The 115343-nt window shown below is 58.7% G+C and carries 106 protein-coding genes, 7 tRNA genes and 3 rRNA genes (1 of these 116 only partly in view); 41 read left to right on the top strand and 75 right to left on the bottom strand.

Features of this window, described 5'->3' with window-relative positions:
* Nucleotides 1-9: 9 nt before the first annotated feature.
* The 42 genes from rplF to tyrS all read right to left on the bottom strand — a co-directional run bounded on the left by rplF (nucleotide 10) and on the right by tyrS (nucleotide 34276).
* Nucleotides 10-543, bottom strand: coding sequence for a 50S ribosomal protein L6 (gene rplF, locus BLU46_RS19515; RefSeq protein ID WP_003176412.1), 534 nt, complete (start codon nucleotides 541-543; stop codon nucleotides 10-12).
* Nucleotides 544-555: 12 nt separating this feature from the next.
* Entirely contained in the window at nucleotides 556-948 is a 393-nt protein-coding gene (rpsH, locus tag BLU46_RS19510; protein ID WP_003186040.1) for a 30S ribosomal protein S8, read from the bottom strand.
* Nucleotides 949-1156: 208 nt separating this feature from the next.
* Nucleotides 1157-1462 (bottom strand): 30S ribosomal protein S14, encoded by a 306-nt coding sequence (gene rpsN / locus BLU46_RS19505; RefSeq protein WP_003176414.1) that lies wholly within the window; start codon nucleotides 1460-1462, stop codon nucleotides 1157-1159.
* A gap of 13 nt (nucleotides 1463-1475) precedes the next feature.
* Nucleotides 1476-2015, bottom strand: coding sequence for a 50S ribosomal protein L5 (rplE, locus tag BLU46_RS19500; RefSeq protein WP_003210069.1), 540 nt, complete (start codon nucleotides 2013-2015; stop codon nucleotides 1476-1478).
* 20 nt (nucleotides 2016-2035) lie between these two features.
* Nucleotides 2036-2350 (bottom strand): 50S ribosomal protein L24, encoded by a 315-nt coding sequence (gene rplX, locus BLU46_RS19495; RefSeq protein WP_003210072.1) that lies wholly within the window; start codon nucleotides 2348-2350, stop codon nucleotides 2036-2038.
* A gap of 11 nt (nucleotides 2351-2361) precedes the next feature.
* Nucleotides 2362-2730, bottom strand: coding sequence for a 50S ribosomal protein L14 (rplN, locus tag BLU46_RS19490; RefSeq protein WP_002555479.1), 369 nt, complete (start codon nucleotides 2728-2730; stop codon nucleotides 2362-2364).
* Between the two features lie 23 nt (nucleotides 2731-2753).
* Nucleotides 2754-3020 carry a 30S ribosomal protein S17 gene (rpsQ, locus tag BLU46_RS19485; protein WP_003176419.1) on the bottom strand — a complete coding sequence of 89 codons (267 nt, stop codon included), beginning with the start codon at nucleotides 3018-3020 and terminating at the stop codon, nucleotides 2754-2756.
* A 2-nt stretch (nucleotides 3021-3022) separates the two neighbouring features.
* A complete protein-coding gene (gene rpmC / locus BLU46_RS19480) occupies nucleotides 3023-3214 on the bottom strand; it encodes a 50S ribosomal protein L29 (protein WP_002555481.1) in 192 nt (63 codons plus the stop codon).
* Complete coding sequence (gene rplP, locus BLU46_RS19475) at nucleotides 3214-3627, bottom strand: 50S ribosomal protein L16 (protein WP_003232424.1); 414 nt, start codon at nucleotides 3625-3627, stop codon at nucleotides 3214-3216. Before rplP ends, rpmC begins: the two co-directional genes overlap by 1 nt.
* A gap of 12 nt (nucleotides 3628-3639) precedes the next feature.
* Complete coding sequence (gene rpsC, locus BLU46_RS19470) at nucleotides 3640-4326, bottom strand: 30S ribosomal protein S3 (RefSeq protein WP_003176422.1); 687 nt, start codon at nucleotides 4324-4326, stop codon at nucleotides 3640-3642.
* Between the two features lie 13 nt (nucleotides 4327-4339).
* A complete protein-coding gene (gene rplV / locus BLU46_RS19465; protein ID WP_003210077.1) occupies nucleotides 4340-4672 on the bottom strand; it encodes a 50S ribosomal protein L22 in 333 nt (110 codons plus the stop codon).
* A 13-nt stretch (nucleotides 4673-4685) separates the two neighbouring features.
* Nucleotides 4686-4961 carry a 30S ribosomal protein S19 gene (gene rpsS / locus BLU46_RS19460; RefSeq protein WP_002555486.1) on the bottom strand — a complete coding sequence of 92 codons (276 nt, stop codon included), beginning with the start codon at nucleotides 4959-4961 and terminating at the stop codon, nucleotides 4686-4688.
* A 16-nt stretch (nucleotides 4962-4977) separates the two neighbouring features.
* Nucleotides 4978-5802 carry a 50S ribosomal protein L2 gene (gene rplB / locus BLU46_RS19455; protein WP_003210080.1) on the bottom strand — a complete coding sequence of 275 codons (825 nt, stop codon included), beginning with the start codon at nucleotides 5800-5802 and terminating at the stop codon, nucleotides 4978-4980.
* Nucleotides 5803-5816: 14 nt separating this feature from the next.
* Complete coding sequence (gene rplW / locus BLU46_RS19450) at nucleotides 5817-6116, bottom strand: 50S ribosomal protein L23 (RefSeq protein WP_002555488.1); 300 nt, start codon at nucleotides 6114-6116, stop codon at nucleotides 5817-5819.
* Nucleotides 6113-6715: a 50S ribosomal protein L4 gene (gene rplD, locus BLU46_RS19445; RefSeq protein ID WP_003210082.1), complete on the bottom strand. Its 603-nt coding sequence runs from the start codon at nucleotides 6713-6715 to the stop codon at nucleotides 6113-6115. The genes rplW and rplD overlap by 4 nt, the downstream gene beginning before the upstream one ends.
* A gap of 12 nt (nucleotides 6716-6727) precedes the next feature.
* Nucleotides 6728-7363, bottom strand: coding sequence for a 50S ribosomal protein L3 (gene rplC, locus BLU46_RS19440; protein WP_003194649.1), 636 nt, complete (start codon nucleotides 7361-7363; stop codon nucleotides 6728-6730).
* Between the two features lie 81 nt (nucleotides 7364-7444).
* Nucleotides 7445-7756 (bottom strand): 30S ribosomal protein S10, encoded by a 312-nt coding sequence (gene rpsJ / locus BLU46_RS19435; RefSeq protein ID WP_003210084.1) that lies wholly within the window; start codon nucleotides 7754-7756, stop codon nucleotides 7445-7447.
* A gap of 141 nt (nucleotides 7757-7897) precedes the next feature.
* Nucleotides 7898-9091, bottom strand: a complete 1194-nt coding sequence (gene tuf / locus BLU46_RS19430) for an elongation factor Tu (RefSeq protein ID WP_003210085.1) — start codon at nucleotides 9089-9091, stop codon at nucleotides 7898-7900.
* 30 nt (nucleotides 9092-9121) lie between these two features.
* Complete coding sequence (gene fusA / locus BLU46_RS19425) at nucleotides 9122-11227, bottom strand: elongation factor G (protein ID WP_010174505.1); 2106 nt, start codon at nucleotides 11225-11227, stop codon at nucleotides 9122-9124.
* Between the two features lie 30 nt (nucleotides 11228-11257).
* Nucleotides 11258-11728 (bottom strand): 30S ribosomal protein S7, encoded by a 471-nt coding sequence (gene rpsG, locus BLU46_RS19420; RefSeq protein WP_002555493.1) that lies wholly within the window; start codon nucleotides 11726-11728, stop codon nucleotides 11258-11260.
* 118 nt (nucleotides 11729-11846) lie between these two features.
* Nucleotides 11847-12218 (bottom strand): 30S ribosomal protein S12, encoded by a 372-nt coding sequence (gene rpsL / locus BLU46_RS19415; RefSeq protein ID WP_002555494.1) that lies wholly within the window; start codon nucleotides 12216-12218, stop codon nucleotides 11847-11849.
* Nucleotides 12219-12434: 216 nt separating this feature from the next.
* Nucleotides 12435-16634, bottom strand: coding sequence for a DNA-directed RNA polymerase subunit beta' (gene rpoC / locus BLU46_RS19410; RefSeq protein ID WP_017476318.1), 4200 nt, complete (start codon nucleotides 16632-16634; stop codon nucleotides 12435-12437).
* 64 nt (nucleotides 16635-16698) lie between these two features.
* Nucleotides 16699-20772 (bottom strand): DNA-directed RNA polymerase subunit beta, encoded by a 4074-nt coding sequence (rpoB, locus tag BLU46_RS19405; RefSeq protein ID WP_017476319.1) that lies wholly within the window; start codon nucleotides 20770-20772, stop codon nucleotides 16699-16701.
* A gap of 220 nt (nucleotides 20773-20992) precedes the next feature.
* A complete protein-coding gene (gene rplL / locus BLU46_RS19400; RefSeq protein WP_003210093.1) occupies nucleotides 20993-21358 on the bottom strand; it encodes a 50S ribosomal protein L7/L12 in 366 nt (121 codons plus the stop codon).
* 78 nt (nucleotides 21359-21436) lie between these two features.
* Nucleotides 21437-21937, bottom strand: a complete 501-nt coding sequence (gene rplJ, locus BLU46_RS19395) for a 50S ribosomal protein L10 (protein ID WP_010174464.1) — start codon at nucleotides 21935-21937, stop codon at nucleotides 21437-21439.
* A gap of 198 nt (nucleotides 21938-22135) precedes the next feature.
* Complete coding sequence (rplA, locus tag BLU46_RS19390) at nucleotides 22136-22831, bottom strand: 50S ribosomal protein L1 (protein WP_003176434.1); 696 nt, start codon at nucleotides 22829-22831, stop codon at nucleotides 22136-22138.
* On the bottom strand, nucleotides 22831-23262 hold the full coding sequence (gene rplK, locus BLU46_RS19385) for a 50S ribosomal protein L11 (RefSeq protein ID WP_093204532.1): 432 nt from the start codon (nucleotides 23260-23262) through the stop codon (nucleotides 22831-22833). The genes rplA and rplK overlap by 1 nt, the downstream gene beginning before the upstream one ends.
* A gap of 117 nt (nucleotides 23263-23379) precedes the next feature.
* Nucleotides 23380-23913, bottom strand: coding sequence for a transcription termination/antitermination protein NusG (gene nusG, locus BLU46_RS19380; RefSeq protein WP_003176436.1), 534 nt, complete (start codon nucleotides 23911-23913; stop codon nucleotides 23380-23382).
* Between the two features lie 9 nt (nucleotides 23914-23922).
* Nucleotides 23923-24291, bottom strand: a complete 369-nt coding sequence (gene secE, locus BLU46_RS19375; RefSeq protein WP_003210099.1) for a preprotein translocase subunit SecE — start codon at nucleotides 24289-24291, stop codon at nucleotides 23923-23925.
* Between the two features lie 45 nt (nucleotides 24292-24336).
* Nucleotides 24337-24412 (bottom strand) — tRNA-Trp (locus BLU46_RS19370).
* A 164-nt stretch (nucleotides 24413-24576) separates the two neighbouring features.
* A tRNA-Thr gene (locus tag BLU46_RS19365) sits at nucleotides 24577-24652 on the bottom strand.
* A 26-nt stretch (nucleotides 24653-24678) separates the two neighbouring features.
* A tRNA-Gly gene (locus BLU46_RS19360) sits at nucleotides 24679-24752 on the bottom strand.
* A 23-nt stretch (nucleotides 24753-24775) separates the two neighbouring features.
* Nucleotides 24776-24860 (bottom strand) — tRNA-Tyr (locus tag BLU46_RS19355).
* A gap of 143 nt (nucleotides 24861-25003) precedes the next feature.
* Nucleotides 25004-25450 carry a hypothetical protein gene (locus tag BLU46_RS19350; protein WP_093204527.1) on the bottom strand — a complete coding sequence of 149 codons (447 nt, stop codon included), beginning with the start codon at nucleotides 25448-25450 and terminating at the stop codon, nucleotides 25004-25006.
* A 7-nt stretch (nucleotides 25451-25457) separates the two neighbouring features.
* Complete coding sequence (locus BLU46_RS19345) at nucleotides 25458-26207, bottom strand: pantothenate kinase (protein ID WP_093204522.1); 750 nt, start codon at nucleotides 26205-26207, stop codon at nucleotides 25458-25460.
* A complete protein-coding gene (gene birA / locus BLU46_RS19340; protein ID WP_063026811.1) occupies nucleotides 26197-27156 on the bottom strand; it encodes a bifunctional biotin--[acetyl-CoA-carboxylase] ligase/biotin operon repressor BirA in 960 nt (319 codons plus the stop codon). The genes BLU46_RS19345 and birA overlap by 11 nt, the downstream gene beginning before the upstream one ends.
* A gap of 169 nt (nucleotides 27157-27325) precedes the next feature.
* Nucleotides 27326-27441 (bottom strand): 5S ribosomal RNA (rrf, locus tag BLU46_RS19335).
* 151 nt (nucleotides 27442-27592) lie between these two features.
* Nucleotides 27593-30486, bottom strand: a 23S ribosomal RNA gene (locus BLU46_RS19330).
* Nucleotides 30487-30722: 236 nt separating this feature from the next.
* Nucleotides 30723-30798, bottom strand: a tRNA-Ala gene (locus BLU46_RS19325).
* 30 nt (nucleotides 30799-30828) lie between these two features.
* Nucleotides 30829-30905: transfer RNA gene (locus BLU46_RS19320), tRNA-Ile, on the bottom strand.
* An 82-nt stretch (nucleotides 30906-30987) separates the two neighbouring features.
* Nucleotides 30988-32524: ribosomal RNA gene (locus tag BLU46_RS19315) — 16S ribosomal RNA — on the bottom strand.
* The 16S, 23S and 5S rRNA genes sit together here with 2 tRNA genes alongside, the layout of an rRNA operon.
* A gap of 552 nt (nucleotides 32525-33076) precedes the next feature.
* The gene (gene tyrS / locus BLU46_RS19305) at nucleotides 33077-34276 is read right to left on the bottom strand and encodes a tyrosine--tRNA ligase (protein WP_093204518.1); all 1200 of its coding nucleotides are present in this window, start codon (nucleotides 34274-34276) and stop codon (nucleotides 33077-33079) included.
* Between the two features lie 211 nt (nucleotides 34277-34487).
* Between tyrS and BLU46_RS19300 the strand changes: the two genes are divergently transcribed.
* Both BLU46_RS19300 and BLU46_RS19295 read left to right on the top strand, forming a co-directional pair.
* Nucleotides 34488-35900 (top strand): peptidoglycan DD-metalloendopeptidase family protein, encoded by a 1413-nt coding sequence (locus tag BLU46_RS19300; RefSeq protein ID WP_093204514.1) that lies wholly within the window; start codon nucleotides 34488-34490, stop codon nucleotides 35898-35900.
* 3 nt (nucleotides 35901-35903) lie between these two features.
* Nucleotides 35904-36995 (top strand): anhydro-N-acetylmuramic acid kinase, encoded by a 1092-nt coding sequence (locus BLU46_RS19295; RefSeq protein WP_093204510.1) that lies wholly within the window; start codon nucleotides 35904-35906, stop codon nucleotides 36993-36995.
* A gap of 66 nt (nucleotides 36996-37061) precedes the next feature.
* Here the strand turns inward: BLU46_RS19295 and erpA are convergent, their stop codons facing one another.
* Both erpA and argC read right to left on the bottom strand, forming a co-directional pair.
* Nucleotides 37062-37412 (bottom strand): iron-sulfur cluster insertion protein ErpA, encoded by a 351-nt coding sequence (gene erpA, locus BLU46_RS19290; protein WP_003176443.1) that lies wholly within the window; start codon nucleotides 37410-37412, stop codon nucleotides 37062-37064.
* A gap of 162 nt (nucleotides 37413-37574) precedes the next feature.
* Nucleotides 37575-38609, bottom strand: a complete 1035-nt coding sequence (gene argC / locus BLU46_RS19285; RefSeq protein WP_093204507.1) for an N-acetyl-gamma-glutamyl-phosphate reductase — start codon at nucleotides 38607-38609, stop codon at nucleotides 37575-37577.
* A gap of 136 nt (nucleotides 38610-38745) precedes the next feature.
* On the opposite strand from argC, the gene hemJ reads away from it, so the two are divergent.
* From hemJ to coq7, 6 genes are all read left to right on the top strand, one after another.
* A complete protein-coding gene (gene hemJ / locus BLU46_RS19280; RefSeq protein WP_017476328.1) occupies nucleotides 38746-39174 on the top strand; it encodes a protoporphyrinogen oxidase HemJ in 429 nt (142 codons plus the stop codon).
* Between the two features lie 24 nt (nucleotides 39175-39198).
* The gene (locus BLU46_RS19275) at nucleotides 39199-40167 is read left to right on the top strand and encodes an NAD(P)H-dependent flavin oxidoreductase (RefSeq protein ID WP_093204504.1); all 969 of its coding nucleotides are present in this window, start codon (nucleotides 39199-39201) and stop codon (nucleotides 40165-40167) included.
* A gap of 62 nt (nucleotides 40168-40229) precedes the next feature.
* The gene (locus BLU46_RS19270) at nucleotides 40230-41195 is read left to right on the top strand and encodes a DUF805 domain-containing protein (RefSeq protein WP_093204499.1); all 966 of its coding nucleotides are present in this window, start codon (nucleotides 40230-40232) and stop codon (nucleotides 41193-41195) included.
* A 62-nt stretch (nucleotides 41196-41257) separates the two neighbouring features.
* On the top strand, nucleotides 41258-42046 hold the full coding sequence (locus BLU46_RS19265) for an SDR family NAD(P)-dependent oxidoreductase (RefSeq protein ID WP_010167219.1): 789 nt from the start codon (nucleotides 41258-41260) through the stop codon (nucleotides 42044-42046).
* 46 nt (nucleotides 42047-42092) lie between these two features.
* Nucleotides 42093-42431: a histidine triad nucleotide-binding protein gene (locus BLU46_RS19260; RefSeq protein WP_003210943.1), complete on the top strand. Its 339-nt coding sequence runs from the start codon at nucleotides 42093-42095 to the stop codon at nucleotides 42429-42431.
* A gap of 180 nt (nucleotides 42432-42611) precedes the next feature.
* On the top strand, nucleotides 42612-43259 hold the full coding sequence (gene coq7, locus BLU46_RS19255; RefSeq protein ID WP_017476331.1) for a 2-polyprenyl-3-methyl-6-methoxy-1,4-benzoquinone monooxygenase: 648 nt from the start codon (nucleotides 42612-42614) through the stop codon (nucleotides 43257-43259).
* Nucleotides 43260-43324: 65 nt separating this feature from the next.
* On the opposite strand, the gene BLU46_RS19250 is transcribed toward coq7, so the two are convergent.
* Nucleotides 43325-43747, bottom strand: a complete 423-nt coding sequence (locus BLU46_RS19250) for an OsmC family protein (protein WP_005792019.1) — start codon at nucleotides 43745-43747, stop codon at nucleotides 43325-43327.
* A gap of 250 nt (nucleotides 43748-43997) precedes the next feature.
* On the opposite strand from BLU46_RS19250, the gene crp reads away from it, so the two are divergent.
* On the top strand, nucleotides 43998-44642 hold the full coding sequence (crp, locus tag BLU46_RS19245) for a cAMP-activated global transcriptional regulator CRP (RefSeq protein WP_017476332.1): 645 nt from the start codon (nucleotides 43998-44000) through the stop codon (nucleotides 44640-44642).
* Here the strand turns inward: crp and BLU46_RS19240 are convergent.
* Genes BLU46_RS19240 through BLU46_RS19225 form a run of 4 tightly spaced genes read right to left on the bottom strand, consistent with a single transcriptional unit; the run spans nucleotide 44639 to nucleotide 47822 of the window.
* Complete coding sequence (locus tag BLU46_RS19240; protein WP_093204494.1) at nucleotides 44639-45334, bottom strand: lipoate--protein ligase family protein; 696 nt, start codon at nucleotides 45332-45334, stop codon at nucleotides 44639-44641. The genes crp and BLU46_RS19240 overlap by 4 nt on opposite strands.
* 2 nt (nucleotides 45335-45336) lie before the next feature.
* Nucleotides 45337-46173 carry an indole-3-glycerol phosphate synthase TrpC gene (gene trpC / locus BLU46_RS19235; protein ID WP_093204489.1) on the bottom strand — a complete coding sequence of 279 codons (837 nt, stop codon included), beginning with the start codon at nucleotides 46171-46173 and terminating at the stop codon, nucleotides 45337-45339.
* Nucleotides 46170-47219, bottom strand: a complete 1050-nt coding sequence (trpD, locus tag BLU46_RS19230) for an anthranilate phosphoribosyltransferase (protein WP_017476335.1) — start codon at nucleotides 47217-47219, stop codon at nucleotides 46170-46172. The genes trpC and trpD overlap by 4 nt, the downstream gene beginning before the upstream one ends.
* 9 nt (nucleotides 47220-47228) lie before the next feature.
* Nucleotides 47229-47822 (bottom strand): aminodeoxychorismate/anthranilate synthase component II, encoded by a 594-nt coding sequence (locus tag BLU46_RS19225; RefSeq protein ID WP_017476336.1) that lies wholly within the window; start codon nucleotides 47820-47822, stop codon nucleotides 47229-47231.
* Between the two features lie 412 nt (nucleotides 47823-48234).
* Here BLU46_RS19225 and estP point away from each other — a divergent pair, with 412 nt between their 5' ends.
* Nucleotides 48235-50157 carry an esterase EstP gene (gene estP / locus BLU46_RS19220; RefSeq protein ID WP_093204485.1) on the top strand — a complete coding sequence of 641 codons (1923 nt, stop codon included), beginning with the start codon at nucleotides 48235-48237 and terminating at the stop codon, nucleotides 50155-50157.
* A 138-nt stretch (nucleotides 50158-50295) separates the two neighbouring features.
* Here the strand turns inward: estP and trpE are convergent, their stop codons facing one another.
* From trpE to BLU46_RS19170, 10 genes are all read right to left on the bottom strand, one after another.
* The gene (gene trpE / locus BLU46_RS19215) at nucleotides 50296-51777 is read right to left on the bottom strand and encodes an anthranilate synthase component I (protein ID WP_093204481.1); all 1482 of its coding nucleotides are present in this window, start codon (nucleotides 51775-51777) and stop codon (nucleotides 50296-50298) included.
* A gap of 68 nt (nucleotides 51778-51845) precedes the next feature.
* Nucleotides 51846-52664: a phosphoglycolate phosphatase gene (locus BLU46_RS19210; protein WP_093204477.1), complete on the bottom strand. Its 819-nt coding sequence runs from the start codon at nucleotides 52662-52664 to the stop codon at nucleotides 51846-51848.
* The gene (gene rpe / locus BLU46_RS19205) at nucleotides 52661-53335 is read right to left on the bottom strand and encodes a ribulose-phosphate 3-epimerase (RefSeq protein ID WP_008434441.1); all 675 of its coding nucleotides are present in this window, start codon (nucleotides 53333-53335) and stop codon (nucleotides 52661-52663) included. Before rpe ends, BLU46_RS19210 begins: the two co-directional genes overlap by 4 nt.
* A gap of 83 nt (nucleotides 53336-53418) precedes the next feature.
* Nucleotides 53419-54567, bottom strand: coding sequence for an iron-containing alcohol dehydrogenase (locus tag BLU46_RS19200; RefSeq protein WP_093204471.1), 1149 nt, complete (start codon nucleotides 54565-54567; stop codon nucleotides 53419-53421).
* Between the two features lie 202 nt (nucleotides 54568-54769).
* Complete coding sequence (locus tag BLU46_RS19195) at nucleotides 54770-55594, bottom strand: ABC transporter permease (RefSeq protein WP_010167249.1); 825 nt, start codon at nucleotides 55592-55594, stop codon at nucleotides 54770-54772.
* 13 nt (nucleotides 55595-55607) lie between these two features.
* Entirely contained in the window at nucleotides 55608-56840 is a 1233-nt protein-coding gene (locus BLU46_RS19190) for an ABC transporter permease (RefSeq protein ID WP_093210172.1), read from the bottom strand.
* A gap of 111 nt (nucleotides 56841-56951) precedes the next feature.
* Nucleotides 56952-57992: an ABC transporter substrate-binding protein gene (locus BLU46_RS19185; protein WP_093204466.1), complete on the bottom strand. Its 1041-nt coding sequence runs from the start codon at nucleotides 57990-57992 to the stop codon at nucleotides 56952-56954.
* Nucleotides 57993-58035: 43 nt separating this feature from the next.
* Nucleotides 58036-59148, bottom strand: a complete 1113-nt coding sequence (locus BLU46_RS19180) for an ABC transporter ATP-binding protein (RefSeq protein WP_063026781.1) — start codon at nucleotides 59146-59148, stop codon at nucleotides 58036-58038.
* 214 nt (nucleotides 59149-59362) lie between these two features.
* The gene (locus BLU46_RS19175; protein WP_003210977.1) at nucleotides 59363-59992 is read right to left on the bottom strand and encodes a response regulator; all 630 of its coding nucleotides are present in this window, start codon (nucleotides 59990-59992) and stop codon (nucleotides 59363-59365) included.
* A 25-nt stretch (nucleotides 59993-60017) separates the two neighbouring features.
* Complete coding sequence (locus tag BLU46_RS19170; RefSeq protein ID WP_093204462.1) at nucleotides 60018-62405, bottom strand: PAS domain-containing sensor histidine kinase; 2388 nt, start codon at nucleotides 62403-62405, stop codon at nucleotides 60018-60020.
* Nucleotides 62406-62482: 77 nt separating this feature from the next.
* Here BLU46_RS19170 and BLU46_RS19165 point away from each other — a divergent pair, with 77 nt between their 5' ends.
* Nucleotides 62483-63457 carry an alpha/beta hydrolase family protein gene (locus tag BLU46_RS19165; protein ID WP_093204458.1) on the top strand — a complete coding sequence of 325 codons (975 nt, stop codon included), beginning with the start codon at nucleotides 62483-62485 and terminating at the stop codon, nucleotides 63455-63457.
* Between the two features lie 180 nt (nucleotides 63458-63637).
* Here BLU46_RS19165 and BLU46_RS19160 read toward each other — a convergent pair whose 3' ends face one another.
* The 3 genes from BLU46_RS19160 to BLU46_RS19150 are packed head-to-tail and all read right to left on the bottom strand — an operon-like array spanning nucleotide 63638 to nucleotide 66097.
* Nucleotides 63638-64405, bottom strand: coding sequence for a TerB family tellurite resistance protein (locus BLU46_RS19160; protein WP_063026772.1), 768 nt, complete (start codon nucleotides 64403-64405; stop codon nucleotides 63638-63640).
* Nucleotide 64406: 1 nt separating this feature from the next.
* On the bottom strand, nucleotides 64407-65081 hold the full coding sequence (gene murU / locus BLU46_RS19155) for an N-acetylmuramate alpha-1-phosphate uridylyltransferase MurU (protein ID WP_093204454.1): 675 nt from the start codon (nucleotides 65079-65081) through the stop codon (nucleotides 64407-64409).
* Nucleotides 65078-66097: an aminoglycoside phosphotransferase family protein gene (locus tag BLU46_RS19150; protein WP_093204449.1), complete on the bottom strand. Its 1020-nt coding sequence runs from the start codon at nucleotides 66095-66097 to the stop codon at nucleotides 65078-65080. The genes murU and BLU46_RS19150 overlap by 4 nt, the downstream gene beginning before the upstream one ends.
* A 130-nt stretch (nucleotides 66098-66227) precedes the next feature.
* Between BLU46_RS19150 and BLU46_RS19145 the strand changes: the two genes are divergently transcribed.
* The 11 genes from BLU46_RS19145 to BLU46_RS19095 all read left to right on the top strand — a co-directional run bounded on the left by BLU46_RS19145 (nucleotide 66228) and on the right by BLU46_RS19095 (nucleotide 80316).
* Nucleotides 66228-69038 (top strand): LPS-assembly protein LptD, encoded by a 2811-nt coding sequence (locus BLU46_RS19145; protein ID WP_093204444.1) that lies wholly within the window; start codon nucleotides 66228-66230, stop codon nucleotides 69036-69038.
* The gene (locus BLU46_RS19140) at nucleotides 69019-70356 is read left to right on the top strand and encodes a peptidylprolyl isomerase (protein ID WP_408003252.1); all 1338 of its coding nucleotides are present in this window, start codon (nucleotides 69019-69021) and stop codon (nucleotides 70354-70356) included. The genes BLU46_RS19145 and BLU46_RS19140 overlap by 20 nt, the downstream gene beginning before the upstream one ends.
* Nucleotides 70353-71342, top strand: coding sequence for a 4-hydroxythreonine-4-phosphate dehydrogenase PdxA (pdxA, locus tag BLU46_RS19135; protein WP_093204434.1), 990 nt, complete (start codon nucleotides 70353-70355; stop codon nucleotides 71340-71342). Before BLU46_RS19140 ends, pdxA begins: the two co-directional genes overlap by 4 nt.
* A complete protein-coding gene (gene rsmA / locus BLU46_RS19130; protein ID WP_076017896.1) occupies nucleotides 71339-72151 on the top strand; it encodes a 16S rRNA (adenine(1518)-N(6)/adenine(1519)-N(6))-dimethyltransferase RsmA in 813 nt (270 codons plus the stop codon). Before pdxA ends, rsmA begins: the two co-directional genes overlap by 4 nt.
* Before the next feature lie 106 nt (nucleotides 72152-72257).
* Nucleotides 72258-72638, top strand: a complete 381-nt coding sequence (gene apaG / locus BLU46_RS19125) for a Co2+/Mg2+ efflux protein ApaG (RefSeq protein ID WP_017476354.1) — start codon at nucleotides 72258-72260, stop codon at nucleotides 72636-72638.
* A complete protein-coding gene (locus tag BLU46_RS19120; protein ID WP_093204430.1) occupies nucleotides 72638-73489 on the top strand; it encodes a symmetrical bis(5'-nucleosyl)-tetraphosphatase in 852 nt (283 codons plus the stop codon). Before apaG ends, BLU46_RS19120 begins: the two co-directional genes overlap by 1 nt.
* 33 nt (nucleotides 73490-73522) lie before the next feature.
* Nucleotides 73523-73852 carry a thiosulfate sulfurtransferase GlpE gene (glpE, locus tag BLU46_RS19115; protein WP_017476356.1) on the top strand — a complete coding sequence of 110 codons (330 nt, stop codon included), beginning with the start codon at nucleotides 73523-73525 and terminating at the stop codon, nucleotides 73850-73852.
* 285 nt (nucleotides 73853-74137) lie between these two features.
* On the top strand, nucleotides 74138-76060 hold the full coding sequence (locus BLU46_RS19110) for a PrkA family serine protein kinase (RefSeq protein ID WP_003210999.1): 1923 nt from the start codon (nucleotides 74138-74140) through the stop codon (nucleotides 76058-76060).
* Nucleotides 76061-76186: 126 nt separating this feature from the next.
* A complete protein-coding gene (locus BLU46_RS19105; protein ID WP_003211000.1) occupies nucleotides 76187-77458 on the top strand; it encodes a YeaH/YhbH family protein in 1272 nt (423 codons plus the stop codon).
* Nucleotides 77455-79017 carry a SpoVR family protein gene (locus BLU46_RS19100; RefSeq protein ID WP_017476358.1) on the top strand — a complete coding sequence of 521 codons (1563 nt, stop codon included), beginning with the start codon at nucleotides 77455-77457 and terminating at the stop codon, nucleotides 79015-79017. The genes BLU46_RS19105 and BLU46_RS19100 overlap by 4 nt, the downstream gene beginning before the upstream one ends.
* Before the next feature lie 63 nt (nucleotides 79018-79080).
* Complete coding sequence (locus BLU46_RS19095) at nucleotides 79081-80316, top strand: multifunctional CCA addition/repair protein (protein ID WP_093204425.1); 1236 nt, start codon at nucleotides 79081-79083, stop codon at nucleotides 80314-80316.
* Here the strand turns inward: BLU46_RS19095 and folK are convergent.
* On the bottom strand, nucleotides 80286-80804 hold the full coding sequence (gene folK / locus BLU46_RS19090) for a 2-amino-4-hydroxy-6-hydroxymethyldihydropteridine diphosphokinase (RefSeq protein WP_063026752.1): 519 nt from the start codon (nucleotides 80802-80804) through the stop codon (nucleotides 80286-80288). The two genes, BLU46_RS19095 and folK, sit on opposite strands and share 31 nt — an antisense overlap.
* Complete coding sequence (gene folB, locus BLU46_RS19085) at nucleotides 80795-81148, bottom strand: dihydroneopterin aldolase (protein ID WP_003211007.1); 354 nt, start codon at nucleotides 81146-81148, stop codon at nucleotides 80795-80797. The genes folK and folB overlap by 10 nt, the downstream gene beginning before the upstream one ends.
* A gap of 74 nt (nucleotides 81149-81222) precedes the next feature.
* Between folB and plsY the strand changes: the two genes are divergently transcribed.
* Nucleotides 81223-81792 carry a glycerol-3-phosphate 1-O-acyltransferase PlsY gene (gene plsY, locus BLU46_RS19080; protein WP_017476362.1) on the top strand — a complete coding sequence of 190 codons (570 nt, stop codon included), beginning with the start codon at nucleotides 81223-81225 and terminating at the stop codon, nucleotides 81790-81792.
* Between the two features lie 33 nt (nucleotides 81793-81825).
* Here plsY and tsaD read toward each other — a convergent pair whose 3' ends face one another.
* Nucleotides 81826-82851 carry a tRNA (adenosine(37)-N6)-threonylcarbamoyltransferase complex transferase subunit TsaD gene (gene tsaD, locus BLU46_RS19075; RefSeq protein ID WP_063026750.1) on the bottom strand — a complete coding sequence of 342 codons (1026 nt, stop codon included), beginning with the start codon at nucleotides 82849-82851 and terminating at the stop codon, nucleotides 81826-81828.
* 203 nt (nucleotides 82852-83054) lie between these two features.
* Between tsaD and rpsU the strand changes: the two genes are divergently transcribed.
* From rpsU to BLU46_RS19045, 6 genes are all read left to right on the top strand, one after another.
* Nucleotides 83055-83270 (top strand): 30S ribosomal protein S21, encoded by a 216-nt coding sequence (rpsU, locus tag BLU46_RS19070; RefSeq protein ID WP_002551877.1) that lies wholly within the window; start codon nucleotides 83055-83057, stop codon nucleotides 83268-83270.
* A gap of 445 nt (nucleotides 83271-83715) precedes the next feature.
* Complete coding sequence (gene dnaG, locus BLU46_RS19065) at nucleotides 83716-85677, top strand: DNA primase (RefSeq protein WP_093204420.1); 1962 nt, start codon at nucleotides 83716-83718, stop codon at nucleotides 85675-85677.
* Between the two features lie 67 nt (nucleotides 85678-85744).
* Entirely contained in the window at nucleotides 85745-87595 is a 1851-nt protein-coding gene (gene rpoD, locus BLU46_RS19060; RefSeq protein ID WP_063026748.1) for an RNA polymerase sigma factor RpoD, read from the top strand.
* 120 nt (nucleotides 87596-87715) lie between these two features.
* Nucleotides 87716-91459 carry a bifunctional diguanylate cyclase/phosphodiesterase gene (locus BLU46_RS19055; protein WP_093204414.1) on the top strand — a complete coding sequence of 1248 codons (3744 nt, stop codon included), beginning with the start codon at nucleotides 87716-87718 and terminating at the stop codon, nucleotides 91457-91459.
* A gap of 15 nt (nucleotides 91460-91474) precedes the next feature.
* Nucleotides 91475-91551, top strand: a tRNA-Ile gene (locus tag BLU46_RS19050).
* 136 nt (nucleotides 91552-91687) lie between these two features.
* Nucleotides 91688-92200, top strand: coding sequence for a cupin domain-containing protein (locus BLU46_RS19045; protein WP_063026744.1), 513 nt, complete (start codon nucleotides 91688-91690; stop codon nucleotides 92198-92200).
* A 9-nt stretch (nucleotides 92201-92209) separates the two neighbouring features.
* Here the strand turns inward: BLU46_RS19045 and BLU46_RS19040 are convergent, their stop codons facing one another.
* Together BLU46_RS19040 and BLU46_RS19035 are read right to left on the bottom strand one after the other, a co-directional pair.
* Nucleotides 92210-93454, bottom strand: a complete 1245-nt coding sequence (locus BLU46_RS19040; RefSeq protein WP_093204410.1) for an amidase — start codon at nucleotides 93452-93454, stop codon at nucleotides 92210-92212.
* A gap of 10 nt (nucleotides 93455-93464) precedes the next feature.
* The gene (locus BLU46_RS19035) at nucleotides 93465-93890 is read right to left on the bottom strand and encodes a VOC family protein (RefSeq protein WP_003211024.1); all 426 of its coding nucleotides are present in this window, start codon (nucleotides 93888-93890) and stop codon (nucleotides 93465-93467) included.
* Nucleotides 93891-94003: 113 nt separating this feature from the next.
* On the opposite strand from BLU46_RS19035, the gene BLU46_RS19030 reads away from it, so the two are divergent.
* Nucleotides 94004-94870 carry a LysR substrate-binding domain-containing protein gene (locus BLU46_RS19030; protein WP_093204406.1) on the top strand — a complete coding sequence of 289 codons (867 nt, stop codon included), beginning with the start codon at nucleotides 94004-94006 and terminating at the stop codon, nucleotides 94868-94870.
* Nucleotides 94871-94912: 42 nt separating this feature from the next.
* On the opposite strand, the gene BLU46_RS19025 is transcribed toward BLU46_RS19030, so the two are convergent.
* Entirely contained in the window at nucleotides 94913-97273 is a 2361-nt protein-coding gene (locus BLU46_RS19025; RefSeq protein WP_093204403.1) for a glucose/quinate/shikimate family membrane-bound PQQ-dependent dehydrogenase, read from the bottom strand.
* Nucleotides 97274-97467: 194 nt separating this feature from the next.
* Here BLU46_RS19025 and BLU46_RS19020 point away from each other — a divergent pair, with 194 nt between their 5' ends.
* From BLU46_RS19020 to pqqE, 10 genes are all read left to right on the top strand, one after another.
* Nucleotides 97468-98379 (top strand): sugar ABC transporter substrate-binding protein, encoded by a 912-nt coding sequence (locus BLU46_RS19020; protein ID WP_093204399.1) that lies wholly within the window; start codon nucleotides 97468-97470, stop codon nucleotides 98377-98379.
* Between the two features lie 56 nt (nucleotides 98380-98435).
* Nucleotides 98436-98918 (top strand): Lrp/AsnC family transcriptional regulator, encoded by a 483-nt coding sequence (locus BLU46_RS19015; RefSeq protein WP_063026735.1) that lies wholly within the window; start codon nucleotides 98436-98438, stop codon nucleotides 98916-98918.
* 167 nt (nucleotides 98919-99085) lie between these two features.
* Nucleotides 99086-100768 carry a flavin monoamine oxidase family protein gene (locus BLU46_RS19010; protein WP_093210171.1) on the top strand — a complete coding sequence of 561 codons (1683 nt, stop codon included), beginning with the start codon at nucleotides 99086-99088 and terminating at the stop codon, nucleotides 100766-100768.
* A 10-nt stretch (nucleotides 100769-100778) separates the two neighbouring features.
* The gene (locus BLU46_RS19005) at nucleotides 100779-101573 is read left to right on the top strand and encodes a carbon-nitrogen hydrolase family protein (RefSeq protein ID WP_093204395.1); all 795 of its coding nucleotides are present in this window, start codon (nucleotides 100779-100781) and stop codon (nucleotides 101571-101573) included.
* Between the two features lie 50 nt (nucleotides 101574-101623).
* Nucleotides 101624-103996 (top strand): pyrroloquinoline quinone biosynthesis protein PqqF, encoded by a 2373-nt coding sequence (pqqF, locus tag BLU46_RS19000; protein WP_093204390.1) that lies wholly within the window; start codon nucleotides 101624-101626, stop codon nucleotides 103994-103996.
* Nucleotides 103997-104155: 159 nt separating this feature from the next.
* Nucleotides 104156-104230: a pyrroloquinoline quinone precursor peptide PqqA gene (gene pqqA, locus BLU46_RS18995; RefSeq protein WP_003194766.1), complete on the top strand. Its 75-nt coding sequence runs from the start codon at nucleotides 104156-104158 to the stop codon at nucleotides 104228-104230.
* Nucleotides 104231-104307: 77 nt separating this feature from the next.
* On the top strand, nucleotides 104308-105219 hold the full coding sequence (gene pqqB / locus BLU46_RS18990; protein WP_093204386.1) for a pyrroloquinoline quinone biosynthesis protein PqqB: 912 nt from the start codon (nucleotides 104308-104310) through the stop codon (nucleotides 105217-105219).
* A gap of 11 nt (nucleotides 105220-105230) precedes the next feature.
* A complete protein-coding gene (gene pqqC, locus BLU46_RS18985; protein WP_093204382.1) occupies nucleotides 105231-105983 on the top strand; it encodes a pyrroloquinoline-quinone synthase PqqC in 753 nt (250 codons plus the stop codon).
* Nucleotides 105980-106255, top strand: a complete 276-nt coding sequence (pqqD, locus tag BLU46_RS18980) for a pyrroloquinoline quinone biosynthesis peptide chaperone PqqD (protein WP_003211043.1) — start codon at nucleotides 105980-105982, stop codon at nucleotides 106253-106255. The genes pqqC and pqqD overlap by 4 nt, the downstream gene beginning before the upstream one ends.
* Nucleotides 106248-107387 (top strand): pyrroloquinoline quinone biosynthesis protein PqqE, encoded by a 1140-nt coding sequence (gene pqqE / locus BLU46_RS18975; RefSeq protein ID WP_172834599.1) that lies wholly within the window; start codon nucleotides 106248-106250, stop codon nucleotides 107385-107387. The genes pqqD and pqqE overlap by 8 nt, the downstream gene beginning before the upstream one ends.
* A gap of 7 nt (nucleotides 107388-107394) precedes the next feature.
* On the opposite strand, the gene BLU46_RS18970 is transcribed toward pqqE, so the two are convergent.
* The 4 genes from BLU46_RS18970 to BLU46_RS18955 all read right to left on the bottom strand — a co-directional run bounded on the left by BLU46_RS18970 (nucleotide 107395) and on the right by BLU46_RS18955 (nucleotide 109834).
* Entirely contained in the window at nucleotides 107395-107553 is a 159-nt protein-coding gene (locus BLU46_RS18970) for a YqaE/Pmp3 family membrane protein (protein ID WP_003211049.1), read from the bottom strand.
* A 96-nt stretch (nucleotides 107554-107649) separates the two neighbouring features.
* The gene (locus BLU46_RS18965) at nucleotides 107650-107970 is read right to left on the bottom strand and encodes a helix-turn-helix domain-containing protein (protein ID WP_063026725.1); all 321 of its coding nucleotides are present in this window, start codon (nucleotides 107968-107970) and stop codon (nucleotides 107650-107652) included.
* Nucleotides 107954-108319, bottom strand: coding sequence for a type II toxin-antitoxin system RelE/ParE family toxin (locus BLU46_RS18960; RefSeq protein WP_093204378.1), 366 nt, complete (start codon nucleotides 108317-108319; stop codon nucleotides 107954-107956). Before BLU46_RS18960 ends, BLU46_RS18965 begins: the two co-directional genes overlap by 17 nt.
* 234 nt (nucleotides 108320-108553) lie before the next feature.
* Nucleotides 108554-109834: an aspartate aminotransferase family protein gene (locus BLU46_RS18955; protein ID WP_093204373.1), complete on the bottom strand. Its 1281-nt coding sequence runs from the start codon at nucleotides 109832-109834 to the stop codon at nucleotides 108554-108556.
* Between the two features lie 209 nt (nucleotides 109835-110043).
* Between BLU46_RS18955 and BLU46_RS18950 the strand changes: the two genes are divergently transcribed.
* Nucleotides 110044-110934 carry a LysR family transcriptional regulator gene (locus tag BLU46_RS18950; protein ID WP_063026719.1) on the top strand — a complete coding sequence of 297 codons (891 nt, stop codon included), beginning with the start codon at nucleotides 110044-110046 and terminating at the stop codon, nucleotides 110932-110934.
* Nucleotides 110935-111160: 226 nt separating this feature from the next.
* On the opposite strand, the gene BLU46_RS18945 is transcribed toward BLU46_RS18950, so the two are convergent.
* From BLU46_RS18945 to BLU46_RS18935, 3 genes are all read right to left on the bottom strand, one after another.
* Nucleotides 111161-112939, bottom strand: coding sequence for an acyl-CoA dehydrogenase C-terminal domain-containing protein (locus BLU46_RS18945; protein WP_063026717.1), 1779 nt, complete (start codon nucleotides 112937-112939; stop codon nucleotides 111161-111163).
* Between the two features lie 122 nt (nucleotides 112940-113061).
* Nucleotides 113062-114846, bottom strand: a complete 1785-nt coding sequence (locus BLU46_RS18940; RefSeq protein WP_093204368.1) for an acyl-CoA dehydrogenase C-terminal domain-containing protein — start codon at nucleotides 114844-114846, stop codon at nucleotides 113062-113064.
* Nucleotides 114847-114936: 90 nt separating this feature from the next.
* On the bottom strand, nucleotides 114937-115343 hold the end of the coding sequence (locus BLU46_RS18935) for a GGDEF domain-containing protein (RefSeq protein ID WP_063026713.1). 883 nt of this gene lie beyond the right edge of the window; 407 of the gene's 1290 nt are visible here — the last part of the coding sequence; its start codon lies beyond the right edge, outside the window — the gene reads right to left on this strand; it ends in the stop codon at nucleotides 114937-114939.

Raw genomic sequence — 115343 nt, 5'->3', positions numbered from 1 at the left:
TGCTATGCCCTACTTCTTCTTGGCTTCTTTACGACGGACGACTTCGTCCGCGTAGCGCACACCTTTGCCTTTGTACGGCTCTGGTGGACGGAAGTCGCGGATCTCAGCGGCCACCTGACCTACCAGCTGCTTATCAATACCCTTGATCAGGATATCGGTTTGGCTTGGGGTCTCAGCGGTGATGCCTTCCGGCAGTTCGTAATCCACTGGGTGCGAGAAGCCAAGGGCCAGGTTCAGAACCGTGCCTTTTGCTTGCGCTTTGTAACCAACACCGACCAGCTGGAGCTTACGCTCGAAGCCTTGGCTTACGCCTTGGACCATGTTGTTTACCAACGCACGAGTGGTACCGGCCATTGCGCGAGTTTGTTGATCGCCATTGCGAGCAGCGAAACGCAGCTCACCAGCTTCTTCAACGATCTCAACGGACGAATGGATGTTCAGTTCCAGAGTGCCCTTGGCACCCTTCACCGAAAGCTGTTGGCCTGCGAATTTTACTTCGACACCGGCTGGCAGCTTAACGGGGTTCTTAGCGACGCGTGACATGCTTATCCCCCCTTAGAACACAGTGCAAAGAACTTCGCCGCCGACACCGGCAGCGCGCGCAGCACGATCCGTCATCACACCTTTGTTGGTGGAGACGATAGACACACCGAGACCGCCACGAACTTTTGGCAGATCATCAACGGACTTGTACTGACGCAGGCCTGGACGGCTAACGCGCTTCACTTCTTCGATGACCGGACGGCCTTCGAAGTACTTCAGCTCGATGGACAGCAGTGGTTTGATTTCGCTGCTGATCTGATAACCCGCAATGTAGCCTTCGTCTTTCAGGACTTTGGCAACAGCAACCTTCAACGTGGAAGATGGCATGCTTACGACGGACTTTTCAGCCATCTGGGCATTACGGATACGAGTTAGCATGTCCGCTAACGGGTCCTGCATACTCATGGCTAGACGCTCCTAATACAAAAAAATTAGCCTTGCGGCCATTACGTGTCGCCGAGAATCTCCGAGCACAAAACACACGGGCTCAGGCGAGCCGCGTATTTTAGACACACTCCGGAAATGAAACAAGCCCCAAAAGGGGCTTGTTCCAGATTCTAGGTCACCGGCGGTCAGTATCTTGCGATCCTGACCACCTGGACTTCGAAAGTACTTACCAGCTGGCTTTAACCAGACCTGGTACGTCACCACGCATTGCCGCTTCACGCAGTTTGTTACGGCCGAGGCCGAACTTGCGGTAAACGCCGTGTGGACGACCGGTCAGGCGGCAGCGGTTACGCATGCGCGAAGCGCTTGCGTCACGTGGCTGCTTCTGCAGAGCAACTGTAGCTTCCCAACGCGCTTCTGGACTTGCGTTCAGATCAACGATGATTGCTTTCAGTGCTGCACGCTTCTTGGCGTACTTGGCAACCGTGAGCTGACGTTTCAGCTCGCGGTTTTTCATGCTCATCTTGGCCATGGTCCTACTCCAATCAGTTGCGGAACGGGAATTTGAACGCACGCAGCAGAGCGCGGCCTTCATCATCGTTCTTGGCAGTGGTGGTCAGGGTGATGTCCAGACCGCGGAGAGCATCGATCTTGTCGTAGTCGATTTCCGGGAAGATGATCTGCTCTTTAACGCCCATGCTGTAGTTACCACGACCATCGAAGGACTTGGCATTCAGGCCGCGGAAGTCGCGGACCCGAGGCAGGGAGATCGACAGCAGACGATCCAGGAATTCGTACATACGCTCACGGCGCAGAGTCACTTTGACGCCGATCGGCCAACCTTCACGGACTTTAAAGCCAGCGATGGATTTCCGAGCGTAGGTCACAACGACTTTTTGGCCGGTGATCTTTTCCAGGTCAGCAACAGCGTGCTCGATGACTTTTTTGTCGCCGATCGCTTCGCCCAGACCCATGTTCAGGGTGATTTTGGTAACGCGCGGAACTTCCATCACGTTCGAAAGCTTAAGTTCTTCCTTAAGTTTCGGTGCGATTTCCTTCCGGTAAATCTCTTTTAGTCGTGCCATGGTCTTCTACCTAGCAGTGTTCAAGCATCAACCGCTTTTTGGGTCGACTTGAAGACACGAATTTTCTTACCTTCTTCTACTTTGAAACCAACGCGGTCAGCCTTGTTGGTTTCGCCGTTGAAGATGGCGACGTTAGAAGCGTGCAGTGGCGCTTCTTTCTCGACGATACCGCCTTGTACGCCCGACATCGGGTTAGGCTTGGTATGACGCTTGACCAGGTTCAGACCACTAACGACCAGACGGTCATCAGCAAGAACCTTCAGCACCTTACCGCGCTTACCTTTGTCTTTGCCGGCGATCACGATGATCTCGTCGTCACGACGAATCTTTTGCATGTCGGATCTCCTTACAGCACTTCTGGGGCGAGCGAGACGATCTTCATGAACTTCTCAGTACGAAGTTCACGGGTCACTGGCCCAAAGATACGGGTGCCGATCGGCTCTTGCTTGTTGTTCAGAAGAACAGCAGCGTTGCCATCAAAGCGGATAATGGAGCCATCTGCACGGCGTACGCCGTGACGAGTGCGGACTACAACAGCAGTCATCACTTGGCCTTTTTTCACTTTACCGCGAGGAATTGCTTCCTTCACGGTAACTTTGATGATGTCACCGATACCAGCGTAACGACGATGGGAGCCACCCAGCACCTTGATGCACATAACGCGGCGTGCGCCGCTGTTATCGGCCACATCGAGCATGGATTGAGTCTGAATCATATAATTTCTCCGACCCCTAGTCCTTAGACTTCCACAGCGCGTTCGAGAACATCAACCAGTGCCCAAGACTTGGTCTTGGCCAGCGGACGAGTTTCACGAATAGTGACTTTGTCGCCGATGTGGCACTGATTGGTTTCGTCGTGCGCGTGCAGCTTAGTCGAACGCTTAACGTATTTACCGTAGATCGGGTGCTTAACGCGACGCTCGATCAAAACGGTGATGGTTTTGTCCATCTTGTCGCTGACAACACGGCCAGTCAGCGTACGGACAGTCTTTTCGGCTTCAGCCATGATCACTTACCTGCCTGCTGGTTGAGCACAGTTTTCACGCGAGCAATGTCACGCTTAACTTGCGAGAGCAGATGAGACTGCCCCAACTGGCCAGTTGCTTTCTGCATACGCAGATTGAACTGGTCGCGCAGCAGGCCGAGCAGTTGCTCGTTCAGCTGCTGTGCGGATTTTTCACGAAGTTCATTCGCTTTCATCACATCACCGTCCGTTTAACAAAGGCGGTGGCGAGCGGCAGCTTTGCAGCAGCCAGGGCAAAAGCCTCACGCGCCAGCTCTTCAGTTACACCCTCGATTTCATACAGGACTTTACCTGGCTGAATCTGGGCTACCCAGTATTCCACGTTACCCTTACCTTTACCCATCCGAACCTCGAGAGGTTTTTTGGAGATCGGCTTGTCCGGGAATACACGGATCCAGATCTTGCCGCCACGTTTTACGTGACGGGTCAGTGCACGACGCGCTGACTCGATCTGACGAGCGGTGAGACGACCACGAGCTACAGACTTCAGCGCGAACTCGCCGAAGCTGACTTTGCTACCGCGCTGAGCCAGACCACGGTTGTGGCCTGTCATCTGCTTGCGGAACTTCGTACGCTTAGGTTGCAACATTTGGCGTACCCCTTACTTAGCAGCTTTTTTACGAGGCGCTGGTGCTTGTGGTTTCAGTTCTTCTTGGCGACCACCAATTACTTCGCCCTTGAAGATCCAAACCTTTACACCGATCACACCGTAAGTGGTGTGAGCTTCGTAGTTGGCATAGTCGATGTCGGCACGCAGGGTGTGCAATGGCACACGACCTTCGCGATACCATTCAGTACGTGCGATTTCAGCACCGCCGAGACGACCGCTCACTTGGATTTTGATGCCCTTGGCACCAATGCGCATGGCGTTCTGTACTGCGCGCTTCATAGCGCGACGGAACATTACGCGACGCTCCAGCTGCTGAGCTACGCTCTGCGCAACCAGCATACCGTCGAGCTCCGGCTTACGGATCTCTTCGATATTGATGTGCACAGGCACACCCATTTGCTTGGTCAGGTCCTGACGCAGCTTCTCAACATCTTCACCTTTCTTCCCGATAACGATACCTGGACGAGCGGTGTGGATGGTGATACGTGCAGTTTGAGCAGGACGATGGATATCGATACGGCTCACGGACGCGCTTTTTAGTTTGTCTTGGAGATACTCACGCACCTTCAGATCAGCGAACAAGTAGTCCGCATAAGTCCGACCGTCTGCGTACCAGACGGAGGTGTGCTCCTTGACGATTCCCAGGCGAATGCCAATGGGATGTACTTTCTGACCCATCTCTTCGACTCCGTTACTTGTCAGCAACCTTGACAGTGATATGGCAAGACCGCTTGACGATGCGATCAGCTCGGCCTTTGGCACGAGGCATGATGCGCTTCAGCGAACGCCCTTCGTTGACGAAAACGGTGCTGACCTTAAGGTCATCAACGTCTGCGCCTTCGTTGTGCTCGGCGTTGGCTACGGCCGACTCCAGCACTTTCTTGATGATCTCGGCGGCTTTCTTACTGCTGAAAGCCAACAGGTTGAGCGCTTCGCCCACCTTCTTCCCGCGGATCTGGTCGGCGACCAAGCGGGCTTTCTGGGCGGAGATTCGAGCGCCCGACAACTTAGCGGCTACTTCCATCGTTCCTTACCCCTTAACGCTTGGCTTTCTTGTCTGCCACGTGCCCACGATATGTGCGGGTACCGGCAAACTCGCCTAGTTTGTGGCCGACCATGTCTTCGTTCACGAGAACTGGAACATGTTGACGACCGTTATGCACTGCAATGGTCAGACCGACCATTTGTGGCAGGATCATCGAACGACGCGACCAGGTTTTCACCGGTTTGCGATCGTTCTTTTCCGCCGCCACTTCGATCTTCTTCAGTAGGTGAAGATCAATAAAAGGACCTTTTTTCAGAGAACGTGGCACTGTCGTATCCCTCTATTTACTTGCGACGACGGACGATCATTTTGTCGGTACGCTTATTACCACGAGTCTTCGCGCCCTTAGTCGGGAAGCCCCATGGCGATACCGGATGACGACCACCAGAGGTACGACCTTCACCACCACCGTGTGGGTGGTCAACCGGGTTCATGGCAACACCACGAACGGTTGGGCGAACGCCACGCCAGCGTTTGGCACCAGCTTTACCCAGCGAACGCAGGCTGTGCTCGGAGTTCGAGACTTCGCCCAGGGTCGCACGGCATTCAGCCAGTACTTTACGCATTTCACCAGAGCGCAGACGCAGGGTCACGTAGACACCTTCACGAGCGATCAGCTGAGCCGAAGCACCAGCGGAACGAGCGATTTGCGCGCCTTTACCCGGCTTCAATTCGATGCCGTGTACGGTGCTACCAACTGGAATGTTGCGCAGTTGCAGAGCGTTGCCCGGCTTGATCGGTGCCAAAGCACCTGCGATCAGCTGGTCACCAGCACTCACGCCTTTAGGGGCGATGATGTAGCGACGCTCGCCATCTGCGTACAGCAGCAGAGCGATGTGAGCAGTACGGTTTGGATCGTATTCGATACGCTCGACAGTGGCAGCGATGCCATCTTTGTCGTTGCGACGGAAGTCGACCAGACGATAATGCTGCTTATGGCCACCACCGATGTGACGAGTGGTAATACGACCATTGTTGTTACGACCACCAGTCTTCGATTTCTTCTCGAGCAGCGGTGCGTGAGGAGCGCCTTTATGCAGCTCCTGGTTGACCACCTTGACCACAAAACGGCGGCCAGGGGAAGTCGGTTTGCATTTAACGATTGCCATGATGCACCCCTTCCTTACTCAGCACTGCTGCTGAAATCGAGATCTTGGCCTGGCTGAAGGGAGATAACTGCCTTCTTCCAGTCATTACGCTTGCCCAGACCGCGAGCAGTGCGCTTGCTCTTACCCAGAACATTCAGGGTAGTAACACGCTCTACTTTCACGCTGAACAGGCTTTCGACGGCCTTCTTGATTTCCAGCTTGGTTGCGTCAGTTGCAACCTTGAAAACGAACTGGCCTTTCTTGTCAGCCAGAACCGTAGCCTTTTCGGAAACGTGCGGGCCAAGCAGAACTTTAAATACGCGTTCCTGGTTCATCCCAGCAGCTCCTCGAATTTCTTCACGGCCGACACGGTGATCAACACCTTGTCGTATGCGATCAGACTAACTGGATCGGAACCTTGCACGTCACGTACATCAACGTGTGGCAGGTTGCGAGCAGCCAGGTACAGGTTCTGATCAACAGCTTCAGACACGATCAGGACGTCAGTCAGGCCCATGCCGTTCAGCTTGTTCAGCAGATCTTTGGTTTTCGGCGCTTCAACAGCGAAGTCCTGAACCACGACCAGACGATCAGTACGCACGAGTTCAGCAAGGATGGAGCGCAGTGCTGCGCGGTACATCTTCTTGTTGAGCTTCTGGGTGTGATCCTGTGGACGTGCTGCGAAAGTGGTACCGCCGCCACGCCAGATTGGGCTACGGATAGTACCGGCACGAGCACGGCCAGTACCTTTCTGACGCCAAGGGCGCTTACCGCCACCACGAACGTCGGAACGGGTCTTTTGCTGCTTGCTACCTTGACGGCCGCCGGCCATGTAGGCCACGACTGCTTGGTGAACCAGCGTCTCGTTGAATTCGCCGCCAAATGTCAGTTCGGAAACTTCGATCGCTTGAGCGTCATTTACATTTAATTGCATGTCAGCTTCCCCTTAACCGCGAGCCTTGGCCGCTGGACGTACAACCAGGTTGCCGCCAGTAGCGCCAGGAACAGCACCCTTGACCAACAACAGATTGCGTTCAGCGTCGACGCGCACTACTTCGAGGGACTGCACGGTCACGCGCTCAGCGCCCATATGACCGGACATTTTTTTGCCCTTGAATACACGACCAGGAGTCTGGCACTGGCCAATAGAGCCCGGGACGCGGTGGGAAACGGAGTTACCGTGAGTGTTGTCTTGGCCACGGAAATTCCAACGCTTGATCGTACCCTGGAAGCCTTTACCTTTGGACTGACCGGTTACATCAACCAGTTGACCAGCGGCGAAGATTTCAGCGTTGATCAGATCGCCAGCCTGGTAGTCGCCGTCTTCAAGACGGAACTCCATGACAGTACGACCAGCTGCAACGTTTGCTTTAGCGAAGTGACCTGCTTGAGCAGCAGTCACACGCGAAGCACGACGCTCGCCGACAGTGACTTGCACTGCACGATAGCCATCGGTTTCTTCAGTTTTAAACTGGGTGACGCGATTCGGTTCGATCTCAATGACCGTGACCGGAATGGAGACACCTTCTTCGGTGAAAATACGGGTCATACCGCATTTACGACCGACTACACCAATAGTCATGTTGTAAACCTCATGAGTGTACGGGGCTTTCACCCGCTATGGCCGCCCATTTCAGAGCGTTACACGACTAAGACCCAAGTCTTAGCCGAGGCTGATCTGTACTTCCACACCGGCCGCCAGATCAAGCTTCATAAGTGCATCAACGGTTTTATCCGTTGGCAGGACGATGTCCAGCACGCGCTTATGAGTACGGATCTCGTACTGGTCACGCGCGTCTTTGTTGACGTGCGGGGAGACCAGAACGGTGAACCGCTCTTTACGGGTAGGCAGTGGAATTGGACCACGCACTTGAGCACCAGTACGTTTCGCGGTTTCCACGATTTCCTGGGTGGATTGGTCGATCAGTTTGTGGTCAAAAGCCTTCAACCTGATACGAATTTGCTGATTTGCCATTGGATTTCAGACTCCGGCTGCTATTCCCAGCGAGCGCAACACGCCCGTTAAAAGGAGGCGCAATTCTATAGACGCCCCATATGGGTGTCAACTCAATAAAAAAGCCCCCGCTGAGCGGGGGCTTTTTCAAGTCATCACTTATTAAGCGATGATTTTGGCTACGACGCCAGCGCCGACGGTACGACCGCCTTCACGAATAGCGAAACGCAGACCATCTTCCATTGCGATGGTTTTGATCAGGGTGACAACCATTTTGATGTTGTCGCCTGGCATTACCATTTCAACGCCTTCCGGCAGTTCGCAGTTACCGGTCACGTCAGTGGTCCGGAAGTAGAACTGTGGACGGTAGCCTTTGAAGAACGGAGTGTGACGGCCGCCTTCTTCTTTGCTCAACACGTACACTTCAGCTTCGAAGGTAGTGTGCGGCTTAACCGAACCTGGCTTGACCAGAACCTGGCCACGCTCAACGTCGTCACGCTTGGTACCACGCAGCAGAACGCCGCAGTTCTCGCCTGCACGACCTTCGTCGAGCAGTTTACGGAACATTTCAACACCGGTGCAGGTGGTGACGGTAGTGTCACGCAGACCAACGATTTCCAGTGGATCTTGAACCTTAACGATACCGCGCTCGATACGGCCAGTTACAACAGTACCACGACCGGAGATCGAGAATACGTCTTCGATTGGCATCAGGAACGGCTTGTCGATAACACGAACTGGATCTGGGATGTAGCTGTCCAGAGTCTCAACCAGTTTACGAACGGCAGTGGTGCCCATTTCGTTGTCGTCAAGACCGTCCAGAGCCATACGAGCAGAACCGATGATGATCGGAGTGTCGTCGCCCGGGAAGTCGTAAGTGCTCAGCAGATCGCGCACTTCCATCTCAACCAGTTCCAGCAGCTCAGCGTCGTCTACCAGGTCAGCCTTGTTCAGGAAGACCACGATGTACGGAACGCCTACCTGACGGGACAGCAGGATGTGTTCACGGGTTTGTGGCATCGGACCATCAGCGGCCGAGCAAACCAGGATCGCGCCGTCCATCTGGGCAGCACCGGTGATCATGTTCTTCACATAGTCAGCGTGACCTGGGCAGTCAACGTGAGCGTAGTGACGGATCAGCGAGTTGTATTCAACGTGCGCGGTGTTGATGGTGATACCACGAGCTTTTTCTTCTGGTGCGCTGTCGATCTTGTCGAAGTCAACACGAGCCGAACCGAAAACTTCGGAGCAGACGCGAGTCAGAGCAGCGGTCAGAGTGGTTTTACCGTGGTCAACGTGGCCGATAGTGCCAACGTTTACGTGCGGTAGGGAACGATCAAATTTTTCTTTAGCCACGACAATTAACTCCTTGCCTAAAGGACTGAATCAGCCTTGTTTTTTGGATACAGTTTCAGCGATGTGCGCCGGAGCTGTGTTGTATTTTTTGAATTCCATAGAGTAGCTTGCGCGACCCTGAGACATGGAACGAACGTCGGTCGCATAACCGAACATCTCGCCCAACGGAACCTCGGCACGAATCACTTTGCCGGAAACCGTATCTTCCATACCCAAGATCATGCCGCGACGACGGTTAAGGTCGCCCATCACGTCACCCATGTAGTCTTCAGGCGTAACGACTTCTACTGCCATGATTGGCTCAAGCAACTCACCACCGCCCTTCTGGGCCAGTTGCTTGGTAGCCATGGAAGCAGCCACCTTAAACGCCATCTCGTTGGAGTCGACGTCGTGGTAAGAACCGTCAAAAACGGTCGCCTTCAGGCCGATGAGCGGATAGCCGGCAACAACACCGTTCTTCATCTGCTCTTCGATACCCTTCTGGATAGCCGGGATGTATTCCTTAGGAACAACACCGCCCACTACTTCGTTCACGAATTGCAGACCTTCCTGACCTTCATCAGCAGGAGCAAAACGGATCCAGCAATGGCCGAACTGGCCACGACCGCCGGATTGACGAACGAATTTGCCTTCGATTTCGCAGTTCTTCGTGATGCGCTCACGATAGGAAACCTGAGGCTTACCGATGTTGGCTTCGACGTTGAACTCACGGCGCATCCGGTCAACCAGGATGTCCAGGTGAAGCTCGCCCATGCCGGAGATGATCGTTTGACCAGTCTCTTCATCAGTCTTGACGCGGAAAGATGGATCTTCCTGAGCAAGTTTGCCCAGAGCGATACCCATTTTTTCCTGGTCATCCTTGGTCTTAGGCTCAACGGCAACCGAAATAACCGGCTCCGGGAAGTCCATGCGAACCAGGATGATTGGCTTGTCAGCGTTGCACAAGGTCTCACCAGTGGTGACGTCCTTCATGCCGATCAAGGCCGCGATGTCACCAGCGCGTACTTCCTTGATCTCTTCACGGGCGTTTGCGTGCATTTGCACCATACGACCCACGCGCTCTTTCTTGCCTTTAACCGAGTTGATCACGCCGTCGCCGGAGTTCAACACGCCCGAGTAAACACGGACGAAGGTCAAGGTACCCACGAATGGGTCAGTGGCAATTTTAAATGCCAGAGCGGAGAACGGTTCTGCGTCGTCCGCATGACGCTCCAGCTCGATAGTCTCGTCATCAGGGTCAGTACCCTTGATGGCAGGAATATCCACTGGTGCCGGCAGGTAGTCGATCACAGCATCGAGAACCAGGGGAACGCCCTTATTCTTGAACGAGGAACCGCAAACAGCCAAGACGATCTCACCAGCGATAGTACGCTGACGCAGAGCGGCCTTGATTTCCGCGTTGGTGAGTTCTTCACCTTCGAGGTACTTGTTCATCAGCTCTTCGCTGGCTTCGGCCGCAGCCTCAACCATGTTGTTGCGCCACTCGTCAGCCAATTCCTGCAGTTCAGCAGGGATAGCTTCGCGACGAGGAACCATACCCTTGTCAGCATCGTTCCAATAAACAGCTTCCATAGTCAGCAGATCGATCTGCCCCTGGAAGTTGTCTTCGGAACCGATAGCCAATTGGATTGGCACCGGGGTGTGACCCAGACGCTGCTTGATCTGACCGATCACGCGCAGGAAGTTTGCACCAGCACGGTCCATCTTGTTTACGTAAACAAGACGTGGAACGCCGTACTTGTTGGCCTGACGCCATACGGTTTCCGACTGAGGCTCAACACCCGAGGTACCGCAGAACACAACGACAGCGCCGTCGAGTACGCGCAGGGAACGTTCAACTTCAATGGTGAAGTCTACGTGGCCCGGGGTATCGATTACGTTGAAGCGGTGTTCGTCTTTGTACTGCTTCTCGGAACCTTTCCAGAAGGCGGTAATAGCAGCAGAAGTAATGGTAATACCACGCTCCTGCTCCTGAACCATCCAGTCTGTGGTCGCGGCGCCATCATGCACCTCGCCCATCTTGTGACTTTTGCCGGTGTAAAAAAGGACGCGCTCGGTGGTGGTGGTTTTACCAGCATCCACGTGAGCGACGATACCGATGTTACGGTAGCGACTAATCGGAGTAGTACGAGCCATAAAGCCCTCGCAAAATTAGTGAAGCTAGAATTAGAAGCGGTAGTGCGAGAAAGCTTTGTTGGCTTCAGCCATACGGTGCACGTCTTCACGCTTCTTAACAGCAGCACCTTTACCTTCAGCAGCGTCCAACAGTTCGCCAGCCAAACGCAGGGCCATAGACTTCTCGCCGCGCTTACGGGCGAAGTCTACCAACCAGCGCATTGCCAAAGCGTTACGACGGGACGGGCGAACTTCAACCGGAACCTGGTAAGTAGCACCGCCTACACGGCGCGACTTCACTTCGACCAGCGGAGCGATGGCGTCGAGAGCTTTCTCGAAGATTTCCAGGGGGTCGCTGTTCTTGCGTTCTTTAACCTTTTCCAGCGCGCCATAAACGATACGCTCGGCAACGGCTTTCTTGCCGCTTTCCATCACGTGGTTCATGAACTTGGCCAGAATTTGGCTTCCGTATTTTGGATCGTCAAGCACTTCGCGCTTGGCTGCTACGCGTCTTCTTGGCATGGATAAGCCCTCAAACGGTCTTCAGGTTCGCTCGGAATCGGTGCCCTTTCGGGACGCCTCCGACCTTACTCTTATCGACTCAGAAAATAAGATGATTCAGTTTTACAAAAAGCCGCTACTACTTAGGCTTCTTGGTACCGTACTTCGAACGACCCTGGTTACGACCTTTAACGCCGGAAGTATCCAAGGAGCCGCGTACGGTGTGGTAACGAACACCTGGCAAGTCTTTTACACGACCGCCGCGGATCAGTACCACGCTGTGCTCTTGCAGGTTGTGGCCTTCACCGCCGATGTACGAGGAAACCTCGAAACCGTTGGTCAGGCGCACACGGCATACTTTACGCAGTGCCGAGTTAGGTTTTTTCGGCGTAGTGGTATACACGCGAGTGCATACGCCACGACGTTGCGGGCAGTTCTGCAGCGCAGGCACGTCGGATTTCTCGACGATACGCTTACGCGGCTGACGTACCAGCTGGTTGATAGTTGCCATCTACTAGCTCCACTGTTGTCTTGCGACGCTATTGTCTTGCAAGAAAAGCAAAATGGCAGGAACGAATTCCCGCCAAATTTAGGGGTACAAGAGTCTAAAGAGGATCTTGCCCCCAGTCAAGGCAAGGCCCCGACCTCCCCCTCCATCGAACCGGGACAAATCTGTCTCGATCCGACGAACGGGGCTGCCAGGGCCCGGTCTTATTTACCGCAGAACTCAGTTACCGCTTGAGTTCAGTGCTTCGGTCAGTGCAGCTTCCACTTCACTGGCGCTCACGCGCAGCGGCTTGTCGAGTTCACGGCGGCGCTTACGCTCGCTGTGGTAGGCCAAGCCGGTACCGGCTGGGATCAGTCGACCCACAACCACGTTTTCTTTCAGGCCGCGCAAGTAGTCGCGCTTGCCGGTTACCGCTGCTTCGGTCAGTACGCGAGTGGTCTCCTGGAAGGAGGCCGCCGAGATGAACGACTCAGTGGACAACGACGCCTTGGTGATACCCAGCAACACACGAGTGAACTTGGAAACGAATTTCTCGTCGTTCGCCAGGCGCTCGTTCTCTACCAGTACGTGAGTCAGTTCCATCTGGTCGCCCTTGATGAAACTCGAATCGCCGGATTCAGCGATTTCAACTTTACGCAGCATCTGACGCAGGATGGTCTCGATGTGCTTATCGTTGATCTTCACGCCTTGCAGACGGTAAACGTCCTGGATCTCGTTAACGATGTACTTGGCCAGCGCACTCACACCCAGCAGACGCAGGATGTCGTGTGGATCGCTCGGGCCGTCGGAGATAACTTCGCCGCGGTTTACCTGTTCGCCTTCGAAAACGTTCAGGTGACGCCACTTCGGAATCAGCTCTTCGTACGGATCGCTACCGTCGTTCGGGGTAATGACCAGACGGCGCTTGCCTTTGGTCTCTTTACCGAACGCGATGGTGCCGCTGACTTCAGCCAGAATCGACGCTTCTTTCGGACGACGAGCTTCGAACAAGTCGGCAACACGCGGCAGACCACCGGTGATGTCACGGGTCTTCGAAGTTTCTTGCGGGATACGAGCGATAACATCACCGATCGCGATCTTCGCACCATCCGCAACACCGACCAGGGCGTTGGCTGGCAGGAAGTACTGAGCGATAACGTCAGTGCCTGGCAGCAACAGATCCTTGCCGTTGTCATCAACCATCTTCACAGCAGGACGGATATCTTTGCCTGCAGCTGGACGGTCTTTGGCGTCGAGTACTTCAATGTTGGTCATACCGGTCAATTCGTCAGTCTGACGCTTGATCGTGATGCCTTCTTCCATGCCCACGTAGGTCACGGTACCTTTCATTTCGGTAACGATTGGGTGAGTGTGCGGATCCCACTTGGCCACGATTGCGCCAGCGTCGACCTTGTCACCTTCTTTAACCGAAATCACAGCACCGTACGGCAGCTTGTAACGCTCACGCTCACGACCGTAGTCATCAGCGATTGCCAGCTCACCGGAACGAGACACAGCTACCAGGTGACCATCCACTCGCTCAACGTGCTTCAGGTTGTGCAGACGGACGGTACCGCCATTCTTCACCTGAACGCTGTCGGCTGCGGAGGTCCGGCTTGCCGCACCACCGATGTGGAACGTACGCATGGTCAGCTGGGTACCCGGCTCACCGATGGACTGGGCAGCGATAACGCCGACCGCTTCACCGATGTTCACCTGGTGACCACGAGCCAAGTCACGGCCGTAGCACTTGGCGCAAATGCCGTAGCGGGTTTCGCAGCTGATCGGCGAGCGAACAATCACTTCGTCGATGCTGTTGAGTTCGATGAACTCGACCCACTTCTCGTCTACCAGAGTGCCGGCAGGAACGATGATTTCCTCGGTACCCGGCTTGAATACGTCACGGGCGATTACTCGACCCAGTACGCGCTCACCCAAAGGCTCTACAACGTCGCCGCCTTCGATGTGCGGAGTCATCAGCAAACCGTGCTCGGTACCGCAGTCAACTTCAGTCACAACCAAGTCTTGTGCAACGTCTACCAGACGACGAGTCAGGTAACCGGAGTTAGCGGTTTTCAACGCGGTATCCGCCAGACCTTTACGAGCACCGTGAGTCGAGATGAAGTACTGAAGTACGCTCAAACCTTCACGGAAGTTCGCAGTAATCGGCGTTTCGATGATGGAACCGTCCGGCTTGGCCATCAGGCCACGCATACCGGCGAGCTGACGGATCTGCGCAGCAGAACCCCGTGCGCCCGAGTCGGCCATCATGTACATCGAGTTGAACGACTCTTGATCGACTTCTACGCCATGACGGTCGATAACGCGCTCTTTCGAGAGGTTCGACATCATCGCCTTCGACACTTCGTCGTTGGCCTTGGACCAAAGGTCGATCACTTTGTTGTACTTCTCGCCCTGGGTTACCAGGCCGGAGGCGTACTGGCTTTCGATCTCTTTCACTTCATCGGTAGCAGCACCAATGATGGCGGCTTTCTCGTCCGGGATAACGAAGTCGTTAACACCGATGGAAACGCCGGAAATGGTCGAATAAGCAAAACCGGTGTACATCAACTGGTCAGCGAAGATAACGGTCTCTTTCAAACCAACCACGCGGTAGCACTGGTTGATCAGCTTGGAGATCGCCTTTTTCTTCATTGGCTGGTTGACCACGTCGTACGACAGGCCTGGTGGAACAACCTGGAACAACAGCGCACGGCCGACAGTGGTGTCGACGATACGGGTGTTCTTGACGCTGCCACCGTCACGATCGTTAATGGTTTCGTGGATGCGGACTTTAACCTTGGCGTGCAGTGCGGCTTCGCCGGCACGGAACACACGGTCAACTTCCTGCAGATCCGCGAACACACGACCTTCGCCCTTGGCATTGATCGCTTCACGAGTCATGTAGTACAGACCCAATACAACGTCCTGCGACGGAACGATGATTGGCTCACCGTTGGCTGGCGACAGAATGTTGTTGGTCGACATCATCAACGCACGCGCTTCCAGCTGGGCTTCCAGCGTCAGCGGTACGTGCACGGCCATTTGGTCGCCGTCGAAGTCGGCGTTGTACGCAGCACAGACCAGAGGGTGCAGCTGGATAGCCTTACCTTCGATCAGTACCGGTTCAAACGCCTGGATACCCAGACGGTGAAGGGTCGGTGCACGGTTGAGGAGAACCGGGTGTTCACGGATCACTTCAGCGAGAACGTCCCAAACCTCTGGCAGTTCGCGCTCGACCATTTTCTTGGCGGCCTTGATGGTGGTCGCGAGACCACGCATTTCCAGCTTGCCGAAAATGAACGGTTTGAACAGCTCGAGAGCCATCTTCTTCGGCAGACCGCACTGGTGCAGACGCAGGGTCGGGCCTACGGTAATTACCGAACGACCGGAGTAGTCAACACGCTTACCGAGCAAGTTCTGACGGAAACGACCTTGCTTACCCTTGATCATGTCAGCCAGGGATTTCAGAGGACGCTTGTTCGAACCGGTGATAGCGCGGCCACGACGACCGTTGTCGAGCAGGGCATCGACAGCTTCTTGCAACATACGCTTTTCGTTGCGCACGATGATGTCCGGAGCGGACAGGTCGAGCAGACGCTTCAAGCGGTTGTTACGGTTGATCACGCGACGGTACAGGTCGTTGAGGTCGGAAGTCGCGAAGCGGCCGCCATCCAACGGTACCAGCGGACGCAGGTCTGGCGGCAGAACCGGCAGAACGGTCAGCACCATCCACTCTGGCAAGTTGCCGGAACCCTGGAAGGCCTCCATCAACTTCAGACGCTTGGACAGTTTCTTGATCTTGGTTTCGGAGTTGGTTTGCGGAATTTCTTCACGCAGACGGCCAATCTCGTGTTCCAGGTCGATAGCGTGCAGCAGTTCGCGGACAGCTTCGGCACCCATGCGGGCATCGAAATCGTCGCCGAACTCTTCCAGCGCTTCGAAATACTGCTCGTCGTTCAGCAGCTGACCTTTTTCAAGGGTGGTCATGCCTGGATCGATAACGACATAGCTCTCGAAGTAGAGAACGCGCTCGATATCACGCAGGGTCATGTCCATCAGCAAGCCGATACGGGACGGCAGCGACTTCAGGAACCAGATGTGGGCAACCGGCGAAGCCAGCTCGATGTGCGCCATGCGCTCACGGCGAACCTTGGCCAGTGCAACTTCAACGCCGCACTTCTCGCAGATCACACCACGGTGCTTCAAGCGCTTGTACTTACCGCACAGGCACTCGTAATCCTTTACCGGGCCAAAGATCTTGGCGCAGAACAGGCCGTCACGCTCTGGTTTGAACGTACGGTAGTTGATGGTTTCCGGCTTTTTAACTTCACCGAACGACCACGAACGGATCATCTCAGGCGATGCCAACCCAATACGGATGGCGTCGAACTCTTCGACTTGACCCTGGTTTTTCAGCAAATTCAGTAGGTCTTTCAAGGCCTTTCCTCCTGGCGGAGCAGAGAGCGGGCTAAACAGCCCCGCTCTCGATTCGCGTCACGTGTTATTCGGTTTCCAGATCGATATCGATGCCGAGGGAACGAATTTCTTTGATCAACACGTTGAAAGACTCGGGCATGCCCGGCTCCATACGGTGATCGCCGTCCACGATGTTTTTGTACATCTTGGTCCGACCGTTCACATCGTCCGACTTCACTGTGAGCATTTCTTGCAGAGTGTAAGCAGCACCGTATGCTTCCAGTGCCCAGACCTCCATCTCCCCGAAACGCTGACCACCGAACTGAGCCTTACCACCCAGCGGCTGCTGGGTAACCAGGCTGTACGAACCGGTAGAACGAGCGTGCATCTTGTCGTCTACCAAGTGGTTCAGCTTCAGCATGTACATGTAGCCAACAGTAACCGGGCGCTCAAACTTGTTGCCGGTACGGCCGTCGAACAGCTGCATCTGGCCGCTTTCTGGCAGGTCTGCCAGTTTCAGCATGGCCTTGATTTCGCTTTCCTTGGCACCGTCGAACACCGGGGTAGCCATTGGAACGCCGCCGCGCAGGTTCTTCGCCAGGTCCAGGATTTCCTGGTCGGAGAAGGTATCCAGCTCTTCGTTGCGACCGCCGATCTCGTTGTAGATCTCGTGCAGGAACTTGCGCAGGTCAGCAACCTTGCGCTGCTCTTCGATCATACGGTTGATCTTCTCTCCCAGACCTTTAGCCGCGAGGCCAAGGTGGGTTTCAAGGATCTGACCAACGTTCATACGCGAAGGTACGCCCAACGGGTTGAGGACGACGTCGACCGGGGTGCCATTGGCATCGTGCGGCATGTCTTCAACCGGCATGATCACGGAGACCACACCTTTGTTACCGTGACGACCGGCCATCTTGTCGCCCGGCTGGATGCGGCGACGGATTGCCAGGTAAACCTTGACGATTTTCAGCACGCCTGGAGCCAGGTCATCGCCCTGCTGCAGTTTGCGCTTCTTGTCTTCGAACTTGTCGTCCAGCAGACGGCGGCGATCAACGATATAGGCCTGGGCCTTTTCGAGCTGCTCGTTCAGAGCGTCTTCAGCCATGCGCAGTTTGAACCACTGGCCGTGCTCAAGACCGTCGAGTACTTCGTCGGTGATGTCCTGACCTTTCTTCAGACCTGCGCCGCCTTCAGCCTTGTGGCCTACCAGGGCGGAACGCAGACGTTCGAAGGTTGCGCCTTCAACGATACGGAACTCTTCGTTCAGGTCCTTGCGGATCTCGTCGAGTTGAGTCTTCTCGATGGACAGTGCACGAGCATCACGCTCAACGCCGTCACGGGTGAAGACCTGTACGTCGATGACAGTGCCCTTGGTACCGGTAGGTACACGCAGGGAAGTGTCTTTAACGTCGCTGGCTTTTTCACCGAAGATGGCACGCAACAGCTTCTCTTCCGGAGTCAGTTGGGTCTCGCCTTTCGGAGTGACCTTACCCACCAGGATGTCGCCTGCGCCAACTTCAGCACCTACGTAAACGATACCGGCTTCGTCCAGCTTGTTCAGTGCAGCTTCGCCCACGTTCGGGATGTCTGCAGTGATTTCCTCTGGCCCAAGCTTGGTGTCACGAGCCACACAGGTCAGTTCCTGAATGTGGATCGTGGTGAAACGATCTTCCTGAACCACACGCTCGGACAGGCAGATGGAGTCTTCGAAGTTGTAACCGTTCCAGGCCATGAACGCGATGCGCATGTTCTGACCCAGTGCCAGCTCACCCATATCGGTGGACGGACCGTCTGCCATGATGTCGCTGCGCTGAACCCGATCACCCTTGCTTACCAGCGGACGCTGGTTGATGCAGGTGTTCTGGTTGGAGCGGGTGTACTTGGTCAGGTTGTAGATGTCGACACCGGCTTCGCCAGTTTCAACTTCGTCATCGGCAACACGAACCACGATACGGCTGGCATCAACGGAGTCGATCACGCCACCACGACGAGCCACGACGCAAACGCCGGAGTCACGAGCTACGTTACGCTCCATGCCGGTACCTACCAGCGGCTTGTCAGCGCGCAGGGTCGGTACAGCTTGACGCTGCATGTTGGAACCCATCAACGCACGGTTGGCGTCATCGTGCTCCAGGAACGGGATCAGCGACGCTGCAACCGAAACTACCTGCTTCGGCGATACGTCCATCAAGGTGACGTCTTCCGGCGCCTTGACGGTGAACTCGTTCAAGTGACGAACAGCTACCAGCTCGTCGATCAGCATTTTCTTGTCGTTCATCGTGGCCGAAGCCTGAGCGATCACGTGATCAGCTTCTTCGATGGCGGACAGGAACACGATCTCGTCGGTGACCAGTGCGTCTTTCACCACACGGTACGGGCTCTCGAGGAAGCCGTACTGGTTGGTGCGCGCATAAGCAGCCAGGGAGTTGATCAGGCCGATGTTCGGACCTTCCGGCGTTTCAATCGGGCATACGCGACCGTAGTGAGTCGGGTGTACGTCACGAACTTCAAAGCCTGCACGCTCGCGGGTCAGACCGCCCGGGCCCAGTGCGGAAACACGGCGCTTGTGGGTGATCTCGGAGAGCGGGTTGTTCTGGTCCATGAACTGCGAGAGCTGGCTGGAACCGAAGAACTCTTTCACCGCCGCAGCCACTGGCTTGGCGTTGATCAGGTCCTGCGGCATCAGGCCTTCGCTTTCTGCCATCGACAGACGCTCTTTGACCGCACGCTCAACACGTACCAGGCCAACGCGGAACTGGTTCTCGGCCATTTCGCCTACGCAGCGAACACGACGGTTACCCAGGTGGTCGATGTCATCGACGATGCCTTTACCGTTACGGATGTCGACCAGGGTCTTCAGTACCGCGACGATGTCTTCCTTGCACAGCACGCCCGAACCTTCGATCTCGGTACGACCGATACGACGGTTGAACTTCATCCGGCCGACCGCAGACAGGTCATAGCGCTCAGGGCTGAAGAACAGGTTGTTGAACAGGGTCTCGGCAGCGTCTTTGGTTGGTGGCTCGCCAGGACGCATCATGCGATAGATCTCGACCAGCGCTTCCAATTGGTTGCTGGTGGAGTCGATCTTCAGGGTGTCGGAGACGAACGGACCGCAGTCGATGTCGTTGGTGTACAGGGTCTCGATGCGAACAACCTGGGACTTGGCGATTTTCGCCAGGATCTCGGTGTTCAGCTCGGTGTTGCATTCAGCCAGGATTTCGCCGGTGGCCGGGTGCACGATGACCTTGGCGGTGGTGCGACCCAGGACGTAGTCCAGAGGCACTTCCAGCGTCTTGATACCGGCTTTTTCGATCTGGTTGATGTGGCGCGCGGTAATACGGCGGCCGGCTTCAACGATGACCTTGCCTTTTTCGTCCTGGATGTCCAGAACGGCAATCTCACCACGCAGGCGCTGAGGCACCAGTTCCAGGCTGAGGGTTTCGCCGCTCAGGTGGAATACGTTAGTGGTATAGAAGGCATCCAGCACTTGCTCAGTGGTATAGCCAAGCGCGCGCAGCAGTACCGAGGCCGGCAGCTTGCGACGACGGTCGATACGCACGAACACGCAGTCTTTCGGGTCGAACTCGAAGTCCAACCACGAACCACGGTACGGAATGATCCGCGCGGAGTACAGGAGCTTGCCGGAGCTGTGCGTCTTGCCGCGGTCGTGGTCGAAGAACACGCCCGGGGAACGGTGCAGCTGGGAAACGATAACGCGCTCGGTACCGTTGATAACGAAGGTACCGTTCTCAGTCATCAGGGGGATTTCACCCATGTAGACTTCTTGCTCTTTGATGTCCTTGATCGCTTTGTTCGACGACTCTTTGTCGAAGATGATCAGACGGACTTTTACCCGCAAAGGTACGGCGTACGTAACACCGCGCAACACGCATTCTTTGACATCAAATGCCGGTTCGCCCAGGCGATAACCGACGTACTCCAGCGCAGCATTGCCGGAGTAGCTGATGATCGGGAAAACGGATTTGAAGGCCGCATGCAGGCCCACGTCGCGGAACTGATCTTTGGTCGCTCCCGCCTGCAAGAATTCACGATACGAATCCAGCTGGATAGCCAGAAGGTACGGGACATCCATGACGTCCGGCAACTTGCTAAAGTCCTTGCGGATACGTTTTTTCTCAGTATATGAGTAAGCCATCAGCGTTCCCCAGCTTGGTCACCTGCTTGTTTGGCCCCTCCCGACGGGAGCAGCCAGAAAATCTTGCAAACCCCATGGTTTGCACCACCGCATCGGGTGGTTACAGCGCGTTAGAGGCGACGACCGAGTCGATTGCCAATAACGGAAAAAGGCCGGTGGCAAGAGCCACCAGCCATCAGCCTTCAGCTTAACGCTTGGGCTGGAGACGCAAGGTCGATGCTTACTTCAGCTCGACTTTAGCGCCTGCTTCTTCCAGCACTGCTTTAGCTTTGTCAGCTGCGTCTTTCGACACTGCTTCCAGAACCTGGGCAGGGGCACCGTCAACTACTGCCTTGGCTTCTTTCAGGCCCAGACCGGTCAGTTCACGTACTGCCTTGATCACGTTTACTTTCTTCTCGCCAGCTTCCAGCAGCATGACGTTGAATTCGGTTTGCTCTTCAGCAGCAACAGCAGCAACAGCTGGGCCAGCCGAAGCAGCAGCAGCGGAAACACCGAATTTTTCTTCGAAAGCTTTGATCAGCTCAACAACCTGCAGAACCGACATTTCAGCTACGGCGTTGAGGATATCGTCTTGGGAGATAGACATTGCTGTAATTCCTGAATTGGGGGACGGCCTACGCGGCCATCGAAATAAACAAAAATACGCGAGAGGAGATGCTCAGCCTTAGGCTGCGGCAGCTTCTTTTTGCTCGCGAACTGCGGCCAGAGTACGAGCCAACTTGCTGGTAGCGCCTTGAATCACGCTCATCAGCTGAGAAATAGCTTCGTTACGGGTCGGCAGTGTTGCCAGTACGTCGATTTGGTTAGCTGCGAGGAACTTGCCCTCGAACGCAGCTGCCTTGATCTCGAACTTATCCTGACTCTTGGCGAATTCTTTGAACAAACGGGCAGCAGCGCCTGGATGTTCTTTGGAGAACGCGATCAGAGTCGGGCCGGTGAACACGTCGTTGAGGACACTGTATTCAGTGTCAGCAACAGCGCGCTTGAGCAGGGTGTTACGTACAACACGTACGTATACGCCAGCTTCACGAGCCTCTTTACGGAGTCCGGTCATAGCGCCTACTGTCACACCACGGGCATCAGCCACGACAGCGGACAGAGCAGCTTTGGCAGCCTCGTTGACTTCAGCGACGATGGCCTTCTTGTCTTCGAGATTAATTGCCACGGGTTTAACTCCTGCTTGTTACCGTTTCATCTGGCCTAGGCCGGATGTCGTTTTGGTGTCTGATTCGGTAAGGAACCGGGAGCACCATCTGCGTAGGCTTGTGGTTTAAGACTTGCGTCGCCTACGGTCTTGGATAGCCCCCGCCAGGCAGGGACCCCAATCTTTCAATTGGCGCAATTACTTGCGCCAATTTGTGTCTTATACGTCCAGCGAGCCTTGGTCGATGACCAGACCTGGGCCCATAGTGGTGCTCAGGGTAACGCGCTTGACGTAGATACCTTTCGAGGAAGCTGGCTTGATACGCTTCAGATCAGCGATCAGGGCTTCAACGTTTTCCTTCAGCTTGACGGCATCAAAGCCGACTTTGCCAACGGAGGTGTGAATGATGCCGTTTTTGTCGGTGCGATAACGAACCTGACCAGCCTTGGCGTTTTTAACCGCGGTAGCTACGTCTGGAGTTACGGTGCCGACTTTAGGGTTAGGCATCAGACCACGTGGACCAAGGATCTGACCCAACTGACCTACAACGCGCATTGCATCCGGGGAAGCAATTACGACGTCATAGTTCAGGTCGCCGCCTTTCATTTCGGCAGCCAGGTCGTCCATGCCAACGCGATCAGCGCCGGCGGCCAGAGCAGCTTCAGCTGCTGGGCCTTGGGTGAAGACAGCTACACGTACAGTCTTGCCAGTACCGTGTGGCAGCACAGTAGCGCTACGAACGACCTGGTCGGATTTACGTGGGTCAACGCCCAGGTTTACAGCAACGTCAACAGACTCGCTGAACTTGACAGTCGACAGCTCGGTCAGCAGAGCAGCAGCGTCTACAAAGTTGTAGGACTTGCCCGCTTCGATTTTGCCGGCGATAGCCTTTTGGCGCTTGGTCAGCTTAGCCATTACACACCCTCCACGTTAAGGCCCATGCTACGAGCAGAACCGGCGATGGTACGCACGGCTGCATCCATATCAGCTGCAGTCAGATCCGCGTTTTTGGTTTTCGCGATTTCTTCCAGCTGAGCACGGGTCACGGTGCCAACCTTAACGGTGTTAGGACGAGCGGAACCGCTAATCAGACCAGCAGCTTTCTTCAACAGAACCGAAGCCGGGGTCGACTTGGTTTCGAAGGTGAAGCTACGGTCGCTGTATACAGTGATGATCACTGGAGTCGGCAGACCTGGTTCAATACCCTGAGTACGGGCGTTGAAGGCCTTGCAGAATTCCATGATGTTCACGCCGTGCTGACCCAGAGCTGGACCAACAGGTGGGCTTGGGTTGGCCTGAGCGGCCTTCACTTGCAGCTTGATGTAAGCGGTAATCTTCTTGGCCATGAGGCACTCCAATTACGGGTTCGAACGCCTCGAAAGGCTCCCCGGTTACTTGCGCGTTTATCCCAGTGACGACAAAACCCCACAGCCTAAGGCTGCGGGGTTGGGATGCTTGCTCAGCTAGACTTTTTCGACCTGGCTGAACTCTAGCTCTACCGGAGTAGAGCGACCGAAAATGAGCACTGCCACTTGGATCCGGCTCTTTTCGTAGTTAACTTCTTCGACAGTGCCGTTAAAATCTGCAAACGGACCATCTGTAACACGAACAACCTCACCCGGCTCGAACAACGTCTTCGGCTTGGGCTTGTCGCTACCGTCAGCAACGCGGCGCAGAATTGCTTCTGCCTCTTTGTCAGTGATCGGAGCAGGCTTATCAGCGGTACCGCCGATGAAACCCATGACGCGAGGAGTGTCCTTGACCAAGTGCCAAGTACCCTCATTCATGTCCATTTGAACCAGCACGTAGCCAGGGAAGAACTTGCGCTCGCTTTTGCGTTTCTGGCCATTACGCATTTCAACCACTTCTTCAGTGGGAACCAGAATTTCGCCGAAGCCATCTTCCATGCCTGCCAGCTTTACGCGCTCTAGCAAAGAGCGCATGACATGCTTCTCGTAACCCGAGTAAGCATGCACAACGTACCAACGCTTAGCCACGGGACACCCTTAGCCAACAATCAAGGAAACAAGCCAGCCGAGCAGGGAATCAAGCCCCCACAACAGCAACGCCATAACCAGAACAACAGCTACCACGATCAACGTGGTCTGCGTGGTTTCTTGGCGAGTCGGCCAAACGACTTTACGGATCTCGGTACGAGCTTCCTTCACCAGGACCGCAAACGACTTGCCTTTTGCAGTCTGCAGGCCAACAAAGGCAGCGACAGCAGCGAGGGCGAGCAATGCGAGGACACGGTACAGGATTGGCGACCCAGAGTAGTACTGGTTGCCAACAACGCCTACAACCACTACAGCGACTACTACAAGCCACTTGAGCAGATCGAAGCGAGAGCCTTGAGCTTCAGCCTTAGGAGTCATCTATGAAGATCCTGTGAAAAGAAAGCCAGACACACCAAGTGAATCTGGCAGGTCAGGAGGGAATCGAACCCCCAACCTACGGTTTTGGAGACCGTCGCTCTGCCAATTGAGCTACTGACCTAAAACAAAATCAGGCCGACAATTATGCCGATCTGAAAAAGACTTTACAACAACAAACCCCTTCGAACCTTGAACCACCTCAAACAAAGACATCGAGAGAGGACAGAATCAATCAGAGGTAGCTGTTAAAACAAAGGCAGATATTTTCATATCTGCCTTGTTATATGGAGCTCTTGAGCGGATTTGAACCGCTGACCTCACCCTTACCAAGGGTGTGCTCTACCAACTGAGCTACAAGAGCGAAACAACTTGCACAACCTGCAAACTTGGAGCGGGTAGCGGGAATCGAACCCGCATCATCAGCTTGGAAGGCTGAGGTTCTACCACTAAACTATACCCGCGGAGCTTGCAGCTCACGCTAAAATGGTGGAGGGGGAAGGATTCGAACCTTCGAAGTCGTAGACGTCAGATTTACAGTCTGATCCCTTTGGCCGCTCGGGAACCCCTCCTAAGCGAGCCGGCATTCTACATCATGCCAGCCTTCTGTCAACCACTTTCTCATTAAAAAATATGAGGTTAGCTGCGTTGACCTTCGCTTCACCTTGTCGACCCTAGAGGTCTTCACTGCGAAGCGGGCGCCATTCTATGCAAACTATTCGAAGGTTGCAATGCCTTCACACGGCATTATTTTATGTTTTAACTCATTGAATTCATTAGCAAGGTTTTCAAAGGGCAGATCATCGGCCAAGCGCCTGCTTTCAGGCGCTACTCGCAGCCAATATCCCTGAGCATCAGGCAGGCTCAGGGATTGCAGTTTGACCTTGATATCCAGGCTTGTAAGGCGCTGCTCGACGGACTGGACCTCTTTCTGATCGGACAGGCCGCCGATGTACAGGCATGTAGCCTGCACTTCAGGCGCCTTTACCTTGTCTCGCCGCACCATCGCATCAGCCGATTCACTTAACAGCCTGATATCTTGCTGAGAGCCACGATAGAGCGCCAAAGGCGTGACATCTTTAGCGCGCAGAGGGGCCTCCTGCTGATGCCAGATGTAATAGAAGACATTGAGGACCAGCAAAAGCAGAAACAGCCAACGCATAAAAACCTCAGGACAAAGGGCACGCCATCGCCAAGCCAACAAAAACCAGATCAGGGACGAGCCTCCCATGAGGCACCGAGTCAGACACCAACTCGGCGTCGCCGCCGGTGAGGAAGACAGTGAAGTCGCCCCCCCAGTAGCTTCGAGCCAATTCCAGCTGAGTCAGTACAAACCCTCTCAGCATGAGCGTACAGCCACGCTCTACCGCCTCCACGGTCGTACGCCCCGGAGACAGGGCCTCGAGGGCGCGCTCAGCGGCAATATCGTCGTAGCGTATTTTTCGGGTATGCGTTCGCAACTGATTACGCATCAGCGGCATGCCAGGGCAAATAAAGCCTCCGAGATGCTCACCGTCCGCAGCAATGAAGTCCGCTGTTGCTGCAGTGCCAAAATCGAGCACCAGGCACGCGCCCCGCGCCAATTGAAAACCACCCAACATTGCGAGCCAGCGGTCCAACCCAAGGCGCTCGAAGTCTTCGTACCCGTTCCGAACCCCACCCATCTGCCTTGCCGATGCAGCACAGAGGACCTTCACGCCAAACGCTTCCACCAGGGCAGTCACCAGCTGATTCGTCTCATCCGAGGCCCGAACACTCACCAGCCGACAGTCCCTCAACGCAAGCCCCGTGAGAGCGAACAGACTGTCGATCAACGAGGCATCCGACCCAACGACGCCCTCGGCAAAGATGCGCGCACTATCTGACTCAAGCACCCGCCATTTGATAAAGCTATTCCCACAGTCGAGCTCAAGAATCATCACGCAACCTCAGGCTTAGCTCACCACCGCTATATACTTTTTCGACACCGTCCACACTCAACCTTAACGCACCCTGCCCATCGATCCCCAACACCACTCCATCAATCTGATTCACACCAGCGATGAGCGATACCGGTCGGCCCTGCCATAAATGACTCTGTTCCCACTCACCCTGGATCGCGGAAAAGCCGGACAACCGGTGTCGATCAAGATAAGCCTGCAGCTGTACACCAAGACGCGCTACCAGGTAGTTACGATCGACAGCATTGCCAGTCTCCAACTGCATGGAGGTCCATTGCTGATCGACCTCATCCGCTTTCTGCATATTCACATTAATGCCGATACCGAGGACGACATGACAAACATCAGCGGGATCTCCTATCAGCTCCAGGAGAATTCCGGCGATCTTTTTCTGACCCACCAAAACGTCATTTGGCCACTTTAATCCAGCATTGCGCACACCCACATCCCGCAGCGCCTGCATAACTGCAAGCCCGACTACTAGGCTTAAACCCTCCAACTGACGCATGCCGCCGTCGATCCGCAGCACGAGACTGTAATACACGTTCTGAGCGAAAGGACTGACCCACTTCCGCCCGCGCCTCCCCCTGCCGGCAGTTTGCTGCTCTGAAAGCACAAGAAATGGCGCAGTGCGGCCAGCCTCGATAAGACGCAACGCTTCGGCATTGGTAGAGTCAATGGAGTCTGAGATGTGAACAGTCCATGTAGGAACCGGTACATGCCGAGCAATTTCATCAGCACTCAACAAAACCAGGGGCGTAGCCAACTGATATCCCCTACCGCGAACTTTATGGATAGGTAGATTCAATTCCGCCTCGAGATGCTGAAGCTGCTTCCATACAGCACTGCGACTGACGCCCAGGGCAGCACCAAGCGCCTCCCCGGAGTGGAATCGACCATCTTTTAGAAGTTTCAACAACGTCAGCATGCAAGTCTCGCCTCACAATGAGGCACGCATGATAGCCATGCATAAGGCCATTGCATAGAAAGGCAGGACTTTAGCATTCAAGACACTGACAGTCTTCGCTCGCCATACTTTCCGACCGCCCAAAACAAAACCCCTGATTGCGTTAGCAATCAGGGGTTTCGGAATTTAATCTTGACGATGACCTACTCTCACATGGGGAAACCCCACACTACCATCGGCGATGCATCGTTTCACTGCTGAGTTCGGGATGGGATCAGGTGGTTCCAATGCTCTATGGTCGTCAAGAAATTCGGGTACTGAGTCGTGACCAGATGGCCTCGCTTCAGCAAATTGGGTATGTGATAGCTTTCGGTGTTTTGTGAGATTCGAACTTTCGGTTCGTTTCGTCTTCACACACCGCAATCTGGTCTTTCGACTCAAATTGCTTGGGTGTTATATGGTCAAGCCTCACGGGCAATTAGTATTGGTTAGCTCAACGCCTCACAGCGCTTACACACCCAACCTATCAACGTCGTAGTCTTCGACGGCCCTTCAGGGAACTCAAGGTTCCAGTGAGATCTCATCTTGAGGCTAGTTTCCCGCTTAGATGCTTTCAGCGGTTATCTATTCCGAACATAGCTACCCGGCAATGCCACTGGCGTGACAACCGGAACACCAGAGGTTCGTCCACTCCGGTCCTCTCGTACTAGGAGCAGCCCCTCTCAAATCTCAAACGTCCACGGCAGATAGGGACCGAACTGTCTCACGACGTTCTAAACCCAGCTCGCGTACCACTTTAAATGGCGAACAGCCATACCCTTGGGACCGGCTTCAGCCCCAGGATGTGATGAGCCGACATCGAGGTGCCAAACACCGCCGTCGATATGAACTCTTGGGCGGTATCAGCCTGTTATCCCCGGAGTACCTTTTATCCGTTGAGCGATGGCCCTTCCATACAGAACCACCGGATCACTAAGACCTACTTTCGTACCTGCTCGACGTGTCTGTCTCGCAGTCAAGCGCGCTTTTGCCTTTATACTCTACGACCGATTTCCGACCGGTCTGAGCGCACCTTCGTACTCCTCCGTTACTCTTTAGGAGGAGACCGCCCCAGTCAAACTACCCACCATACACTGTCCTCGATCCGGATAACGGACCTGAGTTAGAACCTCAAAGTTGCCAGGGTGGTATTTCAAGGTTGGCTCCACGCGAACTGGCGTCCACGCTTCAAAGCCTCCCACCTATCCTACACAAGCAAATTCAAAGTCCAGTGCAAAGCTATAGTAAAGGTTCACGGGGTCTTTCCGTCTAGCCGCGGATACACTGCATCTTCACAGCGATTTCAATTTCACTGAGTCTCGGGTGGAGACAGCGCCGCCATCGTTACGCCATTCGTGCAGGTCGGAACTTACCCGACAAGGAATTTCGCTACCTTAGGACCGTTATAGTTACGGCCGCCGTTTACCGGGGCTTCGATCAAGAGCTTCGCGTTAGCTAACCCCATCAATTAACCTTCCGGCACCGGGCAGGCGTCACACCCTATACGTCCACTTTCGTGTTTGCAGAGTGCTGTGTTTTTAATAAACAGTCGCAGCGGCCTGGTATCTTCGACCGGCATGAGCTTACGGAGCAAGTCCTTCACCCTCACCGGCGCACCTTCTCCCGAAGTTACGGTGCCATTTTGCCTAGTTCCTTCACCCGAGTTCTCTCAAGCGCCTTGGTATTCTCTACCCAACCACCTGTGTCGGTTTGGGGTACGGTTCCTGGTTACCTGAAGCTTAGAAGCTTTTCTTGGAAGCATGGCATCAACCACTTCGTCATCTAAAAGATAACTCGTCATCAGCTCTCGGCCTTAGAATCCCGGATTTACCTAAGATTCCAGCCTACCACCTTAAACTTGGACAACCAACGCCAAGCTGGCCTAGCCTTCTCCGTCCCTCCATCGCAATAACCAGAAGTACAGGAATATTAACCTGTTTTCCATCGACTACGCTTTTCAGCCTCGCCTTAGGGACCGACTAACCCTGCGTCGATTAACGTTGCGCAGGAAACCTTGGTCTTTCGGCGTGGGTGTTTTTCACACCCATTATCGTTACTCATGTCAGCATTCGCACTTCTGATACCTCCAGCAAGCTTCTCAACTCACCTTCACAGGCTTACAGAACGCTCCTCTACCGCATCACCCGAAGGTGATACCCGTAGCTTCGGTGTATGGTTTGAGCCCCGTTACATCTTCCGCGCAGGCCGACTCGACTAGTGAGCTATTACGCTTTCTTTAAAGGGTGGCTGCTTCTAAGCCAACCTCCTAGCTGTCTAAGCCTTCCCACATCGTTTCCCACTTAACCATAACTTTGGGACCTTAGCTGACGGTCTGGGTTGTTTCCCTTTTCACGACGGACGTTAGCACCCGCCGTGTGTCTCCCATGCTCGGCACTTGTAGGTATTCGGAGTTTGCATCGGTTTGGTAAGTCGGGATGACCCCCTAGCCGAAACAGTGCTCTACCCCCTACAGTGATACATGAGGCGCTACCTAAATAGCTTTCGAGGAGAACCAGCTATCTCCGAGCTTGATTAGCCTTTCACTCCGATCCACAGGTCATCCGCTAACTTTTCAACGGTAGTCGGTTCGGTCCTCCAGTTAGTGTTACCCAACCTTCAACCTGCCCATGGATAGATCGCCCGGTTTCGGGTCTATTCCCAGCGACTAGACGCCCTATTAAGACTCGCTTTCGCTACGCCTCCCCTATTCGGTTAAGCTCGCCACTGAAAATAAGTCGCTGACCCATTATACAAAAGGTACGCAGTCACAGAACAAAGTCTGCTCCCACTGCTTGTACGCATACGGTTTCAGGATCTATTTCACTCCCCTCTCCGGGGTTCTTTTCGCCTTTCCCTCACGGTACTAGTTCACTATCGGTCAGTCAGTAGTATTTAGCCTTGGAGGATGGTCCCCCCATATTCAGACAAAGTTTCTCGTGCTCCGTCCTACTCGATTTCATGACTAAGAGATTTTCGCGTACAGGGCTATCACCCACTATGGCCGCACTTTCCAGAGCGTTCCGCTAATCTCAAAGCCACTTAAGGGCTAGTCCCCGTTCGCTCGCCACTACTAAGGGAATCTCGGTTGATTTCTTTTCCTCAGGGTACTTAGATGTTTCAGTTCCCCTGGTTCGCTCCATACACCTATGTATTCAGTGTAAGGTAACCATCTTATGATGGCTGGGTTCCCCCATTCAGACATCTCCGGATCAAAGTCTGTTTGCCGACTCCCCGAAGCTTTTCGCAGGCTACCACGTCTTTCATCGCCTCTGACTGCCAAGGCATCCACCGTATGCGCTTCTTCACTTGACCATATAACCCCAAGCAATCTGGTTATACTGTGAAGACGACATTCGCCGAAAATTCGCAATTACTCACAAATTTTACCTTAGCCTGATCCGTTACCAGTGAAAGTAACGTTCAGTCTATCTTTCTATCACATACCCAAATTTTTAAAGAACGATCTAATCAAAGACTAGAAATCAACATTCACCATCACAACGATGGAATGCTCATTTCTAAGCTTTCAAAACTTTCAGAAGCAGTAGTGGTGGAGCCAAACGGGATCGAACCGTTGACCTCCTGCGTGCAAGGCAGGCGCTCTCCCAGCTGAGCTATGGCCCCGTATTTCTACAGGCGTTTCCCACACAAAATTGGTGGGTCTGGGCAGATTCGAACTGCCGACCTCACCCTTATCAGGGGTGCGCTCTAACCAACTGAGCTACAGACCCAATTTCGGGCTGCTTCTTATCGTCTTCTTCAATGAATCAAGCAATTCGTGTGGGAACTTATGGAGCAGCTGATGTCGTCGATTAAGGAGGTGATCCAGCCGCAGGTTCCCCTACGGCTACCTTGTTACGACTTCACCCCAGTCATGAATCACACCGTGGTAACCGTCCTCCCGAAGGTTAGACTAGCTACTTCTGGTGCAACCCACTCCCATGGTGTGACGGGCGGTGTGTACAAGGCCCGGGAACGTATTCACCGCGACATTCTGATTCGCGATTACTAGCGATTCCGACTTCACGCAGTCGAGTTGCAGACTGCGATCCGGACTACGATCGGTTTTCTGGGATTAGCTCCACCTCGCGGCTTGGCAACCCTCTGTACCGACCATTGTAGCACGTGTGTAGCCCAGGCCGTAAGGGCCATGATGACTTGACGTCATCCCCACCTTCCTCCGGTTTGTCACCGGCAGTCTCCTTAGAGTGCCCACCATTACGTGCTGGTAACTAAGGACAAGGGTTGCGCTCGTTACGGGACTTAACCCAACATCTCACGACACGAGCTGACGACAGCCATGCAGCACCTGTCTCAATGTTCCCGAAGGCACCAATCTATCTCTAGAAAGTTCATTGGATGTCAAGGCCTGGTAAGGTTCTTCGCGTTGCTTCGAATTAAACCACATGCTCCACCGCTTGTGCGGGCCCCCGTCAATTCATTTGAGTTTTAACCTTGCGGCCGTACTCCCCAGGCGGTCAACTTAATGCGTTAGCTGCGCCACTAAGAGCTCAAGGCTCCCAACGGCTAGTTGACATCGTTTACGGCGTGGACTACCAGGGTATCTAATCCTGTTTGCTCCCCACGCTTTCGCACCTCAGTGTCAGTATCAGTCCAGGTGGTCGCCTTCGCCACTGGTGTTCCTTCCTATATCTACGCATTTCACCGCTACACAGGAAATTCCACCACCCTCTACCATACTCTAGCTCGTCAGTTTTGAATGCAGTTCCCAGGTTGAGCCCGGGGATTTCACATCCAACTTAACGAACCACCTACGCGCGCTTTACGCCCAGTAATTCCGATTAACGCTTGCACCCTCTGTATTACCGCGGCTGCTGGCACAGAGTTAGCCGGTGCTTATTCTGTCGGTAACGTCAAAACAGCAAAGTATTAATTTACTGCCCTTCCTCCCAACTTAAAGTGCTTTACAATCCGAAGACCTTCTTCACACACGCGGCATGGCTGGATCAGGCTTTCGCCCATTGTCCAATATTCCCCACTGCTGCCTCCCGTAGGAGTCTGGACCGTGTCTCAGTTCCAGTGTGACTGATCATCCTCTCAGACCAGTTACGGATCGTCGCCTTGGTGAGCCATTACCCCACCAACTAGCTAATCCGACCTAGGCTCATCTGATAGCGCAAGGCCCGAAGGTCCCCTGCTTTCTCCCGTAGGACGTATGCGGTATTAGCGTCCGTTTCCGAACGTTATCCCCCACTACCAGGCAGATTCCTAGGCATTACTCACCCGTCCGCCGCTCTCAAGAGAAGCAAGCTTCTCTCTACCGCTCGACTTGCATGTGTTAGGCCTGCCGCCAGCGTTCAATCTGAGCCATGATCAAACTCTTCAGTTCAAACATCTTTGGGTTTTTAAGAAACCCTAAACTTGGCTCAGCAATCGTTGGTTACATCTTTGATTTCTCGCGGAGTAACTTGTGATGCTGATAATCTTGTTGACTATCAGTCTGACTCCACAAGCACCCACACGAATTGCTTGATTCAGTTGTTAAAGAGCGGTTGGTTAAGATCTTTCGTCTCAACCGAGGCGCGCATTCTACAGCAGCCTCATTTGCTGTCAAGTGATTATTTTCAGAAGTTTTCAAAGTTTCCTTTGTAACTTCAACCACTTGCGCTTCCGATCTCTCGTTAGCGGGAGGCGAATTCTACAGCGTTACACGCTGCTGTCAACACCTCTTTTTCTCCGCTTTCGACCGAGAAGATCGAACCGTTAATAGAGCTAAACAACACGTCCCTATCAACTCCTTCTGGGCTTCGATGATCTGAAGCAGCCCGCTGTCGAAACCTACATAACTCCTTGTTTACCAAGGAGTTTTCCGTTTCGACTGCGCCGGAAGTGGGGCGAATTATAGACAGATATAAATCGCCGTCAACAGTTAATTTCAGGTTTATTCGGATTTAAGCGTAATACGCGCAAATGCCTTCTTGCCGGCCTGGCAAACGTGAGTCGCGCCCAGCTCGTATATAAAGGTGCGATCAACAACCTCACCATCTATACGCACACCGCCAGAACCCAGAAGGTCGCGCGCCACTGCCGAGTTCTTCACCAGGCCCGCCTTATTAAGGACAGCAGCAATCGGCATTGCCTCGGCAGCAGTCAATTCAACCTCAGGCAGATCATCCGGCAGCTCGCCATCCTTCATACGGTTACCCGCAGCACGGTGAGCGCTGGCAGCAGCCTCTTCGCCGTGGAAGCGCGCAACGATCTCTTCCGCCAGCTTGATCTTCACATCCCGCGGATTCGCACCAGCTTCCACTTCAGCACGCAATGCATTGATCTCATCCATCGAGCGGAAGCTCAGCAGCTCAAAGTAACGCCACATCAGTGCATCCGGAATCGAAACCAACTTGCCGTACATCACACCCGGCGCTTCCTGGATACCAACGTAGTTACCCAAGGACTTGGACATCTTCTTGACGCCATCCAACCCCTCCAGCAAAGGCATGGTCAGAATGCACTGCGCCTCTTGCCCATACGCACGCTGCAGCTCACGCCCCATCAGCAGGTTGAACTTCTGATCGGTACCGCCCAACTCGACATCGGCACGCAACGCCACCGAGTCATACCCTTGAACCAGCGGGTACAGGAACTCATGGATCGCGATCGGCTGATTGGTGGAGTAGCGCTTATCGAAGTCATCGCGCTCGAGCATGCGAGCAACGGTGTACTGGGACGTAAGACGAATAAAATCCGCCGGCCCCATTTGATCCATCCAGGTGGAGTTGAATGCCACCTCGGTCTTGGCTGGATCGAGAATCTTGAAGACCTGGGTCTTGTAGGTCTCGGCATTATCGAGGACCTGCTCACGGTTCAGCGGCGGACGCGTAGCGCTCTTGCCGCTCGGATCGCCAATCATCCCGGTGAAGTCACCTATAAGGAAGATCACCTGATGCCCCAACTCCTGGAACTGACGCAGCTTATTAATAAGCACCGTATGTCCAAGGTGCAGATCCGGCGCTGTCGGATCAAAGCCGGCCTTAATACGCAGGGGCTGGCCACGCTTGAGCTTTTCGATCAGCTCAGCTTCGACCAACAGTTCTTCCGCACCACGTTTGATCAGCGCTAGCTGCTCTTCAACCGACTTCATAACAGACCCGCAAGGCTCAGATTCAAAAGGGAACCAACCATACAAGATCAGGGACTAATTACAAGTTTTGCCCTGCGCACGGACACCGTTCAGCAAGCCCAGCGTTCGCAAGCTTGCACCACAGATGATTTGGTTATATTTTATACAGTTATTTCATCTTCATCATGTCATTCATCTTTTCCAATTCATCTTTTCAAAGTCAAAATTACTTATGACCACAGAACCGTCTAAAGCGCCGCCGCTTTACCCGAAGACCCACCTGCTCGCCGCAAGTGGGATCGCCGCCCTTCTGAGCCTGGCACTCCTGGTATTTCCTTCCAGCGATGTAGAAGCCAAACGAACGACACTGAGCCTTGACCTGGAAAGTCCGGTTGAGCAACTGACACAAGATCAAGACGCTTCCGACGCACTGCAAGCCACAAATGGCGCAACAGAGTCGCCGTTTGCCCAGATTGAAAACAGCGCCGAAGACACTAAAGAGACCGCGCAGGCCAAGCCTGCGGTAGAAACCCCCAAGAACCCGCTACACCGGGAAGTCATTGTTGCCAAAGGCGACACCCTTTCGACCCTGTTCGAAAAGGTCGGCCTCCCAGCCGCGACGGTCAATGATGTACTGGCAAGCGACAAGCAGGCCAAGCAGTTCACCCAACTCAAGCATGGCCAGAAGCTTGAATTCGAATTGACAGCCGACGGGCAACTGCACAACCTGCACAGCAATATCAGCGACCTGGAAAGCATCACGCTGACCAAAGGCGCCAAGGGCTTTGCGTTCAACCGCATCACCACCAAGCCAGTGATGCGCTCCGCCTATGTACACGGCGTGATCAACAGCTCGTTGTCCCAATCAGCCGCGCGCGCCGGGTTGTCCCACAGCATGACCATGGACATGGCCAGCGTGTTTGGCTACGACATCGACTTCGCCCAGGACATTCGCCAGGGCGACGAATTCGACGTGATCTACGAGCAAAAGGTCGCCAACGGCAAGGTCGTCGGCACCGGCAACATCCTTTCTGCGCGGTTCACCAACCGTGGCAAGACCTACACCGCCGTGCGCTACACCAACAAACAAGGCAACAGCAGCTACTACACCGCCGACGGCAACAGCATGCGCAAGGCGTTCATCCGTACTCCGGTTGACTTCGCCCGTATTAGCTCGCGTTTCTCGATGGGTCGCAAGCATCCAATTCTGAACAAAATTCGCGCCCATAAAGGCGTCGACTACGCAGCTCCGCGCGGCACGCCAATCAAGGCGGCTGGTGACGGCAAGGTTTTGCTGGCCGGTCGCCGTGGCGGCTACGGCAATACTGTGATCATCCAGCACGGCAATACCTACCGTACGCTGTATGGCCACATGCAAGGCTTTGCTAAAGGCATCCAGACTGGCGGCAACGTCAAGCAAGGCCAGGTGATCGGCTATATCGGCACCACTGGCCTGTCCACCGGACCACACCTGCACTACGAGTTCCAGGTCAACGGTGTGCACGTCGACCCACTGGGTCAAAAGCTGCCAATGGCTGATCCAATCGCCAAGGCCGAGCGCGCACGCTTCCTGCAGCAGAGCCAGCCACTCATGGCCCGCATGGACCAGGAGCGCTCCACCCTCCTGGCCTCGGCGAAACGCTAAGCCATGTCGCTCTATATAGGCGTGATGTCCGGGACCAGCCTTGATGGCCTGGACATTGCGCTGATCGAGTTGGCACCGGCGATCAAGCTGATTGCCACCCATTACATCCCTATGCCTGACTCCCTGCGTTCCGAGCTGCTTGGCCTGTGCGCCAGTGGCCCGGACGAGATTGCCCGTTCGGCGATTGCCCAGCAGAACTGGGTGACACTCGCCGCCCAAGGCATTCACGCCCTACTGGATCAGCAGAAACTCAAACCCCAGGACATTCGAGCGATTGGCAGCCACGGCCAAACCATTCGCCACGAGCCTGCCCGGGGCTTTACCGTGCAGATCGGCAATCCGGCGCTGCTCACCGAATTGACCGGAATCACCGTTGTCAGTGATTTCCGCAGCCGCGATGTCGCCGCAGGTGGCCAAGGCGCCCCGCTGGTTCCTGCATTTCATGAGGCATTGTTTGGCGAGCGTACGGGCAACCGTGCCGTACTGAACATCGGCGGCTTCAGCAACCTCAGCTTGATCGAGACAGACAAGCCAGTCGCCGGCTTTGATTGCGGCCCGGGCAACGTCCTGCTGGATGCCTGGATTCACCAGCAACGCGGCGAGAACTTCGACCGCGATGGCCTGTGGGCTGCCAGCGGGAAAGTTGAACCCCTGCTACTCAAGGCGTTACTCAGCGACCCGTTCTTCGTGACCAAAGGGCCAAAAAGCACCGGACGTGAAGTCTTCAACCTGGAATGGCTTGAGCATCACCTGGGACGGCTACCGCCATTCGCAGCCCAGGACGTGCAAGCCACACTGCTTGAGCTGACCGCCCTGACCATCGTCGAATCCCTGCAAACCGCACAACCGCAGACCGAAACCCTGCTGGTCTGCGGCGGCGGCGCCCATAACGCAACCTTGATGAGCCGCCTCAGCGCACTGCTACCAGCCACCCAAGTCAGCAGCACCACCACTTACGGCGTGGACCCCGACTGGGTCGAAGCCATGGCCTTCGCCTGGCTGGCCCATTGCTGCCTTGAAGGCATCGCTGCCAACCGCCCCAGCGTCACCGGCGCCCGCGGCCTTCGGGTACTCGGCGCGATCTACCCGGCCTGACCCCCACACAGCAAAACGCCGCTTGACCCTATCAAGGCCAAGCGGCGTTTTTACATCCGCTTTCGATCAGATCGAGAACGAAGACCCGCAACCACAGGTAGTAGTGGCATTCGGGTTCTTGATCACGAAGCGCGAACCTTCCAGACCTTCCTGATAGTCCACCTCGGCTCCTGCCAGGTACTGGAAGCTCATCGGATCGACGACCAGGCTTACGCCCTCGCGCTCAACGATGGTGTCGTCATCGGCCACGTCTTCATCGAAGGTGAAACCGTACTGAAACCCTGAACAACCGCCGCCCGTAACAAATACGCGCAGCTTCAAGCGATCATTACCCTCTTCATCGACCAGGCTCTTCACCTTGTGCGCAGCACCGTGGGTGAATTGCAAAGCCGTGGGGGTGAAGGATTCAACGCTCATGCTGATAATCTCCCGGCGTAGCGCCGCCATATGCGTGATGGCGGGCATTATCCGCTTCTCCTAGAAAAGCGGTCAACTATTGTTACGGTATATCAATCTGCGCAGTGGCCATTAAAAACACGAAAGGCCCGATCAACGGGCCTTTGCGCAATAGCAGAAAACTTACGGCAGCATGCCCGCATGGGACAGGCCCAGCTTCTCATCCAGACCAAACAGGATGTTCATGTTCTGCACAGCCTGGCCCGAGGCGCCCTTGACCAGGTTATCGATCACCGACAGCACCACCACCAGATCACCATCCTGTGGACGGTGCACCGCGATACGGCACACGTTGGCGCCACGCACGCTGCGGGTTTCCGGGTGGCTGCCCGCCGGCATCACATCGACGAACGGCTCATCGGCATAACGCTTTTCGAACAGCGCCTGCAGGTCCACCGAACGATCAACGACTGTCGCATACAGCGTGGAGTGGATCCCGCGGATCATCGGCGTCAGGTGAGGCACAAACGTCAGGCCGACATCTTTACCTGCTGCGCGACGCAGCCCCTGGCGAATTTCCGGCAAGTGACGATGACCTTTCACCGCATAGGCTTTCATGCTTTCCGACGTCTCGGAGTAAAGCGAGCCTACAGCAGCACCACGGCCAGCACCGCTGACACCCGACTTGCAGTCAGCAATCAGCCGCGATGCGTCCGCCAGCCCGGCTTCCAGCAATGGCAGGAAACCCAGCTGTGTAGCGGTTGGATAGCAACCTGGTACGGCGATCAGGCGCGCTTGTTTGATCAGCTCGCGATTGACCTCCGGCAGGCCATACACCGCCTCTTCCAGTAACTCCGGCGCGCCGTGAGGCTGGCCGTACCACTTGGCCCACTCATCGGCGTCCTGCAGGCGGAAGTCCGCCGACAAATCGATCACCTTGGTGCCCGCTGCCAGCAACTCGCCCGCCAGGGCATGGGCAACACCGTGGGGCGTGGCGAAGAACACCACATCACAGGCACCCAGGGTCTTGATGTCCGGCACGCTGAACGCCAGGCCATCGTAGTGGCCTCGCAGGTTCGGATACATGTCCGCCACCGCCAGGCCGGCCTCGGATCGGGAAGTGATCACCACCACCTCAGCTTGCGGATGCTGAGCCAACAGACGCAGCAATTCGACACCGGTGTAACCCGTGCCGCCGACGATACCGACCTTGACCATAAACCTGCCCTCAACGAACCCACTGGAAAGCCGTCGATAATAGGGTCCGTATCGTCCTGCGACAACCGTCAACGTGACGTGTAGACGCTTGAGCCACTACTATCTTCAGCTACCGTGAACCTGGGAATAACTAAAAATGCTTTATCTATGGGTCAAAGCCTTCCATATCGTCAGCATCGTCTGCTGGTTTGCCGCACTGTTCTACCTTCCGCGCCTGTTCGTCTACCACGCGCAAAGCGAGGACACCGTCAGCAAGGAACGCTTCAGCGTAATGGAGCGCAAGCTCTACCGCGGCATCATGGGGCCGGCGATGATTGCCAGCCTGGTGTTCGGCGGCTGGCTGATCTACCTCAACCCGGCCATCTTTCAATCCGGGGCGTGGATTCACGCCAAGTTGACCCTGGTAGTACTGCTGATTGGCTACCACCACATGTGCGGTGCGCAGGTAAAACGTTTTGCCCGTGGCGAAAACACCCGCAGCCATGTCTTTTATCGCTGGTTCAATGAAGTGCCAGTTCTGATATTGCTGGCTATCGTAATTTTGGTCGTGGTCAAACCGTTCTAATCTCTATTACTCGGGGTACTTCCAATGTCGCTGCCCGCTTCGCTCGAACAAAGTCTGCGCCTGCCCGTCGTGGCCGCGCCGATGTTTCTGATTTCCAACCCGCAACTGGTGCTGGCCTGCTGCCGCAACGGGATCGTCGGCAGCTTCCCTGCCCTCAACCAGCGGGAAAGCAGCGGCTTCAAGGCGTGGCTGGAAGAAATCGAAGCGGGCCTGGCGCTGCTGGATAACCCGGCACCCTATGCGGTCAACCTGATCGTGCACAACAGTAACCCGCGGGTGGAAGCTGACCTGGCGATCTGCGTCGAGCACAAGGTGCCGATCGTCATCACCAGCCTGGGCGCGGTGAAAGAATTGGTAGACGCGGTGCATAGCTACGGCGGCCTGGTATTCCACGATGTCACGACCCGGCGCCACGCCGAAAAAGCCGCTGAAGCCGGCGTCGATGGCCTGATCGCCGTTGCGGCGGGCGCCGGTGGTCACGCCGGCACCTGGAGCCCGTTCTCGCTGATTGCAGAAATCCGTCAGTTCTTCGACAAGACACTGCTGCTGGCTGGCTGCCTCAACCACGGCCACGAGATCCTCGCGGCGCAGTTGCTCGGCGCCGACCTGGCCTATTTCGGCACGCGTTTTATCGGCACCACCGAAAGCCATGCCCCGGATGCCTATAAAGAGATGCTGCTCACATCGCGCGCCGCCGACATCGTGCACACTCCAGCCGTCTCCGGTGTTCCCGCAAGCTTTATGCGCCAGAGCCTGGAAAACGCCGGTTTCGACCTCGCCGCGCTGCAAGGCAAGGGTGAAGTCAATTTCGGCTCCAAGCTCAAGCCACTCAACGACGAAGCAAAAGCCTGGAAGACCGTGTGGTCCGCCGGCCAGGGCGTCGGTGAGATTGATGATTTGCCCAGCGTCGATGAACTCGTGGCCCGCCTGGATGCCGAATACCGCAAGGCGCTCGAGCATGCGGCACAATTGCCTAAACGCTGGCCACGCTGATCCGTGATGTAACGCCTGCTGACCGAAGCAGCCCCCCTTATTCAAGTGACAAGGATGCCCGCATGAGCGACAACCGTTTCAAGATTGTGTTTGATGGCGCATTGCTCCCGGGTGTCGAGAGCATCACCGCCAAGCTAAATCTCGCCGAACTGTTCAAAAGCGACGTTGAAGCGATCGAAAAACTCTTCACCGGCCGTCCGGTCGCCCTGAAGCGTGACCTTTCCCGCGCCGATGCAGAGACCTATCTGCAAGCGCTGAAAAACGCCGGGGTCGATGCGCGCATAGAAGAAGAGCAGCCCGTCGCCTTCAGCCTTGCCGAAACACACGAAACGGACTCCGGCAGCTCAACTGATTACGCCGGCTCCGCCGCTTCGCCTTACGCCCCGCCCCGGGCAACCGTTGGCGAGAACCTGCCGGAGTTTTCCACCCTCAAGGTATTCACCGTCAACGGGCGTATCGGACGCCTGCGCTTCCTGGCATGGACACTGGTACTGAGCGTGGTGATGCTCCTTATCTCAGGCGTGTTCTTCACTGTCGGGCTGGGCATCGCCGCGGTGTCTCCAACGATTGCCATGGTCATTGGCTTCCTGGTGGGGATTGCCCTGCTCGTAGCCGCTGTATGGGTCAGCGTGCAGATCACCGTGCAACGCCTGCATGACCTGGGTTGGTCCGGGTGGCTGTGGTTCCTTCACCTGGTGCCGTTCGTAGGTAGCATCTTCCCGATCCTGCTGATGGTCCTCCCGGGCAATACCGGCGCCAACCAGTACGGCGCGCCGCCACCGCGCAACTCTACCGCCGTAAAAATCCTGTCCGCTCTGTGGCTCGCATTCATTCCGCTGATGCTTGCCGGCGGTGTGATGCTGGGCATGAGCGGCTACCTGGATCAACTGGAAAGTGACGTAGGCGGCAGCTACGAAAGCAGCTCCATCAACTCCGATGACGACAGCGACCAGGCCACCACCGTCGATGAAGTCGATGTGCAAAGTGCTGACGACGCAGCCGAACCTGTAGACTCTACGCAACAGTGAAAAACGCCCGACGCCTGTGACGCCTCTGTCACAGGCCCGGTAGCGTTGCGATGGAGAAACGCATGACCCGTTACGCTCTGATCACCGGTGCCTCCAGCGGCATCGGCCTGGCCTTGGCCGAAGCACTGGCCCGTCGCGGCCGCAGCTTGATTCTGGTGGCCCGCCAGCGTGATCAGTTGGAAAGCATTGCAATCGAATTGACTCAGCGCTTCGGCGTCGAAGTGCTGTTCCGTGCCTGCGACCTGGGCGAGCCCTTGCGGCTCTCCGGCTTTCTACTGGAGCTTGAGGAAGGCGAGCGGCAGATCGACCTGCTGGTCAACTGCGCCGGTATCGGCACCAGCGGCCCATTCCTGGCACAGGACTGGATGACAGAACAGGACCTGATGGAAGTCAACATCCTGGCCCTGACCCGTATGTGCCACGCCCTCGGCAACGCCATGGCCCTGCACGGCGGCGGGCAGATTCTCAACGTGGCGTCGGTTGCCGCGTTCCAGCCGGGGCCGTGGATGAGCACCTACTACGCCAGCAAGGCCTACGTGCTGCACTTTTCCGAAGGCTTGCGCGAGGAACTGAAGACCTGCGGCATCAAGGTTTCCGTACTCTGCCCGGGCCCGACCCGCACCGCATTCTTCGGCACCGCACAAATGGACACCGCCAAGCTGGACCGCAGCCAACAGCTGATGAGCCCGGAAGAAGTCGCGCTCTACACCGTGCGCGCCCTGGCCAAGAACAAAGCCATCATCATTCCCGGCCGGCGTAATCGCTGGCTGGCGTTCAGCCCACGCCTGAGCCCGCGCTGGCTGACCCGCAAAATCGCCGGCGCGATCAACAAGGCCTATTGCCCGCGCTGATCGCGTGAGTACACTCACCCTGCACTTTCACAATGGAGAAACAGCTGTGGATACTCTGTTCACCAAGATCATCAACAGAGAAATACCCGCGAAGATCATCTACGAGGATGACCAGGTCCTGGCCTTCCACGACATCGCGCCAATGGCGCCCGTGCATTTCCTGGTGATCCCCAAAAAGCCGATCCGCACCCTTAACGACCTCACCGAGGAAGACAAGGCACTGGCCGGGCATATCCTGTTCACCGCCCAGCGCCTGGCGGTGGAGCAAGGCTGTGAAAAAGGCTTCCGCGTGGTGATGAACTGCAATGAAGATGGCGGGCAGACCGTTTATCACATCCATATGCATGTGCTGGGTCAGCGCCAGATGAACTGGCCGCCGGGCTGAGCACTACCTGTGGCGAGGGAGCTTGCTCCCGCTCGGTCGCGTAGCGGCCGCACAAAACCGGGAGCGCTGCGTGCTCCAGCGGGAGCAAGCTCCCTCGCCACACAAGCAATTTGACCCAGCGCAAACGCTTCCCCCTCTCTTGCGGTAAACTGGCCGCCGAGATTCTTCCCGGAGGTCAGCATGACTACCCAACGTCACTACTCGCCGATTGATCGCCTGTTGCTGCAAGCCGACACGGCCATGCGCACGCTGTTGCCATTCAGTGGCCAACCGCAGCGTCCGTCGCCCGCCATCGTGCAGCCCGAAGCGCAGATGAGCGAGACCGACACCCGCCACGTCGCCGGCCTGATGCGCATCAACCATACCGGCGAAGTCTGTGCCCAGGCGCTGTATCAAGGCCAGGCCCTGACCGCCAAGCTGCCGCAAGTGCGCGCCGCCATGGAACACGCCGCCGAAGAAGAAATCGACCACCTGGCCTGGTGTGAGCAACGCATCCGCCAGTTGAACAGCCACCCAAGCGTGCTGAATCCGCTGTTCTACGGCTTATCGTTTGGTATCGGCGCGGTAGCGGGCTTGATCAGCGACAAAGTCAGCCTGGGTTTTGTAGCTGCCACCGAGCATCAGGTGTGCAAGCACCTCAATGAACACCTTGAGCAACTGCCGGCTGAAGACGAAAAGTCCCGGGCGATTCTTGAGCAGATGCGCATTGATGAAGAACATCACGCCGAAAGCGCGCTGGACGCGGGCGGCTTCCGCTTCCCGGCACCGGTGAAATTTGGCATGAGCCTGCTGGCCAAGGTCATGACCAAGAGCACTTACCGCATCTGACAATCCCGCATAACGCAGAAAGGGCGCTCTTTAAGCGCCCTTTCTTTTTGCCTGTGGATAAGCGATCAGCCCAGCTCAATGATCTCGTAATCATGAGTGATGGCAACGCCTGCGGCGCCCAACATGATCGAGGCCGAGCAGTACTTCTCCGCCGACAGCTCGATGGCACGTTTGACCTGAGCTTCTTTCAGCGCCCGGCCCTTGACGACAAAGTGCATGTGGATCTTGGTAAACACCTTCGGGTCTTCGGTCGCACGCTCTGCTTCCAGGAAGGCCTCGCAGCTTTCCACCGCCTGGCGGGACTTCTTCAGGATGCTGACCACGTCGAAATTGCTGCAACCGCCTACACCGAGCAGGAGCATTTCCATCGGGCGTACGCCCAGGTTGCGGCCACCGGCCTCCGGCGGGCCGTCCATGACCACGACATGGCCACTGCCCGACTCACCGAGGAACATGGCTTCGCCCGCCCATTGGATGCGTGCCTTCATCGCCCAGACTCCACTGCTAAAAAAGGGTCGCCAGCTTAGCACAGGGCTTTGGGCCGTCAGCGTTTCCCATCAAAGCGATCAACAGCAGTGATTACGGGGTAAATTCCCTAATGGAGGCGGAATGTGTCTGTTAAGCTGGCGCCAAATCAATGGCGCATTGCCATCCACTGGATGACATGGCTTAACCGTTGATCGCGCTGAACAAAAAAACAAGCTCAACAAAACCGTGCAGTCTTTTCGGGATACAACCATGGTTGCGATTACTCCCACACCCAAGATCAAGAACCTCGACAAACTGCTGATGCATTGTCAGCGCCGGCGTCATCCGGCCAAGCACAACATCATCTGCGCGGGCGAGCGTTCGGAAACCCTGTTCTTCATTATCAAAGGCTCAGTCACCATCCTGATCGAGGATGACGATGGTCGCGAAATGATCATCGCCTATCTCAATACCGGTGACTTCTTCGGCGAACTCGGGCTTTTCGAGCAAGCGGGCAAGGAACAGGAGCGCAGCGCCTGGGTGCGGGCCAAGGTCGAATGCGAAGTCGCCGAGATCAGCTATGCCAAGTTTCGCGAATTGGCCCAGCAGGATCCCGACATTCTGTACGCCTTGAGCGGCCAGATCGCCCAGCGCCTGAGAGACACCACGCGCAAAGTCGGCGACCTGGCATTTTTCGACGTCACCGGCCGGGTTGCCCGCTGCCTGCTGGAACTGTGCAAGCAGCCGGATGCCATGACCCATCCCGACGGGATGCAGATCAAGATCACCCGCCAGGAAATCGGGCGGATCGTCGGTTGCTCAAGGGAAATGGTTGGGCGGGTGCTGAAGGACCTGGAAGAACGCAACCTGGTGCATGTCAAAGGCAAGACCATGGTGGTCTTCGGAACGCGTTAAACCGGCAGAAAGCTCGCAAGCATCTGCCGGTACAACGTGTCGAGCCGGGCAATCGCGTCTGGCGCAGCAAAGGCTTCGTGCAGGGCGATATGGCTTTCAGCGCGCACCCGTTGTTCCAGGCCACACGCTTCATTGAAGCGATTGACCGCGGCGATCAACTCGACGCGATCGTCATCCAGCAACAACGCACCATGCACCAACCCCACCGGGCGTCCGCCACTCTGACGCCAGCGCTGGGCAGTACCGACCATTTTGCGGCCATCCAGGTTGACGTTGTAGCGACCGTCGCAAAAAGCCCCGTCAATCTCGCCCACCGATGCATTGCCACCCAGCTCGATAAGCAGGTCGCAAATCGGCTGGCACAAACGCTGGTAGCCGGTTTCGATGCGCCCTTGGTCACCTTCACTGCGTGGTGGCGCGTAGACCAGCGCAATATTGACCGTGGCTGCCGATTGCGGAACCGGCTCACCGCCGGTTTCCCGCAGCAGCACCGGCCAACCGGCATCTGCCGATACCTGGCTGGCGGTCTCGAATGCCGGAAGGCGGCTCAAACGACGAGGCATCACCAACGCTTGATCGCTGGGCTGCCAGAACAGCAGGCCGAACGGCTGCTCCCCCGCGCAGACAGCGGCGAGCAAATCCTGCTCGGCCTTAAGGCCTGCCTCGACCGTCATCGCCACCGGCTGGGTCATCATCAATCCAGGGTCGAACCACTGACAGCAACGCCACGCTCCGGGAAGAACAGGCGCTGCAATTCAGCCCCCGGGTTCTCGGCACGCATGAAGGTTTCTCCGACGAGGAACGAGTACACTCCGCTGATTTCCATCAGTTCGACATCGGCGCGATTGACGATGCCACTTTCGGTAATCACCAACCGGTCACGCGGGATACGCGGCAACAGGTCGAGGGTGTTTTCCAGGCTGACTTCAAACGTGTGCAGGTTGCGGTTGTTGACGCCCACCAACGGTGTGTCGAGGGTTTTCAACGCGCGTTCCAGTTCATCACCGTCGTGCACTTCCACCAGCACGTCGAGGCCGACGCTTTTGGCCACGGCCGCCAGTTCGGCCATCTTCACGTCATCCAGTGCGGAGACGATCAACAGCACGCAATCGGCGCCCAAGGCACGAGCTTCGACGATCTGGTAGGGGTCGACCATGAAGTCCTTGCGGATCACCGGCAGCGAGCACGCCGCACGCGCTTGCTGCAGGTACAGGTCGGAACCCTGGAAGAAGTCGATGTCAGTCAACACCGAGAGGCACGTCGCACCGCCCTTTTCATAGCTCTTGGCAATGTCTTCAGGAATGAAGATCTCGCGAATCACGCCCTTGCTCGGCGAAGCCTTTTTGATTTCAGCGATAACGGCCGGCTGCTTTTCCTTGGCCTGCTTGATCAGCGCATTGCCAAACCCGCGCGGTGCATCAGCGGTTTTCGCCAGGCCTTCCAGTTCAGCCAGGCTGACCCGGGCACGGCGTTCGGCAACTTCTTCTGCCTTGCGGGCCAGGATTTTCTCCAGAACGGTCGGAACACTCATCCTTCATTCTCCACTTTGAACACCGCAGTAAACGCACCCAGTTCTTCGAGCTTTTCGCGCGCCAGCCCGGTATGCAATGCATCATGAGCGAGGGCAACACCCTCTTTAAGACTGTAGGCGTGATCCGCGGCATACAGCGCCGCACCGGCATTGAGCACAATCATTTCTGCGGCTTTCTGGCCGTTTTCGGTCTTGCGACGCCCCAGGGCATCGCGAATCAATTCAAGGGAAGCCGCCGGGCTTTCCACCGCCAGGCCGTGCAGGCTCTGGCTTTTCATGCCGAGATCTTCAGGTTCGACCCAATATTCGGTGACCTGGTCATCCTTCAGCTCCGCCACGAAGGTCGGTGCGGCCAGGCTGAACTCGTCCAAACCATCCTTGGAGTGCACCACCAGCACATGCTTGCTGCCCAGGCGCTGCAGGACTTCGGCCAACGGCCGGCAGAGCGCCTGGCTGAACACGCCCACCACCTGATGCTTCACACCGGCCGGATTCGTAAGCGGGCCGAGCATGTTGAACAGGGTGCGCAGGCCCAAGTCCTTGCGCGGGCCGGCAGCGTGTTTCATCGCGCCGTGATGGGACTGGGCAAACATGAAGCCGATGCCGACGTTATCGATGCAGCGCGCCACTTGTACTGGGGTCAGGTTCAGGTAGATGCCTGCTGCCTCCAACAAATCGGCGCTGCCGCTTTTACCCGACACCGCACGGTTACCGTGTTTGGCCACGGTGCAGCCGGCAGCTGCCACCACAAAGGAAGAAGCCGTCGACACGTTGAAGATGTTCGCACCGTCGCCGCCGGTGCCGACCACGTCGACCACGCCGTCGAGGGTCTTGAGTTCGACCTTGTCCGCCAGCTCACGCATCACCGACACGGCGCCGACGATTTCGTCGATGCTCTCGCTCTTCATGCGCATGGCCATCATGAACGCGCCGATCTGTGCGTCGGTGCATTGACCGGTCATGATCTCGCGCATCACATCGCTCATTTCTGCGGTGCTCAGGTCCAGATGGCCGACGATACGGCTCAGGGCAGTCTTGATATCCATGAAAAGTCCTTAGCGCGTGCCGCCGCTCTGCTTGAGAAAGTTAGCGAACAGCTCGTAGCCCTGCTCGGTCAAAATCGATTCCGGGTGAAATTGCACCCCTTCGACGTTCAGTGTCTTGTGACGCAGGCCCATGATCTCGTCGACGGAGCCGTCTTCCAGCTGGGTCCAGGCCGTCAGCTCAAGGCATTCGGGCAGGGTTTCACGCTTGACCACCAGCGAGTGGTAGCGGGTAACCGTCACCGGCAGGTTCAAACCGTGGAATACGCCCTGGTCCTTGTGGAACACCGGGCTGGTCTTGCCGTGCATCACCTGGCGGGCGCGCACTACGTCGCCGCCGAAGGCCTGGCCGATGGACTGATGGCCCAGGCACACGCCCAGGATCGGCAGCTTGCCGGCAAAGTATTGGATGGCTTCGAGGGAGATGCCCGCTTCGGTCGGGGTGCACGGGCCTGGGGAGACGACGATGCGTTCAGGGTTCAACGCGGCGATTTGCGCCACGGTCAATTCGTCGTTGCGCACGACCTTGACCTCGGCGCCGAGCTCGCCCAGGTACTGCACAACGTTGTAGGTAAAGGAGTCGTAGTTATCAATCATCAGCAACATGTGGGTTAAAACCTCTTGAATTCACTGACTTCTAATGACGGCCTTCCAAGGGAGTGACCCGCTGCCAGACGCACTTTCCGGTTGCCGGGGTTGGCCGGCAAGGGGCGTCGAACAAAGGGTGAAGAAGGCAAATCGGTACAGGTCCGGCGGGGCCGGTAGAGAAAAGTTAGGCGCGCCAACGCCAACGGGCGTGTGCCTTGACTACTCGCATCAAGAGTTTGCTGATGATCAACACGGGGAGGGTCTCATTCATACGTTCAGGCACAGTAACGTAGCCTCGCCAGCGGTGCAATATGGCGCCGCAAATACGGGGGTAAGTGCCCGACCGATAATTGGCGTCAATTTTTTCAGAACCCTTGAAAGGTCGCTACAGTCACAGTGCTGATAAAAAAACAAAAGCATGGACGGACTCATGACCAAGACCCCTTATTTCGCTCCACTCGTCGGCTGCCTGCTAAGCCTGGCTTGCTCCCAAGCGTTCGCCGCGCCGTCGCCCTACTCGACCATGATCGTATTCGGCGACAGCCTGGCTGACGCCGGGACATTCGCCGACCCTGGGGCACCGGGTTCAACCTATCGCTTCACCAACCGTACCGGCCCGCAGTACTTCGACGGCAGCGGCGAAAGCACTTCGCTGATTTCCTCGACATTATTGGGCGGCAAGCTGGGAGTGGCAGCAGGCGACCTGAACGCATCCACCTCGCCGGAGCGCGCCGCGCAAGGCCAGGCAGACGGCAATAACTGGGCCGTCGGCGGCTACACCACCCAGCAGATCTACGATGCCATCACCGGCAACTCCACCGTCACCGATAGCGACACCGGGCAGGTGTTGCGTACACGCCCCGGATACCTGGCATCCACGGGCGGCCGAGCCGACCCCAACGCGTTGTACTTTCTCTCCGGCGGTGGGAATGACTTCCTCGACGGCCTGGTCCTCAGCCCCGGCCAAGCCTCGGCCGCAGCCGGTCGCCTGGCCGACAGCGCCCAGGCTCTGCAACAGGCTGGCGCCCGATATGTCATGGTGTGGATGCTGCCGGACCTGGGCCTGACGCCTGCCGTCAATGGCACGCCGCTCCAAGGGACCGTCAGCGCCCTGGCCGGCGTGTTCAACCAGACCCTGGTGCAGCGCCTGTCGCAAATCGATGCGCAGATCATCCCGCTGAACATTCCGTTGCTACTCAAGGAAACCTTCGCCGACCCCGGCCGCTTTGGCTTTGCCACCAACCAGAACCTCAACCAGACCTGCTTCAGCGGCACCACCTGCCGGAACCCCGTGTATGGCGTCGGCGGGACCAACCCGGACCCGACCAAGCTGATTTACAACGACACCGTCCACCCGACCGAGGCCGGCCAGGTGTTGATCGCCGACTACGCGTATTCGCTGCTGGCGGCCCCTTGGGAAATCACCCTGCTTCCGGAAATGGCCCAAGGTACCTTGCGCGCCCATCAGGATTCATTGCGCAACCAATGGCAAGCCGACTCGGGTAGCTGGCAGGCCGTAGGCCAGTGGCGGGCGATTGTCGACGCTGGCGGCCAGCACCTGGACTTCGATGATCAAAACAGCTCGGCCAGCGGTGACGGCAGCGGCTACAACCTGAACATCGGTGGCAGCTACAGGCTCAATGACGAATGGCGCGTGGGTGTGGCGGCAGGCTTCTACCGCCAGAGTCTTGAGGCCGGCGCCAGCGATTCGGACTACAAGCTCAACAGTTACCTGGGCACCGTGTTCGCCCAGTATCAGGAAGATCACTGGTGGGCCGACGCCGCATTGACCGGCGGCAAGCTGGACTTCGACAACCTCAAGCGCAAGTTCGCCCTGGGCATCAGCGAAGGCACCGAGAAAGGCGACACTGACGGCTGGCTATGGGCCTTGAGCGCACGCGTGGGGTATGACATCGCCGAGCCGAATAGTGAATGGCACTTCTCGCCCTTCATCAGCGCCGATTACTCGCGGGTCGAGGTGAATGGTTATTCGGAGAAAGATGCCCGTTCCACCGCGCTGACCTTTGATGACCAACAGCGCGACTCCAAGCGCCTGGGAATCGGATTACAAGCCAACTACCGCTTCACTCCCCAAACCCTAATGTTTGGCGAAGTGGCCCACGAGCACGAGTTTGAAAACGATACGCAGCGAGTGGGCATGTCCCTCAACAGCGTGCCGGGGATTGATTTCAAACTGGACGGCTACACGCCACGCAGCAATTCGGATCGCTTGAACCTGGGGATTAGCCACAAGGTGACCAAGGACCTGGCGCTGAATGCGGCCTATAACGTGAGGAAGGATGACAACTTTACCCAGCAAGGGGTGAGTGTCGGGGTGAGTCTGGATTTCTGAGGCGATCTCAAATCCCTCACAAAACAACTGTGGGAGCTGGCTTGCCTGCGATGCCGGTAAATCAGTCAACTAATCTGTCGACTGACACACCGCCATCGCGGGCAAGCCCGGCTCCCACATTTGGATCTAGATCAGCAGTTAGTCCTGCGGGGTCTGCTCAGCCAACGCCACCGCACGGAACATCGCCCGGCGCTTGTTCAGCGTCTCTTCCCACTCCAGCGCCGGCACCGAGTCGGCCACGATCCCGCCGCCTGCCTGCACGTGCAGTTCGCCGTCCTTGATCACCGCCGTACGGATCGCGATCGCAGTGTCCATATTGCCGTTCCAGGCGAAATACCCCACCGCGCCGCCATACACACCACGCTTGACCGGCTCCAGCTCGTCGATGATTTCCATCGCACGAATCTTCGGCGCACCCGACAAGGTGCCCGCCGGCAGGATCGCCCGCAGTGCATCCATCGCGGTCAATCCGGCCTTCAGCTCGCCGGTGACGTTGGACACGATGTGCATCACGTTGGAATAACGCTCGATCACCATCTTCTCGGTGAGCTTCACCGAACCGATTTCCGAAACACGCCCGGTGTCGTTGCGGCCCAGGTCGATCAGCATCAAGTGCTCGGCGATTTCCTTGTCGTCGCTCAGCAGGTCCTGCTCCAGCGCCAGGTCCGCCTCCTCGGTCGCACCGCGAGGGCGCGTGCCGGCAATCGGGCGCACGGTGATCAGGTTGTCTTCCACACGCACCAGCACTTCCGGCGAACTGCCTACCACATGGAAGTCGCCAAAGTTGAAGAAGTACATGTACGGCGTCGGGTTGAAGCAGCGCAGCGCCCGGTACAAATCGATGGGCGCAGCCTTGAAGTCGATGGACATGCGTTGCGACGGCACCACCTGCATGCAGTCACCGGCAAGGATATATTCCTTGATGGTATCGACGGCACGCTCGTAGTCAGCCTGGGTAAAGCTGGAGCGGAACACCGGGTCAGCCGCCGGTGGACGGCTAAGGTCCAGGCCGCGACGCGGGGTGATCGGCTGGCGCAGCTTTTCCAGCAGCGCTTCGAGGCTGGCCTGGCCTTGCTCGAACGCGTCCGCCTGGGAAGGGTCGGCCAACACAATCGCGTGCATCTTGCCCGCGAGGTTATCGAACACCACCACCGCATCGGAGACCATCAGCAGAATGTCCGGCACGCCCAACGGATCGGGGTTCGGGGATTTGCCCAGGCGTTTTTCCACGTAGCGCACGCAGTCGTAGCCGAAGTAACCCACCAGGCCGCCGTTGAAGCGCGGCAGGCCGGCGATGGTCGGCACGTTGTAGCGCGCCTTGAACGCCTCGACGAAGGCCAGCGGGTCTTCCACGTCGTGGCTTTCAATCTCGACGCCGTCCAGGGTGATGCTCACATGGTGATCATGGACACGCAGCACTGTGCGGCACGGCAGGCCGATGATCGAATAACGGCCCCATTTCTCGCCACCCTGCACCGACTCCAGCAGATAGGAGTTAGGCTCGTCGGCCAGCTTCAGGTAGATCGACAATGGCGTGTCGAAGTCGGCCAGGGTTTCGCAGGCCATGGGGATACGGTTGTAGCCGGCAGCGGCCAAACGCAGGAATTCTTCGCGGATCATGAGGTGCCTCGTGGCTTGAGGGTCTAACGGTCAGGTGTGCAAACGTGCCGCAGCGCGGCGAGGATCAGTCAGGCGCGCCAACGCCAGCGGGCCAGGGCCTTGATGACTTTCATCCAGAGTTTGCGAGTGACCACCACGATGGGATTTCCAGAAGGGGATGAAACAGCGTCGGGCAACGTTATCTCAGCGCCCGTTCCCAAGCAACCGGGGATTAACAGGCGCAGGTCATCAATCACCAGCGCCGGGGATTCCTCGGCAATCGGCCGGCCATGGTTGTAGCCGTAACTCAAGGCCACACACTTGACCCCCGCCGCTTTCGCCGCCAGCACATCACTGCGCGAATCGCCGACAAACAGCGATTGAGACGCCGGGATATTGGCCATTTTCATCACGAAAAACAGTGCCGCCGGGTCGGGTTTCTTCTGCGGCAAGGTATCGCCACCGATGATCCAGCGGAAATACCGACCGATCTTCATCTGGTCCAACAGCGGCGCGACGAAGCGCTCCGGCTTGTTGGTGATCAGGGCCATTTCCACGCCCTGCTTATGCAGCCATTTCAGGGTGTCGCGCACGCCGGGATAAACCACGGTCAATTCGTGGCCGTTTTCATAGGCCACGTTGAACAACTCAAGCGCATGCTCGGCTTCCACCTCATCGACACCCTCGGCCTCGATGTTGTTGGCCAGGGCCCGGCGCACCAGCATCTGCGCGCCGTTGCCAACCCACTCGCGCACCGACTCGATGCCCGCCGGCTTGCGCCCCAGCTTGAGCAGCATGTCGTCCACCGCGGCCGCCAGGTCCGGCACCGAATCGATCAACGTACCGTCCAGATCGAACATCACCAGCCGTGGCAGTTTGCCGGGGAACAGCTGCTCAAAGCCGCTCATGGACGCGCCAGCGCCAGTTCTGCACGCATCTTGGCGATCACTTCCTGATAGTCCGGGGCATTGAAGATCGCCGAGCCGGCCACAAAGGTGTCGGCACCCGCTGCGGCGATTTCGCGGATGTTGTTGACGTTGACGCCACCGTCGATCTCCAGGCGGATATCACGGCCCGAGGCATCAATCAGCGCCCGCGCTTCACGCAGCTTGTTGAGGGTGCCGGGGATGAATTTCTGCCCGCCGAAGCCCGGGTTGACGCTCATCAACAGGACCATGTCGACCTTGTCCATCACGTACTCAAGCACGCTCAACGGGGTGGCCGGGTTGAACACCAGGCCCGCCTTGCAACCGCCCTCGCGGATCAGCTGCAGGGTGCGGTCCACGTGCAGCGTGGCTTCCGGGTGGAAGGTGATGTAGGTCGCACCGGCTTCGATGAAGTCGCCGACAATGCGGTCCACCGGGCTGACCATCAAGTGCGCGTCGATGGGCGCGGTCACGCCGTATTTACGCAGGGCGGCGCAGACCATCGGACCAATGGTCAGGTTCGGCACATAGTGGTTGTCCATGACATCGAAGTGAACGAAGTCGGCACCGGCGGCCAACACATTGTCCACTTCCTCACCCAGGCGGGCGAAGTCGGCGGAGAGAATCGATGGAGCAATGACGAAGGGCTGCATGACGCACCTTTTTGAGCTAAATCACGATGGCGCGCATTGTATACCTCATGCTTTGCCGCGCGCACCGTGACCTCGCTCAATGGTTAATAAGCTGCCCGGTAGATTTTCTCGATATCAGCGGCGCTGAGCTTGCGCGGATTGTTGCGCATCAGGCGTTCGATTCCCGCGGCCTCTATGGCCATGGCCGGGATCGCGTCTTCGGGCACACCGAAGCTGCGCAGGCCGGACGGGATCTCGACTGCGGCACACAGTCGCGTCATCGCCTCGACGGCCTGGTCCGCCGCATCCACGGCGCTCAGCCCCGTGACATTCACGCCCATGGCCTCGGCAATCTCCTGCATGCGCTCCACACACGCCAGCTTGTTCCAGTGCATCACGTAGGGCAGCAGCAAGGCATTGCTCACGCCGTGGGCGATGTTGAAGCGCCCGCCCAGTGGATAGGCCAACGCGTGCACCGCGCCCACGCCTGCATTCCCGAACGCCATCCCGGCCATCAGGCTGGCGGTGGCCATGTCGTCACGGGCTTGCAGGTTGAGCGGATTGGCGTAGGCCTTGGGCAACGCCTTGGCGATCAGTTTGATCGCACCAATGGCCAGCGCATCAGTGATCGGCGAGGCATTCAGCGACAAGTAGGACTCGATGGCATGCACCAGCGCATCCACGCCACTGGCGGCAGTCACGCTGCGGGGGCAGGTCAGGGTCATTTGCGGGCTGATCAGGGCCACGTCCGGCAGCAGGAAATCGCTGACGATGCCTTTTTTCAGTTGCGCGACCTTGTCCGACAGAATCGCCACGTTCGTCACTTCAGAGCCGGTGCCGGCGGTGGTGGGGATCGCGATCAACGGCGGACCTTTGCGCGGCACCTGGTCGACGCCGAACAGGTCGGCCAGGGCGCCGTGATAACCGGCGTAGGCCGCCACGCTCTTGGCAATGTCGATGGCACTGCCGCCGCCGACGCCGATCAGGCCGTCATGCCCGCCTTCTCGGTAAACGCGCATGCAGTCCTCGACGATGGCGATTTCCGGGTCGGGCAGCACGCGGTCGAAAATTTCATAGGCCCGCTCACCCAGGTGCTCCAGCGCCAGCGCCACGGTGCCGGACTTGACCAGCGCCGCGTCGGTGACAATCAGCGGGTTGTCGACATCCAGCCGCGTCAGCTCGGCGGCCAGTTGCTCGATGGCGCCTGGGCCGGTGAGCAGTTTATGGGCGATCTTGAATGAGGAAGTACTCATGTGCGCGGCCTCTTATCAGTTATGGGCTGGCACAAGAGTAGCTGACTTAGGCTGGTTGTCTTGCATTCAGCTACTGAATAGACACAGACCCAATGTGGGAGCGGGCTTGCTCGCGAAGGCGGTAGGCCAGTCGATATCTCTGTTGACTGACACACCGCCTTCGCGAGCAAGCCCGCTCCCACATTTTGATTTCTGTTTGGCTTCAAACTTGGGCGGTGCGCAGTTTCTCGCTGCGCCCGCGCAGCCATTCCAGGGTCAGCAACAGCACCACCGAGAAGGCGATCAGCAAGGTCGCCGCTGCGGCAATGGTGGGGCTGAGGTTTTCGCGGATGCCGCTGAACATCTGGCGGGGCAAGGTCGCCTGTTCGGGCCCGGCGAGGAACAGCGTCACCACCACTTCATCAAACGAGGTGGCAAACGCAAACAGCGCCCCGGAAATAACCCCCGGCGCAATCAGCGGCAAGGTCACCCGGCGAAACGCCGTCAGCGGTGATGCCCCCAGACTGGCCGCCGCCCGCACCAGGTTATGGTTGAACCCCTGCAAGGTCGCCGACACGGTGATGATCACGAACGGCACGCCCAGCACCGCGTGCACCACGATCAGCGAAAAGAAGCTGTTGCCCAGGCCCAGCGGTGCGAAGAACAGGTAACTGGCCACGCCGATAATCACCACCGGCACCACCATCGGCGAAATCACCAGGGCCATCACCAGCGCCTTGCCCGGAAAATTCCCGCGCGTCAGGCCAATCGCCGCCAGCGTGCCGAACACCATCGCCAGCACCGTGGCCGCTGGGGCGACGATGATGCTGTTCTTCAAGGCCCGCATCCATTCCGCCGAGCCGAAGAAGTCCTGGTACCAGTGCAGCGAGAAGCCTTGCAGCGGGTAAACCAGGAAACTTCCGCTGTTGAACGACAGCGGGATGATCACCAGCACCGGCAAGATCAGGAACAACAGGATCAGGCCGCAGAGAATCCGCAAGCTGTAGAACCAGACCCGTTCCACGGGCGACATATAAGGGCTCAGCATCGCAACGGTCTCCTTAGCTCAGGCGCAGGCGGCTGGCGCCCACCAGCCAGTTGTAGATCAGGTACAGCACCACGGTGGCCAGCAGCAACAAGCCGCCCAAGGCCGTGGCCATGCCCCAGTTGATGCTGGTGTTGGTGTAGAAGGCCACGAAGTAGCTGACCATCTGGTCGTTCGGGCTGCCCAGCAAGGCCGGGGTGATGTAGTAGCCGATCGCCAAAATGAACACCAACAGGCAGCCAGCGCCTACGCCTGCATAAGTCTGCGGGAAGTACACGCGCCAGAAGCTGGCGAATGGGTGGCAACCCAGGGAAATCGCCGCCCGCATGTAAGTCGGCGAGATGCCTTTCATCACGCTGTAGATCGGCAGAATCATGAACGGCAGCAGGATGTGCACCATGGAGATGTAGACGCCGAGCCGGTTGAACACCAGTTCCACCGGTTTATCGATCAGGCCCATGCCCATCAACGCGCTGTTGATCAAGCCGCCGGACTGCAGCAACACGATCCACGCCGCCACGCGCACCAGCACCGAGGTCCAGAACGGCAGCAACACCAGGATCATCAGCAGGTTGCTTTGCCGTGCCGGCAGGTTGGCCAGCAGGTAAGCCAGTGGATAGGCCAATAGCAGGCAGCACACGGTGATGACCAGGCCCATCCAGAATGTACGGGCGAAGATATCGAGGTAGATCGCCTGGTCGGGAGTGGCCGGGGCGATTTCGCCGAGGTCGTCAATGCGATGATCCACGGCCGCCAGCAGGTAGTACGGCGTCAGGCTGCTGGTGTTACGCCGGATCGCCTGCCAGTACGCCGGGTCGCCCCAGCGTTCGTCGAGGTTTTCCAGCGCTTCTTTATAAGAGGCAGGCGCTTCGGTAAACGGCAGCGCCCGCGCGGTTTTCGTCAGCAGGCTGCGATAGCCCGCCAGTTCCATGTTCAAGCGTTTTGAAAGGTCGCCCAGGGTCGAGTTTTTCCGGGCTTCGCCCAAGTCATCGCTGATGGCCTGGTACACCGGCTCGCCGGGCAGGCCACGACCGTCCCAGGCGGTTACCGCTACCACCGTGCGCGGGAGGCCGCCCACCACTTCCGGGTTGCCGACGCTTTTGTACAGCAGCGCCACAATCGGCACCAGAAACACCAGCAGCAAAAACACCACCAGCGGCGCGATCAAGGCCTGGGCCTTCCAGCGGTTGAGCCGTTCGGCACGCGCCAGGCGCTGTTTCAGGGTGGGGCTGGGAATGGCGAGGGCCATGGCGAACTCCGGGTTCTTAAACATGAATGCAAAACGTTGGTGTGGCGCTTGTCCTGTGGCGAGGGAGCTTGCTCCCTCGCCACAAAGGTGGGTGTCACATTGGCGACCGGGTTATTTGGCCGCCCACGCGTTAAAGCGCTGCTCCAGTTGCTCACCGTTATCCGCCCAGAAGCTCACGTCGATCTGCACCTGATTGGCGATGTTTTCCGGGGTAGTCGGCATGTCCTTCAGGATGTCCTTGGCCAGCAACGGTACGGCTTGGGTATTAGCCGGGCCGTAGGCGATGTTTTCCGAATAGGTCTTCTGCTGCTGCGGCTGCACCGAGAAGGCGATGAATTTCTTCGCCGCGTCAGCACGTTCCTTGGCCAGGCCTTTTGGAATGGCCCAGGCGTCGAAATCGTAGATCCCGCCGTTCCACACCACTTTCAGATTGCTTTCTTTCTGCACGGCGGCGATCCGGCCGTTGTAGGCAGAACTCATCACCACGTCGCCAGAAGCGAGGTACTGCGGCGGTTGGGCGCCCGCTTCCCACCACTGGATATACGGCTTGAGTTCATCGAGTTTCTTGAACGCGCGGTCCTGGCCATCTTTGCCGGCCAGCACTTTGTACACATCCTTCGGCGCCACACCGTCAGCCATCAAGGCGAATTCCAGGGTGTACTTGGCGCCCTTGCGCAGGCCGCGCTTGCCCGGAAATTTCTTGGTGTCCCAGAAATCTGCCCAGCCGCCTGGTGGAGCTTTGAGTTTGTCGGCGTTGTAGGCCAGCACGGTGGACCATACGAAGAAGCCCACGCCGCACGGCTGGATCGCGCCCTTCACGTAGTCGCCCGGGTTGCCGAACAGTTTCGGGTCCAGGGGTTCGAACATGTCTTCGTCACAACCACGGGACAGTTCCGGCGACTCCACTTCCACAAGGTCCCAGGACACGCTTTTGGTGTCGACCATGGCCTTGACCTTGGCCATTTCACCGTTGTATTCGCCGGCGACGATTTTGCCGTTGCCCGCGCTTTCCCACGGGGCGTAGAAGGCCTTGACCTGCGCCGCCTTGTTCGCGCCACCAAAGGACACCACCGTCAAATCAGGGCCTGCCATGGCCTGTGTCGCCCCCAGGAGGCTCAAAGCCAGGGCTGAATATTTCAGGGATCTCAACATTGTTGTTCTCTCCACGTGCGAGGTTGGTGAAGCAAGGGGGCGATCAATTCGCCTCTAGAAGTGGGTCGAGTGCGCGAACGTGCTCGACTTGCCAGCCAATCGGTACCACGTCGCCGACCGCCAGGGCCGTGTCCAGCTCGGCGATCGGTTGTTTCACAAAAAAATCGGACTTGCCGCAGACTTCCAGGCGCACTCGCACGTGGTCGCCCAGGTAGATGAATTCGGCCACGCGCCCGGAAAAGCGGTTGACGCAGCTCTCGCTGGAACCATTCAGGCTGACGCGCTCCGGGCGTACCGACAGGGTCACCGGACCGCCGACCTGGCCAACGTTCACCGCCAGCGCCTCGACCTTTTCGCCACGCGCCAGCTCGACCACGCAACGGTCGCCGGTGTGGCTGTGGAGACGGCCATTGAGGCGGTTGTTCTCGCCGATGAAGTTGGCGACGAAGGTGTTTTTCGGCTCTTCATACAAGGTGCGCGGAGCAGCGATCTGCTGGATCTCGCCCTGGTGGAATACCGCCACCCGGTCGGACATGGTCAGCGCTTCGCCCTGGTCGTGGGTCACGTACACCACGGTCACGCCGAGGCGCTGGTGCAGGTGCTTGATCTCCATCTGCATGTGCTCGCGCAGCTGCTTGTCGAGGGCGCCGAGGGGTTCGTCCATCAGCACCAGCTGCGGCTCGAACACCAGCGCCCGGGCCAGGGCCACCCGCTGCTGCTGGCCGCCGGAGAGTTGCGCCGGGTAGCGCTGGGCGAAGGCATCGAGCTGGACCATGCTCAGCACACGCTTGACCCGCTCGCTGATGTCGGTCTTGCTCAGGCCGCGTACAGAGAGCGGAAACGCCAGGTTCTCGGAGACCGTCATGTGGGGGAACAGCGCGTAGTTCTGGAACACCATGCCGATGTCACGCTTGTGGGGCGGCACGTTGTTGATGGAACGACCGGCCAGCTGGATCTCGCCGGCGGTGGGGGTTTCGAAGCCGGCGAGCATCATCAGGCTGGTGGTCTTGCCCGACCCGGACGGCCCGAGCAGGGTCAGGAACTCGCCCTTGCGAATCTCCAGGTTGAGGTCTTTGACGATCAGGTTCTCGCCGTCGTAGCTCTTTTGCACGCCACGAAAGCTGACCAGCACATCATTTGAATCCACCTCGCTCATACCCGCACCTTTTTGTTTTGGACTGCCATGGAGCAAGCGTAGTCCAGCCGCCAGCCCTCGGAAATCGGGGGGCCGGAGAGATTGGCATCAGCCGGATGGAAGGTTTGGGGTAGGGATCGCCCTACACGGATGGCGGGCACAGGACAGTGCGACAGCTACAGGTGGCAGGAACGGGTCTGCCGAGGCCCGAGGGTGGTCGCAAATAGATAGGCGGCTATAGGAGCTTGTGCTCCATGGCGTACTTCACCAGTTCCGCCAGGGAGGTGATGTTGAGCTTTTGCATCAGGCGCGCCTTGTGAGTGCTGATGGTTTTGCTGCTCAACGCCAACTGCTGGGCGATGTCGTTGACGTTGGCGCCCTGGGCCAGGCGCTCGAATACCGAGAACTCGCGCTCCGACAACAGCGAGTGCAGCGGCCGGGAGTCGGTCAGGCCGACTTCGAAGACCATGCGGTCTGCCAGGTCCGGGTCGATATACCGCCCGCCCGCCGCGACCTTGCGGATCGCCGTCAGCAGCAGCGCCGGGTCACTGTCCTTGGTGGCGTAGCCGGCGGCACCGACCTTCAGCGCACGAGCGGCCATTTGCGCTTCGTCGTGCATCGATAGCACCAGGATCGCCGGGGGATTGTTCAGCGCACGAATCCGCGGAATGGCTTCCAGGCCATTGACGCCAGGCATCGAGATGTCCAGCAACACCACCTCGCAGGGCACGTGGCGCAGGGTCTCCAGCAACTGCTCGCCATTGCTCGCCTCGCCCACCACCAGCAGGTCCTTGGCCAGGCCGATCAGTTGCTTGATGCCTTCGCGAACGATGGTGTGGTCTTCAGCTACCAGTACACGGATCACTGTGGATGTCCTCTTTTTTTGGTTATCAATCCAGCGGCACTGTCACGCTCAGGATGGTGCCTTCGCCCAATTCACTGTCCAGGCTCAGTTGCCCGCCCATGATCAACACCCGTTCGCGCATGCCCACCAGGCCAAACGACACTGGTCGACCGGGGGCCTGGACGAAACCAATGCCATCGTCGCTGATGGTCAGCCGCAAGTGCGCGCCCTCCACCACCAGCGTCAGTTCGACAGTATGCGCCTGGGCATGGCGCATCACATTGGTCAGTGCCTCCTGCAGGATGCGGAACAGGCCGATGGCCTTGGCGTCGCTCAGTAGCGGCAGGTTATCCGGCACCTGCACCAGGCACGGAATCTGCGTACGGGCTTCGAAACGCCGGGCCTGCCATTCGATCGCCGAGGCAATCCCGGCATCGAGAATCGGCGGACGCAAGGCGGTGGCCACATCGCGTACCAGTTGGAACAGTTGGGCGATCAGGCGCTTCATACTGTTCAGCCGCTCGTGCAGGCCGGGATCCAGTTGCGCGTAGGTCAGTTCGCACATCGAGGTTTCCAGCTTGAGCACGGTGAGCATCTGCCCCAGTTCGTCGTGCACTTCCCGGGCGATGCGGGCCTTCTCTTCCTCGCGCACGGTTTCCAGGTGGGCCGACAATTCCCGCAGTTGCGCGCGGGAGGCGTCCAGCTCCAGCTCGATGCGTTTGCTCTCGCTGATGTCCCAGACAATTCCGTCCCAGACCACGGCGCCGTCTTCCAGGCGCCGGGTCACAGCCTTGATATCGGCCCAGCGCTGCTCGCCCAGGCGGGTCAGGATGCGGCCCTGCCAGGCCCAGTTACTCTCGGTCTCGATGGCCTGGTCCTGGGTGCGGTGATAACTAGCGCGGTCGTCGGGATGCACCAGGCTGCGAATGCCCATGGCCGGATGGCTGAGCACTTCCGGCGCGTAACCCACCAGCCCCTCGCTGCCCTGGCTGATGTAGGCGAACTCGATCGCCTCGCTGCGCGGCAAGCGCTCCAGGCGAAACACCAGACCTGGCACATTGGCGGCGATCCCTTGCAGCCGCGCTTCGCTTTCCTGCAACGCCGCAAGGGCCCGGCGACGCTCGGTGACGTCGTTGAGGTAAACCACCAGGTATTCGCCGTCGGCAAAGCGCAGGAAACTCAGGGACACGTCGGCCGGCAATACGCTGCCATCGGCGCGCAGGCAGTTGGTCGCAAAACTCTGCGGCCCGTCTTCGCTGGCCCGGGCGCGTTTCCACAGGTTGAGCCAGCGATCCATGGTCAGCGTCGGGTCGAATTCGATCAGCGGGCGTTCGATCAGGGCGCCGGCGGCGTAGCCGAGCATGGTTTCCGCCGCCTGGTTGGCGTAGCGCACATGACTGTCCCAATTGACCCAGAGGATGCCGACGGTGCTTTGGTCGATGGAGAACTGGGTCAGGCGCAAGGCTTCAGCACCGGCGGCGCGGGCGGCACTTTCTTCCCGGGCGGCCAGCAGGTTGTGTTCCAGGCCGCGTTGCTGGCGGCGCTGCCAGAACACCACGGCCAGGCTGGCGAGCAAGAGAAGGCCGAGAAGCAAGGTGAGGTTTTGCCAGAACCCAGGCGACTCGGTCACACGAGGATATTTGGGCTGCAGCCAGCGTGTGTGCAACTGGTCCAGGTCGCGGGCGGGAATCGAACGCAAGGCGCTTTGCATGATGTCGGCCAGCTCTGGCCAGTCGCGGCGCGTCGCCACCCGCAACAATTGCGGCAGGCCGATATCGCCCACCACGGCGAGGCCGGCGAACTCGGTTTCCCCAGACAACCGGCTCAATTGCGCCTCATCCACCACCGCATACCGCGCCTGCTGGCTCACCAGTAATTGCAGGGCCTGGCGCTCCATGGGCACGCCTTGCAGGTTGAGACTCGGATAGGTGCTGCGCAGGTAATCCGCCACGGCGCTGGGCATGCGCACGGCGACGCGGGATTGGTCGTCGAGTTTTTCCAGGTCGACAGCGGTGCTGCCATCGCGAACCCCGACGATGTGCTGGGGCACCCGCATGTACGGGTCAGAGAATAGCCACAGGCGCAGGCCGGCCGGGGTTTGCAGCAGGCCCGGCGCGAGGTCGACCTCGCCGTCACGCACCGCCGCCTCCAGTTGCTCCTGATTGGGAAAGTTGCGCCAGGTCAGCTCGATGTTCAGCGCCTTGGCCAGCCACTGCATCAATTCGACGTTGGCCCCGGAAAGCCGCTGCAAGCGCCGATCGTATTGTGCATAAGGCGCCTGTAACACCAGGCCGACCCGCAAGTCGGGATGCTGGCCGAGCCATTCACGTTCGCCGGCATCAAGCTGCGCCTGGTGAGCGGCAGGCGCAGGCACGGCGCCCGCGATCAAGGGAAAGCATAAACAGCCGATAACCAGCAGGTAGCGAAAACCCATGATCCACGTCTCATATCACTGACAAATACTGACCAACCCATTAGGCTGCCGGAATCACTTCTGGCCGGAAATCAACGATGCCACTTTCCCACCGCTCGGCACTGCCAGCATTGTGCCTGTCGCTGCTGTTTACCAGCGCCTTTTGTGTCGAGGCTGCCGACACTCCCGCTCCCGCCCCGGAAAAACCGGTAGCACGCCAGCCCTTGCCCGAGCGCAGCCAGGAAGAAGCCAACGCCCTGGAGCGACAAATCCCACAACAGGAACAGCAACAGTTGCAGGCAGGCAGCGATTCTTTCCTGGCCCTGTGGAAGCCGGCCAACACTGGCGAGCCTGAAGGCGTGGTGATTATCGTCCCGGGCAATGGCGAAAGTGCTGACTGGCCTCAAGCAATCGGGCCGTTGCGCAAAAAATTGCCGGACGCTGCCTGGGGCACCCTGAGCTTGTCACTGCCGGACCTGACCCTGGACACGCTGCCACCCCGGGTCATCGAATCGCCCAAGGCGGCCGTGGACACCAGCAGCAAAGACGCGAGCACCGTCGCCAAACCTGTGGAGCAAGCCGCCAGCGCCGAAGCTGAAGGCACCGACCCGGCTGTGGTTCCGGGCAACGATGAACAAGACAAGACCGACGCCACGCGAATCTTCGCGCGCATTGACGCCGCCCTTGCCTTCGCCCAGACCCAGAATGCCCGCAGCATTGTGCTGCTCGGCCACGGCACAGGCGCCTGGTGGGCCGCACGCTACCTGAGTGAAAAACAACCGGCGCAGGTGCAGAAATTTGTCATGGTGGCCGGACAAACCCCGGTGGGCCGTGCCCCGGACCTGCAACAACTGGCACCGAAATTGAAGGTGGCCACGGCAGACTTTTTCTACCAGGACAACGCCCTGGTACGCAAAGCGGCCCAGGAACGTTCCCAGGCCAGCAAGCGTTTGAAGAATGACAGCTACAAGCAGGTGTCGTTGAAGGCCTTCCCCGATAACAGCCAGGCCGGGCAAGAACAACTGTACCGCCGGATTCGCGGCTGGCTGAGCCCGCAAAATCCCGGGGACTGATCGTAAATCTCAAAAACACTGGAGAGTAAAATGTGGGAGCGGCGGTGCGACGATTCGACTTGCTCGCGAATGCGGTGAGTCAGTCACTGTATCTGTTACTGATCCACCGCATTCGCGAGCAAGCCCGCTCCCACAATTGATCCGGTTTACACCATAAAAAAGCAGCGCCTGATGATTCTGCTAGCGAAAGTCTCGTCTTTCGCGAATCAGCGCATAGGCGTTGTGCAGCTCACGGGTACGTTCAGTCGCCTCCCGCACCTGGGCTGGACTGGCACCACTGCCAGCAATTTTGTCCGGGTGGTGCCGGCTGAGCAGGCGCCGGTAGGCGCGTTTGATCACCGAAGGCTCAGTGGTCGAGGTCACCCCCAGAATCCGCAGCGCCTCCTGATAGGCCCCGCCACGATTGGCCAACGGCTTGCGCTCTGGCTCGTAGTCAGCCGCCAGCGCCTGGACCTGCTGGACCGTCCAACCCAGCCATTTGCCCCATTGCTCAATCAACTCCCGCTCGGCAGTGCTGGCCTTGCCGTCCGCCCAGGCCATGCGCCAACAGGCACGCAGCACACCTTCCGCCGCGTGAGGCTGAGCCTTGAGCACGCCCAAATAACTGCGCACCCGGTCCGAGCCGGACTTGCCGCGATTGAACGCGGCAATCGCACGGCGCTGGGCCGGCTCGGACATATCCAGCGAGCGCATTTCCTGGCGCGCCTGCTGGATATGCCCGTCCACCACCCGGCCGTTACTCTTGGCCAGGCGACCGAGCAACACGAACAGCAGTTCGTCATTGCGCAACGCCGGCCGGCCGCCAAGGCGCTCGCGTAACTGAGCCCAGCTTTGCAGCTCCAGGCGCCGGTCCAGCGCCTGGCCCAGCAACGCGCCCAACATGGCCCCCGGAATGCTGGCAATGGCAAAGCCTGCCCCGGCTCCAATCAGAGTCCCTGGCCACAACATCCTAGTGCCCCGCTGTCAGCAGGGTTTCGACTTGCGCCAGGCGCTCCAGTGTCCCGACATCGATCCAGCGTCCGTTCATGTGTTCCCCCGTCACCAACCCTTTCGCCATGGCGTCACGCAACAGCGGCGCCAGTTTGAAAGCACCCGCACTGCAACCCGCGAACAGCTCGGGATGGAGTACGGAAATGCCACTGAAGGTCAGGTTATCGGCACCAGGAGCGGCATCATGAAGTGCGCCGTCCTTTATGTAGAAGTCACCGCCGGACGGGTGATGGGGCGGGTTGTCGACCATTACCAGGTGGGCCAGGCCATTCAACGGCTGTTTCAGGCTGGCAAAGTCGTAATCGGTCCAGATGTCGCCATTGACCACCAGGAACGGTTCGTCCCCCAGCAGCGGCAAGGCCTTGAAAATCCCGCCGCCGGTTTCCAGCGGCTCGCCTTCGGCCGAGTACTGGATACGTACGCCGTACTGCGCGCCGTCCCCCAGGTAGCCTTCGATCTGCTGGCCGAGCCACGCATGGTTGATGACGATATCGGTGAAGCCGGCTTTCGCCAGCGCCTCGAGGTGATACTCGATCAGGCGCTTGCCACCGGCCTGGATCAGCGGCTTGGGCGTGTGCAGGGTGAGCGGGCGCATCCGCTCACCTTTGCCGGCGGCCAGGATCATGGCCTTCATACCACCGCCTCGGCGCGCAGACTCGCCAGCAACTCACCCAGGTCGCTCAACTCTGGCCGGTCCGCGAGCACCGCCTCTATATAAGCAAAGAAGCGCGGCACGTCCGCCAGGTAGCGTGGTTTGCCATCGCGATGGCAGATGCGCGCGAAGATGCCGATCACCTTCAGGTGACGCTGCACGCCCATCAGGTCGCTGGCCCGCAGGAACTCTTCAAAGTCTGCCTGCACCGGTATGCCCAACTCGCCAGCACGCTGCCAATAACCGCGCTGCCATTCCCGCACACGAGCCTGCGGCCAACTGAGGAACGCATCCTTGAACAGGCACGTGATGTCGTAGGTCACCGGGCCGTAGACCGCATCCTGGAAATCCAGCACGCCGGGGTTTGGCTCGCTGATCATCAGGTTGCGCGGCATATAGTCGCGATGCACCAGCACCTTGGGCTGGGCCAGCGCGCTGTCGATCAGGTGTTCGCTGACGCGCTGCCACAGGCCAAGTTGCCGGGCGTCGAACTCGATGCCCAACTCCCGGCGAACGTACCATTCAGGAAACAATTCCAGCTCCCGACGTAACAGCGCGACGTCATAGCTGGGCAATGGCGCCTCCATCGGCAATTGCTGGAAAGCCAGCAACGCGTCGATGGCATCGGCGAACAATTGATCAGCATTTTGCTCGTCAATCACGTCCAGATAGGTTTTTTTCCCCAGGTCGTTAAGCAAAAGAAAGCCGCGAATCAGATCTTGCGCATAAATTTTCGGAACATTTATTCCCGATTGACCGAGCAAATGAGCGATATCGACGAAAGGTTTGCAGTTTTCCTGGGGGGGTGGAGCGTCCATTACGACAAAACTGCGACCTCCTCCGTCCCATCGGAAGTAACGCCTGAAACTCGCGTCACTGCTGGCCGCAGTCAACGTGGCCGGGGGTACGACACCCCAGCCCTGGGCGGTAAAAAGGCTGGGCAATTGCTCATCAAGCCAGACTTTCAGCTGTTGCAAACGTAGATCTTGGTCGGGCATTACAAGGGTCTCCGACGGCGCTAGCCGTCAAGCGGGTCATGCTTTATTATCACGCATCTTTTTCAGACCATCGAGAGGCGTGCGGCCCACACCGCGGGCAGATGGCACGCAGGAAGCCCGGACTAATAAGATGGCATTGAAATCCCCCGCGTTTCGTAGAAAATTTCCGTTGCTGGTAACCGGCAGTCTGCTGGCCATGCAACCTTTCGCCACCTCATTCGTGGTCGCCGCGGAACAGTATGACTGCTCAGTCTCTGCTTCGGGTGCCTGGGATTGCGCGCCGAAGACGGCCGCAGCCCCGCTGCCACCGCGCCCGGTGCATGACGGCAGTGCCGTCAGCTCCGCCAGTGGCACGCCGCAAGGCGAGTCCGGCGGCAGTGCCGAGGCAGTGCCGCAGACCACGCTGGTCACCGAGGCCAAGGGCCGTGGCCTGCGTTCGCGCAGCGCCGACTACAGCCATCTGGACTGGGTCCCTCGCGAGAAGCTCACCGCTGCGCAACTGGCCGAAACCGGCCCGTACTGCTCCGGCGCGTACATCGAGCCGATCCGTCCTGGCATGAACGACAAGACGAACAAGAGCGACGCGCCGACCTTCATCGGCGCCAAGGTCTCTCGTTACGAGCAGGAACAGCAGGTTGCTTCCCTGGCCGGTGACGTCGTCATGCGCCAGGGCAGCATGCAGGTCGAGGCCGACGAGGCCAACCTTTACCAGGCCGAGAACCGTGGCGAGCTGAACGGCAACGTCCGTCTGCGCGACAACGGCGCCCTGCTGGTGGGCGACCACGCTGAAGTCCAACTGGACACCGGTGCCGCCAAGGTCGACAACGCCGAATACGTGATGCACAAATCGCGCATCCGCGGCAACGCGCTGTACGCCAAGCGCGCCGAGAACGCGATCATCCGTCTCAAGGACGGTACGTACACCACCTGTGAACCGAACAGCAACGCCTGGCAGCTCAAGGGCAACAACATCACGCTCAACCCGGCCACGGGTTTTGGTACGGCGACCAACGTAACGTTGCGAGTGAAGGACATTCCGATCCTTTACACCCCGTACATCTACTTCCCGATCGACAACCGTCGTCAATCCGGCTTCCTGCCGCCGAGTTTCAGCACCGGCAGCGAGACTGGCTTCACGTTGGTTACGCCGTACTACTTCAACCTGGCGCCGAACTACGATGCCACGTTGTACCCGCAATACATGACCAAGCGCGGCATGTTGATGGAAGGCGAATTCCGCTACCTCACCAAGTCCAGCGAAGGGCAGTTTGGCGGCGCGTACCTGAACGACGATAGCGACGAGCGCAAGCTGCAGACCGACTACGAAAAAACTCGTTATATGCTCAACTGGCAGCATAAGGGCGGGCTGGATTCCCGTGTAATGACCCAGGTCGATTACACCAATATCAGCGACCCTTATTACTTCCAGGATTTGAAGTCCTATCAGGAAGGGATCAAGACTCAGGACTACGTGAATCAGCAAGGTTCCGTGACCTATCGTGGCGATACCTACCAGGCGCGGCTGAACCTGCAGGCTTACCAGCTGGCGACGATTTCCCAGATCACTCCGTATGACCGCCTGCCGCAGATCACCTTCAACGGTGCGCTGCCGTACCATCCTGGTGGGTTGAACTTCACTTACGAGACCGAAGCAGTACGCTTTGATCGAGATCTTGAGAAAGGAACCTTCACCGATGAAAACGGCCTGGTGTCGCCTCGTCTGGACACTTATGTAACAGGCCTGACTCGTGCAAACGGTACTCGCCTGACTGCTGCGCCAGCTGTCGAATACCCGATGAACTGGACCTACGGTTTTGTTACGCCGAAGTTGAAGTACGTTTACACCAAGTACGATCTTGATTTGGATAGCACGGGTAAAGACCAGATTGTGGCAGCGCAAGCAGCGGCAACTGCAGCCAACCCTTATGTGGGCGGCACGTTCAAAAGCTCGCAGGACCGTGCGATACCCATTGCCAGCTTGGACACCGGCCTCTATTTCGACCGCAATACCCAACTGTTCGGCGACAACTATCGCCAAACCCTCGAACCACGCATGTTCTACCTCTACGTTCCGTATAAGAACCAGGAAGACATTCCGGTATTCGACTCTGGCGAAACCACGTTCAACTACGCTTCGCTGTTCCGCGATAACCGGTTCGTGGGCGGCGACCGCGTCGGCGACGAAAACAAGCTGTCCTTTGGCCTGACAAGTCGCTGGATTCAAGACAACGGCTTTGAACGTCAACGTGTCAGCATCGGCCAGGCTGTGTACTTCAAGGACCGCGAAGTGCAACTGCCAGGTATCGATGCAGCGACCCGCGACGACGCGCACGAAAATGTTTCTCCGATCGCCCTGGACTACTCGTTCCGTTTCAACCGCGATTGGCGCGCCACCGCCGACTACAATTGGGACACCACCACCCACAGCCCGCGCTCCGGCAGCGCGATGTTCCACTACCAGCCGGAAGACAACCCGAACAAGGTTATCAACGTCGGTTATCGCTATCGCAATGACCAGGTGGTCTACAACCAATTGACCGGCAAATGGCAGTTCGGTGGCGATTACGGTACCGAGGGTCAACCGAACTTCGTGAAGGATTACTACAAAATCCAGCAACACGACTTCTCGATGATGTGGCCGATCGTTCCGCAGTGGAACCTGATCACCCGCTGGCAGTATGACTATGCCCGCAACCGCACCCTGGAAGCTTTCGGTGGTTTCGAGTACGACAACTGCTGCTGGAAACTGCGCGTCATCAACCGTTACTGGGTTTCCAACGACGAATACAGCCAGATCGCCCCGCTGAACGAAAAGGGTGACCACGGGCTCTTCTTCCAGATCGTCCTTAAAGGACTCGGCGGCCTGACCGGCGCCAAGGTAGAGAGCTTCCTCGACAAAGGCATTGAAGGTTATCGTGAACGTGAAGACCAAGCTTTCTGATTGTCTGCGCCCGCTGATGCTGGGCGCGCTGTTCCTGGGTACTGCCGCAGTACACGCTGCGGTTCAACCGCTGGACAAGGTAGTGGCCATCGTCGATAACGACGTAATCATGCAGAGCCAACTGGACCAACGGGTCAAGGAAGTTCAGCAAACCATCGCCAAGCGCGGTGGCGGCGTACCGCCGACCAGCGTGCTGGACCAGCAGGTGCTCGAGCGCCTGATCGTTGAAAACCTGCAATTGCAGATCGGCGATCGTTCCGGCATCCGTATCAGCGACGAAGAATTGAACCAGGCTGTCGGCACCATCGCCCAGCGCAACAACATGAGTGTTGATCAGTTCCGCGCCGCCCTGGCTCACGACGGTCTGTCCTATGAGGACGCCCGTGACCAGATTCGCCGCGAAATGATCATCAGCCGTGTGCGTCAGCGCCGTGTGGCCGAGCGGGTTCAAGTGTCCGAGCAGGAAGTGAAGAACTTCCTGGCCTCTGACCTTGGCAAGATGCAGCTTTCCGAAGAACTGCACCTGGCCAACATCCTGGTTCCTACCCCAGACAGCGCCAACGCAGAACAGCTCAACGCTGCTGCGGCGAAAACCCAGGCCATCTATGACCGTCTCAAGCAAGGTGCTGACTTTGCCCAGATGGCCATTGCCCAATCCGGCAGCGACAACGCCCTCGAGGGCGGTGACATGGGCTGGCGTAAAGCCGCTCAACTGCCACCACCGTTCGACCGCGAGCTGAGCGCCATGGAAGTGGGTGGCATCACCCAGCCTGCGCGTACACCAGGCGGCTTCATCATCCTCAAGTTGCTCGGCAAGCGCGGTGGCGAAGAAGCCCAGATGAAGGACGAAGTTCACGTTCGTCACATCCTGGTCAAGCCAAGCGAGATCCGTACCGAAGCCCAAACCAAGGAACTGGCCCAGAAGCTCTATGACCGCATCGAAGCGGGCGAAGACTTCGGCGAGCTGGCGAAGAGCTATTCCGAAGACCCGGGTTCGGCGCTTAACGGCGGTGATCTGAACTGGATCGACCCGAAAGCACTGGTTCCCGAGTTCCAGGACGTCATGGCCAAGACTCCGCAAGGCGTACTGTCCAAGCCGTTCAAGACCCAATATGGCTGGCATGTGCTGGAAGTCCTTGGCCGTCGCGCCACTGACAACACCGCTCAAGCCCGCGAGCAACAAGCCCTGACCGTGCTGCGTAACCGCAAATACGACGAAGAGCTGCAAACCTGGTTGCGTCAGATCCGTGACGAAGCCTACGTAGAGAACAAGCTTCCTGGCGCCGACCAAACAGGCACCGACCAGGCAGCCCAGTGAAACCCAAGCGTTTCGCATTGACACCCGGCGAGCCGGCCGGCATTGGTCCTGACCTGTGCCTGCTGCTCGCCTCGCACACCCAGCCACACCCCCTGATTGCCATCACCAGCCGCGACTTGCTCCTTGAGCGGGCCGCGCAGCTGGGCGTGGCCGTCGATCTGCTATCGGTGGGCCCAGGCAACTGGCCTGACCTTCCGGCACCGGCAAACAGCCTGTACGTATGGGATACCCCGCTGGCGGCCAAGGTCGTCGCCGGGCAACTGGACAAGGCCAACGCTGCCTTCGTCCTGGAAACCCTGACCCGAGCCGGCCAGGGCTGCATCGACGGGGATTTCGCCGGAATGATCACCGCGCCCGTACACAAGGGCGTGATCAATGAATCGGGGATCGCCTTTTCCGGCCATACCGAATTCCTCGCTGAGCTGACCCACACCGAACAAGTGGTGATGATGCTGGCAACGGGCGACCTGCGGGTGGCGCTGGTGACCACTCACCTGCCCCTGCGGGAGATTGCCGACGCCATTACCCCCGAGCGCCTGGAGCGTGTCACACGCATCCTGCACGCCGACCTGCAACAGAAATTCGGCATCGCCCAACCACGCATCCTGGTCTGCGGGCTCAACCCCCACGCCGGTGAAGGTGGCCACCTGGGCCATGAAGAAATCGACATCATCGAACCAACCCTGGAACGTCTGCGCCTTGAGGGCATGGACCTGCGCGGCCCATTGCCTGCCGACACTCTGTTTACCCCCAAATATCTGGAGCACTGCGACGCAGTGCTGGCGATGTACCATGACCAGGGGCTGCCCGTGCTGAAGTACAAAGGCTTCGGCGCCGCCGTCAACGTGACGCTGGGCCTGCCGATCATCCGCACCTCCGTCGACCATGGCACCGCCCTGGACCTCGCAGGCAGCGGCAAGATCGATACCGGCAGCCTGCACGTGGCCCTGGAAACCGCCTATCAGATGGCCGAGACCCGTATATGACCGAGCATTACCAACACCGGGCGCGCAAGCGTTTCGGGCAAAACTTCCTGCACGATGCTGGCGTGATTGACCGCATCCTGCGCTCCATCCATGCCAAGCCCGAAGACCGCCTGCTGGAAATCGGCCCAGGCCAAGGCGCCCTGACCCAAGGCCTGCTGAAGAGCGGCGGCCAGTTGGACGTGGTTGAGTTGGACAAGGACCTGATCCCGATCCTCAACCAGCAGTTCGCCGGCATGCCCAACTTCAACCTGCACCAGGGCGATGCGCTGAAGTTCGACTTCACCAGCCTCAATGCGGCGCCCAACAGCCTGCGGGTGGTCGGCAACCTGCCGTACAACATCTCCACCCCGCTGATTTTTCACCTGCTGAACAACGCTGGCATCATCCGCGACATGCACTTCATGCTGCAAAAGGAAGTGGTTGAGCGTCTGGCCGCAGGCCCTGGCGGCGGTGATTGGGGTCGTCTGTCGATCATGGTTCAGTACCATTGCCGCGTAGAGCATCTGTTCAACGTCGGCCCGGGCGCGTTCAACCCGCCGCCGAAGGTCGACTCCGCCATCGTGCGCCTGGTGCCTCACGCGGTGCTGCCGCACCCGGCCAAGGACCACAAATTGCTGGAGCGCGTGGTACGCGAAGCGTTTAACCAACGCCGCAAGACCTTGCGCAATACGCTGAAGGCTTTGCTCAGCAACGCTGAAATCGAAGCTGCCGGCGTCGACGGCAGCCTGCGCCCTGAGCAGCTGGACCTGGCCGCCTTCGTGCGCCTGGCTGACCAGCTCGCCATTCAGCCTGCACCAGCGGCCGAATAAGTAGAGTCGGGCACGGCCAGACAGCATGTCTGGCCTAGTGCCCACCACTTGGCCTAGACTGATCGGCATCCGCTGTTCCCCCGCTTTTGCTTTTAAGGCCTCTTGCATGTCCGATCCTCGTTATCAGATCGACGTCAGCGTCGTCACCCGCTTCCTGGCGGAACAATCGCAACCCGAGCAGAACCGTTTTGCGTTCGCCTACACCATTACCGTGCAAAACAACGGCGAGCTGCCTGCCAAGCTGCTGTCGCGCCACTGGGTCATCACCGACGGTGACGGCCAGGTAGAGGAAGTCCGCGGCGCCGGCGTGGTCGGCCAACAACCGCTGATCGCCCCCGGCAAGAGCCACACCTACAGCAGCGGCACCGTCATGACGTCCCGCGTCGGCAACATGCAAGGCAGCTACCAGATGCTCGCCGAGGACGGCAAACACTTCGACGCCATCATCGCCCCGTTCCGCCTCGCGGTACCTGGAGCCTTGCACTGATGGCGACGTATGCCGTCGGTGACCTGCAAGGCTGCCTGGAACCGCTCAAGTGCCTGCTCGACCGTGTGGCCTTCGATCCAGCCAAGGATCGCCTGTGGCTGGTAGGCGACTTGGTCAACCGTGGCCCGCAATCCCTGGAAACCCTGCGCTTCCTTTATGGCATACGCGATTCCCTGGTGTGTGTGCTGGGCAATCATGACCTGCACCTGCTGGCCGCCGGCAATAACATCGAGCGTCTGAAAAAGGGCGATACCCTGCGGGAAATCCTCGAAGCGCCGGATCGCACCGAACTGCTTGACTGGCTGCGCCGGCAAAAAATCATGCACTACGACGAGAGCCGCGACACCGCGCTGGTGCATGCCGGGATTCCACCGCAGTGGACGCTGAAGAAAGCCCTCAAGTGTGCAGGCGAAGTCGAAGCCGCCCTGGCCGACGACAACCTGTACACGGCTTACCTGGATGGCATGTACGGCAACGATCCCGCGAAGTGGGACAACGATCTGACCGGCGTCGCCCGCCTGCGGGTAATCACCAACTACTTCACCCGCATGCGCTTCTGCACCGCCGAAGGCAAACTGGACCTCAAGAGCAAGGAAGGCGCCGACACCGCGCTGCCCGGCTACAAGCCCTGGTTTGCCCACAAGGAACGCAAGACCCGTGAAACGAAGATCATCTTCGGCCACTGGGCAGCCCTGGAAGGCAAATGCGATGAACCCGGTGTATTCGCCCTCGACACCGGCTGCGTGTGGGGCGGCGCCATGACCCTGATGAACATCGACACCGGCGAGCGCTCGAGCTGCCAGTGCGACTCCCCCGTTCCCGAACAACTGCAGGCCACGGCAAAGCGCTGAGCTGCGCTTTCACACAGGCCAAAGGAGCCCGCCATGACTGAATTCAAACGTATCCCTCCCGAGCAAGCCCAGGCGCTGCGCGAAAAAGGCGCAGTGGTTGTCGACATCCGTGACCAGCCGACCTACATCGCCGGCCACATCAGTGGTGCCCAGCACCTGGACAACCACAACATCGCCGACTTCATCCGCGCCGCCGACCTCGACGCGCCGGTCATCGTGGCGTGCTACCACGGCAACTCCAGCCAAAGCGCCGCCGCCTACCTGGTGAGCCAGGGCTTCTCCGACGTCTATAGCCTCGACGGTGGATTTGAGCTATGGCGTACGACCTATCCTGCAGAAATTGCCGCAGGCGACGCGCAATAATTTTTTTCAAACCCCGCTACCCCGCGTGACGCTTGGCCTCGCGCCGTTTCTGACGAACGGCGCGGCCAAACTAATTTCGTATCGCGCCTTGAACTCCCGGATTCCGAACTATCCTTAAGCGCAGGCCATCCAAAACAGGGGAGAGCCGGTACACCGGCGTGCGGGTCATCGGTAGCGTTTCAGGGTGTTCTGGGGGGAAAACGGCCATTGGTGTCCACCAATGGCTGCCAGCATCGACTGATTGATCCGGCGTCGGCTCCACGTATCGAGCGAGGTGACGACGTCATGAGTATTTTTAGCCACTTCCAACAACGCTTCGAGTCCACCCGCCAGGAAGAGCTCTCGCTTCAGGAGTATCTCGAACTGTGCAAAAAGGACCGCAGCGCCTACGCGTCTGCCGCTGAACGCCTGCTGTTGGCGATCGGCGAGCCGGAGCTGGTGGACACCGCAGCCAATTCGCGCCTGTCGCGAATTTTCTCGAACAAGGTGATCCGTCGCTATCCGGCCTTTGAAGACTTCCACGGCATGGAAGAATGCATTGACCAGATCGTCTCGTATTTCCGCCATGCCGCCCAAGGCCTGGAAGAGAAGAAACAGATCCTCTATCTGCTCGGTCCCGTCGGCGGGGGCAAGTCGTCCCTGGCCGAGAAGCTCAAACAACTGATCGAAAAGGTGCCGTTCTACGCAATCAAGGGCTCGCCTGTGTTCGAGTCGCCCCTGGGGCTGTTCAACGCCACGGAAGATGGCGCGATCCTCGAAGAGGACTTCGGCATTCCACGGCGCTACCTCAACACCATCATGTCGCCCTGGGCGACCAAGCGCCTGGCCGAGTTCGGCGGCGACATCAGCCAGTTCCGGGTGGTGAAACTCTATCCATCGATCCTCAACCAGATCGCCGTGGCCAAGACCGAACCGGGTGACGAGAATAACCAGGACATCTCGGCGCTGGTGGGTAAGGTCGATATCCGCAAACTCGAAGAATTCCCGCAGAACGATGCCGACGCCTACAGCTACTCGGGGGCACTGTGCCGGGCCAACCAGGGCCTGATGGAGTTCGTGGAGATGTTCAAGGCACCGATCAAGGTGCTGCACCCACTGCTCACCGCGACGCAGGAGGGTAACTACAACAGTACCGAAGGCCTGGGGGCGATTCCGTTTACCGGGATCCTGCTGGCCCACTCCAACGAATCGGAGTGGCACACCTTCCGCAACAACAAGAACAACGAAGCCTTCATCGACCGGATCTACATCGTCAAGGTGCCGTACTGCCTGCGGGTCAGCGATGAAATCAAGATTTACGACAAGCTGCTGTTCAACAGCTCCCTGGCCAAGGCCCATTGCGCGCCTGACACCCTGAAGATGCTGGCCCAGTTCACCGTGTTGTCGCGCCTCAAGGAGCCGGAAAACTCCAACATCTACTCGAAGATGCGGGTGTACGACGGCGAAAACCTCAAGGACACCGATCCGAAGGCCAAGTCGATCCAGGAATACCGCGATACCGCGGGCGTTGACGAGGGCATGAACGGCCTGTCGACACGCTTTGCGTTCAAGATCCTTTCCAAGGTCTTCAACTTCGACCCGCACGAAATCGCCGCCAACCCGGTGCACCTGCTCTACGTGCTGGAACAGCAGATCGAACAGGAACAGTTCCAGGCTGAAACCCGCGAGCGCTACCTGCGCTTCCTCAAGGAATACCTGGCACCGCGCTACATCGAGTTCATCGGCAAGGAAATCCAGACCGCGTACCTGGAGTCCTACAGCGAATACGGCCAGAACATCTTCGACCGCTATGTGCTGTATGCAGACTTCTGGATCCAGGACCAGGAATACCGCGACCCGGAAACCGGCGAGATCCTCAACCGCGTGGCCCTCAACGAGGAACTGGAAAAGATCGAAAAACCCGCCGGCATCAGCAATCCGAAGGATTTCCGCAACGAAATCGTCAACTTCGTGCTGCGCGCCCGGGCCAACAACAACGGCAAGAACCCTACCTGGCTCAGCTACGAGAAGCTGCGGGTGGTCATCGAGAAGAAAATGTTCTCCAACACCGAGGATCTGCTGCCGGTCATCAGCTTCAACGCCAAGGCCAGCAAGGAGGACCAGCAAAAACACAACGACTTCGTCACTCGTATGGTCGAGCGTGGCTACACCGACAAACAGGTACGACTGCTCTCCGAGTGGTACTTGCGGGTCCGCAAATCGCAGTAAGGCAGCGACAAGCGTGCAATGCCAGGCTCCCGGTACACCGGACAGCCTGGCAATCGACCGCTTGTCTTTAAGCTTCCAGCTTGCCGCTTGAAGCTTGTAACTTGAAGCTGCCCGGAGGGCTCCTACATGAGCTATGTGATCGACCGACGTCTCAATGGCAAGAACAAGAGCACGGTAAACCGCCAGCGGTTCCTGCGGCGTTACCGTGACCACATCAAAAAGGCCGTCGAAGAGGCCGTCAGCCGCCGCTCCATCACTGACATGGAGCATGGCGAACAGATCAGCATTCCCGGACGGGATATCGATGAACCGGTGCTGCATCACGGCCGGGGCGGCAAACAGACTGTCGTGCATCCCGGCAACAAGGAATTCACCAGCGGCGAACATATCCAGCGCCCCCAAGGCGGCGCGGGCGGCAAAGGCCCGGGCAAGGCTGGTAACTCCGGCGAAGGCATGGACGAGTTCGTGTTCCAGATCACCCAGGAAGAGTTCCTGGAATTCATGTTCGAAGACCTGGAACTGCCCAACCTGGTCAAACGCAACCTGACCGGTACCGACACCTTCAAGACCGTGCGCGCGGGGATCAGCAACGAAGGCAACCCCTCACGGATCAACATCATCCGCACCCTGCGTTCGGCCCATGCGCGGCGTATTGCCCTGTCTGGCAGCAGCCGGGCAAAACTGCGGGATGCCAAGGCAGAACTGGAGCGCCTGAAACGGGAAGAGCCAGACAACTTCGGCGATATTCAGGAAATCGAAGCTGAAATTGCCAAACTCAGCGCGCGAATCCACCGCGTGCCGTTTCTCGACACCTTCGACTTGAAGTACAACCTGCTGGTCAAGCAACCCAATCCCAGCTCCAAGGCAGTGATGTTCTGCCTGATGGACGTGTCCGGCTCCATGACCCAGGCGACCAAGGACATCGCCAAGCGCTTCTTCATCCTGCTGTACCTGTTCCTCAAGCGTAACTACGACAAGATCGATGTGGTGTTCATCCGCCATCACACCAGCGCCCGGGAAGTCGACGAAGAGGAGTTTTTCTACTCGCGGGAAACCGGCGGCACCATCGTTTCCAGCGCCTTGAAGCTGATGCAGGAAATCATGGCTGAACGTTATCCGGCCAACGAGTGGAACATCTACGCCGCCCAGGCCTCCGACGGCGACAACTGGAATGACGACTCACCCATTTGCCGCGACATCCTGATCAACCAGATCATGCCGTTCGTGCAGTACTACACCTACGTCGAAATCACCCCGCGTGAACATCAGGCGCTGTGGTTCGAATACGAGCGCATCAGCGAAGCCTTCGCTGACACCTTCGCCCAGCAACAATTGGTCTCGGCCGGCGATATCTATCCGGTCTTCCGTGAACTCTTCCAGCGCAGGTTAGTGACATGACCGCCAAAGAGCATAAGCGCCAACCCATATCCACGGGGTCCGAATGGACCTTCGAACTGATCCAGGCCTATGACCGGGAAATCAGCCGCATCGCGGCGGGTTATGCCCTGGACACCTACCCCAACCAGATCGAAGTGATCACCGCCGAACAGATGATGGACGCCTACGCGTCCGTGGGCATGCCCCTCGGATATCACCACTGGTCCTACGGCAAACACTTCCTCAGCACCGAAAAGTCCTACACCCGCGGCCAGATGGGCCTGGCCTACGAGATCGTCATCAACTCCGACCCTTGCATTGCCTACCTGATGGAAGAAAACACCATCTGCATGCAGGCACTGGTGGTAGCCCATGCGTGCTACGGACATAACAGCTTTTTCAAGGGTAACTACCTGTTCCGCACCTGGACCGATGCCAGCTCGATCATCGATTACCTGGTGTTCGCCAAGCAGTACATCATGCAGTGCGAGGAGCGCCACGGCATCGACGCGGTGGAAGACCTGCTGGACTCCTGCCATGCCCTGATGAACTACGGCGTAGACCGTTACAAACGCCCGTACCCGATTTCCGCCGAAGAAGAACGGCTGCGCCAGAAGGACCGTGAAGAGCATCTGCAAAAGCAGATCAACGACCTGTGGCGCACCATTCCGAAACGCGCCGGCAAAAACAGCGACAAGGACAATGCACGCTTCCCCGCCGAACCTCAGGAAAACATCCTGTACTTCATCGAAAAGCACGCGCCGTTGCTGGAGCCCTGGCAAAGGGAAATCGTGCGGATCGTGCGCAAGATTGCCCAGTACTTCTATCCACAACGCCAGACCCAGGTGATGAACGAGGGCTGGGCCACGTTCTGGCACTACACCCTGATGAACGACCTGTACGACGAAGGCCTGGTGACCGACGGCTTCATGATGGAGTTCCTGACGTCCCATACCAGCGTGGTCTATCAACCGGGCTTCGACAGTCCGTACTACAGCGGCATCAACCCGTATGCTCTGGGTTTTGCCATGTACCGTGACATCCGGCGCATGTGTGAACACCCTACCGAAGAAGACCGCCGCTGGTTCCCGGAGATTGCCGGCAGCGATTGGTTGTCGACGATCAAGTTCGCCATGAGCAGCTTCAAGGATGAAAGCTTCATCCTGCAGTACCTGTCACCTCAGGTGATTCGTGATCTCAAGCTGTTCAGCATCATGGACGACGACCTCAAGGACGACCTGCTGGTACCGGCGATTCATGATGAGCCGGGTTACCGCACCATCCGCGAGACCCTGGCAGCGCAGTACAACTTGGGCAACCGTGAACCCAACGTGCAGATCTACAGCATCGACGTACGCGGCGATCGCTCGCTGACCCTGCGCCACCAGCAACACGACCGTAAACCGCTGGGAGAGTCCACTGAAGAGGTCCTCAAGCACCTGCACCGGCTGTGGGGGTTCGATATCCACCTGGAAACCCTGCAAGGCGACCAAGTTATGAAAACCCACCACGTTCCGCCCCGCAACGAACACAGCGACAACGATTACGGCCGCCTGGACCTGGCCGTCGTGCATCTGTGAAACGGCAAAGCCTCCATTGGCGGGCCGCAGGCGTTATCCTGTGCCGCTAATGGAGGCTTTTTCATGCAAATCTACAAAGTCGGCGGTGCGGTGCGTGATCGCCTGCTGGGCATCCCGGTTACCGATGTCGACCGTGTCGTAGTCGGCGCTACCACTGAAGAAATGCTCGCCCTGGGCTACAAGCCCGTGGGTTCGGACTTCCCCGTCTTTCTTGACCCGAAAAACGGCGACGAGTACGCCCTCGCCCGCACGGAGCGCAAGAGCGGCCGGGGTTATGGTGGGTTTGTGTTTCACGCCAGTCCCGAAGTAACCCTAGAAGAAGACCTGATCCGCCGCGACCTGACCATCAATGCAATGGCAGAAGATGACGAGGGCAACCTGACCGATCCTTATCACGGTCAGCGCGACCTGGAAGCACGCATTCTGCGCCACGTTTCTCCCGCGTTTGCCGAAGATCCGCTCCGAGTCCTGCGCGTTGCTCGCTTTGCCGCGCGATACGCCAGCCTTGGTTTTCGCGTTGCGCCAGAAACCCTCGAACTGATGCGCGAACTCAGCAATTCAGGCGAGCTGGAAGCCCTGACACCTGAGCGCAGCTGGAAAGAAATTTCCCGCGCCCTGATGGAAGATCAGCCACAGGTATTTATCCAAGTGCTACGCGATTGCGGCGCGTTGAAAACCCTGATGCCTGAAATCGACGCGCTGTTCGGCGTACCACAACCAGAAGCCCATCACCCCGAGATCGATACCGGCATCCACACGCTGAGCGTGCTGGAGCAGGCGGCCATCCACGCCCAACCACTGACCGTGCGCTGGGCCTGCCTGCTGCACGACCTGGGCAAGGGCCTCACGCCTGTGGATAAATTGCCGCAGCACATTGCTCATGAACATCGCGGCCTGGCACTGATCAAGGCGGTGAACGAGCGCTTCAAGGTGCCAAGGGATTGCCAGGAACTGGCGTTACTGGTGGGCGAATATCACACCCACGGCCATCGCGCGCTGGAGCTGAGGCCTTCAACTTTGCTGGAGTTGCTGCAAAGCTTTGACGTTTATCGTCGCCCGCAGCGCTTTGAGGAATTTGTGGTGGCGTGCGAGATGGACGCCCGCGGCCGCAAAGGCCTTGAGCAGAGAAGTTATCCACAAGCGGATTATTTGCGCGGCGCGGCGCTCGCCGCACGGGGTGTCGCGGTCGCACCGCTACTGGAGCAAGGATTCAAGGGCCCCGAACTGGGTGAAGCGCTGAAACGCGAACGGCTCAAGGCGTTGAAAGCCTACAAGAGCGCATCCGGCGTTAACGGCTGATTCCGCCACTCGAAAGCGACCGGCGCCAGTACCTGATCGATTTGCGCATCCTGCCAAAGCGCGGCAAATGTCTTGCCTGCTTCAGGATGCACACGTCCCGGCGCCATCAACGACAGCGGCCACAGCACAAACGCGTTCTTCAGGATTTCGGCCCGGGGCAGAATCAGGCCATCGAAGTTACCCACCAACTCGCCATACAGCAGCACGTCGATGTCCAGCGGCAAGCCCTTGCGATCCGGGGCGTAGCGGCCATTGTCGGCCTCGATGAATTTCAGTCGGCGGTCCAGCTCCATCAACGGCAGGTCGGTATAGGCCGACACCACCAGATTGAAGAACGGCCCGCTCTTGATGCCCACCGGCTGGCTTTCAAACACCGGCGAACAGCGCAGATCCGTCAGGAAATCCGCCAGCGCATCGAGGCCAGCGCGTAAATGGGCCTCACGCTCGATATTGCTGCCAAGACCAAGGTAAACCTGAGTTAGCGACATCCGCGCTCGATCTCCACGCCCACGCCCTTGGCAGCCGGAACGGCGCCAGGCTTGGTCAGCTTGAGGTGCAGCCAGGGAATCTGGAATTCACTCATCAACACTTCAGCCAGGCGCTCGGCGAAGGTTTCCACCAGCTGGAACTGCGCCTGCTCGGCAAAGGCCTGGATGCGCGCGGACACGCTGGCGTAATCCAGCGCCAGCGTCAGGTCATCACCGGCGGCGGCCGGGCGATTATCCCAGGCGAAGCTCAGGTCCAGACGCAGGCACTGCCGGATACCGCGCTCCCAGTCGTAGGCCCCGATCACGGTGTCGACTTCCAGGCCTTCGATAAACACTCTGTCCAAGCACTCTTCTCCGCTGCACGACAAGGGCGCGATGCCCCGTTAGAATCAGGGCGTCCTCGCCCGGAATAGTTAGCATGTTTTGGTTACTGGCGACTCTCGCCTACCTGCTCGGCTCGCTGTCCTTCGCCATTTTGCTCAGCCGCCTGACGGGAAATCCCGACCCGCGAATGAGTGGCTCAGGCAATGCCGGCGCCACCAATATGTTGCGCCTGGCCGGCAAGAAACTCGCCGTATTGACACTGTTCGGTGACGTCTGCAAGGGCCTGTTGCCGGTGCTGATCGCCGATCTCGCCGGGCTGTCGCTGCAACAGCAAGCCTGGATCGGCGTCTGCGCGGTGCTCGGCCACCTGTTCCCGCTGTACTTCCGCTTCCGCGGCGGCAAAGGCGTTGCGACGGCGGCCGGCATGCTGCTGGGGATCTACCCACCGGCGGCGCTGCTGGCCATCCTGGCCTGGCTGCTGACGTTCTACCTGACCCGCACCAGCTCGCTGGCCGCATTGATCGCCACGCCCCTGACCCTGCCGTTGCTGGCCTGGCAGGAGCCGGCGGCGCTGGTGCCGATGAGCATGCTCACGCTGCTGATCGTCTGGCGCCATCGAGGCAATTTACGCGACCTGTTTGCCGGGCGCGAACGGCATTTTTAAATACGCCCGGTGAACCCGGTTCACGTTCGCCCGTTACAGCGGCGGCAACTGCTCCATCGGCCAGCGTGCCTGCACGCTGATTGCCAGGCTTTCATGCTGCCCGGCCTGCAAACGCTGGCAACCGGCATAAGCGATCATCGCGCCGTTATCGGTACAGAATTCGGGGCGGGCGTAAAATACGTCGCCCTTCATGTCGCTGAGCATTTTCTCCAGGGAGCTGCGCAACGCCTTGTTCGCACTGACGCCGCCCGCGATCACCAGGCGCTTCATGCCCGCCTGCTTCAGGGCCCGCTTGCACTTGATGGTCAAAGTCTCCACCACGGCCTGCTGGAACGCCAGCGAGATGTCGCAACGGGCTTGCTCACTGTCGTCTCCGGCGCTGACGCTCTGTTGCCAGGTGTTCAGGGCAGAGGTTTTCAAGCCGCTGAAGCTGAACATCAGGCCGGGGCGATCGCACATCGGACGCGGGAAGGTGTAGCGCCCTGCCACACCTTTTTCCGCCAACCGCGCGATTTCCGGACCGCCTGGATAATTGAGGCCCATCATCTTCGCGGTCTTGTCGAACGCTTCACCGGCCGCGTCGTCCAGGCTTTCGCCCAGCAGCGTGTATTGACCGATTCCGTCGACCTGAACCAGCTGCGTATGGCCACCTGAAACCAACAAAGCGACGAACGGGAACTCTGGCGGGTTTTCTTCCAGCATCGGCGCCAGTAAATGGCCTTCCATGTGGTGCACACCGAGGGCCGGAATGCCCCAGGCAAATGCCAGCGCTTGGGCGCAAGAGGCCCCAACCAGCAGGGCTCCGACCAATCCCGGGCCTGCGGTATAGGCAATGGCATCGATCTCGGTCGGCACGCAGCCGGCCTCGTCCAACACCTGGCGAATCAATGGCAGCATGCGTTTCACATGATCACGGCTGGCCAGCTCCGGCACCACGCCACCATAGGCGCGGTGCAGGTCGATCTGACTGAACAGTGCGTCGGCCAAAAGCCCGCGTTCACTGTCGTAAAGTGCGACACCGGTTTCATCGCACGAGGTTTCTAATCCCAGAACTAGCATGGGTTTGCGCCTTGTAGAGGCTGAATTCGAAGGCGCGCATAATAGTCGCCACTCCCCCTCCCGACTAGCGGTTTTCGATCAGAGGCTTTGCATTCCGGGCAATGAGGGGTTAACATCCGCAACCCTTAAAAACCGACGACCTCAGCCGCGAATTTTTTGCGACGAGAACGTTGATTCCCGGTAATGAAAGAAGGTAGCTCTGGATGCCAGCCGTCAAAGTAAAAGAGAACGAACCCTTCGACGTAGCTCTGCGTCGTTTCAAGCGCTCCTGCGAAAAAGCCGGTGTTCTGGCTGAAGTTCGTAGCCGCGAATTTTACGAGAAGCCAACTTCTGAGCGTAAGCGTAAAGCAGCAGCCGCTGTTAAGCGTCACGCCAAGAAAGTTCAGCGCGAGCAGCGCCGCGCCGTTCGTCTGTACTAATACACAGACGTTCGTAGCAAGCTTCTGCCAAGCCCGGCCCTCAGCCGGGCTGTTGGCATTTGCGGATATCGCTTGATGCTTCACCGTTGACGCCGCACATGCGACTGAAACGAACTGCTTCACACGTCAGGACTGGCTCTTTTGCCAGCGGTGCACGTCTCTTCTGACGAGCCTAACAAGGCTACTGACGAGCACACTTATTTTTTAACAGGCGATCAACAGGTCGGCTGCGCCCACCGATGAGCTTCCGAGGCCCCCACATGGCCAAGACCGGACTCCCGGGCAACATTTCTACGCCGGGCACTGATCGGAACTAACGTCAGTGAATGTTCGGCAGATACACTTCCTGACAGACCAAGCAGACGACAGTTGATCGAGCCGCACAATACGCGCGCCTTGAGCACTTTGCGGGCCCTCTTTTACACGCAGTGATGACGAGAACGCCATGGCCGGGCTAATTCCCCAGAGCTTTATTGACGACCTTCTGAACCGCACCGACATCGTCGATGTTGTCAGCTCGCGCCTGCAAATGAAAAAGGCCGGCAAGAACTACACCGCCTGCTGCCCGTTCCACAAGGAAAAGACCCCGTCCTTCAGCGTCAGCCCCGACAAGCAGTTCTACTACTGCTTTGGCTGCGGCGCTGGCGGCAACGCCCTCGGCTTCATCATGGACCACGACAACCTGGATTTCCCCCAGGCCGTCGAGGAACTGGCGAAAGCCGCCGGTATGGAAATCCCGCGCGAAGAAAGTGGCCGTCCGCACAAACCGCGGCAGCCCACCGATTCGCCGCTGTACCCCCTGCTCACCGCGGCCGCCGACTTTTACCGCCAGGCGCTGAAAAGCCACCCGCAGCGCAAAGCCGCCGTCGATTACCTCAAGGGCCGCGGCCTGACCGGTGAAATCGCCCGCGACTTCGGCCTCGGCTTCGCCCCGCCCGGCTGGGACAATCTGTACAAGCACCTGAGCAGTGACACCCTGCAGCAAAAAGCCATGATCGACGCCGGCCTGTTGGTGGAGAACGCCGAGACCGGCAAGCGCTATGACCGTTTCCGCGATCGAGTGATGTTCCCGATCCGTGACAGTCGCGGCCGCATCATCGCGTTCGGCGGCCGGGTGCTGGGGGACGACAAGCCCAAATACCTGAACTCACCGGAAACCCCGGTGTTTCACAAAGGGCAGGAGCTGTACGGCCTGTTTGAAGCGCGCAAGAACAATCGCAACCTCGACGAAATCATCGTGGTTGAAGGCTATATGGACGTGATCGCCCTGGCCCAGCAAGGCTTGCGCAATGCCGTGGCCACCCTGGGCACCGCAACCAGTGAAGAGCACTTGAAACGCCTGTTTCGCGTAGTGCCCAACGTGCTGTTCTGCTTCGACGGCGACCAGGCCGGCCGCAATGCCGCCTGGCGCGCCCTTGAGTCAACCCTGTCGAGCCTGCAGGACGGACGCCGCGCACGCTTCCTGTTCCTGCCCGAAGGCGAAGACCCGGACACCCTGGTCCGCTCCGAAGGTACCGATGCGTTCCGCGCGCGCATCAACCAGCACGCACAACCGCTGGCCGATTATTTTTTCCAGCAACTGACCGAAGAGTCCGACCCGCGCTCCCTCGAAGGCAAGGCCCATATGGTCACCCTCGCGGCACCGCTGATCGACAAGGTTCCGGGCGCCAACCTGCGGACCCTGATGCGCCAGCGACTGCTAGAAATTACCGGATTGAGTGGCGAGGCCGTCAGCCAGCTGGCGCGCAGCGCGCCGCAAGAGGCACCGCCGGCCTACGACCCGGGCATGGATTACGACGCGATGCCGGACTATTCCGACTTCCACCAACCGCAGGAGACCTACACGCCCCAGCAGGAGTGGACACCGAAGAAGCCCGGCGCCGGCGGCAAGAAATGGGACAAGAAACCTTGGGACAAAAACGGCAAACGTGGCGGTGACCGTGACGAACCGCGCGGCCCGCGCGTCCCAGCAGCAGTAGAGCCACCTACGATGGCGGCCCTGCGTACACTTTTGCACCACCCGCAACTGGCACAAAAAGTCGAAGATGCGGGGCACTTTGCGGCTGAAGACCACACCAATACACAACTGTTGGTGGCCCTGCTCGAAGCCGTACAGAAGAATCCTAAGCTAAACTCATTCCAGCTGATTGCACGCTGGCACGGCACCGAACAGGGCCGCTTGCTAAAGGCGTTGGCAGAAAAGGAATGGCTGATTGATGGCGATAACCTTGAACAACAGTTTTTCGACACCATTACTAGCTTGGTAGCTCGTCAACGCGAGCGAAACCTGGAACAACTTCTTCGAAAAGCGCGTCAGAGTGAATTGACCGCCGAAGAGAAAAATCAACTGCGCGACCTTTTAAGTCGCAATGTTTCCGCATCAAACCCGACCTCAGCTGGCGTGTGAGGTCATAGCTCGGGTATAATCCTCGGCTTGTTTTTTGCCCGCCAAGACCTTCAGTGGATAGGGTGTTATGTCCGGAAAAGCGCAACAGCAGTCTCGTATCAAAGAGTTGATCACCCTTGGTCGTGAGCAGAAGTATCTGACTTACGCAGAGGTCAACGACCACCTGCCTGAGGATATTTCAGATCCAGAGCAGGTGGAAGACATCATCCGCATGATTAATGACATGGGGATCCCCGTACACGAGAGTGCTCCGGATGCGGACGCCCTTATGTTGGCCGACGCCGATACCGACGAGGCAGCCGCTGAAGAAGCAGCCGCCGCGTTGGCAGCGGTCGAGACCGACATCGGTCGCACGACTGACCCAGTGCGCATGTATATGCGCGAAATGGGTACGGTAGAGCTGCTGACACGTGAAGGCGAAATCGAAATCGCCAAGCGTATCGAAGAGGGCATCCGTGAAGTGATGGGCGCAATCGCGCACTTCCCAGGCACGGTTGACCACATTCTCTCCGAGTACACTCGCGTCACCACCGAAGGTGGCCGCCTGTCCGACGTCCTGAGCGGTTATATCGACCCGGATGACGGCATTGCGCCACCTGCGGCTGAAGTTCCTCCACCTATCGATGCCAAGGCTGCCAAAGCAGACGACGACACCGACGATGAAGAAGCTGAAGCCAGCACCGACGACGAAGAAGAAGTCGAAAGCGGTCCGGATCCGATCATCGCAGCCCAGCGCTTTGGCGCGGTCTCCGATCAGATGGAGCTGGCTCGCAAGGCCCTGAAGAAGCACGGTCGCGGCAGCAAGCAGGCAACTGCTGAATTGCTGGCCCTGGCTGAACTCTTCATGCCGATCAAACTGGTACCGAAGCAATTCGAAGGCCTGGTTGAGCGGGTTCGTAGCGCCCTTGAGCGTCTGCGTGCACAAGAGCGTGCGATCATGCAGCTCTGTGTCCGTGATGCGCGCATGCCGCGTGCCGACTTCCTGCGCCAGTTCCCGGGCAATGAAGTCGACGAAAGCTGGACCGACGCACTGGCCAAAGGCAAAAGCAAATACGCTGAAGCCATTGGTCGCTTCCAGGCCGACATCGTTCGTTGCCAGCAGAAGCTGACTGCATTGCAGACCGAAACCGGTCTGACGATTGCCGAGATCAAGGACATCAACCGTCGCATGTCGATCGGTGAGGCCAAGGCCCGCCGCGCGAAGAAAGAGATGGTTGAAGCGAACTTGCGTCTGGTGATCTCCATCGCCAAGAAGTACACCAACCGTGGCCTGCAATTCCTCGATCTGATCCAGGAAGGCAACATCGGCTTGATGAAGGCTGTGGACAAGTTCGAATACCGTCGCGGCTACAAGTTCTCGACTTATGCCACCTGGTGGATCCGTCAGGCGATCACTCGCTCGATCGCCGACCAGGCCCGCACCATCCGTATTCCGGTGCACATGATCGAGACGATCAACAAGCTCAACCGTATTTCCCGGCAGATGTTGCAGGAAATGGGTCGCGAACCGACCCCGGAAGAGCTGGGCGAACGCATGGAAATGCCTGAGGATAAAATCCGCAAGGTATTGAAGATCGCTAAAGAGCCGATCTCCATGGAAACCCCGATCGGTGATGACGAAGACTCCCACCTGGGTGACTTCATCGAAGACTCGACCATGCAGTCGCCAATCGATGTTGCTACCGTTGAGAGCCTGAAAGAAGCGACTCGCGACGTACTGTCCGGCCTCACTGCCCGTGAAGCCAAGGTACTGCGCATGCGCTTCGGCATCGACATGAATACCGACCACACCCTTGAGGAAGTCGGTAAGCAGTTCGACGTTACCCGTGAGCGGATTCGTCAGATCGAAGCCAAGGCGTTGCGCAAGCTGCGCCACCCGACGAGAAGCGAGCATTTGCGCTCCTTCCTCGACGAGTGATCACAAAAACCCCGGCCCAGGCCGGGGTTTTTGCTTCTACAGATTAAATCCTCGCTGCCTCCCCTCCCCCGCAATGCCCGTCTACACTCGAAACATTCCCCGTGCCATAACGAGACCGTTATGCCCAGATTGCCGACCGTGTTACTGCTGTCGCTGCTGACCTGGACCGCAACGGCTGGCGCGTTGACTCTCACCGATGAAGAGCGTGGCTGGCTGGCGGACCACCAAGAGTTGCGCCTGGGCGTCGATGCCTCTTGGCCCCCCTTTGAATACCGCGATGAAGACGGTCGCTACCAGGGCCTGGCCGCCGATTACGTGCGGCTGATGCAGGATCGTCTTGGCATCAGGATCAAATTGATCGAGCCGGTCAACTGGAGCGCCGTGCTGGAACAGGCCCGTAACAACCAGCTCGACCTGTTGCCAGGCATCATGTCCACACCAGAACGCCAGAGTTTCCTGTCGTTTACCCGGCCTTATCTCGACTTCCCCATCGTCATCCTCGCCCATGAAGGGGGTCCGCAACCGCGCAGCCTCAAGGACTTGTATGGGTTGAAAGTCGCCGTGGTGGAAAACTATGCGCCCCACGAACTGCTGCGCACTCACCACCCAGACCTCAATCTGGTGGCCATGCCCAATGTCAGCGCAACGTTGCAAGCCCTGGCCACTGATAAGGTCGACGCCGTAGTCGGCGATCTGGCGTCCAGCGTATGGAGCCTGCGCCAACTCAAGCTGGAAGGCCTGTACATCAGCGGCGAGACACCCTACCGCTATCAGCTGGCTATGGGCGTCCCCAAGGACGACAAGATGCTGGTGGGCATCCTCGACAAGGTCCTGGCCGACATCAGCCCGGCAGAGACCGAAGCCATCCAGCAACGCTGGGTCGGCAATGTCATCGACCACCGCACCCTTTGGACGGACGTGCTGCTCTACGGGCTGCCAGCCGTACTGCTCCTGAGCATCGTGCTGGCCGTGGTTATCCGGATCAATCGTCGGCTCAGTTCGGAAATTTCCCGCCGGGTCGCCCTCGAACAGGAACTGCGCAGCAGCGAATACCACTATCGCGGCCTGGTCGAGAGCCTTTCCGCGATTGCCTGGGAAGCCAGCATCAGCGATTTCACCTACAGCTACGTGTCGCCCCATGCCGAGGAGCTGCTCGGCTATCCCCGCGCCCATTGGCTGATCCCGGGCTTCTGGCGCAACATCATCCACCCGGCCGACCTGACCCGAACAGAGGCCTATTGCTACGCCGAAACCCGGGCCAACCGCGACCACAGTGTCGACTACCGGGTAATCACCGCCGATGGCCGCTGTCTGTGGGTGCGGGACATCGTCAGCCTGATCGAACACGGCCACGAACCGGTGCTGCGCGGCCTGATGATCGACATCAGCGAAGCCAAGCGCACCGAGGAAGCGCTGCAGCTTTCGGAGCAGAAGTTTGCTTCCGTGTTCCAGCAATGCCCGGACATCCTGGTGATCGCCCGCCTGTCCGACGGCTGTCTGATGGAGGTCAATAAGGCATTCGAAGACCAGATCGGCCTGAGCGCTGAAGAAGTCGTAGGAAAAACCGCCACCGAACTGAATATCTGGGGCATCCAGGGCGTAGGCCCCGGCCTGCTGCAGCGGGTACAAACCACCAGCATCCGCAACCTGGAAATGCCCTTCCTGCGCAGTAACGGCCAGGCCTTCACTGGGCTGATCTCCGCCGAACCCTTTCAACTCGATACCACCGAAGCCTTGGTGGTGGTGGTGCGCGACATCACCCAACTGAAAGAAACCCAGCAACGCCTGCAAACCTCCGAGGAGAAATTCGCCAAGGCTTTCCACGCTTCCCCTGACGGCCTGCTGCTGAGCCGTCAGAGCGACGGTTTGCTGATTGAAGTCAACGAGGGATTCAGCCGCATCACCGGCTTCAACAGCGTCATGTCACTGGACCAGTCGACCCTGGACCTCGGCATCTGGGTCGACCTGAACGAACGCAAGCACATGCTGGAGCTACTGCAACGGGATGGATTTGTCCGCGACTTTGTCTGCCACATCCGCCGCAACGACGGCGAGATTCGCCTCTGCGAGGTCTCCAGCCGACCGCTGCCCATCGGCGACGAAGACTGCATGTTGACCATCGCCCGGGACATCACCGAGCGCCAACTGATGCAGGAAAAACTGCAACAGGCGGCCACCGTGTTCGAGAGCACCGCCGAAGGCGTACTGATCACCGACACCCGGCAAAACATCAGTGCCGTGAACCGCGCCTTCAGCGAGATCACCGGCTACAGCGAGGCCGAGGCCCTTGGCCAAACCCCGCGCCTGCTCGCTTCCGGCCTGCACGACAGCGCCTTCTACGCGGCCATGTGGCACCAACTGACGGCCAACGGCCACTGGCAAGGCGAGATCTCCAACCGGCGCAAGAACGGCGAGCTGTACCCCAGTTGGCTGACCATCAGCGCGGTGCGCAACCGCGAGGAGTCGATTACTCACTTCGTCGCCGTGTTTGCCGACATCTCCAGCCTCAAGCACGCCCAGGCGCGCCTCGATTACCAGGCCCACCACGACCCGCTGACCGGCCTGCCCAACCGCACCCTGTTCGAAAGCCGCCTGCAGGCCGCCCTCAACAATCAACAGGAAAACGGCAGCCAGGGCGCCGTGCTGTTCCTCGACCTCGACCGCTTCAAACACATCAACGACAGCCTCGGCCACCCGATTGGCGACCTGCTGCTTAAAGACATCGCCGTACGCCTCAAGGACCAACTGCGGGACGTCGACACAGTCGCGCGCCTGGGTGGCGACGAATTCATCATCCTGCTGCCCGGCCTGCAACAAGCCAGCGACGCCGAACACTTGGCCAATAAACTGCTGGCCTGCTTCACCCCACCGTTCCAGGCGGGCGAGCATGAGTTCTTTATCAGCGCCAGCATCGGCACCAGCCTGTATCCACGGGACGGCATCGACGTCGCCACCCTGGTGAAAAACGCCGACGCCGCCATGTACCGCTCCAAGGCCAAGGGCCGCAACCGCGTCGAAAGCTACACCCAGGACCTCACCGCCCAGGCCAACGAACGCGTGGCGCTGGAACACGAACTGCGCCGGGCGATCGAACGCGACGAATTTTCTCTCTATTACCAGCCGAAGCTGAGCCTCGATACCCAACAACTGATCGGCGCCGAAGCGCTGATTCGTTGGCGCCACCCCACCTTCGGCGAAGTGCCGCCCGAGCACTTCATCGCCCTGGCCGAAGAGAACGGCATGATCCTGCAGATTGGCGACTGGGTACTGGAACAGGCCTGCCGGCAAATGCACCACTGGAGAAAAGCGTTTGATGACTTCGGCCCACTGTCCGTCAACCTCGCCGGCGCGCAACTGCGCCACCCCAACCTGCTGGCGCGCATCGAACAATTGCTCCGGGACAACCGCCTGGAGCCTGGCTGCCTGCAACTGGAGATCACCGAAAACTTCATCATGAGCCAGGCCGAAGAAGCGCTGGAGGTGCTGCATCAACTCAAGCGACTGGGCGTGCAACTGGCCATTGATGACTTCGGCACCGGCTACTCGTCCCTCAGCTACCTGAAACGCCTGCCGCTGGACTTCCTGAAGATCGACCAATCCTTCGTGCGCGGCCTGCCCGATGACCCACACGACGCCGCGATTGTGCGCGCCATCATCGCCCTGGGGCACAGCATGCAATTCACCATCATTGCCGAGGGCGTAGAAACACCGGCCCAGCAAGCGTTCCTGGCGGCGGAAGGTTGTGAACAGATGCAGGGCTACATCGTCAGCCTCCCGCTGCCGCCGGACCTTTTCGCCGCGACTTTCCTTCGTATGAGTGTTTCGGACTTTTCGGATGGCACAGCGAAGAAACCATCGCTATAATCCGCGGCCTACTGAGGGCCTATAGCTCAGTTGGTTAGAGCAGGGGACTCATAATCCCTTGGTCGTAGGTTCGAGTCCTACTGGGCCCACCATCTTGAAAGCCGCGCATTGCGCGGCTTTGTCGTTTCTGGCGTGCAGCAATGAAACATTAGTTAGTTGTCCCGAACGGCGACGGCGAAGACCATGATTCCCAATCAACGCCACTCCAGCACGAGGGAAACTTGTTCCATGCATCCGAAGAAACGTTCGCCGCAAAACGCTATCCACCGCCTGGGCATGCGTGCCGCAGCCGCCGTCGCAATCACCCTCGCCACCTTGAGCGGCGCACAAGCCGCCCCCGCTGCCACTGACACCATCAAGGCATTCAAGCTGTGCACGGGCGCCGACAACGCCTCCCACGTACTGGAAGGCACTATCGACCAGAGCATGCGCAACGACGTGACTGCCATCCACTTCAAGCAAACTGCGGCGCACTCCTCGTACGGCTGGCATAACGACCCGGAGCCTCAGTACGTCATGACGCTGTCCGGCACTCTGGCATTCGTGACTCGTGGCGGTGAGAAGTTCACGTTGCATCCGGGTGAAGTGCTGATTGCCGAAGACAACACCGGCACAGGCCATCGCTGGAATCTGGTGGACGATCAACCGTGGCGGCGTGGGTATGTGGTGCTGAAGCCGGGCGCGCCGGATTCATTTATCCCGAACGATCCTGCCGCTGCGAAGGTGTGCAAGGGGTCTTAATCTCGTCGATCACGCCAGCGCATCAACAATGACTTGCGCCGTACCTAGCAACGGCGCATCCCCTCTAAACGCCCCAATCACCTGCAACCCCACCGGCAGCTCCCCTTCCCCACGTGGCACCGGCACATTCACCTGCGGCAAACCAAAAGCGCCCCAGAACTTGATGAAGTCCGACGGGCCCGTGGTCTCCAACCCCACCGGCGCCAACATCCCGCAGGAAACACTCAACATCGCATCAAACGGCTGGCAGATTTGCGCCAACTGCGGGGCCAGTTGTGCCAGGCGCGCCTTGGCAGCCGACTCCTGTTCCCAGCTGGTAGCCTTGGCACGCTCGATCATGGCCAACATCGAATCACTGAGCAATTCGGGATAAGACTGAAACTCCTTGGCCAATGAGCGGGCACCTTCGCAATCGTTGATCAGCTGGTGATCATCGAATACTCCGTCGAATGCCTCGGGCAACACGACTTCACTGACAAGAGGCCCCAACTTGGCTACCGCTTGCTCAATCGCCTGGGCTACTAACGGCTGCACGTCAGACCAGCGAGAGGTACGGCAGAAACCAAGCCGCAAAGGCCGACAACCGACCCCAACAGCCGGAAACCCCGGAATCAACACCTGCGCCACCCGCTCAAGATCACGCACCGAGCGCCCATACCAACCCACCGTATCGAAGCTCGGCGCCAGGGGTTTCACGCCTTCCAGCGAGACCAGTCCAAACGACGGTTTGAAGGCAAACAACCCGCAATAAGCCGCAGGCTTGAGCAACGACCCCGCCGTCTGGGTACCCAACGCCAACGGGAAAAATCCGGCCGCCATCCCCGCCGCAGAACCCGCACTGGAGCTACCCGGCGTGCGAGCCAGATCGAGCGGATTACGCGTCGGCCCCGTGTGCATGTAGGCAAATTCAGTGGTGTGGGTCTTGCCCATGATGATCGCGCCCGCCTGGCGCAATAGCGTTACCACATGGGCATCTCGCGATGGACGATTGCCCTGGTAAATCGGCGAATAGAATTCCGTTGGATGGTCAGCCGTATCAAAGATGTCCTTGACCCCCACGGGCACGCCGGCGAGCAGACCGGCGCAGAGCCCACGAGCTTGATTTCTCACGACCTCAGCATCGAAGGATGCAAACGCCTGGATATCTGGCTCGTCGACACCGATCAGCCCAAGAAAGTGTTCAGCAACCAAAGCAGGCGTAATTGCACCAGAGCCCACCGCCTCGGCGATGCCCGCTGCATCGAGGCCATTCATCAAAGCGCCCTCACTTGGCAAACAACTGCCCAATATCCTTGAACGCCTTGAACTCCAACGCGTTGCCGCAAGGATCAAACAGAAACAACGTCGCCTGCTCACCCACCTGGCCTTTGAAACGAATATGCGGTTCCAACACAAACTGGGTATTCCGCGCCTGCAAACGCTCCGCCAACGCATGCCAATCATCCCAACTCAGCACTACACCAAAATGCGGCACCGGCACGTCGTGACCGTCTACCGCATTGGTATGCGCCGCTTCTTGAGAAGCGGTTTTCGGATGTTCATGGATGACCAGTTGATGGCCGAAGAAGTCAAAATCGACCCAGTGATCACTGGCCCGCCCCTCCTCCAACCCAAACACCTCACCGTAAAACTGCCGCGCAGCCGCCAAGTCAAATACCGGAATCGCCAGGTGAAAAGGAGCCAGTGCCATCAGGTCTAACCTCTATGGGTATTAAGTCCTTCCGAGTCTAGCCTTGCCGTCATCGATGGAAAGACGATAGTTTTCGCATCGAGCTCAAATTATTTTGATCAATCGAGACGCCCATGCTGCGGGAACTGAAAACCTTTATCGCCGTCACCCGCCATGGCACGTTCGCCGCGGCGGGCATGCATATCGGGCTGACGCAGTCGGCGGTCAGCGCGCAGATCCGCCAGTTGGAGCAGGTGCTCGGCGTGCAGCTGTTCGACCGAACCGGGCGCCAGGCCACATTGAATGCGGCGGGCATCCGCGCGCTGCCGCTGGCCAGGGAGATTCTCGAGACGTTCAACCGCATGGCCGTGCCGGTGGATGCCAACGAATACCGTGGCGAGCTGAAAGTCGGCGCCATCACCACCGCCCAGACCGGCCTGCTGCCTCAGGCACTGGTGCGTTTGCGCCAGGCAGCGCCGACGGTGGAGTGCAAGTTGGTACCGGGGGTTTCCCTGGAGTTGCTCAGCCAGGTGGACGCAGGCGAGCTGGACTCGGCGATCATCATTCGCCCGCCCTTTGATTTGCCCAAGGAGTTGCACGTACAGGTACTGCGCAAGGAGCCGTTTGTGTTGATCGTGCCCCAGGCGGTCGGGGGTGATGACCCGTTGCAACTGCTCGAAGCTCATCCCCACGTGCGCTACGACCGCGCTTCGTTTGGCGGGCGGCTGGTCAGCCGTTTTCTGCGGGAGCAGCGGCTGGATGTGCAAGTGGCGCTGGAACTGGACGAGATCGAGGCCCTGGTCAAAATGGTCGAATGCGGCCTGGGGGTGTCACTGGTTCCTCACGCTGGTCTGTGGCTGGACCGATCCCCACAGGTCCGTGTTATCCCGCTGGGCAAGCTGACCTTTCACCGTGAAATCATCCTGCTCAGCCGCTACAGCCAGCGCAACCTTCCCGTGCCGCAACTCTTTGCCCGATGCCTGCTGGCTGACGTGACCTAAGACGCAAAAAAAAGCCGCACATCCGTGCGGCTTTTTCAGGCCCTATTTCTTGGGCAACGCGTAGGCAATCACATAGTCCCCACGGTCCGGCGACTGTCGCGCGCCGCCGGCGGTGAGCACGATGTACTGCGTTCCCGTCTTGGGCGAGACGTAGGTCATCGGCCCAGACTGGCTACCGACGGGCAGCCGGGACTTCCAGATCTCGTTACCGTTGCCGGTATCGAAGGCGCGCAGGTAGAAGTCCTGGGTGCCGGCGAAAAACAGCAAGCCAGACTGCGTGGCCAGAGACGCGCCAAGAGTCGGCATGCCAATCGGAATCGGCATGTGCATGCGGATACCCAGCGGGCCGGTGTCTTCAACCGTGCCCACCGGCACTTGCCACATCAGCTTGTGGGTTTTCAGATCGATGGCCGACATGGTGCCAAACGGCGGTTTCTGACACGGAATGCCCGCCGCCGAGAGGAAGCGCTCGCGCATGGCGCCGAACGGCGTACCGTCTTGCGGCACTACGCCCATTTCGATGCCACTGGCACCGGCGGCGATCTTGTCGCGCGGAATCATGTAGTTGGCCAAACCCAGGCGCATGTCGTTAACGAACATGTAGTGGGTGTTCGGGTCCACCGATACGCTGCCCCAGTTCATACCCCCAAGCGAACCCGGGAATTGCAGCGCGCGGTCGAGGCCTGGCGGCGTATAGACGCCCTGGTGACGCATGCCCTTGAACTGGATGCGGCACATCAGTTGGTCAAACGGCGTGGCGCCCCACATGTCGGATTCGGTCAGCTGCTGATTGCCGATGGAAGGCATGTCCACCGAGAACGGCTGGGTCGGCGAATAACGCTCGCCGGGCACATTGCCCTGGGGCACCGGACGCTCTTCGACCCGGGCGATGGGTACGCCGGTTTCGCGGTTGAGCAGGAAGATTTCACCTTGCTTGGTGACTTGAGCCAGTGCCGGCTGTACGCCGCCGTTGCCGTCCGGGATGTCGTAGAGCAGCGGTTGCGCCGGCAGGTCAAAGTCCCACAGGTCGTGGTGAGTGGTCTGGAAGTGCCAGCGCACCTGACCGGTCTTCACGTCGAGGGCGACGATGGAAGAACTCCACTTGTCGTCATAGGCGGTACGTTCACCGGCGAAGAAATCCGGGGTGGCGTTACCGGTAGGCAGGTAGACCAGGCCGAGCTTGGCGTCGTAGGACATGGCCGACCACACGTTCGGCGTGCCACGGGTGTAGGTCTCGCCCGCAGGCGGGCGTTTGGTGGTGTTCGGGTTACCCGGGTCCCAGGCCCACACCAGTTCGCCGCTGTGCACGTCGAAGGCGCGCACCACGCCTGGCGGTTCGCCGGTGGAGAAGTTATCCGCCACGCGTCCGCCAACGATCACCACATTGCCCGCCACCAGTGGCGTCGAGGTTTGCTGGTAATAACCGGGCTTCACTTCGCCCATGTCGGTCTTCAGGTCGACGGTGCCGTGGTCGCCGAAGTCGTCGCAGGGCGCGCCGGTTTCAGCGTTTAGCGCAATCAACCGGGCATCGCCGGTCGGCAGAAACAGACGTTTCACACAGGCTTTAGCGCTGGCGGGTTGCTCGCTGGCGCTGCTGTCGAAATAACCCAGGCCACGGCAGCGCTGCCAGTTGGGGCCGCTGCCCTGGGGGTCGAATTTCCAGCGTTGGGCGCCGGTGTCGGCGTCCAGGGAGAAGACTTTGCCGTAGGCGGTGCACACGTAAACGCTGTCACCGATCTGCAGCGGGGTGTTCTGGTCTTCGGCGCCGGCGCCATTGCTCTCGGGGATGTCACCGGTGTGGAAGGTCCACGCCACCTGCAACTTGTCGATGTTGCCTTTGTTGATCTGGTCCAGCGCGGCAAAACGATTGCCGGCGGTGGTGTTGCCCCAGTGAGCCCAGTCTTTTTGCTCGGTGCCCGGCGTTACTGGCGTCACCGCAGGCTCGCTGCTGGCCTTGACCACATGGGTCGGTACAAACATGTACGCCAGGGTGGCGACCACGCCAAGGCCCAGCAGCCCGGCGACACCATAGGCGCCGCGCCCGGGTGTCGATCCCGAGGCGCGGGCGAGCTGTGGATAAATCAGCGCGACCACCAGGCCGATGACGGCAAAGGTCAGTACTCGTGAAACAAGCGGCCAGTATTCCAGCCCGGTGTCCCACACCGCCCAGAACGCGGTCAGCACCAACGCCACGGCGTATAGCCAGGCGCCCTGAGGCCTGCGCTTGGCGATCAGTACGCCGGAGACCAGCATCGCCAGGCCCATCAGCAGGAAATACCAACTGCCGCCCAGCGCTACGAGGTAACCGCCACCGCCTGCCAAACCCAGGCCGATCAAGGCGATCAGCAGGCCCAGCCCAACCAGCAACCATCTGCTGCCGGTGGCAGCCCCAAAGTTATTCATCGCGCAAACGTCCTTCCTGTATACCCAACTGGAAATAATGTACCAAACAGTTACTTTTAACAATCCGGCACAAATTAATGTGTTCGATCATCGGCGAAAATAAACTCCGGGGCTCACTTGAAGTGGAATTTTATTTCCAATAGTGTCTACTTCAGAATCTTTTTCGCGCCAAAAACAATAAGAAGGAATCTCCCATGAAGCGCCTGCTTGGCTGTGCCTGTGCCCTGCTGCTGTCCACCGCCGCCCACGCTGAATTGCGCATAGGGGTATCCGTCGGACAATTCGATAACTACGTGTCCTACCTGGTGCAGGCCATGCAGGACCGCGCCAAGGCCTCGCCTGATGGAGTCAAGTTGCAGGTGGAAGATTCCGCCAGTGACGTGGTGCGCCAGTTGAACCAGGTGGAAAGCTTTATCAGCCAGAAAGTCGACGCGATCATCGTCAACCCGGCCGACACCGCCGCCACCCGAAAAATCACCGAAAAAGCCAACGCCGCCGGTATCCCGCTGGTGTACATGAATAGCCGTCCCGAGGTCGAAACCTTCCCACCCGGCGTCGTCTTCGTCGGCACCGACGAGCGCGCCATCGGCCGGATGCAGATGGAGTACCTGGCCGAGAAAATGGGGGGCAAAGGCAACCTGGCGATCATCCTCGGCCGCCTCGCCCACAGTGATACCGGCAAGCGCACGAACGGGGTCAAGGATGTACTGGCCAAATACCCCGGGATCAAAGTCGTCGAAGAACAGTCCGGCGACTGGCAGCGGGAAAAAGGCATGGACCTGATGAATGATTGGCTGACCAAGGGCCAGACCATCAACGCCGTGGCCTCCAACAATGACGAGATGGGCATCGGCGCCGCCATGGCCCTGCGCCAGACCGGGCGCCAGGACATTCTGGTGGGCGGCATCGACGGTACGCCGGATGGTTTGCAGGCGCTGAAAAAGGGCCAACTGGCAGTGACCGTTTTCCGCGACCCGGTGGCCATCGGCGCCGGCTCAGTGGACGCCGCGCTGATGCTGATCAAGCATGCCGCCCTGCAAGGCGATGTATGGATTCCTACGCAACTGGTCACCCCGGAAAACTACCAGCAGTTCTTGCGCAACTGAGCCAAACGCCGCCGCGAGCATCAAGGGGACCGAGCCTGTAACATGCTCGCCCATTGATGCCCGCGCCGGAGAACACCTTGCCCGCCTCTCACCCTCCCGTCCTCGATGAAATCGATCGCCAGTTGATTGCCGCCTTGCAGATCAACGCCCGCGAAAGTGTGGCCATGCTCGCCCGGCAGTTGGGCATCGCCCGCACCACCGTCACCTCGCGCCTCGCGCGCCTGGAAAAAACCCAAGTGATTACCGGCTACGGCGTGCGACTGAGCCAGCGCGTGGTAAATGGCGGCTTGCAGGCCTACGTGGGGATTACCGTGCAACCGCGCTCCGGCAAGGAAGTGCTGCGCCGGATCAGCGCCATGGCGCAGGTTCAGCAACTGTGTGCAGTCAGTGGCGAGTTCGATTACGTGGCCTGGCTGCGTACCGATTCGCCGGAACAGCTTGATCAACTGCTGGACCAGATCGGCAGCGTCGACGGTGTGGAGAAGACCACCACCTCGATCATCCTCAGTAACAAACTGGATCGTGGCCAACCAATCTGATCAACACTTTCGTCACTCTGACTAAAAACAATTCATTTCGACGACACATTGCGTCTTATTAACGAACGCTACGCTCCCTAGAATGGCTGCCATCTTTTCCTATACTCAGCGGGTCGCGCCCCGCCGAGTCGCCAGCAAGGTCAGCCATGAGCATTCCTTCCAGCACCATCAGCAAGCCCAACCGCCACCCCGCCACCGGTAAAAAGCCGATCACTATCTTTGGCCCGGACTTCCCGTTCGCCTTTGATGACTGGATCGAACACCCGGCGGGCATGGGCAGTATTCCGGCGGCCAACCACGGCGCCGAAGTGGCGATCGTCGGCGCGGGGATTGCCGGGCTGGTGGCCGCCTATGAGCTGATGAAGCTCGGCCTGAAACCCGTGGTGTATGAAGCCTCGAAAATGGGTGGCCGCCTGCGCTCCCAGGCGTTTGAAGGCGCCGAAGGCATCATTGCGGAACTGGGTGGCATGCGCTTCCCAGTGTCCTCCACTGCGTTCTACCACTATGTGGATAAGCTCGGGCTGGAGACCAAACCGTTTCCCAACCCGCTGACACCTGCATCGGGCAGCACCGTCATCGACCTCGAAGGCCAGACGCACTACGCACAGAAACTCGCCGACCTTCCTGCACTGTTCCAGGAAGTAGCTGACGCCTGGGCCGACGCCCTGGAGGCCGGTTCGCAGTTCAGCGATATCCAGCAAGCCATCCGCGACCGTGACGTACCGCGTCTGAAAGAGCTGTGGAATACGCTGGTTCCGTTGTGGGACGACCGCACCTTCTACGACTTCGTAGCGACCTCCAAAGCGTTCGCCAAGTTGTCCTTCCATCACCGTGAAGTGTTCGGCCAGGTCGGCTTCGGTACCGGTGGCTGGGACTCGGACTTTCCCAACTCGATGCTGGAAATCTTCCGCGTGGTGATGACCAACTGCGACGATCACCAGCATCTCGTGGTCGGCGGCGTCGCCCAAGTGCCTATGGGTATCTGGCGCCATGTGCCGGAGCGTTGCGCCCACTGGCCGGAAGGCACCAGCCTCAGCTCCCTGCACAACGGCGCGCCGCGGGCCGGCGTCAAGCGCATTGCTCACGCGCCGGACGGCCGTTTCGCGGTCACCGACAACTATGGCGACACCCGTGAATACGCCGCCGTGCTGACCACCTGCCAGAGCTGGCTGCTGACCACCCAGATCGAGTGCGACGAAACCCTGTTCTCGCAAAAGATGTGGATGGCCCTCGACCGCACCCGCTATATGCAGTCGTCGAAAACCTTCGTGATGGTCGACCGACCATTCTGGAAGGACAAGGATCCAGAGACAGGCCGTGACTTGATGAGCATGACGCTGACGGATCGCCTGACCCGTGGGACCTATCTGTTCGACAACGGCGATGACAAGCCTGGGGTGATTTGCCTGTCCTATTCCTGGATGAGCGACGCCCTGAAAATGCTCCCGCAGCCCATCGAGAAGCGGGTGAAACTGGCCCTCGACGCGTTGAAAAAGATCTACCCGAAAGTCGACATCGCCGCGCGGATCATCGGCGATCCGATCACTGTATCGTGGGAAGCCGACCCGCATTTCCTCGGAGCTTTCAAGGGCGCACTGCCGGGCCACTATCGCTACAACCAACGGATGTACGCGCACTTCATGCAGAAGGACATGCCGGCGGAGCAACGCGGTATTTTCATCGCCGGTGACGACGTATCGTGGACACCGGCGTGGGTTGAAGGCGCCGTGCAAACCTCGCTGAATGCGGTGTGGGGCATCATGACTCACTTCGGTGGCAGCACTCACCCGCAGAACCCGGGCCCGGGCGATGTGTTCGACGAGATCGGACCAATCGCTCTGCCCGAATAAGGAGTTGCCCATGCGTGTCGCCCTGTATCAATGCCCGCCTTTGCCGCTGGACGTGGCCGGCAATCTCAAGCGCCTGCATCAGTTGGCGCAAGAGGCCACCGACGCTGACCTGCTGGTACTGCCGGAGATGTTTCTCACCGGCTATAACATCGGCGTGGAAGCGGTCGGCGCCTTGGCTGAAACCCAGGACGGCCCCGCTGCCCAATCCATCGCCGCACTGGCGAAAAACTCGGGCGTGGCGATCCTCTATGGCTATCCGGAACGCGGTACAGACGGGCAGATCTACAACGCCGTGCAGTTGATCGACGCCAACGGCCAGCGCCTGTGCAACTACCGCAAGACGCACCTGTTTGGCGATCTCGACAACTCGATGTTCAGCGCCGGCGACGATGATTTCCCGCTGGTGGAATTGAACGGGTGGAAGCTGGGTTTCCTGATTTGCTATGACCTGGAGTTTCCGGAGAACACACGTCGCCTGGCGCTGGCCGGGGCGGAGTTGATCCTGGTACCGACGGCCAATATGGTGCCCTTCGATTTCGTCGCCGATGTGACCGTGCGGGCACGGGCGTTTGAAAACCAGTGTTATGTGGCCTACGCCAATTACTGCGGGCAGGAAGGCGAGATCCAGTATTGCGGGCAAAGCAGCATCGCCGCGCCGGATGGCCAGCGGATTGCCCAGGCGGGTCTCGATGAGGCGTTGATTGTCGGCACTCTGGATCGGCAGTTGATGATCGACTCACGCGCGGCCAATCGCTACCTGCTAGACCGTCGCCCCGAGCTTTATGGTGCGTTGCACAAGCACTGATCCGGCAGGTTTGCGCTAGCATAGGCACTTCCTACGTTTCGGAAGTGCCCATGCCTGCGCCGGCCCACCCTCATTACCTTCAATTGACCCTGGCCAACGGCCTGCGGGTTTCCTTGCGTCATGCGCCGCGTTTGAAGCGTTGCGCGGCGGCCTTGCGCATTGCGGCGGGCAGTCACGATGTGCCCTTGGCCTGGCCGGGACTGGCGCATTTTCTTGAGCATTTGCTGTTCCTGGGCACCGAGCGTTTTCCTGCAAATGAAGGGCTGATGGCCTACGTGCAGCGTCAGGGCGGGCAGGTCAATGCCAGCACTCGCGAACGCACTACCGACTTTTTCTTTGAGGTGCCTGTTTCGGCATTTGAAGCAGCGTTGGAGCGCTTGGGGGATATGCTCGGCCGTCCGCGCCTGGCCATCGAAGACCAACTGCGCGAGCGTGAAGTGCTACACGCGGAGTTTATCGCCTGGTCACAAGATGCTGCGGCGCAACAGCAACAGGCGTTGCTGGAGGGTGTTGCGGCGGATCATCCGTTGCGGGCGTTTCATGCGGGCAATCGGGATAGCTTGCCGGTAGAGCGTGAGGATTTTCAGCAGGCGTTGCGGGATTTTTATGAAGGTTTCTATCAGACCGGGCAGATGACCTTGAGTCTTGCGGGCCCTCAGTCGCTGGCGGAGTTAGAGGTATTGGCGCAACAGTTTGGCGCTGCATTGAAGACTGCACCGCTGCTGCCACAGAAGCCTGCGCCGGCGTTGCTGGCCGGCAATCAACGTACTTATCGACACACCAATGAGCATCACTGGCATCAGGTCGTGGTGAGCGAGGCATCCCCAGATGCGTTGGACTTCCTCTGTCTGTGGCTGAACGCTTCGGCGCCAGGCGGATTGCTCGCCGAGTTGCAGACGCAACAGCTGGTCAGTGCCATTAACGCAACTGTCCTGTATCAGTTCGCCGGCCAGGCTGTATTGGATATCAAGTTCACTCTGGACACTCATGGTGCCCCGCAGACGACGCTGATCGAAGAGCTGCTGCAAGACTGGCTAAGCTTTTTCGCACACAGCGACTGGACCCTGCTGCGGGAAGAGTACGCGCTGCTGCTCGCTCGCAAACTAGAGGTCAGCGGTGCCTTGGCTTTGGTCCGACAGAATCACGAGCCCGTCCTCTCAGCACATGGCGCCGCGTCCCTTAAAGTCCTGTTGGACTCGCTGCAATTGCCACCGTCCCGGCACGCCTGGCAACTGCCGCCCCCCAACCCGTTCCTGCGCCCGACCGCCAGGGAAGAGCGCCCGGGACTGATTCGCGGCCAGACCAGCGCCCATCGCGGCCTGCGCACGTTCGCCCAGGATCGCTCCCGTGGCCGAAAGGACCTTTCGGCGTTGACCTTCAGCCAGGCACTGCCAGGCGACACGGATGAAGGCGCCCTGTACCTGCGCTGGCATCTGGATTCGCCGCTGGATGAAGAGCTTTTCCCACGGTTGCGTGAGAACGCCAGCCAGGCTGGCGTCCAGCTGTCGTTGGAGACAATTGGCGGTTTCTGGCAGTTGAAGATGGTCGGGCTGCACGAACCCATGCCCGCGATATTAGAGGAAGTGGCACGCGGTCTGACCCAGCTGAATGAAACGACCGTGACGCACCCCGCCGCTGCACAGACCATGGCGATTCGGCAGTTGCTCAAGGCATTGCCCGGCTATTGCGCCGGCATCCCATCTGCAGAACAGACGGCTGGCCAAGATCGGTGGTCGACCGCCCGCTGGCAAGGGCTTGCCGTCAGACTGCCAGCCGCCTGCGAGATGGCGATAAAAAGCGCAGCGGGGAAACTGCCGGGGCAACCGGAAGCGGCTATCAGCAAGCTTCCATCAATCAGCGGCCAGCAGGTGTGGCATGAAGTGAGCACCGATTCCAGCGACAGCGCGCTGCTGCTGTTCTGTCCTACACCGACCCAGTCCCTGGCCGACGAGGCATGCTGGCGTTTACTCGCGCATCTGGTGCAAGCGCCGTTCTACCAGCAACTGCGTGTTGAGCTTCAATTGGGCTACGCGGTGTTCAGCGGCATCCGACAGTACAACGGGCAAACCGGCCTGCTGTTTGGGGTGCAATCCCCAAGCGCGTCTCTTGCGCAAATACTTGATCACCTGCAGGCGTTCCTGAAGCAACTGCCCGCGCTGATCAACGCCAGCGAACTGCCGGACGATCTGGCCCGGCAATTTTCCCTCGACGCCCTGCCCACTTCCCAAGCCGCTGAATTGCTCTGGCACGCGCACTTGGCAGGCCACCCGTCGGATTACATCCAGCAGCTGCAAGATTTCATCCAGACCCGCTCCCGCGAGGATTTAATGAAAGCGGCACAGCAACTCAATGCTGCTGCAGGCGGATGGCGTTGTGTGGCTAATGGCGCTTGTGCCGCCGGCTCCTGGCAACGATCTGGCTGATCATTGCCGCTTCGGTAAAAAGCTTTTTCCCACAGGACAGCGCTATCTTCACAAGAAGTACGTAACATTCACATGCACACCTCTGAACATCTCCGCTTGGAGGTGGACTATATGTATTACTTGGTAGTAAACGTCCCATCCATCCGTAGGAGTAAGAACATGACCTGGTCCAAACCTGCTTACACTGATCTGCGTATCGGCTTTGAAGTCACCATGTACTTTGCCAGCCGCTGATTGGCTTTGTATCGCAATGCAACGCCTCGGCTCGCCCGGGGCGTTTTTATTTTTGAGTTATCTGTAGTGGAGCGGCCATGTTTGTCCAGATTCTAGGTTCCGCCGCGGGCGGTGGTTTCCCGCAATGGAACTGCAACTGCGTGAACTGCGCAGGTTTTCGCGACGGTAGCTTGCGGGCCGAAGCGCGTACCCAGTCGTCCATCGCGATTTCCGATGACGGCGTGAACTGGGTGCTGTGCAACGCCTCACCCGACATCCGTGCCCAGCTTCAAGGGTTCGCCCCGATGCAACCCGGCCGCGCCCTGCGGGACACCGGCATCAGCGCGATCATCCTGATGGACAGCCAGATCGACCACACCACCGGCCTGCTCAGCCTGCGCGAAGGCTGCCCGCACCAGGTGTGGTGCACCGACATGGTCCATGAGGACCTGAGCACCGGCTTCCCGCTGTTCACCATGCTGACCCACTGGAACGGCGGCCTGGCGTGGAACCGCGTCGAGCTGGATGCCAGCTTCACCATTCCCGCCTGCCCCAACCTGCGTTTCACACCGCTGCCCCTGCGCAGCGCGGCGCCGCCCTACTCGCCTCACCGATTCGACCCACACCCGGGCGACAACATCGGCCTGATCGTCGAAGACCTGCGCACCGGCGGCAAACTGTTCTATGCGCCGGGCCTGGGCAAGGTCGACGGACCGTTGCTGGAGATCATGGCCGGCAGCGATTGCCTGCTGGTGGACGGCACGATGTGGGATGACGACGAAATGCAGCGCCGTGGCGTTGGCACCCGCACCGGTCGCGAGATGGGCCACCTGGCGCAAAACGGCCCCGGCGGCATGCTGGAGGTGCTGGAGCAGTTGCCCAAGCAGCGCAAGGTGCTTATCCACATCAACAACACCAACCCGATCTTGGACGAGGACTCGCCCGAGCGAGCCGAGCTGCTGCGACGCAATGTGGAAGTGGCGTACGACGGCATGAGCATTGAATTGTAGGAGCGAGCCAAATGACTGACACACCGCTGACCACTGCCGAGTTTGAACAGGCCCTGCGGGCCAAGGGCGCCTTCTACCATATCCATCACCCGTATCATGTGGCGATGTATGAAGGCCGCGCCACCCGCGAGCAGATCCAGGGCTGGGTCGCCAACCGCTTTTATTATCAGGTGAACATTCCCCTCAAGGACGCCGCGATCCTGGCCAACTGTCCGGACCGGGAGGTTCGTCGTGAGTGGATCCAGCGCCTGCTGGATCACGACGGCGCCCCCGGCGAAGACGGCGGCATTGAAGCCTGGCTGCGCCTGGGCCAGGCCGTCGGCCTGGACCCGGATCAACTGCGCTCCCAGGAATTGGTACTGCCCGGCGTACGATTTGCGGTAGACGCCTACGTCAACTTCGCCCGTCGCGCCAGCTGGCAGGAAGCTGCCAGCAGTTCCCTGACCGAATTGTTCGCCCCGCAGATCCACCAGTCGCGCCTCGACAGCTGGCCCCAGCATTACCCGTGGATCGACCCGGCCGGCTACGAGTATTTCCGTACCCGCCTGGGCCAGGCTCGCCGGGATGTGGAGCACGGCTTGGCGATTACCTTGCAGCACTACACCACCCGCGAAGGCCAGGAGCGCATGCTGGAAATTCTCCAGTTCAAACTGGACATTCTTTGGAGCATGCTCGATGCCATGAGCATGGCTTACGAACTGAAACGCCCGCCGTATCACAGCGTGACTGATCAGCGTGTGTGGCATAAGGGGATCACCCTATGAGCTTCGATCGCAGCAAAAAACCAACCTGGCGCCAGGGCTATCGCTTCCAGTACGAACCGGCGCAGAAAGGCCACGTGCTGCTGTACCCGGAGGGCATGATCAAGCTCAACGACAGCGCCGCGTTGATCGGTGGTTTGATCGATGGCGAACGCGATGTAAGCGCGATCATTGCCGAGCTGGACAAGCAATTCCCTGGCGTGCCCGAGCTCGGTGAAGACATCGAGCAATTCATGGAGGTTGCCCGTGCTCAGCACTGGATCGAACTTGCCTGACCTGCCACCGAAACCGGAGATCGGCCTGCCACTCTGGTTGCTGGCCGAGCTGACCTATCGCTGCCCGCTGCAATGCCCGTACTGCTCCAATCCGCTGGATTTCGCCGAGCAGGGCAAGGAGCTGAGCACCGAACAGTGGATCAAGGTGTTTCGCGAAGCCCGGGAAATGGGCGCTGCGCAACTGGGGTTTTCCGGCGGCGAACCGCTGGTGCGCCAGGACCTCGCCGAACTGATCGCCGAGGCGCGCAAGTTGGGTTTCTACACCAACCTGATCACCTCAGGCATCGGCCTTACCGAGCAGAAAATCAGCGACTTCAAGAAGGCGGGCCTGGACCATATCCAGATCAGCTTCCAGGCCAGCGACGAGCAAGTGAACAACCTGCTGGCCGGCTCGAAAAAAGCCTTCGCGCAAAAACTCGAAATGGCCCGGGCAGTGAAAGCCCACGGCTACCCGATGGTGCTGAACTTCGTCACCCATCGGCACAATATCGACAAGATCGACCGCATCATCGAGCTGTGCATTGCCTTGGAAGCGGACTTTGTCGAGCTTGCCACCTGCCAGTTCTACGGCTGGGCCCAGCTCAATCGGGTCGGCCTGTTGCCGACCCAGGAACAGCTGGTGCGCGCCGAACGCATCACCAACGAATACCGCGCCAAGCTCGAAGCCGAAGGCCACCCGTGCAAGCTGATATTTGTCACGCCGGATTACTACGAGGAACGCCCGAAAGCCTGCATGAATGGCTGGGGCAGCATCTTTCTGACGGTAACGCCGGACGGTACTGCCCTGCCGTGCCACGGAGCCCGACAAATGCCGGTGCAATTTCCCAACGTGCGCGACCACAGCATGCAACACATCTGGTACGACTCGTTCGGCTTCAACCGCTTTCGCGGCTACGACTGGATGCCCGAGCCGTGCCGTTCATGCGACGAGAAGGAAAAGGACTTCGGCGGCTGCCGCTGCCAGGCGTTCATGCTGACCGGGGATGCCAGCAATGCCGACCCGGTGTGCAGCAAATCGGAGCACCACGGGCTGATCCTTCAGGCCCGTGAAGAAGCGGAGCACGCCACCCAGACCATCGAGCAACTGGCCTTTCGCAACGAGCGAAACTCACGGCTTATCGCGAAAGGCTGAGGTCATTTTAGCGTTTGGCGATGATGTACACCGCGTGCACGATACCCGGGATATAACCGCACAAGGTCAGCAGAATATTCAGCCAGAACGCGCCAGCGAAACCCACTTGCAGGAACACACCCAGTGGCGGCAGCAGAATGGCGATGATGATGCGAATGATATCCATGGGGTCAGCTCCAGAAAATCGGCTCGTGTGAGCCGTACAAGCTAATCGACCTTGGCCGTTGGTAAGGGTTCAGTGGGATCTGGCACGGGGCCATCCTCAGGCCAGGATTTCCAAACCATGCTTCTGCACGATGCTCAACAGCTTGAGCGCCATGCCGCTGGGCCGCTTCTCACCAGACTCCCATTGCTTCACCGTGGAGGCGCTGGTGTTCAAGTAACGGGCAAATACAGGTTGGCTGACGTGACTGCGCTCGCGTAGTTGTTTGATTTGCTCGGCCGGGATTTGCGCCGGAATATCCGCAAGGCATGCCTCGTCGAACTCACGAAGGGTGGTTTTGTTAATAGCGCCAATTGCATAAAGCGCTTCGGCGGATTGATGAATGGACTCAAACGCCTCACTTTTATATTTCTTGGTCATGATGTATCTCCACAAACTCCCTGAGATCCAGCATCTGCTGAATCTGTGCTTCGCTGAAACCTTCATAGGTCTTAGCCAGCGACCGAAACCAAACCAGCTCGCTTTGAGTGATATTGCTTTGGTTCTGCTTGGCGTATAGCAATTGATATACCCAGTAATGCCTGCCCTTGGCCAAGACAATTGAACGATGTCGGTTCTGATTCAGACGTTTCTTCCAAACACCACCGCCCAAATTGTCGGCTTGGCCGCCAAGCATCTCGCTGAATGCTTCCCTCAATTCCGAATCACATATCCAAGCCTTGCTGGCTGCGTTGGCAAAATTCCGCGTTTTGAACAGCCTGAGCCTCATAGGCATCCCTTCCCAAAAACATACCACTCAGTGGTATAGATTAGAAATAGGGCATAAAAAACTTCACGCCCTATCGGCAGTCCTTGCCGACGCCCACTAAAGGGCCATTTTTCCCAATGATGCTCAAGCACCCTTTTCAATCCAAAAATTACGCAGACAAAAAAACGCCCCCAGCCAAAAGAATCAGGCTGGAGGCGCCGCGTATACCGCGAGACGGTTCAGGAAATAAGGGGGTTAAACGGCAATGCCCTTGCGGCATTGCAACTGTGCGGTGCGCACCCGGGAGAACGCTCGCGCCAGGCGCAGGAGCATTTCGTCGACGTTGCTTTTGCTCAATGTGAGCGCCGGAGTGAAGCGCAGACAGTCAGGTTGCGGCGCGCTCAGGATCAGTCCTTCGCTCAGCGCGGCCTTTACCACTGCATCTGCCGAATCTTCCGACAGGGTCAGTCCCCACAGCAGGCCTTGGCCACGCAGTTCGCCCTGGCCATAACGATGAGCCAGGCGGGCAAGCCCTTCGCTCAGATAAGCGCCAACCTCGCAAACGTGCTCCAGAAATCCGTGGCTCAGTACAGTATCGAGCACCGCTATACCAGCGGAAGCCATCAGCGCGTTGCCATGGTGGGTGCCTTCCAGCTCACCGATTTCAAAACAACACGCCTTGCCCCGCGCGAGCAACGCCGCCAGTGGCACACCACCACCCAAGCCCTTGCCCAGGCAGATGATGTCGGCACGTACGCCGTAGTGCTGTTCGGCGAGCAACGTGCCGCAACGGCCAGTGCCGGTTTGCACTTCGTCGAGGATCAACAGGATGCCCAGCTCGCGGCACAGGCGTTCGACACCCTTGAGATAGTGCTCGGTCGCAGGGATGACACCCGCATCGTTCTGGATCGGTTCCAGCATGATTGCCACGGTCTGTGCGTCGACGGCTGCATGTAATGCGGGCAGGTCGTTGAAAGGCACATGACTGAATCCCGGCAGTTGCGGCTCAAAACGGTTTTCACTGGCAGCGGCCGATGCCGACATCGCCGCAAAGCTGCGGCCATGGCAACCGTTGCTCGCGGTGATGATGCGATAGGCGCCGCCACGGTGCAGCTGGCCCCATTTGCGCGCCAGCTTGATGGCCGCTTCACAGGCTTCGGCGCCACTGTTGAGCAGGTAGACCTGGTCGCTGCCGGTGCGTTGGCACAGGCGATCGGCGAGGTTCAGTTGAACGCGGTTGTAAAGGCCGTTGCCGGGGTTGATCAGCGATTGGGCCTGATCGGCAAGCGCCTTGGTCACTACCTGTGGGCTGTGACCCAGGCTGTTGGCGCCGCCGCCCTGGCTGAAGTCGAGATAGGTGCGGTCTTCGCTGTCCCATAGCCAGGAACCCTGACCGCGTACAAACACCTGAGGCGGACGCGTCACGCCGGGCATCAGGCAGTCGCTGGAAAGGTCGTCTCGCAGTGTCGGAGTTTTCGCATCGAGGATCAGATCATCAAGGCTGGGGACCGGGCGACGCAGGTTGAACAAGTTCATGGATAAATCCCGCTGGCAATCGCACCTTGGTCGGTATTACCGATCAGCTCATGGCTGAGGTTTTTTGCCCTGCCTATGCAAACACCGTCAACATAAACACTACTCATCGCACGTTCCGGCCCTGTAAGCCCTGTGAATAGGCGCTAGACTAGGCGCCTCGGGGGCACTCGGCCATTTCGATTTTCCAGCATTTTCGATAAGTGTTACTTATGGATTTCAAGCAACTGCGTTATTTCGTCGCGGTGTATGAAGAAGGCCACGTGGGCCGGGCTGCAGAGCGCCTGTCGATCTCCCAGCCGGCCTTGTCGCAACAGATCCGCCAGCTCGAACAGAACCTCGACGTGAGCCTGTTCGAACGCAGCAGCAAGCGCCTGCTGCCAACCCTCGCCGCCCACACGTTGTACAACCACGCCCTGCCCTTGCTCGATGGCATGCAGCAGGCCGTGGAAGCCTTACGTAACTTCAAGGGACAGGCATTGCGCACCTTGGCGATCGGCGTGCTGCAAACCGTGCACACCAGCCTGGTACCACAGATGCTGGAACGGGTGCGCAAGGCCCAGCCGCACTTGGTGGTACAGATCTACGAACTGACCGGCATGGAGATCGAGCGCCGGCTGCTCAACGGTTCGCTCGACATCGGCATCAGCTACCTGCCGCCGCGCCAGCCGGGGTTGCACGGTGTGCTGCTGTATGAAGATGAACTCAAGGTGGTCATCCCGTCTGACCACCCGCTGCGGGAATTCAAGAAAGTCTCCTTGAAGCAAGCCGCCGAGCTACCGATGTTGCTGCTGGGGGAAGAGTTTCAGGTACGGCAGATCTGGCAAGGGCAACTGGCCAACCTGGGCCGTCGTCCGCAAGTGCAGGCAGAGCTGAATACGATGGTGGGGATTCTCGACAGCCTGCCCTACACCAAGCTGGCGACAGTACTGCCCGGACGCTCCCAGGACGAACACAACAGCAAGGCGCTGCTGTGGAAACCCCTGAGCGAACCAAGGGTGCCGCTGAAAGTAGGATTGGTGTGCCGGGATGTGCAGCGTCAGCAGGCGACGCTGGAGTTGTTGCGCACGCTGTTGGAAGACGTGATGAACGCGCCTGTCTGACTTTTTCGCAGGCAAAAGAAAACCCCGCCGAAGCGGGGCTTTGCAGACTGTTTCCCTGACATCCATTTCACTCCGCCTTCCTGGCAGAATCCTACGTGTCCGTGTTGTTGCTTTGCGCTTCCTGCGCGACGTCCATGTGAAGTAGATTATCCGTGGATCCAATGTGGCGATAGAGGACGAATAGCAGCACGTCATGTAAGAGAATGCTTACACGCCCTCCAAGCCCTTAGAACAGTGCTTCATCCAGCAAAAACAGCGATTCGCTACCGGCTTTTACCGAGGCGCTGAGGGACGCGATTCTCGGCAGCAAGCGGGCAAAGTAGAAGCGCGCAGTCCCCAGTTTGCTAGCGTAGAAATCTTCCTGAGCCTCTTTGCCCAAGGCCGCCTTGGCCATCAGGGCCCACATGTAGGCATAGGCCATGTAGCCAAACGCATGCAGGTATTCCACCGACGCCGCACCGATTTCATTCGGGTTGGACTTGGCGCGATCCAGCAGCCAGGCAGTCAGTTCGTCCAGATCATCCACCGCCGCGTTAAGCGGTTTGGTGAACTCGGCCAGTTCGGCGCCAGCAGTAGCGGTGAAATGGCGGATCTCGTCGGCGAACAACTTATAGAACGCCCCGCCGCTGCCGACGATCTTGCGTCCCACCAGGTCCAGGGCCTGAATGCCGTTGGTACCTTCGTAGATCTGGGTGATGCGCACATCACGCACCAGTTGCTCCTGGCCCCATTCGCGAATGTAGCCGTGGCCGCCGAAAATCTGCTGGCCGTGCACCGTGGTTTCCAGGCCCAGGTCAGTCAGGAATGCCTTGGCAACCGGGGTCAACAGGGCAACCAGGTCGTCCGCACGTTTACGGGTGGTGGCGTCTTCGCTGAACTTGGCGGTGTCCAGCTGCATTGCCACGTAGGTGGAGAATGCGCGCCCACCTTCGTTCGAGGCTTTCATGGTCAGCAGCATGCGCCGCACGTCCGGGTGGACGATGATCGGGTCGGCAACCTTGTCCTTGGCTTTCGGACCGGTTGGCGAACGGCTTTGCAGGCGGTCGCGGGCGTATTCGATAGCGTTCTGATAAGAGCGCTCACCAGAGGCCAGGCCCTGAATACCGACGCCCAGGCGCTCGTAATTCATCATGGTGAACATCGCCGCCAGGCCACGGTTCGGCTCGCCCACCAGGTAACCCACGGCCTCGTCGAAGTTCATCACGCAGGTCGCGGAAGCCTGGATGCCCATCTTGTGTTCGATGGAGCCACAGGTCACCGGGTTGCGCGCGCCCAGGCTGCCGTCGGCATTGACCATGAACTTGGGCACCAGGAACAGCGAGATGCCCTTGGGACCCGCCGGTGCGTCCGGGAGCTTGGCCAGCACCAGGTGGATGATGTTTTCGGTGAGGTCGTGCTCGCCACCGGTGATGAAGATCTTGGTACCACTGACCTTGTAGGAACCGTCTGCCTGAGGCTCGGCCTTGGTCCGAATAATCCCCAGGTCGGTGCCCGCATGAGGCTCGGTCAGACACATGGAACCGGCCCACACGCCCGAGTACATATTCGGCAGGTAGGTGGCTTTGAGTTCTTCACTGGCGTGGGTGTTGATCGACACGCAGGCGCCGGACGTCAGCATCGGGTACAGGCCGAAGGCCAGGCCCGAGGAGTTGATCATCTCTTCAACCTGGGCCGACACCGCCTTGGGCATGCCCATGCCGCCGTAGGTCGGGTCACCGCCCACACCCACCCAACCGCCTTCGGCGTAGGTTTTGTAGGCGTCCTTGAAGCCGGCCGGGGTGAAGACTGCGCCATTCTCCCAGCGGCAGCCTTCTTCGTCGCCGCCACGGCTAAGCGGGGCGACGGTCTTGGAGGTGACTTTGCCGGCTTCTTCGAGGATTGCCTCTACGGTCTCGGCGTCGACGGTCTCCGCCAACGCTGGCAGTTGGGCCCAGAGTTTGGCCACCTCGAAAACTTCGTTGAGGACGAAGCGCATATCGCGCAGCGGCGCTTTGTAGTCAGCCATGGCAAACCTCGTGAGAACTTTAACGTTATTCGGGTGGGATCAGTTTTACAGACCCAGAGTGTAACCGAACAACTTTTGTGACACATAGGGTCTGATCATGACCAACAAGTATTTTACGGTCACTAAAGCGCAAACAGCTCAGCGGGCAGACTCATCAGGCATTCGCTACCCGCCTCCACTGCCGCCCGATGGGCTGCCGTGCGCGGTAGCAGGCGCTTGAAGTAGAACTCGCAGGTGGCCAGCTTGCCCCGGGCGTAATCGGCATCACCCTTGCCGCTTTCCAACTGCTCTTGTGCCACCAGCGCCATCCGCAGCCACAGATAGGCGAGGATGATGTAGCCGCTGTACATCAAGTAATCCAAGGCTGCAGCACCGACTTCATCCGGGTTTTTCATGGCTGCCATGCCAACCTTGACGGTCAGCTCGCCCCATTGCTGATTCAACTCGTTGAGCTGCCCCACGTGAGCCTTGAATTGCGGATGTTCGGCATTGGCCGCGCAGAACTTATGGACGATCTTTGTAAAACCTCGCAGCAGCTTGCCCTGGCTGCCGAGCACCTTGCGCCCGAGCAAATCCAGCGCCTGGATGCCATTGGTCCCTTCATAGATCGGCGCAATCCGGCAATCCCGCACCAACTGCTCCATGCCCCACTCACGAATAAAGCCATGGCCGCCGAACACTTGCATGCCGTGGTTCGTCACCTCCAGCCCGGTTTCGGTCATGAAGGCTTTGCAGATCGGCGTAAGGAAGGCCAACAGGTCTTCAGCTTCCTGGCGCTGACTTTCGTCGCCGCTCAAGTGCGCGATATCGAGCAACTGCGCGGAGAAGTAGGTCAACGCCCGGTTGCCCTCGTTGAAGGCTTTCATGGTCAGCAACATGCGCCGCACATCCGGGTGGACGATGATCGGGTCGGCGGCTTTTTCCGGAGCCTTGGCACCGGTCAGCGAGCGCATCTGCAAGCGGTCGTTGGCGTACTTGATCGCACCCTGGAAGCTCGCTTCGCCCAAACAAAGGCCCTGCATGCCGGTGCCCAGGCGCGCATGGTTCATCATGGTGAACATGCAGTTCAGGCCCTTGTTCGCTTCACCGATCAGGAAGCCCCGGGCGCCATCGAAGTTCAGCACACAGGTGGCCGAAGCCTTGATGCCCATCTTGTGTTCGATCGAGCCGCAAGCCATCGCATTGCGCTCACCCGAGTCGGCGTGAAACTTAGGCACGATAAACAGCGAAATGCCCTTGGTCCCGGCCGGCGCGTCCGGCAGCTTGGCCAGCACCAGGTGGATGATGTTTTCACTCATGTCGTGCTCGCCGGCCGAGATGAAAATCTTGCTGCCGGTGATCGCGTAGCTACCATCTGCCTGAGGCACCGCGCGGGTCTTGATCAGCCCCAGGTCGGTGCCGCAATGGGCTTCGGTCAGGCACATGGTGCCGGTCCACTGGCCGGCGGTGAGTTTGCTCAGGTAGGTGTTTTTCTGTTCTTCAGTGCCATGGGCACGGATCGCCGACATCGCACCGTGGGTCAGGCCCGGGTACATGCCCCAGGACGTGTTGCTGGAGGAGATCATCTCCGCGAGCACCAGCCCGAGGGACATTGGCAAGCCCTGCCCGCCGTAGGCCGGGTCTGCCGCCAAACCGTGCCAGCCGCCTTCCACGTACTGCGCGAAGGCCTCCTTGAAGCCCTTCGGCGTGGTCACCACACCGTTGTCGAACTGGCAGCCTTCTTCATCGCCGGAGCGGTTCAACGGCGAGAGGACGTTTTCACAGAACTTGGCGCCTTCTTCGAGGATCGCGCCGACCATGTCCGGGCTGGCATCGGTCGCACCCAACGCCGCGTAGTGGCCGTGGAAATCAAAGACGTGATCGATCAGAAAGCGCATGTCGCGCAGGGGAGCTTTATAGTCAGGCATGGCGATGTCTCCGGCAGCAGATGCCTTCAACCTACTGCCCAACGGCCCACCGGACAATCACTGTAGGGCCGCTGAATACACCGCCATCACTCAACCGGCAGCGCTGTCCATTCGTACCGCGCCCCGGCGGGTCTGCCCCGAAGCAACCACGCAGTTACGCCCCGCGCCCTTGGCGTTGTACAGCGCCTGGTCGGCGGATTTGAGCACTTCTTCAGGGCTGCGCTGCTCGGCCTGGCGCTCGGCGACGCCGATGCTGACCGTCACCGACACGCTGGACGCGCCACTGCCTGCACGACGTTGCCGGCCTTGCTGGTCGTCGTTGGGACGATCGGGGTTACGCAACTTGATGTCGTAGTTGGCGATGATTTCGCGGATCTCTTCCAGGTGCGGCAGGCATTCATCCAGGGTCTTGCCGGCGAACACCACGGCAAACTCTTCACCGCCATACCGATAAGCCCGCCCTCCACCGTTGACCTTGGACAGCTTGCTGGCCACCA

The sequence above is a fragment of the Pseudomonas yamanorum genome, assembly GCF_900105735.1.
Taxonomy (GTDB): Bacteria; Pseudomonadota; Gammaproteobacteria; order Pseudomonadales; family Pseudomonadaceae; genus Aquipseudomonas; species Aquipseudomonas yamanorum.
Note: the sequence above shows the minus strand (reverse complement) of the source record. Positions and strands in the feature narration are given on the sequence as shown.

Bases quoted from the DNA above. Each gene is read 5' to 3' on its own strand.
- BLU46_RS19035 (WP_003211024.1), bottom strand. From the start codon at position 93,890: ATGGCACTGGCTCCTTTTCACCTGGCGATTCCGGTATTTGACTTGGCG.
- rpsQ (WP_003176419.1), bottom strand. From the start codon at position 3,020: ATGGCTGAAGCCGAAAAGACTGTCCGTACGCTGACTGGCCGTGTTGTC.
- BLU46_RS19200 (WP_093204471.1), bottom strand. From the start codon at position 54,567: ATGAGTACTTCCTCATTCAAGATCGCCCATAAACTGCTCACCGGCCCA.
- BLU46_RS19150 (WP_093204449.1), bottom strand. From the start codon at position 66,097: ATGCCCGACCAAGATCTACGTTTGCAACAGCTGAAAGTCTGGCTTGAT.
- rplE (WP_003210069.1), bottom strand. From the start codon at position 2,015: ATGGCACGACTAAAAGAGATTTACCGGAAGGAAATCGCACCGAAACTT.
- rplC (WP_003194649.1), bottom strand. From the start codon at position 7,363: ATGACTATTGGTGTAGTCGGTCGTAAATGCGGTATGACCCGTATTTTC.
- BLU46_RS18965 (WP_063026725.1), bottom strand. From the start codon at position 107,970: ATGACCAAGAAATATAAAAGTGAGGCGTTTGAGTCCATTCATCAATCC.
- BLU46_RS19015 (WP_063026735.1), top strand. From the start codon at position 98,436: ATGCCCGCGCCGGAGAACACCTTGCCCGCCTCTCACCCTCCCGTCCTC.
- rpsG (WP_002555493.1), bottom strand. From the start codon at position 11,728: ATGCCAAGAAGACGCGTAGCAGCCAAGCGCGAAGTGCTTGACGATCCA.
- BLU46_RS19225 (WP_017476336.1), bottom strand. From the start codon at position 47,822: ATGTTGCTGATGATTGATAACTACGACTCCTTTACCTACAACGTTGTG.
- tyrS (WP_093204518.1), bottom strand. From the start codon at position 34,276: ATGAAGTCGGTTGAAGAGCAGCTAGCGCTGATCAAACGTGGTGCGGAA.
- BLU46_RS19040 (WP_093204410.1), bottom strand. From the start codon at position 93,454: ATGAATGGCCTCGATGCAGCGGGCATCGCCGAGGCGGTGGGCTCTGGT.
- BLU46_RS18960 (WP_093204378.1), bottom strand. From the start codon at position 108,319: ATGAGGCTCAGGCTGTTCAAAACGCGGAATTTTGCCAACGCAGCCAGC.
- rpsH (WP_003186040.1), bottom strand. From the start codon at position 948: ATGAGTATGCAGGACCCGTTAGCGGACATGCTAACTCGTATCCGTAAT.
- rplW (WP_002555488.1), bottom strand. From the start codon at position 6,116: ATGAACCAGGAACGCGTATTTAAAGTTCTGCTTGGCCCGCACGTTTCC.
- BLU46_RS19240 (WP_093204494.1), bottom strand. From the start codon at position 45,334: ATGACCCAGCCGGTGGCGATGACGGTCGAGGCAGGCCTTAAGGCCGAG.
- BLU46_RS19095 (WP_093204425.1), top strand. From the start codon at position 79,081: ATGCAAATCTACAAAGTCGGCGGTGCGGTGCGTGATCGCCTGCTGGGC.
- BLU46_RS19180 (WP_063026781.1), bottom strand. From the start codon at position 59,148: ATGAGCGAGGTGGATTCAAATGATGTGCTGGTCAGCTTTCGTGGCGTG.
- BLU46_RS19210 (WP_093204477.1), bottom strand. From the start codon at position 52,664: ATGAGCGGCTTTGAGCAGCTGTTCCCCGGCAAACTGCCACGGCTGGTG.
- BLU46_RS19030 (WP_093204406.1), top strand. From the start codon at position 94,004: ATGCTGCGGGAACTGAAAACCTTTATCGCCGTCACCCGCCATGGCACG.
- BLU46_RS19185 (WP_093204466.1), bottom strand. From the start codon at position 57,992: ATGTTGAGATCCCTGAAATATTCAGCCCTGGCTTTGAGCCTCCTGGGG.
- rpsU (WP_002551877.1), top strand. From the start codon at position 83,055: ATGCCAGCCGTCAAAGTAAAAGAGAACGAACCCTTCGACGTAGCTCTG.
- folK (WP_063026752.1), bottom strand. From the start codon at position 80,804: ATGTCGCTAACTCAGGTTTACCTTGGTCTTGGCAGCAATATCGAGCGT.
- rpoB (WP_017476319.1), bottom strand. From the start codon at position 20,772: ATGGCTTACTCATATACTGAGAAAAAACGTATCCGCAAGGACTTTAGC.
- glpE (WP_017476356.1), top strand. From the start codon at position 73,523: ATGACTGAATTCAAACGTATCCCTCCCGAGCAAGCCCAGGCGCTGCGC.
- rplN (WP_002555479.1), bottom strand. From the start codon at position 2,730: ATGATTCAGACTCAATCCATGCTCGATGTGGCCGATAACAGCGGCGCA.
- BLU46_RS18970 (WP_003211049.1), bottom strand. From the start codon at position 107,553: ATGGATATCATTCGCATCATCATCGCCATTCTGCTGCCGCCACTGGGT.
- trpD (WP_017476335.1), bottom strand. From the start codon at position 47,219: ATGGATATCAAGACTGCCCTGAGCCGTATCGTCGGCCATCTGGACCTG.
- rplA (WP_003176434.1), bottom strand. From the start codon at position 22,831: ATGGCTAAGCTGACCAAGCGCCAAAAGGCTATCGCCGGCAAAATCGAA.
- rplB (WP_003210080.1), bottom strand. From the start codon at position 5,802: ATGGCAATCGTTAAATGCAAACCGACTTCCCCTGGCCGCCGTTTTGTG.
- BLU46_RS19300 (WP_093204514.1), top strand. From the start codon at position 34,488: ATGACCACAGAACCGTCTAAAGCGCCGCCGCTTTACCCGAAGACCCAC.
- argC (WP_093204507.1), bottom strand. From the start codon at position 38,609: ATGGTCAAGGTCGGTATCGTCGGCGGCACGGGTTACACCGGTGTCGAA.
- coq7 (WP_017476331.1), top strand. From the start codon at position 42,612: ATGACTACCCAACGTCACTACTCGCCGATTGATCGCCTGTTGCTGCAA.
- birA (WP_063026811.1), bottom strand. From the start codon at position 27,156: ATGCTGACGTTGTTGAAACTTCTAAAAGATGGTCGATTCCACTCCGGG.
- rplP (WP_003232424.1), bottom strand. From the start codon at position 3,627: ATGTTGCAACCTAAGCGTACGAAGTTCCGCAAGCAGATGACAGGCCAC.
- crp (WP_017476332.1), top strand. From the start codon at position 43,998: ATGGTTGCGATTACTCCCACACCCAAGATCAAGAACCTCGACAAACTG.
- rplX (WP_003210072.1), bottom strand. From the start codon at position 2,350: ATGCAAAAGATTCGTCGTGACGACGAGATCATCGTGATCGCCGGCAAA.
- rpsJ (WP_003210084.1), bottom strand. From the start codon at position 7,756: ATGGCAAATCAGCAAATTCGTATCAGGTTGAAGGCTTTTGACCACAAA.
- BLU46_RS18950 (WP_063026719.1), top strand. From the start codon at position 110,044: ATGGATTTCAAGCAACTGCGTTATTTCGTCGCGGTGTATGAAGAAGGC.
- tsaD (WP_063026750.1), bottom strand. From the start codon at position 82,851: ATGCTAGTTCTGGGATTAGAAACCTCGTGCGATGAAACCGGTGTCGCA.
- apaG (WP_017476354.1), top strand. From the start codon at position 72,258: ATGTCCGATCCTCGTTATCAGATCGACGTCAGCGTCGTCACCCGCTTC.
- BLU46_RS19045 (WP_063026744.1), top strand. From the start codon at position 91,688: ATGCATCCGAAGAAACGTTCGCCGCAAAACGCTATCCACCGCCTGGGC.
- BLU46_RS19265 (WP_010167219.1), top strand. From the start codon at position 41,258: ATGACCCGTTACGCTCTGATCACCGGTGCCTCCAGCGGCATCGGCCTG.
- BLU46_RS19020 (WP_093204399.1), top strand. From the start codon at position 97,468: ATGAAGCGCCTGCTTGGCTGTGCCTGTGCCCTGCTGCTGTCCACCGCC.
- BLU46_RS19165 (WP_093204458.1), top strand. From the start codon at position 62,483: ATGCCACTTTCCCACCGCTCGGCACTGCCAGCATTGTGCCTGTCGCTG.
- rplL (WP_003210093.1), bottom strand. From the start codon at position 21,358: ATGTCTATCTCCCAAGACGATATCCTCAACGCCGTAGCTGAAATGTCG.
- BLU46_RS19005 (WP_093204395.1), top strand. From the start codon at position 100,779: ATGCGTGTCGCCCTGTATCAATGCCCGCCTTTGCCGCTGGACGTGGCC.
- BLU46_RS19025 (WP_093204403.1), bottom strand. From the start codon at position 97,273: ATGAATAACTTTGGGGCTGCCACCGGCAGCAGATGGTTGCTGGTTGGG.
- rpoD (WP_063026748.1), top strand. From the start codon at position 85,745: ATGTCCGGAAAAGCGCAACAGCAGTCTCGTATCAAAGAGTTGATCACC.
- plsY (WP_017476362.1), top strand. From the start codon at position 81,223: ATGTTTTGGTTACTGGCGACTCTCGCCTACCTGCTCGGCTCGCTGTCC.
- BLU46_RS19350 (WP_093204527.1), bottom strand. From the start codon at position 25,450: ATGCGTTGGCTGTTTCTGCTTTTGCTGGTCCTCAATGTCTTCTATTAC.
- rpe (WP_008434441.1), bottom strand. From the start codon at position 53,335: ATGCAGCCCTTCGTCATTGCTCCATCGATTCTCTCCGCCGACTTCGCC.
- BLU46_RS19250 (WP_005792019.1), bottom strand. From the start codon at position 43,747: ATGAAGGCACGCATCCAATGGGCGGGCGAAGCCATGTTCCTCGGTGAG.
- pqqB (WP_093204386.1), top strand. From the start codon at position 104,308: ATGTTTGTCCAGATTCTAGGTTCCGCCGCGGGCGGTGGTTTCCCGCAA.
- dnaG (WP_093204420.1), top strand. From the start codon at position 83,716: ATGGCCGGGCTAATTCCCCAGAGCTTTATTGACGACCTTCTGAACCGC.
- fusA (WP_010174505.1), bottom strand. From the start codon at position 11,227: ATGGCTCGTACTACTCCGATTAGTCGCTACCGTAACATCGGTATCGTC.
- pqqF (WP_093204390.1), top strand. From the start codon at position 101,624: ATGCCTGCGCCGGCCCACCCTCATTACCTTCAATTGACCCTGGCCAAC.
- estP (WP_093204485.1), top strand. From the start codon at position 48,235: ATGACCAAGACCCCTTATTTCGCTCCACTCGTCGGCTGCCTGCTAAGC.
- trpC (WP_093204489.1), bottom strand. From the start codon at position 46,173: ATGAGTGTTCCGACCGTTCTGGAGAAAATCCTGGCCCGCAAGGCAGAA.
- BLU46_RS19110 (WP_003210999.1), top strand. From the start codon at position 74,138: ATGAGTATTTTTAGCCACTTCCAACAACGCTTCGAGTCCACCCGCCAG.
- rplK (WP_093204532.1), bottom strand. From the start codon at position 23,262: ATGGCCAAGAAGATTACCGCTTACATCAAGCTGCAAGTGAAGGCCGCT.
- BLU46_RS19345 (WP_093204522.1), bottom strand. From the start codon at position 26,207: ATGATTCTTGAGCTCGACTGTGGGAATAGCTTTATCAAATGGCGGGTG.
- BLU46_RS19055 (WP_093204414.1), top strand. From the start codon at position 87,716: ATGCCCAGATTGCCGACCGTGTTACTGCTGTCGCTGCTGACCTGGACC.
- pqqC (WP_093204382.1), top strand. From the start codon at position 105,231: ATGACTGACACACCGCTGACCACTGCCGAGTTTGAACAGGCCCTGCGG.
- hemJ (WP_017476328.1), top strand. From the start codon at position 38,746: ATGCTTTATCTATGGGTCAAAGCCTTCCATATCGTCAGCATCGTCTGC.
- pqqD (WP_003211043.1), top strand. From the start codon at position 105,980: ATGAGCTTCGATCGCAGCAAAAAACCAACCTGGCGCCAGGGCTATCGC.
- BLU46_RS18945 (WP_063026717.1), bottom strand. From the start codon at position 112,939: ATGGCTGACTACAAAGCGCCGCTGCGCGATATGCGCTTCGTCCTCAAC.
- rpsL (WP_002555494.1), bottom strand. From the start codon at position 12,218: ATGGCAACTATCAACCAGCTGGTACGTCAGCCGCGTAAGCGTATCGTC.
- rsmA (WP_076017896.1), top strand. From the start codon at position 71,339: ATGACCGAGCATTACCAACACCGGGCGCGCAAGCGTTTCGGGCAAAAC.
- trpE (WP_093204481.1), bottom strand. From the start codon at position 51,777: ATGATCCGCGAAGAATTCCTGCGTTTGGCCGCTGCCGGCTACAACCGT.
- BLU46_RS19145 (WP_093204444.1), top strand. From the start codon at position 66,228: ATGGCATTGAAATCCCCCGCGTTTCGTAGAAAATTTCCGTTGCTGGTA.
- BLU46_RS19100 (WP_017476358.1), top strand. From the start codon at position 77,455: ATGACCGCCAAAGAGCATAAGCGCCAACCCATATCCACGGGGTCCGAA.
- rplV (WP_003210077.1), bottom strand. From the start codon at position 4,672: ATGGAAGTAGCCGCTAAGTTGTCGGGCGCTCGAATCTCCGCCCAGAAA.
- erpA (WP_003176443.1), bottom strand. From the start codon at position 37,412: ATGAGCGTTGAATCCTTCACCCCCACGGCTTTGCAATTCACCCACGGT.
- BLU46_RS19295 (WP_093204510.1), top strand. From the start codon at position 35,904: ATGTCGCTCTATATAGGCGTGATGTCCGGGACCAGCCTTGATGGCCTG.
- BLU46_RS19170 (WP_093204462.1), bottom strand. From the start codon at position 62,405: ATGGGTTTTCGCTACCTGCTGGTTATCGGCTGTTTATGCTTTCCCTTG.
- BLU46_RS19190 (WP_093210172.1), bottom strand. From the start codon at position 56,840: ATGGCCCTCGCCATTCCCAGCCCCACCCTGAAACAGCGCCTGGCGCGT.
- rpmC (WP_002555481.1), bottom strand. From the start codon at position 3,214: ATGAAAGCGAATGAACTTCGTGAAAAATCCGCACAGCAGCTGAACGAG.
- BLU46_RS19105 (WP_003211000.1), top strand. From the start codon at position 76,187: ATGAGCTATGTGATCGACCGACGTCTCAATGGCAAGAACAAGAGCACG.
- rpsN (WP_003176414.1), bottom strand. From the start codon at position 1,462: ATGGCCAAGATGAGCATGAAAAACCGCGAGCTGAAACGTCAGCTCACG.
- secE (WP_003210099.1), bottom strand. From the start codon at position 24,291: ATGACTCCTAAGGCTGAAGCTCAAGGCTCTCGCTTCGATCTGCTCAAG.
- BLU46_RS19275 (WP_093204504.1), top strand. From the start codon at position 39,199: ATGTCGCTGCCCGCTTCGCTCGAACAAAGTCTGCGCCTGCCCGTCGTG.
- rplD (WP_003210082.1), bottom strand. From the start codon at position 6,715: ATGCAATTAAATGTAAATGACGCTCAAGCGATCGAAGTTTCCGAACTG.
- BLU46_RS19120 (WP_093204430.1), top strand. From the start codon at position 72,638: ATGGCGACGTATGCCGTCGGTGACCTGCAAGGCTGCCTGGAACCGCTC.
- rplF (WP_003176412.1), bottom strand. From the start codon at position 543: ATGTCACGCGTCGCTAAGAACCCCGTTAAGCTGCCAGCCGGTGTCGAA.
- BLU46_RS18940 (WP_093204368.1), bottom strand. From the start codon at position 114,846: ATGCCTGACTATAAAGCTCCCCTGCGCGACATGCGCTTTCTGATCGAT.
- BLU46_RS18955 (WP_093204373.1), bottom strand. From the start codon at position 109,834: ATGAACTTGTTCAACCTGCGTCGCCCGGTCCCCAGCCTTGATGATCTG.
- murU (WP_093204454.1), bottom strand. From the start codon at position 65,081: ATGAAGGCCATGATCCTGGCCGCCGGCAAAGGTGAGCGGATGCGCCCG.
- rpsC (WP_003176422.1), bottom strand. From the start codon at position 4,326: ATGGGTCAGAAAGTACATCCCATTGGCATTCGCCTGGGAATCGTCAAG.
- BLU46_RS19195 (WP_010167249.1), bottom strand. From the start codon at position 55,594: ATGCTGAGCCCTTATATGTCGCCCGTGGAACGGGTCTGGTTCTACAGC.
- BLU46_RS19270 (WP_093204499.1), top strand. From the start codon at position 40,230: ATGAGCGACAACCGTTTCAAGATTGTGTTTGATGGCGCATTGCTCCCG.
- BLU46_RS19160 (WP_063026772.1), bottom strand. From the start codon at position 64,405: ATGTTGTGGCCAGGGACTCTGATTGGAGCCGGGGCAGGCTTTGCCATT.